Annotated in this window: 82 protein-coding genes, 1 tRNA gene and 1 pseudogene (2 of these 84 only partly in view); 45 read left to right on the top strand and 39 right to left on the bottom strand. The window is 59.0% G+C overall.

The window, feature by feature from the left end; genetic code table 11:
* From B5G09_RS02170 to B5G09_RS02140, 7 genes are all read left to right on the top strand, one after another.
* On the top strand, window positions 1-531 hold the end of the coding sequence (locus B5G09_RS02170; protein ID WP_241147531.1) for a type II CAAX endopeptidase family protein. Its footprint begins 624 nt before the window's first position; only the last 531 of its 1,155 coding nucleotides appear in the window; the start codon falls outside the window, past its left edge; its stop codon occupies window positions 529-531.
* Window positions 532-590: 59 nt separating this feature from the next.
* Window positions 591-1,529, top strand: a complete 939-nt coding sequence (locus B5G09_RS02165; protein ID WP_239403183.1) for a hypothetical protein — start codon at window positions 591-593, stop codon at window positions 1,527-1,529.
* Between the two features lie 17 nt (window positions 1,530-1,546).
* Complete coding sequence (locus B5G09_RS02160) at window positions 1,547-2,950, top strand: peptidylprolyl isomerase (RefSeq protein ID WP_087403826.1); 1,404 nt, start codon at window positions 1,547-1,549, stop codon at window positions 2,948-2,950.
* 3 nt (window positions 2,951-2,953) lie between these two features.
* The gene (locus B5G09_RS02155; protein WP_087403825.1) at window positions 2,954-5,419 is read left to right on the top strand and encodes an OstA-like protein; all 2,466 of its coding nucleotides are present in this window, start codon (window positions 2,954-2,956) and stop codon (window positions 5,417-5,419) included.
* Between the two features lie 184 nt (window positions 5,420-5,603).
* The gene (araJ, locus tag B5G09_RS02150; RefSeq protein WP_087403824.1) at window positions 5,604-6,761 is read left to right on the top strand and encodes an MFS transporter AraJ; all 1,158 of its coding nucleotides are present in this window, start codon (window positions 5,604-5,606) and stop codon (window positions 6,759-6,761) included.
* Window positions 6,748-7,248, top strand: coding sequence for an NUDIX domain-containing protein (locus B5G09_RS02145; RefSeq protein WP_087403823.1), 501 nt, complete (start codon window positions 6,748-6,750; stop codon window positions 7,246-7,248). Before araJ ends, B5G09_RS02145 begins: the two co-directional genes overlap by 14 nt.
* Before the next feature lie 37 nt (window positions 7,249-7,285).
* On the top strand, window positions 7,286-8,683 hold the full coding sequence (locus B5G09_RS02140) for a mechanosensitive ion channel domain-containing protein (RefSeq protein WP_087403822.1): 1,398 nt from the start codon (window positions 7,286-7,288) through the stop codon (window positions 8,681-8,683).
* Here B5G09_RS02140 and B5G09_RS02135 read toward each other — a convergent pair.
* From B5G09_RS02135 to B5G09_RS02115, 5 genes are all read right to left on the bottom strand, one after another.
* Window positions 8,652-10,313: a putative transporter gene (locus B5G09_RS02135; protein ID WP_087403821.1), complete on the bottom strand. Its 1,662-nt coding sequence runs from the start codon at window positions 10,311-10,313 to the stop codon at window positions 8,652-8,654. The two genes, B5G09_RS02140 and B5G09_RS02135, sit on opposite strands and share 32 nt — an antisense overlap.
* 195 nt (window positions 10,314-10,508) lie before the next feature.
* Window positions 10,509-11,801, bottom strand: coding sequence for an acetyl-CoA hydrolase/transferase C-terminal domain-containing protein (locus B5G09_RS02130; protein ID WP_087403820.1), 1,293 nt, complete (start codon window positions 11,799-11,801; stop codon window positions 10,509-10,511).
* A gap of 18 nt (window positions 11,802-11,819) precedes the next feature.
* A complete protein-coding gene (locus tag B5G09_RS02125) occupies window positions 11,820-13,133 on the bottom strand; it encodes a pyridoxal phosphate-dependent aminotransferase (RefSeq protein ID WP_087403819.1) in 1,314 nt (437 codons plus the stop codon).
* Complete coding sequence (locus tag B5G09_RS02120) at window positions 13,130-13,717, bottom strand: indolepyruvate oxidoreductase subunit beta (protein ID WP_087403818.1); 588 nt, start codon at window positions 13,715-13,717, stop codon at window positions 13,130-13,132. The genes B5G09_RS02125 and B5G09_RS02120 overlap by 4 nt, the downstream gene beginning before the upstream one ends.
* Before the next feature lie 16 nt (window positions 13,718-13,733).
* The gene (locus tag B5G09_RS02115) at window positions 13,734-15,335 is read right to left on the bottom strand and encodes a thiamine pyrophosphate-dependent enzyme (protein ID WP_087403817.1); all 1,602 of its coding nucleotides are present in this window, start codon (window positions 15,333-15,335) and stop codon (window positions 13,734-13,736) included.
* A 526-nt stretch (window positions 15,336-15,861) separates the two neighbouring features.
* Here B5G09_RS02115 and B5G09_RS02110 point away from each other — a divergent pair.
* The 11 genes from B5G09_RS02110 to B5G09_RS02060 all read left to right on the top strand — a co-directional run bounded on the left by B5G09_RS02110 (window position 15,862) and on the right by B5G09_RS02060 (window position 34,225).
* On the top strand, window positions 15,862-19,014 hold the full coding sequence (locus B5G09_RS02110) for a TonB-dependent receptor (RefSeq protein ID WP_087403816.1): 3,153 nt from the start codon (window positions 15,862-15,864) through the stop codon (window positions 19,012-19,014).
* Window positions 19,015-19,028: 14 nt separating this feature from the next.
* On the top strand, window positions 19,029-20,543 hold the full coding sequence (locus B5G09_RS02105; protein ID WP_087403815.1) for a RagB/SusD family nutrient uptake outer membrane protein: 1,515 nt from the start codon (window positions 19,029-19,031) through the stop codon (window positions 20,541-20,543).
* A gap of 19 nt (window positions 20,544-20,562) precedes the next feature.
* Entirely contained in the window at window positions 20,563-22,296 is a 1,734-nt protein-coding gene (locus B5G09_RS02100; protein ID WP_087403814.1) for an IPT/TIG domain-containing protein, read from the top strand.
* Between the two features lie 18 nt (window positions 22,297-22,314).
* Window positions 22,315-24,279, top strand: a complete 1,965-nt coding sequence (locus B5G09_RS02095) for an IPT/TIG domain-containing protein (RefSeq protein WP_087403813.1) — start codon at window positions 22,315-22,317, stop codon at window positions 24,277-24,279.
* A gap of 101 nt (window positions 24,280-24,380) precedes the next feature.
* Entirely contained in the window at window positions 24,381-25,772 is a 1,392-nt protein-coding gene (locus tag B5G09_RS02090) for a polysaccharide lyase 6 family protein (RefSeq protein WP_143256454.1), read from the top strand.
* 17 nt (window positions 25,773-25,789) lie between these two features.
* Window positions 25,790-28,048, top strand: coding sequence for a chondroitinase-B domain-containing protein (locus tag B5G09_RS02085; protein ID WP_241147530.1), 2,259 nt, complete (start codon window positions 25,790-25,792; stop codon window positions 28,046-28,048).
* Between the two features lie 4 nt (window positions 28,049-28,052).
* Window positions 28,053-30,260, top strand: a complete 2,208-nt coding sequence (locus B5G09_RS02080) for an alginate lyase family protein (protein WP_087403810.1) — start codon at window positions 28,053-28,055, stop codon at window positions 30,258-30,260.
* A 36-nt stretch (window positions 30,261-30,296) separates the two neighbouring features.
* A complete protein-coding gene (locus B5G09_RS02075) occupies window positions 30,297-30,641 on the top strand; it encodes a cupin domain-containing protein (protein WP_087309358.1) in 345 nt (114 codons plus the stop codon).
* A gap of 19 nt (window positions 30,642-30,660) precedes the next feature.
* Complete coding sequence (locus B5G09_RS02070) at window positions 30,661-32,112, top strand: MFS transporter (RefSeq protein WP_087403809.1); 1,452 nt, start codon at window positions 30,661-30,663, stop codon at window positions 32,110-32,112.
* A gap of 101 nt (window positions 32,113-32,213) precedes the next feature.
* Window positions 32,214-32,966, top strand: coding sequence for a glucose 1-dehydrogenase (locus B5G09_RS02065; protein ID WP_087403808.1), 753 nt, complete (start codon window positions 32,214-32,216; stop codon window positions 32,964-32,966).
* A gap of 80 nt (window positions 32,967-33,046) precedes the next feature.
* Window positions 33,047-34,225: an alginate lyase family protein gene (locus B5G09_RS02060; RefSeq protein ID WP_206384400.1), complete on the top strand. Its 1,179-nt coding sequence runs from the start codon at window positions 33,047-33,049 to the stop codon at window positions 34,223-34,225.
* A 76-nt stretch (window positions 34,226-34,301) separates the two neighbouring features.
* Here B5G09_RS02060 and B5G09_RS02055 read toward each other — a convergent pair whose 3' ends face one another.
* Window positions 34,302-35,723, bottom strand: coding sequence for a sialate O-acetylesterase (locus tag B5G09_RS02055; protein ID WP_087403806.1), 1,422 nt, complete (start codon window positions 35,721-35,723; stop codon window positions 34,302-34,304).
* Between the two features lie 5 nt (window positions 35,724-35,728).
* On the bottom strand, window positions 35,729-36,721 hold the full coding sequence (locus tag B5G09_RS02050; RefSeq protein ID WP_087403805.1) for an alpha/beta hydrolase: 993 nt from the start codon (window positions 36,719-36,721) through the stop codon (window positions 35,729-35,731).
* A gap of 110 nt (window positions 36,722-36,831) precedes the next feature.
* On the opposite strand from B5G09_RS02050, the gene B5G09_RS02045 reads away from it, so the two are divergent.
* A complete protein-coding gene (locus B5G09_RS02045; RefSeq protein WP_087403804.1) occupies window positions 36,832-37,764 on the top strand; it encodes a hypothetical protein in 933 nt (310 codons plus the stop codon).
* Between the two features lie 57 nt (window positions 37,765-37,821).
* Window positions 37,822-38,556 (top strand): FCD domain-containing protein, encoded by a 735-nt coding sequence (locus B5G09_RS02040; protein ID WP_087403803.1) that lies wholly within the window; start codon window positions 37,822-37,824, stop codon window positions 38,554-38,556.
* A gap of 222 nt (window positions 38,557-38,778) precedes the next feature.
* Here B5G09_RS02040 and B5G09_RS02035 read toward each other — a convergent pair whose 3' ends face one another.
* The 6 genes from B5G09_RS02035 to B5G09_RS02010 form a co-directional block, all read right to left on the bottom strand.
* Entirely contained in the window at window positions 38,779-39,135 is a 357-nt protein-coding gene (locus B5G09_RS02035; RefSeq protein ID WP_087403802.1) for a MarR family winged helix-turn-helix transcriptional regulator, read from the bottom strand.
* On the bottom strand, window positions 39,128-39,322 hold the full coding sequence (locus tag B5G09_RS02030) for a 4Fe-4S binding protein (RefSeq protein ID WP_087403801.1): 195 nt from the start codon (window positions 39,320-39,322) through the stop codon (window positions 39,128-39,130). The genes B5G09_RS02035 and B5G09_RS02030 overlap by 8 nt, the downstream gene beginning before the upstream one ends.
* 4 nt (window positions 39,323-39,326) lie before the next feature.
* Window positions 39,327-39,797 (bottom strand): thioredoxin, encoded by a 471-nt coding sequence (trxA, locus tag B5G09_RS02025; RefSeq protein WP_087403800.1) that lies wholly within the window; start codon window positions 39,795-39,797, stop codon window positions 39,327-39,329.
* A 210-nt stretch (window positions 39,798-40,007) separates the two neighbouring features.
* Window positions 40,008-41,372: a TolC family protein gene (locus tag B5G09_RS02020; protein ID WP_087309369.1), complete on the bottom strand. Its 1,365-nt coding sequence runs from the start codon at window positions 41,370-41,372 to the stop codon at window positions 40,008-40,010.
* A complete protein-coding gene (locus B5G09_RS02015) occupies window positions 41,369-44,410 on the bottom strand; it encodes an efflux RND transporter permease subunit (protein ID WP_087403799.1) in 3,042 nt (1,013 codons plus the stop codon). The genes B5G09_RS02020 and B5G09_RS02015 overlap by 4 nt, the downstream gene beginning before the upstream one ends.
* Window positions 44,411-44,422: 12 nt before the next feature.
* Window positions 44,423-45,502, bottom strand: a complete 1,080-nt coding sequence (locus tag B5G09_RS02010; protein ID WP_087403882.1) for an efflux RND transporter periplasmic adaptor subunit — start codon at window positions 45,500-45,502, stop codon at window positions 44,423-44,425.
* A gap of 251 nt (window positions 45,503-45,753) precedes the next feature.
* Here B5G09_RS02010 and B5G09_RS02005 point away from each other — a divergent pair, with 251 nt between their 5' ends.
* A complete protein-coding gene (locus B5G09_RS02005; protein WP_087403881.1) occupies window positions 45,754-48,852 on the top strand; it encodes a glycoside hydrolase family 2 TIM barrel-domain containing protein in 3,099 nt (1,032 codons plus the stop codon).
* 68 nt (window positions 48,853-48,920) lie between these two features.
* On the top strand, window positions 48,921-49,088 hold the full coding sequence (locus B5G09_RS14145) for a hypothetical protein (protein ID WP_164496856.1): 168 nt from the start codon (window positions 48,921-48,923) through the stop codon (window positions 49,086-49,088).
* Window positions 49,089-49,246: 158 nt separating this feature from the next.
* Here B5G09_RS14145 and B5G09_RS02000 read toward each other — a convergent pair whose 3' ends face one another.
* Entirely contained in the window at window positions 49,247-51,250 is a 2,004-nt protein-coding gene (locus B5G09_RS02000) for a cytochrome c biogenesis protein CcdA (protein WP_087403798.1), read from the bottom strand.
* Window positions 51,251-51,315: 65 nt separating this feature from the next.
* On the opposite strand from B5G09_RS02000, the gene B5G09_RS01995 reads away from it, so the two are divergent.
* A complete protein-coding gene (locus B5G09_RS01995) occupies window positions 51,316-52,212 on the top strand; it encodes a glycosyltransferase (RefSeq protein ID WP_087403797.1) in 897 nt (298 codons plus the stop codon).
* On the opposite strand, the gene B5G09_RS01990 is transcribed toward B5G09_RS01995, so the two are convergent.
* The 8 genes from B5G09_RS01990 to B5G09_RS01955 form a co-directional block, all read right to left on the bottom strand.
* Window positions 52,209-53,183, bottom strand: a complete 975-nt coding sequence (locus tag B5G09_RS01990) for a hypothetical protein (protein WP_143256453.1) — start codon at window positions 53,181-53,183, stop codon at window positions 52,209-52,211. The two genes, B5G09_RS01995 and B5G09_RS01990, sit on opposite strands and share 4 nt — an antisense overlap.
* A gap of 387 nt (window positions 53,184-53,570) precedes the next feature.
* Window positions 53,571-54,572 (bottom strand): adenosine kinase, encoded by a 1,002-nt coding sequence (locus tag B5G09_RS01985; protein WP_087309509.1) that lies wholly within the window; start codon window positions 54,570-54,572, stop codon window positions 53,571-53,573.
* 67 nt (window positions 54,573-54,639) lie between these two features.
* Complete coding sequence (pfkA, locus tag B5G09_RS01980; RefSeq protein ID WP_087309375.1) at window positions 54,640-55,620, bottom strand: 6-phosphofructokinase; 981 nt, start codon at window positions 55,618-55,620, stop codon at window positions 54,640-54,642.
* Between the two features lie 140 nt (window positions 55,621-55,760).
* On the bottom strand, window positions 55,761-57,080 hold the full coding sequence (locus B5G09_RS01975; protein ID WP_087403795.1) for a PspC domain-containing protein: 1,320 nt from the start codon (window positions 57,078-57,080) through the stop codon (window positions 55,761-55,763).
* 57 nt (window positions 57,081-57,137) lie between these two features.
* Complete coding sequence (locus B5G09_RS01970) at window positions 57,138-58,001, bottom strand: DUF2807 domain-containing protein (protein ID WP_087403794.1); 864 nt, start codon at window positions 57,999-58,001, stop codon at window positions 57,138-57,140.
* 24 nt (window positions 58,002-58,025) lie between these two features.
* Window positions 58,026-58,367 carry a PadR family transcriptional regulator gene (locus B5G09_RS01965; RefSeq protein WP_087403793.1) on the bottom strand — a complete coding sequence of 114 codons (342 nt, stop codon included), beginning with the start codon at window positions 58,365-58,367 and terminating at the stop codon, window positions 58,026-58,028.
* A gap of 3 nt (window positions 58,368-58,370) precedes the next feature.
* Window positions 58,371-58,583, bottom strand: coding sequence for a PspC domain-containing protein (locus B5G09_RS01960; RefSeq protein WP_087309510.1), 213 nt, complete (start codon window positions 58,581-58,583; stop codon window positions 58,371-58,373).
* A 23-nt stretch (window positions 58,584-58,606) separates the two neighbouring features.
* On the bottom strand, window positions 58,607-59,086 hold the full coding sequence (locus B5G09_RS01955; RefSeq protein WP_087309379.1) for a PspC domain-containing protein: 480 nt from the start codon (window positions 59,084-59,086) through the stop codon (window positions 58,607-58,609).
* A gap of 212 nt (window positions 59,087-59,298) precedes the next feature.
* Here B5G09_RS01955 and B5G09_RS01950 point away from each other — a divergent pair, with 212 nt between their 5' ends.
* The 4 genes from B5G09_RS01950 to B5G09_RS01935 are packed head-to-tail and all read left to right on the top strand — an operon-like array spanning window position 59,299 to window position 61,780.
* Window positions 59,299-59,817 (top strand): RNA polymerase sigma factor, encoded by a 519-nt coding sequence (locus B5G09_RS01950; RefSeq protein ID WP_087403792.1) that lies wholly within the window; start codon window positions 59,299-59,301, stop codon window positions 59,815-59,817.
* The gene (locus B5G09_RS01945; protein WP_087403791.1) at window positions 59,792-60,235 is read left to right on the top strand and encodes a hypothetical protein; all 444 of its coding nucleotides are present in this window, start codon (window positions 59,792-59,794) and stop codon (window positions 60,233-60,235) included. Before B5G09_RS01950 ends, B5G09_RS01945 begins: the two co-directional genes overlap by 26 nt.
* Window positions 60,236-60,262: 27 nt before the next feature.
* Entirely contained in the window at window positions 60,263-61,261 is a 999-nt protein-coding gene (locus B5G09_RS01940; protein WP_206384399.1) for a hypothetical protein, read from the top strand.
* 12 nt (window positions 61,262-61,273) lie between these two features.
* Window positions 61,274-61,780, top strand: a complete 507-nt coding sequence (locus B5G09_RS01935) for a DUF4252 domain-containing protein (protein WP_087403789.1) — start codon at window positions 61,274-61,276, stop codon at window positions 61,778-61,780.
* A gap of 168 nt (window positions 61,781-61,948) precedes the next feature.
* On the opposite strand, the gene B5G09_RS01930 is transcribed toward B5G09_RS01935, so the two are convergent.
* From B5G09_RS01930 to B5G09_RS01920, 3 genes are read right to left on the bottom strand one after another with little or no spacing between them, the layout of a single operon-like run.
* On the bottom strand, window positions 61,949-62,692 hold the full coding sequence (locus B5G09_RS01930) for a succinate dehydrogenase/fumarate reductase iron-sulfur subunit (RefSeq protein WP_087309384.1): 744 nt from the start codon (window positions 62,690-62,692) through the stop codon (window positions 61,949-61,951).
* 36 nt (window positions 62,693-62,728) lie between these two features.
* Window positions 62,729-64,675: a fumarate reductase/succinate dehydrogenase flavoprotein subunit gene (locus B5G09_RS01925; RefSeq protein ID WP_087309385.1), complete on the bottom strand. Its 1,947-nt coding sequence runs from the start codon at window positions 64,673-64,675 to the stop codon at window positions 62,729-62,731.
* A gap of 39 nt (window positions 64,676-64,714) precedes the next feature.
* Window positions 64,715-65,410, bottom strand: coding sequence for a succinate dehydrogenase cytochrome b subunit (locus B5G09_RS01920; protein ID WP_087403788.1), 696 nt, complete (start codon window positions 65,408-65,410; stop codon window positions 64,715-64,717).
* Between the two features lie 270 nt (window positions 65,411-65,680).
* On the opposite strand from B5G09_RS01920, the gene B5G09_RS01915 reads away from it, so the two are divergent.
* Window positions 65,681-66,217: a 5-formyltetrahydrofolate cyclo-ligase gene (locus B5G09_RS01915; protein WP_087403787.1), complete on the top strand. Its 537-nt coding sequence runs from the start codon at window positions 65,681-65,683 to the stop codon at window positions 66,215-66,217.
* 96 nt (window positions 66,218-66,313) lie between these two features.
* Complete coding sequence (locus B5G09_RS01910) at window positions 66,314-67,108, top strand: patatin-like phospholipase family protein (RefSeq protein ID WP_087309388.1); 795 nt, start codon at window positions 66,314-66,316, stop codon at window positions 67,106-67,108.
* Window positions 67,109-67,563: 455 nt separating this feature from the next.
* Here B5G09_RS01910 and B5G09_RS01905 read toward each other — a convergent pair whose 3' ends face one another.
* A complete protein-coding gene (locus B5G09_RS01905; protein WP_087403786.1) occupies window positions 67,564-68,937 on the bottom strand; it encodes a DUF5723 family protein in 1,374 nt (457 codons plus the stop codon).
* Window positions 68,938-68,950: 13 nt separating this feature from the next.
* Window positions 68,951-69,904, bottom strand: a complete 954-nt coding sequence (locus B5G09_RS01900) for a hypothetical protein (protein WP_143256452.1) — start codon at window positions 69,902-69,904, stop codon at window positions 68,951-68,953.
* A 127-nt stretch (window positions 69,905-70,031) separates the two neighbouring features.
* Between B5G09_RS01900 and uvrC the strand changes: the two genes are divergently transcribed.
* Both uvrC and B5G09_RS01890 read left to right on the top strand, forming a co-directional pair.
* Entirely contained in the window at window positions 70,032-71,861 is a 1,830-nt protein-coding gene (gene uvrC / locus B5G09_RS01895; RefSeq protein ID WP_087403784.1) for an excinuclease ABC subunit UvrC, read from the top strand.
* Between the two features lie 144 nt (window positions 71,862-72,005).
* A tRNA-Leu gene (locus B5G09_RS01890) sits at window positions 72,006-72,092 on the top strand.
* Window positions 72,093-72,360: 268 nt separating this feature from the next.
* Here the strand turns inward: B5G09_RS01890 and B5G09_RS01885 are convergent.
* Complete coding sequence (locus tag B5G09_RS01885) at window positions 72,361-72,927, bottom strand: RNA polymerase sigma-70 factor (protein ID WP_087403783.1); 567 nt, start codon at window positions 72,925-72,927, stop codon at window positions 72,361-72,363.
* A gap of 179 nt (window positions 72,928-73,106) precedes the next feature.
* Here B5G09_RS01885 and B5G09_RS01880 point away from each other — a divergent pair, with 179 nt between their 5' ends.
* From B5G09_RS01880 to B5G09_RS01850, 7 genes are all read left to right on the top strand, one after another.
* A complete protein-coding gene (locus B5G09_RS01880) occupies window positions 73,107-74,051 on the top strand; it encodes a FecR family protein (RefSeq protein WP_143256451.1) in 945 nt (314 codons plus the stop codon).
* 165 nt (window positions 74,052-74,216) lie between these two features.
* Window positions 74,217-77,594: a TonB-dependent receptor gene (locus B5G09_RS01875; RefSeq protein WP_087403781.1), complete on the top strand. Its 3,378-nt coding sequence runs from the start codon at window positions 74,217-74,219 to the stop codon at window positions 77,592-77,594.
* A 12-nt stretch (window positions 77,595-77,606) separates the two neighbouring features.
* The gene (locus tag B5G09_RS01870; RefSeq protein ID WP_087403780.1) at window positions 77,607-79,205 is read left to right on the top strand and encodes a RagB/SusD family nutrient uptake outer membrane protein; all 1,599 of its coding nucleotides are present in this window, start codon (window positions 77,607-77,609) and stop codon (window positions 79,203-79,205) included.
* A gap of 19 nt (window positions 79,206-79,224) precedes the next feature.
* Entirely contained in the window at window positions 79,225-80,352 is a 1,128-nt protein-coding gene (locus tag B5G09_RS01865) for a glycoside hydrolase family 18 (RefSeq protein ID WP_087403779.1), read from the top strand.
* A gap of 5 nt (window positions 80,353-80,357) precedes the next feature.
* Complete coding sequence (locus tag B5G09_RS01860) at window positions 80,358-81,542, top strand: DUF1735 and LamG domain-containing protein (RefSeq protein WP_087403778.1); 1,185 nt, start codon at window positions 80,358-80,360, stop codon at window positions 81,540-81,542.
* Window positions 81,543-81,598: 56 nt separating this feature from the next.
* Window positions 81,599-83,002 carry a DUF1735 domain-containing protein gene (locus B5G09_RS01855; RefSeq protein ID WP_241147540.1) on the top strand — a complete coding sequence of 468 codons (1,404 nt, stop codon included), beginning with the start codon at window positions 81,599-81,601 and terminating at the stop codon, window positions 83,000-83,002.
* Window positions 83,003-83,019: 17 nt separating this feature from the next.
* On the top strand, window positions 83,020-84,564 hold the full coding sequence (locus B5G09_RS01850) for a BACON domain-containing carbohydrate-binding protein (protein ID WP_087403776.1): 1,545 nt from the start codon (window positions 83,020-83,022) through the stop codon (window positions 84,562-84,564).
* 414 nt (window positions 84,565-84,978) lie between these two features.
* On the opposite strand, the gene B5G09_RS01845 is transcribed toward B5G09_RS01850, so the two are convergent.
* The 10 genes from B5G09_RS01845 to B5G09_RS01790 all read right to left on the bottom strand — a co-directional run bounded on the left by B5G09_RS01845 (window position 84,979) and on the right by B5G09_RS01790 (window position 103,050).
* Window positions 84,979-85,347 carry a TlpA disulfide reductase family protein gene (locus B5G09_RS01845; protein ID WP_241147539.1) on the bottom strand — a complete coding sequence of 123 codons (369 nt, stop codon included), beginning with the start codon at window positions 85,345-85,347 and terminating at the stop codon, window positions 84,979-84,981.
* Between the two features lie 1,857 nt (window positions 85,348-87,204).
* Window positions 87,205-89,376, bottom strand: coding sequence for a zinc-dependent metalloprotease (locus B5G09_RS01830; protein ID WP_162608226.1), 2,172 nt, complete (start codon window positions 89,374-89,376; stop codon window positions 87,205-87,207).
* A 94-nt stretch (window positions 89,377-89,470) separates the two neighbouring features.
* On the bottom strand, window positions 89,471-91,198 hold the full coding sequence (locus B5G09_RS01825) for a PKD-like family lipoprotein (RefSeq protein ID WP_087403771.1): 1,728 nt from the start codon (window positions 91,196-91,198) through the stop codon (window positions 89,471-89,473).
* Window positions 91,199-91,210: 12 nt separating this feature from the next.
* A complete protein-coding gene (locus tag B5G09_RS01820) occupies window positions 91,211-91,930 on the bottom strand; it encodes a hypothetical protein (protein ID WP_087403770.1) in 720 nt (239 codons plus the stop codon).
* A 4-nt stretch (window positions 91,931-91,934) separates the two neighbouring features.
* Window positions 91,935-93,413, bottom strand: coding sequence for a RagB/SusD family nutrient uptake outer membrane protein (locus tag B5G09_RS01815; RefSeq protein WP_087403769.1), 1,479 nt, complete (start codon window positions 93,411-93,413; stop codon window positions 91,935-91,937).
* A 15-nt stretch (window positions 93,414-93,428) separates the two neighbouring features.
* The gene (locus tag B5G09_RS01810; RefSeq protein ID WP_241147528.1) at window positions 93,429-96,554 is read right to left on the bottom strand and encodes a SusC/RagA family TonB-linked outer membrane protein; all 3,126 of its coding nucleotides are present in this window, start codon (window positions 96,552-96,554) and stop codon (window positions 93,429-93,431) included.
* 107 nt (window positions 96,555-96,661) lie between these two features.
* Window positions 96,662-99,121: a BACON domain-containing protein gene (locus tag B5G09_RS01805; protein WP_162608225.1), complete on the bottom strand. Its 2,460-nt coding sequence runs from the start codon at window positions 99,119-99,121 to the stop codon at window positions 96,662-96,664.
* Between the two features lie 71 nt (window positions 99,122-99,192).
* The gene (locus tag B5G09_RS01800; protein WP_143256450.1) at window positions 99,193-100,806 is read right to left on the bottom strand and encodes a DUF6029 family protein; all 1,614 of its coding nucleotides are present in this window, start codon (window positions 100,804-100,806) and stop codon (window positions 99,193-99,195) included.
* A gap of 15 nt (window positions 100,807-100,821) precedes the next feature.
* A complete protein-coding gene (locus tag B5G09_RS01795; protein WP_162608224.1) occupies window positions 100,822-101,997 on the bottom strand; it encodes an Omp28-related outer membrane protein in 1,176 nt (391 codons plus the stop codon).
* 759 nt (window positions 101,998-102,756) lie between these two features.
* A complete protein-coding gene (locus tag B5G09_RS01790) occupies window positions 102,757-103,050 on the bottom strand; it encodes a hypothetical protein (protein ID WP_206384401.1) in 294 nt (97 codons plus the stop codon).
* 404 nt (window positions 103,051-103,454) lie between these two features.
* Between B5G09_RS01790 and B5G09_RS01785 the strand changes: the two genes are divergently transcribed.
* Window positions 103,455-104,024 (top strand): immunoglobulin-like domain-containing protein, encoded by a 570-nt coding sequence (locus B5G09_RS01785; RefSeq protein ID WP_087403764.1) that lies wholly within the window; start codon window positions 103,455-103,457, stop codon window positions 104,022-104,024.
* A gap of 45 nt (window positions 104,025-104,069) precedes the next feature.
* Here the strand turns inward: B5G09_RS01785 and B5G09_RS14270 are convergent.
* Window positions 104,070-104,387: pseudogene (locus tag B5G09_RS14270) on the bottom strand (hypothetical protein); the annotation flags it as partial.
* A gap of 577 nt (window positions 104,388-104,964) precedes the next feature.
* On the opposite strand from B5G09_RS14270, the gene B5G09_RS01775 reads away from it, so the two are divergent.
* The 6 genes in view from B5G09_RS01775 to B5G09_RS01750 are tightly spaced (at most 34 nt apart) and all read left to right on the top strand, a layout consistent with a single transcriptional unit that may run on beyond the window.
* Entirely contained in the window at window positions 104,965-107,505 is a 2,541-nt protein-coding gene (locus B5G09_RS01775) for a zinc-dependent metalloprotease (protein ID WP_241147538.1), read from the top strand.
* Window positions 107,506-107,513: 8 nt separating this feature from the next.
* Window positions 107,514-109,943 carry a zinc-dependent metalloprotease gene (locus tag B5G09_RS01770; protein ID WP_162608223.1) on the top strand — a complete coding sequence of 810 codons (2,430 nt, stop codon included), beginning with the start codon at window positions 107,514-107,516 and terminating at the stop codon, window positions 109,941-109,943.
* Window positions 109,944-109,977: 34 nt separating this feature from the next.
* A complete protein-coding gene (locus tag B5G09_RS01765) occupies window positions 109,978-113,301 on the top strand; it encodes a SusC/RagA family TonB-linked outer membrane protein (RefSeq protein WP_087403762.1) in 3,324 nt (1,107 codons plus the stop codon).
* Between the two features lie 12 nt (window positions 113,302-113,313).
* Entirely contained in the window at window positions 113,314-114,732 is a 1,419-nt protein-coding gene (locus tag B5G09_RS01760) for a RagB/SusD family nutrient uptake outer membrane protein (protein WP_087403761.1), read from the top strand.
* A gap of 17 nt (window positions 114,733-114,749) precedes the next feature.
* A complete protein-coding gene (locus B5G09_RS01755; protein ID WP_087403760.1) occupies window positions 114,750-114,965 on the top strand; it encodes a hypothetical protein in 216 nt (71 codons plus the stop codon).
* 33 nt (window positions 114,966-114,998) lie between these two features.
* Window positions 114,999-115,343, top strand: partial view of a hypothetical protein gene (locus B5G09_RS01750; RefSeq protein ID WP_143256449.1) — the 5' portion only. The gene runs 942 nt beyond the window's last position; 345 of the gene's 1,287 nt are visible here — the first part of the coding sequence; its start codon is at window positions 114,999-115,001; its stop codon lies beyond the right edge, outside the window.

Genomic DNA, 115,343 nt, shown 5'->3' with positions numbered 1-115,343 from the left:
ATCTTTGCCGTCGGTGTCGTCCTTGAGCCGTTGCTGCGCCTGCTGCCCGAGGTCTCGCTCGAGGTCGGACGCGGCCTGTGGACCATGGTCTCGCTGATCGTGCTGGCCCCCGTTTTCGAGGAGCTGCTCTGCCGCGGCGTGGTGCTGGGCAGTCTGCGCGAACGCTACGGCGTGACGGTGGCCTGGCTCGTTTCGTCGCTCTTCTTCGGGGTGCTGCACCTGCAGCCCGTCCAGGTGGTCAGCGCCACGGTCGTCGGACTGGTGCTCGGCTACGTCTGTCTGGCCACCGATTCGCTCTGGCCCTCGATGCTCCTCCATGCGCTGAACAATGCCGCGGCCTATCTGCTCATGATCCTCTTCGTGACCCCCGGCGAGAACACCTCCACGCTGCTGATCGATCTGGTGCAGAACCACACCCTCTATGGGGTGATCTACGGGGCGGCGGTGATCCTTTCGGCCCTCTCGGGCTGGATGATGGTCCGCACGCTGCGGCGGATGAAGGAGGCGGAGAAAAATCCCGCCGAGGCGTAATATTCCGCCCGCAAAGTGCGTTACTTACGAGTAAAAAACCTATCTTTGCCCTTTGGAAAATGAATTGGCGTGCGAAAATAACGGTCGCGGCCGGTGTGTTGCTCCTGGCGGGTTGCCGGGAGCTGCCGCGCTATTTTGCCAGCGACACGACCATTGCCCGGGCCGGAGGCAAGGAGTTGCGCATGCTTGATGTCCGCTCGGTGGTCCCCAAGGGTTTGTCGGGCGACGACAGCGCCGCCTTCATGAAGCTCTACGTCGACCGCTGGATCGTCAAACAGCTCAAGCTCAAGGAGGCCGAGACGCTCTTCTCCTCGTCGGCGGGTGATATCGACAAGATGGTCGAGGAGTACCGGCAGGCGCTGCTGATCAAGCAGCTGGACCAGCACTACGTCGACCGTTCGATCGACACGCTCTTCACCGAAGAGGAGATCGCGGCCTACTACAACGCCCACAAGGGCGATTTCAAACTCGACCGGACGATCGTCAAGGGGCGTATCGTGCAGTTTGCGGCCGGCTACCGCCAGGCTGCCAAGCTCAAGATGCTGATGGCCTCGAAGAACAGGGTCCAGCAGCAGGATTTCAGCGACATCTGCGAGAAGAACAACTTTACGGTCAGCGATTTCCGCCAGCAGTGGATCGACTTTCCGGAGTTCCTGAGCTACCTGCCGACGCTGCGCTCGCAGAACTACGATTCGGTGCTCGCCTCGACGGCCGTGCAGGAGATGCGCGACAGCCACAGCCGCTACTATTTCCAGATCGACGCCGTGATGCGGGTCGGCGAGCCCATTCCGCTCGAACGCCTGCGGAGCAACATCCGCCGCATCCTCTTCAACCAGCGCAAGGGGGAGATCATCCGTCAGCACGAGGAGGAGCTGCTCCGGCGGGCCGAGGAGGAGGGTAAGGTGAAGATCTTCGGCGGCAAGCGGAATCCGTCCGAGGTGCTCACCGACGAGACGCCCGACGGCGGGACCGATAACGAAAACGAAGCTAAACGATAACAAGAAACCAGGACAAGATGTTGAAAAAAGGGATATTGGCCGTGGCTCTCGCGCTGCTGTTTGCCGGAGCGCTGGCCCAGAAACGTGAGGTGATGCTCGACAAGGTGGTCGCCGTGGTGGGCGGATCGTCGATCCTCTACTCGGAGGTGGACGACTATGCCCGGCAGCTGGTCGAGCAGCGCCGCCAGGAGGGTTACACGTCGGACCGCGACCCGATGAACGAGGCGCTCGAGGCGCTTCTGACCCAGAAACTGCTCTACAACCAGGCGCAGATCGACTCGGTGACGATCAACCAGGGTGACATCGTGTCGCGTGTCGAGGAGCAGGTGCAGCAGATGGTCGACATGGAGGGTTCGATTCCGGCGCTGGAGGCCAAACACCACATGCCGATCTTCAACATCCGCGAGATCATGCGCCAGCGCTACGAGGAGCAGGCCTACGCGCAGTCGATGCAGAGCGAGGTGATGAACAAGGTGACGGTGATCCCGGGCGAGGTCGAGCGCTTCTACAAGTCGATCTCGCGCGACAGTCTGCCGACCATCGCCGACCAGTATGTCTACGCGCAGATCACGAAGTTCCCCAAGTCGATGACGGCGGCCAAGCAGCGCACCCGCGAACGGCTGCTGGACATGCGTGAACGCGTCATCACGGGCAATGCGAAGTTCGAGAACCTGGCCCGGATGTATTCGCAGGACGGTACGGCCATGCGGGGCGGAGAGATGGATCCTTCGCCGCTGGCGAGTCTCGATGCGTCGTTTGCCGCGGCGCTCGAGAACATGAAGCCCGGACAGATCTCGGAGGTGGTGGAGTCGCAGTTCGGTTTCCACATCATCCAGATGCTCGACAAGCGCGGCCAGTTGTACCATTTCCGCCACATCCTGCTGCGTCCGGTCTATACGTCGGAGGAGCTGGGCGAGTCGCTCAATCTGCTGGACAGCATCGCCGATCTGATCCACAAGGACTCGATCACCTTCGAGCAGGCCGCGCTGAAGTATTCGGACGACGCTTCGTCGAAGATGAACGGCGGCATCGTTTCGAACCACGACATCCTGGAGCGTTTCAACGCCTTCGATGCCAAACTGACGGTGACGAAGTTCCTCAAGGAGGATTTCGGCCGCTTCAAGAGTCTCGATGACTACAACGCCCTGCAGCGGCTGAAGCCCGGCGAGGTGTCGGATGCCTATCTGACCGAAGACATGCTCGGCAACCAGATGGCCAAGATCGTCAAACTGGTGGAGGTGATCCCGACCCATACGGCTTCGCTCAACGAGGACTACCTGCGGCTGGAGGAGATGGCCCTGCAGGACAAGCAGAACCGCGTCTTCCGGGAGTGGCTCTCGAAGAAGATCGACGCCATGTATGTCTACATCAACCCCGAGTTCCGCAACGGGGAGTTCGAAAACAAACATTGGGTGAAATAGGCCGTGCGCAGGCTTGTATCCATAGCCGCCGTGGTGTTGGCCGTCGCCGTGGTGACGGCCCGCAGCGGCATGCAGGCGCCCGGTGCGGCTGAAGAACAGGAGGGCGAGAAGAAGCTCATCGACCTGAAGTCGGATCTGATGGGACCGGTGGCTCCGGGGGATTCGGTGGTCTTTCTGGTGGGCAACTTCGCGGCGCAGCACAACGGCGCCGTCATCACGTGCGACTCGGCGGTGCGCTACTCGGACATGCGCATCGAGTTCTTCGGCAACGTGCTCATCAACAAGAATACGACCTACATCTACGGGGACCGGGCCGAATACGACGGCAACGTGAACGAGGCGCGGGTCTATTCCGACATCGTGAAGGTGGTCGACGGCGACGCCACGCTCTACACCTATAAATTCCTCTTCAATACGAAGACCAATGTCGGGGAGTTTGCCGACGGCGGGGTGCTGACCAACCGCGAGAATCTGCTCGAGGCGGTGCGCGGCTACTACTATGCCGACACGAAGGATCTGGTGGCGGTCGATCAGGTTGAGATGCGCAACGACGAGTACGAACTCAAGGGCGACTCGGTGGTCTACAACATGGCCACGGACAACGCCTACTTCTTCGAGCAGACGAACATCTGGAACCGCGACGGCGACTACCTCTATGCCGACCGGGGCTCCTATGAGAAGTTGGACACGCTCTACATCATCACGCGCAACGGCTACATCCTGACCGAGAAGCAGGAGATCTGGAGCGACAGCATCGACTACTACCGCACGAAGAACCATGTCATCATGCGCCGCGACCTGCAGCTGGACGATACGGAGCACAAGGTGATCGGCTTCGGCGACTACGGTGAATACTGGAAGGAGCCCGGGAATGCCTTCCTGACGCGGCGCCCGGCTGTGGTGAGCTACGACCTTTCGCAGGGCGACTCGCTCTTCATGCGGGCCGACTCGATGTATCTGTTTACGATCAACGAGGCGCAGCAGCGCCGCGAGGCGGCTGCCGCCGCAGCCCGGGCTTTGGCCGATTCGCTGGCGCGCGTGCAGTCCGATTCGCTGGCACATGCCGGGCAGGGGGCGCTTTCGGAGGGCGATTCGTTGCGGCAGAGTCGGCGGCCGCAACTGGATTCGCTCGGGCGTCCCGTTCCTCCGGCCTTGCAGGAGGGTGCCGAGCGGCGCGACTCGACCCAATTTCCCGAGGCGGTCGATTCGCTGCGGACGGGGACCGACTCGCTGACGGCCGCGCCGGTCAATCCGCTTGATACGCTGGTCGGGGATGCCCGCAAGGCCTACCTCAAGGAGCAGGCACGCAAGGCCCGGGCCGAGGAGAAGGCCAAAAAGGCGGCGGCCAAGAAGGAGCTGCTGGCCAAGATCGCAGCCGAACGGCAGGAGAAGGCTACGGCCAAACTGCTGGCCCAGAAGGAGCGCGAAGAGGCGCGGCTGAAGGCACAGCGGCTGAAGGCCGAATCGAAACTCAAGGCCCGGCAGGCGCGGGCGGCCCGCAAGGGCAAACTCAAACCGATAGATCCGGGGGATCTGGCTGCGCTGCAGGAGTTGCAGGAACAGATCGACCGCAATATCCGCGAACAGGATTCGCTGATGATGCGTCTGGTGGATTCGTTGGCCGCAGCGGACTCGGCGGCGATGGTGATTCCTGCCGATTCGATCGACTCGCTGGCCGCACCGGCTGACTCGATCTACCGTCTGATGAAGGGCTTCCGCAACGTGCGGGTCTTCCGGTCGGATTTCCAGGCCGTGTGCGACTCGATGACGGCCATCAGCACCGACTCGACGATTCACCTCTATATCAATCCCGTGCTTTGGAACCAGTCCAACCAGATCACTTCCGACGTGATGGACATCTACACGGCCAACCAGCAGATTACCCATGCGGAGTTCGTCGGCAGCCCGATGATGGTCTCGCAGCTCGATACGACCCATTATAACCAGGTGGCCGGCAAGGAGATGACGGCCTGGTTCCGCGACAACGAGATCTACCGCGACGACGTGAACGGCAATGCCCAGACGATCTACTACATGCAGGACGGCGAACCGCCCCAGATCACGGGCATGGGGGTCATCGAAAGCGGCGACTGCTCGTTCTTCATCGAGGACAAGCAGATCGTGACGATCGTCTACCGCAAGGATCCCGTGTGGAACATCTACCCGATGGAGAAGATCCCGGCCGATCAGGATCTCTATCTGAAGGGCTTCAAGTGGGAGGGTTCGCGGCGCCCGTCGCAGACGGATGTCTTCGACCGTGGGATCCGGCCCTCGCAGCGCAGCGTGAAGTCGCGGTTGCCGCATCCCTCCTTCCCGTTGCGGCAGGTGCTCGAACAGCGCAAGAAACTCTATATCGAACAGGGCCGTTGGTCGGACCGCAACGATCTGGTCGATCCGGCCACCGTGGAGTGGATGCACGCGCTGGGCTACGAGGTGGGGCAGCCGCGTGAATCGGGACCCGAACTCTGACCGGGAGCCGATGCCGGGGACCGTGAACTGCAAGCCGGGAGTCGGGGCGCAGTACGATTCCGACCGGGTCGGATTCGAACAGGCTCGCCGAGTTTGTAAAAAATTTGAAAAAAGGAAGAGGGCGAAGAACGCTTTCTCCCTTTTTTCGTTACTTTTGCGGCCGGTTAGTGAGAGAATCCGTTCGATGAAAAAGAGTCTTATCGCGCTGGCCTTTGGTACGCTGGCGCTCGGAATGTCGGAATTCGTGATGATGGGCATCCTGCCCGATATCGCCCGCAGCCTCGGTGTTTCGATCCCTATGGCCGGACATCTGATCTCGGCCTATGCGCTTGGGGTCTGCTTCGGTGCGCCGCTCATGGTGCTCGTGGCCCGCAAACGCCCTCTGAAACAGATCCTGTTGGCGCTGACAACGCTGATCATCCTCGGCAATACCTGCGCGGCGCTGGCCCCGAACTACTGGACGCTGCTGCTGATGCGCTTCGTCTCGGGACTTCCCCACGGAGCCTTCTTCGGCGTGGGGTCGATCGTGGCCGAACGGGTGGCCGATGAGGGCCGCCGGGCTGAGGCCGTCTCGATCATGGTCGTCGGCATGACCATCGCCAACTTGTTTGGCGTGCCGCTCGGAACCTTCATCAGCGGGGCGGTCACCTGGCGGGCCACCTTTGCCATCGTGGCCGTCTGGGGCGCCGTGGCCACACTGCTCGTCCGGCTCTGGGTGCCGGCGCTTCCGCCGCTTCCCGATACGGGCCTCAAGGGACAGTTCCGCTTTCTGAAGCATGCCGGACCGTGGCTGGTGCTCGCCTCGGTGATGCTGGGCAACGGCGGTATCTTCTGCTGGTACAGCTACGTCAGCCCGCTGCTGGTCCATACGGCGGGATTCTTGCCCGATCGGTTGACGCTGCTGATCATGCTTGCGGGCTTCGGCATGTTTGCCGGCAATCTGATCGGCGGTCACTATGCCGACCGCTTCTCGCCCGAACGGGTCGTGCGCTGCACGCTGGCCGTGGCGACGTTGGCCCTGGTGGGGATCTTCTTCGGGGCCCGCATGCCGATTCTGGCCGTAGCGCTGATGTGCGTCACGACGGGATGCCTCTTCTGCGTCTCGTCGCCGCAGCAGCTGCTGATCCTCGAGAATTCGCGCGGCGGAGAAATGCTCGGTGCCGCCCTTGTGCAGGTGGCCTTCAACCTCGGAAACGCCCTCGGAGCCTACATCGGCGGACTGCCGATCGAACGCGGTCTGGGGTACGAATATACGACGCTGCCCGGCGCCCTCTTCACGCTGCTGGGCATGGTCGTCATTGCGGTTTATATCCATAAATTCCCTCGTCATGCCACACGATAATCAGAAGGAGCTCTTCCCGGTGGTCGAAGCCTCGGGACGGGTTGTCGGACGCGCCACCCGCGGCGAGTGCCACGGCGGTTCGATGTTGCTGCACCCGGTGGTGCACCTCCATGTGTTCAATTCGCGCGGGGAGCTCTACCTGCAGCGGCGCCCGCTGTGGAAGGATATCCAGCCCGGACGCTGGGATACGGCCGTCGGCGGCCACGTCGACTACGGCGAGACGATCGACGAGGCGCTGCGGCGCGAGGTGCGCGAGGAGCTGGGAATCACCGATTACCAACCCGAGCAGGTTGCGGTCTACGAATTCCGTTCGGAGCGCGAACGCGAACTGGTCCACGTCTTCCGCACGGTCTACGACGGCGAGGTGCACCCGAGTGCGGAGCTCGATGGCGGACGTTTCTGGTCGCCCCGGGAGATCCTCGACAATCTGGGCCGCGGGGTCTTCACGCCCAATTTCGAGGGCGAGGTTCATCGAATCCTGAAATAGCTCCCGTTTCGGCGCGGTAATTGCGTCGTACCGGGGCATGCAAGCTCTTTTGAAACGTTGGACGCACGCCCTGCTCGAGTGGTTGGGCGTGACGTCGTCCTCCAGCGATGCGATGGATCGCTGGGTGGCCTTCGCTTTGGTCGTACTGACGGCTCTGCTCATCGACCTCTTTCTGCAACTGATTGTCGTGCGGGGAATCCGGCGGCTGGTCGAGCGCACGCATGTGAAGTGGGACGACCGTCTGTTCAGCGTCCCGGTGCTCAACCGTTCGTGTCATGTGGTGATCGCCGTGCTGTTGACGGCCGTGCTGCCGGTGATCTTCGACGAGCAGTCCGTCGGGCGGCTCGTCGTGCTGCGCATGATGCAGGTCTTCATCGTCTTCACCTTCCTGCGGCTGATCAATGCGCTGTTGTGTGCGGCCTTCCACATCGTCTCGCTGCGCCCCGACTGGCAGAACAAACCCATCAAGGGGTTGCGGCAGACGGCCCAGGGTTTCTTTACGATCGTGGCCGTCATCCTGATCGTCGCCATCCTGATCGACAAGTCGCCCGTAAAGCTGTTGACGGGGCTCGGCGCTTCGGCGGCGGTGCTGATGCTGGTCTTCCGCGATAGCATCATGGGCTTCGTCTCGGGGATCCAGCTCTCGGCCAACAACATGCTGCAGGTCGGCGACTGGATCTCGGTGCCGAAGTACGGCGCCGACGGCACGGTCGAGGAGGTCTCGCTCACGACGGTCAAGATCCGCAACTGGGACAACACGCTGGCCATGCTGCCTCCCTACCTGCTGACGACCGACTCCTTCACGAACTGGCATGCCATGCAGCTTTCGGGCGGGCGGCGCGTCATGCGTTCGGTGTCGATCGACATGACCAGCGTCCATTTCTGCACGCCGGAGATGCTGGCCCGTTTCCGGCGGATCGACCTGCTGCGCGACTACATCGACCTTACCGAACAGCGCGTCGAGGCCTACAACGCCGCCCACGGCATCGCCCCCGGCGAGCGGAAGATCAACGGCCTGCACCAGACCAACCTGGGTGTTTTCCGCGCCTATCTGGTGCGTTATCTCGAGACGGAGGTTCCGGTCAACAAGTCGATGACGCTGATGGTCCGTCAGCTGCAGCCGACCGAGACGGGTATTCCGATTCAGCTCTACTTCTTTACCGATACGGTGGTATGGACCGAATACGAGGGGATTCAGTCGGATGTCTTCGACCATGTGCTGGCGGTGATTCCCGAATTCGGGCTGCGGGTCTTCCAGAGTCCGGCAGGGTCGGACGTTGCGGCGTTGGGCGATTATCTGCAGGGGGATGATGCTGCCGGGGATCCGGGCGCGGATGCCCCCGTGGCGAATGATTCCGATCGTCCGGATGATTCCGATCGTCCGGATGCGGAGGATTCGCCCTCTAAAGGGTCATCATCAGCAGGACCTGAATGATGATTACGCGCAGGAACATGCAGACGGGGTAGACCGTGGCGTAGGAGACCGACGGGTTGTCGCCTTCGATGGTGTCATTGGCATAGTTCAGCGCCATGGGGTTGGCCATGCTGCCGCAGAGCAGCCCTGCGACCGATCCGAAGTCGACCTTCATCACCCGCAGGGCGAAGAGCCCGACCAGCACCACCGGCACGAAGGTCAGCAGAAATCCCACGCCGAGCCACAGCGCCCCTTCGGGACGCATGACCGTCTCGAAGAAGTGCGCCCCGGCGTCGAGCCCTAGACAGGCCAGATACATCGAGAGCCCCAGGGCGCGCAGCATGAGGTTGGCACTCTGCGTCGTGTAGGTGATCATGTGCAGGCGGGGTCCGAACGTGCCGATCAGAATGCCGACGATGATCGGGCCGCCGGCCAGTCCCAGCTTGACGGGGATCGAGATGCCGGGGATCGAGACCGGAATGCTGCCCAGCGTCAGTCCGAGGATCAGACCGACGAATACCGAGATGAGGTTGGGTTCGTTGAGACTCTTGACGGCGTTGCCGAGAATCTTCTCGACGTTGCGGATCGCCTGGGCCTCGCCCACGACCGTCAGCCGGTCGCCCATCTGCAGCCGCAGGTCGGGTGTGGCGAGCAGCTGTACGCCCGAACGGTAGACGCGGCTGATGTTGATGCCGTAGTTGTTGCGCAGACGCAGCTGCGAGAGCTTCTTGCCGTTGATTTCGGGGCGGGTGACCAGGATGCGCTGCGAGATGAGCTGGCTGTCGACGGCGTTCCAGTCGATGTTCTCCTTGTTCCAGTCCTTCTTCTCCTGCTCGCCGAAGATCATCCGCAGCGCCTCGGCATCGGCCGGGGTGGTGATGACGAGGATGACGTCATCCTGCTGCAGGGTCTTGTCCGACGTGGGGATCGAAACCTGCCCGTTGCGCCATACGCGCGAGATGACGAAGTGGTGGTGGCTCTGCAGGGCGATGTCATGGACGCTCTTGCCGAAGAGTGCCGGATTGGTGATGTGGTAGCTGGCGATGAAGACGTTCTTGCGGTGTTCGGCGTCGGGGCCGGGCAGGTCCGACGGCCGGACGAACAGTTTGCGCAGGAAGGCGATGGCCAGAATCACACCGACGACGCCCAGCGGATAGGTCACGGCACAGCTCAGCGCGGCGCCGCTGTCGTCCATGCCCAGCTGCTTGAGCACCTGCTGGGCGGCACCCAGTGCCGGGGTGTTGGTCGTCGCGCCGCACAGGATGCCTGACATGTCGGACATGCGGATGCCGAAGGCGTAGCTCAGACCGGCAGCCAGGAGCGTCCCGACGAGGATCAGGGCGATGGCCGGCGAGAGGAGCCGCGTCCCCTCCGAACGCATCGAGCTGAAAAAGCCCGGGCCCACCTGCAGCCCTAAGGCATAGACGAAGATGATCAGGCCGAAGCTCTCGGCATAGGTCAGCATCGCCGGATCGAGCTTCAGCCCGAGGTGGCCGGCCAGAATGCCCACAAAGAAGATGAAGGCCGTGCCGAGCGAGATTCCCATGATGCGGATCTTGCCCAGTCCGATTCCGAGTGCGGAGATCAGCGAGATGACCACCACGGCCTGCAGGGCCGAGGGTTCGAAGAGCAGATCCTTGAGCCATTCCATCTTGTGCGGGTTTTGAGCGGGTTATGCGGTTTGAAAACGGTGCAAAAGTAGGTCAAATTTTTCTTTTTGCCGCCTTTTCGGCCGGAAAAGTGCAGCCCGGGAGGCGCGTTTTGACCGAAGGGTCTGTATGCTGACCTGCAAAAAGCCCGGCTTTCGCGAGAAGGCCGGGCTCTGTGGCTGGGTGGGACGGGGTGCCTACCGGATGCGCAGGAACGAGTATCCGTAGCGCTTGACGGCGGCACGCTCCAGCTCCTCGCGCATCGACGGATGGGCGATTGCGATCAGTGCCCGGGCCCGTTCGGCGAGGTTCTTGCCACGCAGATGGGCCACGCCGTACTCCGTGACGACGTGCTGGATCATGTGGCGCGTGGTGACCACGCCGGCGCCGGGCGTCAGCAGCGCCTTGATCTTCGATTCGCCCTTGGGCGTCATCGAGGGCATGGCGATAAAGGTCTTGCCCCCTTCCGAGAGGGCACCGCCGTACATGAAGTCGTGCTGTCCGCCGACCCCTGAGATGATGCGCTCGCCGACCGAGTCGGCGCAGACCTGCCCCGTCAGATCGACCTCCACGGCCGAATTGATGGCCATGACCTTCGGGTTCTGACGGATGCGGAACGGATCGTTGGTCCACGCCACGTCCTTCATCACCAGATCCTTGCGGTAATCCATGTAGTCGTACAGCCGGCGTGAGCCCAGGGCTAGCGAGGCCACCGTTATGCCGGGCAGGACGACCTTCTGCGAGTTGTCGATCACGCCGCTCTCCAACAGCGGCAGCACGCCGTCTGTCATCGCCTCGGTGTGCAGACCGAGGTGCTTGTGGTCCTTCAGCGCGCCGAGCACGGCATTCGGGATGCCGCCGACGCCGATCTGCAGCGTGGCGCCGTCGGGGATCAGCTCGGCGATGGCGCGTCCGATGCGCAGTTCGATCTCTGTCGGTACGGCCGTCGGGACCTCCACCAGCGGGGAGTCGACCTCCACGGCCGCGGTGAAGCGCGACGAGTGGATCACGGCGTCGCCGTAGGAGAAGGGCATGGCCCGGTTGACCTGGGCGATCACCGTGCGGGCGCACTCCACGGCCGAGACGGCCAGGTCGGCCGAGATACCAAACGAGCAGTAACCCTCGGCATCCGGGGGCGAGACGTTGATCAGCGCCACGTCGAGCGGCAGGGTGCCGTCGCGGAACATCCCCGGGATTTCGCCCAGAAAGGCCGGGATCGACTGCCCGTAGCCGTCGGCCAGCCAGCGGCGGATGTTGTTGGCCACGAAGAGGCTGTTTACGAGAAACGATTCGCGGTATTCGGGACGGCAGTAGGGGGCCTCGTGGGCCCCGACGGCAAAGGCCGAGTAGAGTTTCACGCCGCGCAGCTCCGCTCCGCGGTCGGCCATGGCGGCCACCAGCACCTCGGGGATCGACGTGCTCCCCTGGATGTAGACGCTCTGGCCCGATTGGATGAGTTTTACCGCCTCCGCGGCTGTCGTGTATTGCATGGCAGGTTGAATTTTCGCTTACAGCGGGTGGTTTTCGGCAAAGGCCTTGAGACGCTTGTCGAGCAGTTCGAACTGTTCGGGGCGGTTCATCTGCGAGACACAGACGCGGATGCCGTGCTGACGGCTGCCGGTCGACGAGAGCGAGATGGCGCAGACGCCGCACAGCAGCAGTTCGCTCAGCAGCTCGGCACTCGTCATCGTGCCGTAGCCGATCGTGTAGAAGAATCCGTCGCCGACCCGCTCCTCGCGGTCCTTGTCATAGACGATGCGGAAGCCGTGGCGCAGGAAGATCTCCTTGGTCAGCCGGGCCCGGCGGGCATATTCGGCCGTTTCGCCGACGAAATCCAGCCGGCCGTCGGCCGCCGCGCGGAACATCGCCGCCAGGGCATACTGCGCCGAGTGGCTCGTGCCCGAGGAGGCGGCGTAGAGGAACGTCAGCACGTAGGCGTCGCCCAGCCGGGCAATGCCGTAGCGCTGGCGCAGCGCCTCGTATTCGCGCTGGAACAACGTGTCGGAGATCGCCGCCACGGCGATGCGCTGTCCGGCGTAGCTGAAGATCTTCGATCCGGAGATCAGGACGATCCAGTTCTTCGTATAGCGGGCCACCGTCGCCTGATAGGATGCCTCGAAGGGGCGCCCGAGCGGTTTGCGGAAGTCCATGCAGAGGTAGGCCAGGTCCTCGATGACGATCGTATCGTAGCGTGTGGCCAGTTCGCCGATCGTGCGCAGCTCCTCCTCCGTGAGGCAGACCCACGAGGGGTTGTTCGGATTCGAGTAGACGATGGCCGCTACGTCGCCCTGCGCGAGGTAGCTCTCCAGTTTCGGACCGAGCTTTTCGCCGCGGTAGTCGTAGATGTCGAACGATTCGCTGGGGATGCCGAGGATGTGCACCTGACTCCGCTGGACGGGGAAGCCCGGGTCGATGAAGAGGATTCTGCGCCGTGCGGGGTCCAGCTGCGAGCACATCAGGAAGGTGGTGAAGCTCCCCTGCATCGAGCCGACCGTCGGGATGCAGCCCCGCGGCGAGATCTCCACGTCGAGGTAGGCCTTGATGAAGCGTGCGGCCTGCTCCTTCAGCTCCGGCAGTCCGTACATGTTCGGGTATTGCGAGGCGACCCCTTCGGCCAGCGCCCGGCGTTCGGCCTCGATGCCCACCTGCTCGGGCGGAAGCCCCGGAACACCCATCTCCAGATGGATGAACTCCTCGCCCGTCGCGCGTTCCATGATGCGGGCGATGTCGCCCGACTGGCGGATCGTCGCCCGGGCGATGTCGGCGATGTCCATCTGCTTCAGCGCCGATTCGAGATACAAGCGGTCGTAGGGTGCGTTCATCGTGCGGCCTGTTTTTTGGCGGTTTCGTACCCCGCACGGAAGGCCGCGAGGTTGGCCTCGACCACCGCCTCGCCCTTGCGGGCGAAGATGGTGCGGATGCTCTCTTCGAGTTTCGCGGGCTCGATGTCCAGCAGCGGGGCGGCGGCGCCCAGCAGCGCCATGTTGGCCGAACGCGGCGACGAGGCTTCGCGGGCCAGGGCGTCGGCGTCGAGCCGTACGACGTGCGGCAGCGAGGCAAGCTCCGCCTCGAGGGCTGTCTGGTCGGGGTAGTTCGGAATGTTCACGACCGGAACGGTGTTCGTTACCACCCATCCGTCGGCCGAGAGCCACTCCAGGTAGCGCAGCGACTCCATCGGTTCGAGCGAGACGATCAGGTCGGCCCCGCCGCGCGGGATGAGGTCCGAACGGATCTCCGACGAGGAGATCCGCAGGTGCGACTGCACGTCGCCGCCGCGCTGGCTCATGCCGTGAACTTCGGCCTGCTTGAGCTGCAGCCCCTCGGAGAGGACGGCCCGGCCGATCACCGTGGCGATCGAGAGGATTCCCTGTCCTCCGACGCCCGAAAGTATGATATCTTTTTTCATCTCTGTGCGGTTTGGTTTATTTCCTGTACTTGGCGGCGGCATGGCGTTTGGCCGTCTGGATGCACTCGCGGCGCGGGATGATCACCGAGACGCCCCGGTAGGCGATCTCCTCGCGGATGACGCGTTTCATCTCCTCGCGGTTTTTGGGCAGGGGCACCACCACGCGGATGTGGGCCGGGTCGACGCCGATGCCGGCGCAGATCTGTTCGAGGCGTCCCGTGCCGGCCGAATCCTGTCCGCCGGTCATGCCGGTGGTCAGGTTGTCGGAGATCACAACGGTGATGTTCGCCCCTTCGTTGACGGCGTCCAGCAGTCCCGTCATGCCCGAGTGGGTGAAGGTCGAGTCGCCGATGACAGCCACCGAGGGGTGTTGTCCTGCGTAGGCGGCGCCCATGGCCATCGTGATCGAGGCGCCCATGTCGACGCACGTGTCGATGGCGTGGAACGGGGCAAGCCAGCCCAGCGTGTAGCAGCCGATATCGCTGAATACCTTTCCGTTGGGGAATTCGCGCACCACTTCGGTCAGGGCGGTGTACATGTCGCGGTGTCCGCATCCCTGGCACAGGGCGGGCGGACGCGGCACGACGATCTCACTGGCGGCGTGTGCCCGATGCGGAGCCAGCCCCAGGGCGGCCCGCACGCTGTCGGGGGTCAGCTCGCCCGTACGCGGAAGTTCGCCCGTCAGCCGGCCGCAGATCTTCAGCGGTGCGGGCAGTACGCCCCGCACGGCCTGCTCGATGAAGGGCTGTCCCTCCTCGATGACGAGCAGTTCGCCGCACTCCTCGGCCAGCCGCCGCACGAGCGCCTTCGGCAGCGGATACTGCGAAATCTTCAGCACGGGATAGGGACATCCGTCGGGGTAGTTCTCCATCAGGTAGTTGTAGGCGATGCCGCTGGCGATGATGCCCATCCGCTTGTCCGTGCCCTCCGTGTAGCGGTTGAAGCGGCTCGCGGCGGCCTCCTGCTCCAGACGTTCGTTGTCGGCGATGAGCTCCTTGCAGCGCACGCGCGAGTTGCCGGGCATGAGCACCCACTGGCGCGCCTTTTCGGGATAGCTCAATGCATTTTCGGGCTGCGGCTCTCCCACCTCGACGACGGCCCGCGAGTGGGCCATGCGGGTGGTCATGCGCATCAGTACCGGAATCTGGTACTTTTCCGAGAGGTCGAAGGCCGTGCGGATCATGTCGTAGGCCTCCTGCTGGGTCGAGGGTTCGAACGTGGGGATGAGGGCGAACTGCCCGTAGAAGCGCGAGTCCTGTTCGTTCTGCGAGGAGTGCATCGAGGGGTCGTCGGCCACCACGACAACCAGACCGCCGTGGGCGCCGGTCATGCCCGAGTTGACGAAGGCGTCGGCGGCGACGTTCAGTCCGACGTGTTTCATGCAGACCATGGCCCGTTTGCCGACGAACGACATGCCGAGGGCCTCCTCCATGGCCGTCTTTTCGTTGGATGACCACGTGCGGTGGACGTTGCGTTCGGCGGCCAGCGGGTGGCCCTGGATATACTCCGTGATTTCGGTCGACGGCGTGCCCGGATAGGCGAAGACGCCCGACAGTCCCGCATGGAGGGCCCCCAGTGCGAGGGCTTCGTCTCCCAGTAAGAGTTCTCGTTTTGGCATAGTTCGCGGTTGGTTGGTTTTCGGTTTTTACAAAGTTACAAATTTTCAGCAGAATGACAATATTCCGCGTCGATTTATTAAATAGGTGTGCCGTTTTATGAAAAATAACCTGAAGTGTCAACTTTTTTATTTAAATGTGTAAAACGGCTGTCGGCATTTGTCCGGAGCCCGGTCTTTTGTCCGTGTCTCAGGGGCTTGCGCTTCGCAGGAATTTCCCGCGTCAACGGGGCGATGGAGCGACCTGTTCCCTCATCGGACAATATTGGAAGATTTCTTCCAACCTTTCCGATAATCGGATTTCAGGTGTGTTGATTCCCTGCTTTTTTATGCTTCAGAAAAAAATGGTTCCGGAGGGCAAAAAAATTCGTTTTAATCTTGGTCAGTTAACCTTTTTTTCTATATCTTTGTGCGTGGTTCGAAATTGGTGTACCAGTTTGGTGATCCAGTTTGGTCAACCAAACGGGTGATTTCGGGACTTTGTAAGTGCCATATAATCAATAAACTAACCTATACTTAAAACTGCATTATGGCTAAAAATTACTTGCTGAAGTCGCTGATGCTGCTGGCTCTACTGGTCAGCTCGGCAACTGTCCATGCGCAGAAAATCACGGTCCGCGGTGTGGTCAGTGATGAGAACGGCCCTCTGATCGGTGTCTCGGTGGTGGTCAAGGACCCCCCCCCGGCAACCGGAACCGCAACCGGTATTGACGGTTCCTATTCGCTCTCCGTTCCCGGAGAGGAGACGCTGCTCGAATTCTCGTATGTCGGTTATAAGACGGTGGAGATCAAGGTCGGCAAACAGACCACGATCAATGTGAAGATGGAGCCCGAGACTGAGGCCCTCGATGCGATCGTTGTCGTGGGCTACGGTGTGCAGAAGAAGTCCCACCTGACGGGTTCGATCGCCAAGATCGAAGGCAGCGTGCTGGCCGACCGCCCCGTTTCGGACGTTACGACGGCGCTTCAGGGTCAGATCCCCGGTCTGACGATCAACAATACCACCTCCGAGGTGGGTGTCATGCCTTCGATCCGCGTGCGCGGTACGGGTTCGATCTCGGCCGACAGTTCGCCGCTGGTGATCATCGACGGCTATCCCGTTCCCGACGGTCTGCAGACGCTCAACCCCTCGGATATCCAGTCCATTGAAATATTGAAGGATGCCGCCTCGGCCGCCATCTACGGTTCGCGTGCCGCCAACGGTGTGATCATGATCACCACCAAGAGCGGCTCGTCCGAGAAGCCCCGCTATTCGGTCAAACTCTATCAGGGCGTCAAGTGGGCCTACCGGCTCCACGACCTGCTGACCGCCACGGAGTATCTCCAGTGGCAGGAGAGGGAGGCCGCGTGGGGAGGTCCGGCCGTCAAGACGCAGGACAAGGTGGCTGCCTGGATCGAGCAGAATATCGGTTCGACCGACTGGCAGCGCGAGGGTCTGCGCGATGTGGCCAGCGTTACCAATGCCCAGTTCTCCGTCCAGGGCGGCAAACGCGACATCCGCTACTATTCGTCGGCGGCCTGGACCCGCGATCAGGGTATCATGTTGCAGAACGAGGTGCAGAAGGTGACCTTCCGTACGAAGGTGGATGCCAACCTGTCGAAGGCCGTTACCTTCGGCGTGAACGTCTCGGCCAACTACCAGAAGGCCTCGCGCCCGCGCAACAACTTCATCGACTTCTACCGTACACCGTCGTTCCTGCCCGTCTACCACAACGCCTGGACCACGGCCCTGACCGGTTATACGGGATTTGCCCGCGGCAGCCACTTCAACAATCTCTATGCGCCGATCGGCGATCCGGACGAGTATGGCAACCCGACCTACAATACGACGGCCGTGTCGCCCTTCAACTCGGCCAACAACAACCCCCGCAGCGTGATGGCCAACACCACGCGCTGGAACGAGAACTTCCAGGGCATGGCCAACGTCTATCTGACGGTGGATATCTGCAAGGGCCTTCAGTTCAAGACCTCGAACGGCGTGAACGTGCGCTACCGCCCCTCGTACAGCTACGCCAACAAGAATGCCACGAAGGACGGTACGGCCAGTGAAGCCACCTTCACCAGCTCGCTCTATGTCGACATGCTGACGGAGAACACGCTCAATTACAACCGCACCTTCGGCCGTCACGACCTGGATATTCTGGCCGGTTATACGGCCGAGTCGACCCGCGTGCAGAACGTGGCCCTGAGCGGTACGGGCTTCCCGACGGACAACATCCAGACGCTCAACGCCGCCACGATCTTCGAACTGGCCTCCGAGAACAACGGCAATGGCAGCGGTACGGGAACCTTCCGTTACCCGAACGAGGTGCTCGAATCCTATCTGGGACGTATTTCGTACAGCTACGACGGCCGTTATCTGCTGTCGGCCTCGCTGCGACTCGACCGCTCGTCGCTCTTCTCGTCGGGCAACCGCAATGCCTGGTTCCCCTCGGTGTCGGTGGGCTGGCGCATCTCCGAGGAGCAGTTCATGAAGGAGCAGCGCGTCTTCTCGAACCTCAAGCTCCGGGCCTCGTACGGCGTGACGGGTAACAACAACATCGACTATGTAGCCGCCCTCGAGGTGCTCAATTCGGCCAATTATCCCACGGGCTCGGGCAACGGATCCCTGACCCCCGGAGCCGCCAACACCTCGGAGACGCTGGCCAACTCGAACATTACGTGGGAGCAGACCGACGAGTGGAACTTCGGTCTGGATGCGGGCTTCGTCGACAACAAGATCGCCCTGACCTTCGACGGTTACTATTCGGTGACCCGTGCACTGCTCTTCGAACAGCCCACGCAGTCGTTCACCGGTTTCCAATACTACTGGAACAACATCGGCAAGGTGCGCAACGCCGGCGTCGAGATCCAGCTCGACACGCGTCAGATCAACCACAAGAACTTCGAGTGGTCGACGACCGTCAACTTCTCGCTCACGCGCAACAAGCTGCTCGAGATCGGCGGCGAGGCGCAGGTCATCACCCAGGGCGAACGCTCCGAAAGCTACATCGCCCGTGTCGGCGACCCGCTGATCCAGTACTACGGCTTCAAGAGCATCGGCGTATGGAACTCGCAGGAGGAGATCGAGGCCAATCCGCACTTTGCGGGTGACGTGCCGGGCGGTCTGCGGCTGTGGGATGCCGACGGAAACGGCGAACTGAACGACAATGACCGCGTGGTGCTGGGTGATCCCTATCCCGATTTCACGTGGGGCATGACCAACAACTTCCGCATCGGCAATTTCGACGTGTCGTTCCTGCTGCAGGGCGTGCAGGGCGTGACGGTCTTCAACGGCGACATCTTCTACAACGAGTCGCACAAGTACAACCGCGCCTACATGGAGAACCGCTGGGTGAGCGATACGCACCGCGGCGACGGCAAGACCCCCTACGCCAAGAACGGTTACGACATCATGCTCACGGACCTCGGTCTGCAGGATGCCTCGTACCTCTGTCTGCGCGACCTGACGGTCGGCTATACGCTGCCGAAGAAGTCGGCCCGCAAGCTGGGTTTGAACGGCCTGCGCTTCTACGTGACGGGTTCGAACCTTTTCTATCTGTGGAGCGACGACTACAAGGGCATCAACCCCGAGTCGCGCATGACCTCGGGCAACTACGCCAGCCCGCTGATCGACGGCTACCAGCGAGGGGGCTTCCCGCTGACGTCGACTTTCACGTTCGGCATCGACCTTAACTTCTAACACCCGGAACGAAGATGAAAACTACGCTCAAATATATCGGTTCGATGATCCTGACGCTCGCTCTGGGCGCCTGCAACCTGGATCAGTACCCCTATTCCGAAATTGCGGCCGACGAGTACGTGAAGGATGCCTCGGCGGTCAACGACCTGGTGATCGGCACCTACAACGGCCTGCACAACGTCATGTATTACGAGTGGGCGCTCACGGAGCTGCGTTCGGACAACACGCGTATGCGTGTGAGCGGCTCCTCGTCGCAGGATACCAAGCTCATCGAGCAGCTCGACCAGGGGACTATCACCACGGCCCACACCTGGGTCGAGAACTACTGGAATGCCGCCTATGCGGCCATCGACCGCGCCAACAAGGTCATTTCGTACCTCGACGTGGTGGAGGATCCCACGCAGCGCGCCCAGTACGAGGGCGAGGCCAAGTTCCTGCGTGCACACCTCTATTTCAATCTGGTGCGGCTGTGGGGCCCGGTGTTCCTCGTGACGAAGAAGACCGGTGCCGACGAGGCCCGCTACATGCAGCGTTCGCCCGTGGAGGACATCTACGCGCTGATCGAGGGTGACCTGAATGCCATTATCGATGGCAACATGCTCCCCGAAACGTCGGCTTCGGGCGATGAGGGTCGTGCCACGATGCCCGCCGCCAAGGGGCTGCTGGCCAAGGTCTACATGACGCGCTACGAGGTGGGCTCGGAGCAGTACATGAAGGCGGGCGATCTGCTGCGCTCGGTGCTGGCTTCGGCCGGAAATCCGCAGAGCGGCGCCGATCTGGTCCCCTACGACCGGATCTTCGCTACGGACAACGAGATGAACAAGGAGATCATCTTCGCCGTGCGTTACCTCTCGGGCAACGTCGGCCTGGGAAGTCCCTTCGGCACGCTCTTCGGCCCGATGAACAACGGCAACAACGTGATCATGGGTTCGCCCAAGCACTACAACTATCCGTCGGACGATCTGTTGTCGGCCTTCAACAACAACGGTACGGCCGAGAATCCCGACAAGCGCAAGGCGGTAACTCTGAAGGAGAGCTACTACAACGCCACGACCGGTCTGACGGTCGAGGCCCGCTGGTGTGACAAGTTCCTCTCGCCGATCACCACGGAGTATGACGGTGAGAAGGACTGGCCGATTCTGCGCGTGGGCGACGTGGCGCTGCTGCTGGCCGAGTGGATCAACGAGACGTCGGGTCCGACGGACGAGGCAATGCGTTATCTGAACATGATCCGCGAGCGCGCCGGCGTGGCCACCTATACGACGACAGACCTCTCGTCGAAGTACCTCTTCCGTGAGGCCGTGCGCAAGGAGCGCCGCCTGGAGCTGGCCTGTGAGAACCAGCGCTGGTTCGACCTGATGCGCTGGGGCACGGCCGTCACGACGGTCAACAACTTTTTCGCCTCGGAGCTCTTCTACTCGGAGTACGACTATACGGTCAGCCCGATTTCGGAGTGGCAGGTGCTGCTTCCGATCCCCATCTCGGTGATCAACATCAACCCCGAAGTGGCTCAGAATCCCGGATACTAACCGATAACAGCAAAAACCTATGAAACGAATCTTGAATCGAATATGTGCTTTTGCAACGGCCGTCGGGATGCTGCTGGCGACGGGTTGCGACAAGACCTACGTGGACGATGTGACGCTCTATGCGCCGCTGATCGAGAGCTTCTCGCCGGCATCGGCTCCCGTGGGTGCGGAGATCATCATCACGGGTCAGCACCTGAGCGGTGTGACAAAGGCCTACATCGGTGACCAGGAGATGGTCATCAAGGAGAAGGTGTCGGATACGCGTCTGTCGATCGTGGCCGGAGCCAACGGCCGCGACGGGCGGATCATCCTCGAGAATACTCAGGGCAAGGGTGAATCGGAGAGCGAATTCACCTATTCGTATGCCGTTCCGTCGTTGAAGCCGGCCCTGCTGCAGAAGTCGGTGGTCATGGGCGAGCAGCTGCTCCTGACGGGTACGGATCTCTCGGCCGTCGAGGCGGTGATCTTCACGGCCGAGGGGCAGGAGAACGGCCACGAGGGCGATATCCAGGAGCAGAGCACCACGGAGATCGTGGCCCGCGTTCCCTATGTCGAGAACGGCAACGTACGCATCACGCTGCGTTACTTCGACGGCACCTCGTCGGTGACCACGCCGCTCGACGAGGCCCCCTCGATCGAGGTGGTGCGCGTGGTTCCGGTCTTCGACCAGCCGGTGACGCTCGAGCGTACGGCCGTCGGCAAGTCCGTGACGCTGACGGGCGAGAACCTCGACAAGGTCGACCGCATTCTGGTCGGCGAGTTCGAGGCCTTGATATCGAAACAGCCCACGTCGCTGACCTTCACGGTTCCGGCCGGTGATTTCCAGGACGGCGATACCGAGACGACCGTTGTGGCCGAATACTTCGACGGCAACGAAACGATTACGCTCAGCGAAGCCTTCGTGGTTTATGTTCCCTATGTGAAGTTCTGGGAGAACATCACTACGGTATGCCAGGGCCGCAGCGCAGAGAGCACCTTTACGTCGTTCTTCTCACCCGAAAACGGCCGTATCTATGCCAACGAAAAGTGGAAGAGCGAATTGGATCCCATTGCCATGAAATATAACGGCAGTCAGTGGAGCGGTACGGGTAATCAGCCTACGCCGGGTTCGGTGAGCGATGAGGATTACTATTCGGTGGTTCCCTATTTCTTCTTCTCGGCCGTCAGCGGCAATGTCCTGCAGCTCAACTCCCCGGCCAATTCGAACAGCCAGTTGAAGAATTTCTTCATCAACGCCACCAATCCCGAGGGGACCTCAAGCAACGACAACCGTGTGCCGGGCTCGAATGCCTCGATTCCCGGAACTCCGATCATCGGCTTCCGTTACCTGAATGCCGCTGATCCCAACGAAAAGGCCTTGATCGACAAGGTCCTTGCCGGCCAGATTGAGAACATCGACGAGAAGACCTTCCCGCTTAATACGACGGATAATACGTGTGCCGGCATTGGCCTCACGTCGGTAACGGGCGGTATCAAGTCGAGTTCTTGGTGCGACTACCAGACCGCCGATCTCCAGGATACGGAGAACTACAAGGTCGATGCCGTCTTCCTGGTCTTCTACTACGCCAACAGCGGTTATTCGAAGGATACGCCTGCTTCCAACGTGAAACGAATCGGACTGCTGCATGTTCGGACGATCAATTTCCGGATTTATCAGGCCTCGACGCCCAACTACGGCAACAGTACGGTGACCTTCGACTGCTACTGGCAGAAGTACGATTACGACTACTCGAAACTGGCAAACCAACAATAACCTAAAACCCATTCGACGATGAAACGAATCACGAAATATCTGACCCTTCTTCTGGCGGGATCGCTGGCGGCGCTGACCGCCTGCGGCCCCGAGCAGAGTGAGGTCGATGCGCAGCATACGCCTTCGATCAATTCGACGACCCTGTCGCCGATGACCGACGAAAGCGGCAGCGTCCGTGCCTATATCGGTACGGAGGTTTCGGCCGGGGGATTCAACCTCGACCTGGTGTCGCACGTCACGGTGGACGGGGTAGAGGCCGAGATTACCGAGCAGACGATCAAGACGTTGAAATTCAAGGTTCCGGCGCTGGATCTTGCCCAGCAGGACGCCCCCTACCAGGTGTGGATCGACGTCTACGGAGCCGACGGTGAGAGCGTCATTTTCCACTATCCGTATTATGTGACCGTACCGGTGACCGACGCCCTGATCACGGCATACGCGCCGGCCGAGGGTACGGTCGGCACGGAGGTGACCCTCACGGGCCGCAACCTCGAGCAGATCACCCGCGTACACTTCGGTGAAGTGACGGTCGAGGCGGCCGACTTTGCGTCGGTATCGGCCGAGGAGATCAAGGTGGCCGTTCCGGCCGGGGAGTATGCCGCCGGCGACAGCCAGATGGCCATCACGGCCGAGTGGGGCACGGCGACGATCGACGTGACGGGCGAGACGCTCTTCACATTGCACACGCCGAAGTTCGATGCCGCTTCGCAGGGGGAGGGCGAGCAGAACGTCCTTGGTGACGAGGTGACCTTCACGGGTCAGAACCTCGATCTGGTGAGCAGCATGAAGTGGGGCGAGTACGATCTGATCGTGATGACGGCCGAGGCCGGCACCATCACGGTGAAATTCCCCACGTCGATCGCTGCGGCCGATCCGGTTGTGGCCGAGGCGACGCTGACGGCCCAGTGGGGTACTCCGGCTCAGACGACCACGGTCGCTTCGGCCTGGCGTCTGGATACGACGCCCGTAGGTCCGGCCAAACCCGAACTGATTTCGATGACGGCCCAGGACGGTGGTGAGGAGAATAAGTTCTATCTGGGCAAGACGGTGACGGTCAAGGGTGAGAACCTGGCCTCGATCGAGGGCTTCACGGTTGACGGTGTCAAGGCCGAACTGGTCGGCACGCCGACGGATGTCGAGGCGCAGTTCATCGTTCCGGACGGCGTGACGTTCACCGAAGCTAAGGAGGTTTCCGTGAAGGCGCTTTACAACGGCAGCAACGAAGTGGACTTCGGCACGGCCATGGTATACCCGTTCTACTATTACAAAGGCATCCGGTTGGGAATCGGCTCCAATTCATCAAGCACCTATACCGAATATGCTGCAGATAATGCCTTCTTCTATCCGGATCTGGGACGAGTAGTTTCGACCTATGACTGGTATGATGAGGCGCTCGACCCGTATGCAAAGAGCGGAAACAATACGGCAATCTCGGGTGCTAATAAGTTGGATCAAGGCGCAATCTCAGCCGATGAGTATTATGCGGTGAAGCCTTATATTTTCTTCAAAAGCGATTCTTCGGATAAATTGGCTCTGTCGGGATGTGCCAACTCTTCCTCGCAGATTAAGACGCACTGCCGTTTTATTTTCGACGAAGATAAGGGAAAGGTTGTAGCTACACCCTTGCCTGCTGCCTATGGAACTCCGATTGTGATGTATCGTGTCGTTACCTCGAATCCTGATCCGATTCTCAATGGTACGCTGACCTCGATGGATTATGACGGTACAATGCCCAGTTCGGGTGCTCCCTCCTTGAGTACGGCAGAAGCTGGTAGTAACTGGGTAAAGGGCAGCGTTTTGGTTATGAGTTATGTGACGTATGCCAAAGGTGCTGCGCCGGAAGCTATTACGGACTTTGCTAAGATTGGCTACATCATTATCCGTGATGTTACTTGCGCTGATCTTGCAACAGGCAAGGCCAATGCCGATCGTGCCGGTTATATCGAGTTCGATATGTACTGGTCGAAAACGTTGAACGAATAACCGAAAAGGTTTTAGTGGGTTAATTGGGGGAACGAACCCGGAAACCGTCCACCGATTACACGGGCGGTTTCCGGGGCCGTTCGAAACTCCGAAACACAACCATGATGCGCAAATTCATCTTCATGATCCTGCTGGCCGCGCAGACGCTCGGCTGTTCGGGCGGCGAGGTCCCCGAAGCGCTTCCGTCCGGCTCCGGAGATGCCGGACAGGGCTCCGGCTCCGAAGGGGGGCAAGGCTCCGGAACGATCCTCTATGTCTCCTCGGCCGAGGAGCTTAAGGCGCTGGGAACTGTGGCGGCCGGGACGGTTGTCGTGTGGAGAAACGGCCTTTACGGCGATCAGGTTGCCGAGCTCAAAAGTGCCGGAACGACGGAGAACCCCGTCGTGCTGCGGGCCGAAAAGCCCGGTGCGGTCTGCTTTACGGGGGCTTCGCGCATCTCGGTGTCGGGAACCTGGGCCGAGGTGAACGGTTTCTGGTGGCGGAATCCCGAACCGGTGAAAGGCAAGGCCGTCATCACGCTGGCCAAGGGCTCCTCGCACTGCACCGTGCGGGACTGCGCCGTGACGGGCGACAGCACGAAGGAGGATGCCGAAACCGATACCAAGTGGGTCTCGCTCTACGGTACGGACCACCGCGTCGAGGGGTGCACGTTCCGCGACAAGCGCAACATCGGGACGCTGCTGGTCGTGTGGCTCGAAACGGGCGTCACGCCCCGCCATACGATTGCCGGGAACCGTTTCGAGCGCCCCGTGACGCTCTGCGACGACAACGGCAAGGCGATCAACGGCCAGGAGACGATCCGCATCGGCACGAGCGACTATTCGATGCAGGAGGCCGCCTGCACGGTCGAGGACAACTACTTCTACCATTGCCACGGCGAACAGGCCGAGATCGTGTCGAACAAGTCGTGCGGCAACGTGTACCGCCGCAACCTCTTCGTCGAGTGTCAGGGTACGCTGACCATGCGCCACGGCAACAACTGCACGGTGACGGGCAACTACTTCGTCGGAAACGGCATGTCGGGTACGGGCGGTATCCGTCTGATCGGCGAGGGGCACACTGTCGAGCACAACTACCTCGAGGGGTTGGCCGGTACGGGCTACCGGTCGGCCATCTGTCTGGTGCGCGGGCAGGAGAATCCGGCTTTGAGCGGCTACTGGCAGGTCAAGAATGCCAAGGTGCGCTACAACATGGTCTACGACTGCAAGTACGGACTGAATGTCAACTATGCGAGCAGTTCGAGCAATCAGGTGGTGCCCGTTGTCTCGACGGTGATCGAGGGCAACACCGTTTCGGCGACCTCGTCGGGCTACGCCGTGGATTGCGCCACGGAGCCCGCGGCCCCCGAGATCGAATGGAACGATAACAAACTCTACGGTCGGCAGCGCGGTGTTTCGCTGCCCTCGCTGACCTCGGCTCCGGCCAAACCCAACGTACAGCCCGCCATGAATGCCATCCGTGAGGCGGCCGGGTGCTCGTGGAAAACCGAATAACGGTAAGAAAGAAGATGATGAAATCGCTGAAATATCTGTTGCTGACGGTGGCCGTGCTGACTGCCGCGACGCTCCCGGCGCGTGAATACCGCGTGGCTGCAGGCGATGTGGCCGCGACGCTGCGCGAGGCGAAGCCCGGCGACCGCATTGTGATCGAAGATGGCATATACAACGATCTGACGCTGAAATGGCTCGGCCGCGGCACCGAGAAAAAGCCCCTGCACATCGAGGCGGCAACGCCCGGCGGGGTGGTCTTCACGGGCACCTCGACGTTGCGTCTGGCGGGAGAATGGGTCGAGGTGAGCGGCCTCTGCTTCCGGGACGGACACGCGCCGTCGGGTTCGGTCATCGAGTTCCGCAACGGCCGCGAGGTGGCCAACCACTGCCGCCTGACGGAGTGTGTCGTCGACGGCTACAACCCCGTGCGCCGCGACATGGCCTACAGTTATATCCTGCTCTACGGACGTCACAACCGCGTCGACCACTGCACGTTGACCGGCAAGCTCAACCTGGGTGTCACGCTGATCGTCATGCTCAACGAGGAGCGCAGCCAGCAGAACTTCCACCGCATCGACCACAACTGGTTCGGTCCGCGTCCGGTCTACGGTTCGAACGGCGCCGAGACGATCCGTGTCGGCACCTCGCAGCAAGCCTACTCGTCGTCCAATACGCTCATTGAGGAGAACCTCTTCGACCGCTGCAACGGCGAGGTCGAGGTGGTCTCGATCAAGTCGAGCGACAATACGATCCGCCGCAACGTCTTTTTCGAGTCGGAAGGGGTGCTGGCCCTGCGCCACGGCGACCGCAATACGGTCGAGGAGAACCTCTTCGTGGGCCACGGCAAACGCAATACGGGCGGTATCCGCGTGATCAACGCCGGCCACAAGGTGCGCCGCAATACGCTGGTGGGCATCGCCGGCGAGCGCTTCTTCTCGGCGCTGGCCCTGATGGACGCCGTGCCCAACTCGCTGCCCAACCGCTACTGTCAGGTCGAGGATGTCGAACTGACGGATAACACCTTCATCGACTGCTCGAACATTGAGTTCGGCACGGGCAAGGACCTTGAGCGGACGCTGGCCCCCGAGCGGGTGTTGTTCGCCCGCAACACGATCGTCAACCCGAAGGCCGACGCTCCGTTCATCGCCGTCGACCGCACCGACGGCTTCACCTTCCGCGACAACCGCGTCGCGCTGGCCCGTCCGTGCGAGATCAAGGGTTTCGAGAACGTTCAGCCGCAGCTTCCCGTACTGCCTGCGGAGACGGAGATGCGTGCCGGCAAGGGGGCCTCGTGGTACCGTCCCGAGGTGCAGGCACAGTCGCGCTCGGAGCGCGTCTATACGGTGCATGCCGGTGAGGACCTTCCGGCCGTGGTCGAGCAGGCCGAGGCGGGGTCGGTGGTCGAACTGGCCGATGCCGGCGGTGACTACGCCATCCAGCGTGCCATGGTGGTGCGCGTGCCGCTGACGATCCGCGGCGTGAAGGGAGGCGAGCGTCCCGTCGTGCGCTTCAACGGAACGCGCGGTGACAACATGGTGACCATCGCCGATGGCGGTGAACTGCATATTGAGGGGATCGCCTTCTCGGGCCGCCTCGAGGAGGGCAAGGCGCTGGCCAAGGCCGGTATCTCGACGGCCCGCGACATGATCCGCCCCTACAACCTCCGGGTGGACAACTGCGCCTTCTACGACTTCGGCGAGAGCGGCTTCTTTGCCGTCAAGGGGACGCAGGCCACCTTTGCCGGACGGGTCGAGATCCGCAACTCGATCTTCCGCGACCTCTCGGGCGACGCCATCAACTACGCCGCCGAACGCGACGACAAGGGACGCTACAACGCCGACGACATGGTGATCGAGAACTGCTCGTTCTACCGCATCCTCGGGCTGCCGATCAACATCTACCGCGGCGGCAGCGACGAGTCGACGGCCGGTCCCTATGTGACGATCCGCCGCTGCAACTTCGAGGACTGCTGCAACAAGGAGCGCGGTTCGGTGATGCGGCTCGTCGGTCCGCAGGTGCTCGACATCGAGGGGTGCAACTTCTCGAACAGCGGCCGGGGCGGACGTTCGATCCGTCTGGACGAGGCCACCTGGGAGAAGGTCTCCATCTCGGCGTGCAATTTCTGGAATGCCGGCGCCATCCTCTCGATGACGGGCAAGGCCGTCAAGGGAGAGCTCTATGAACTGGAACCCGTCTATGTCGATGCCGCGCATTACGACTTTGCGCAGCGCGAGGATTCGCCGCTGGCACGGCTGGGCATAGGTGTTAAAAACGAATAACCGAATGAAGAGACTGCTTTTTATGACCTTCGGAGCGCTGCTGACGCTCGGTGCATGGGCCGGAGAACACCCCTCGCTGATGCTGACGGCACAAGGTGTGGCCGAGATGCGCGACGATTGCGGCAAGGTGCCTGCCTTCGACGCCTCGATGGCGCGTACGCTGGCCGGGGCGGATGCTGCCGTGGCCTCGCCGATCGAGGTGCCCCAACCGCGCGACGGCGGTGGCGGCTACACCCACGAACGCCACAAACTGAACTATTACGAGATGGTCGACTGCGGCATCGCCTGGCAGGTGACCGGCGAGGAGAAGTATGCCCGCCGCGTGGCCGACATGCTGAAGGCCTACGCCGACCTCTATCCGACGCTCGGATTCCACCCCGTCAAGCTCTCGAAGACGCCGGGCCGCCTCTTCTGGCAGACGCTCAACGAGAGCGTCTGGCTGGTCCACACCTCGATGGCCTACGACTGTGTCTACGATTACATGTCGGCCGACGCGCGGGCCTATGTTGAGCAGAACCTCTTCCGCCCGATGGCCGACTTCCTGATGAACGGCATGGAGGGCAACCGCGCCAACAACAAGGTATTCAACAAGATGCACAACCACGCCACGTGGGCCACGTCGGCCGTCGGCATGATCGGCATGGCGATGGGTGACGAGGATCTGGTGCGCAAGGCCCTCTACGGTACGGATGAGACAGGCAAGCACGGCGGCTTTATCCAGCAGCTGGACTACCTCTTCTCGCCCGACGGCTACTTCACCGAGGGCGCCTACTACCAGCGTTACGCCATCTGGCCCTTCATGGTCTTCGCGCAGTGCATCGAGCACAACCGCCCCGATCTGAAGATCTTCCAGTATCGCGACGGCATTCTGCTCAAGGCCGTTTCGACGCTGTTGCAGCTGGCCTACGACGGCCGCTTCATGCGCTTCAACGACGCGCTGCTGAAGGGCTACGACGCCCAGGAGCTGGTCTATGCCGTCAACATCGCCTACAACGCCGACCCTTCGAACAAGACGCTGCTCGACGTGGCGGCGCGCTATCAGGACTGGGTGCTGCCGACCGATGCCGGATTCGCCGTAGCGCGTGACATCGCCCGGGGCGAGGCCCGGCCGCTGACCTTCCACAGCGCCCTCTTCCGCGACGGACGCAACGGCGACGAGGGGGGCATTGCGGTGATCCGCTCGACCGACCCCGCGCTCAACAGCGCCCTGACGCTCAAGGCTACCTCGCACGGTCTGAGCCACGGCCACTACGACAAACTGACGATCGCCTACTACGACAACGACAACGAGGTGCTGTGCGACTACGGCGCCGCCCGCTGGCTCAACATCGAGGCCAAGTACAAGGGTCACTACACGCACGAAAACAAGTCGTTTGCCATGCAGACCGTGGCCCACAACACGCTGGTCGTCGACGAGCGTTCGCACTTCGACGGCAACTACGACGAGTCGATGAAGCACCACTCGGAGATCCTCTTCACGGACTTCTCGCGCAAGGATGTGCAGATCGTCTCGGCTCGGGAGACCAATGCCTGCCCGGGCGTGGCCATGCAGCGCACGCTGGCCTACATCACCACGCCGTTCCTGCAGTATCCGCTCGTTCTCGACCTGCTGCAGGCCCGCAGCGACAAGGAGCACCGCTACGACTACCCGATGTGGTACGGCGGCCACATGGTGAGCGTGAACTTCCCCTACGAGAAGGCCCTCACGACGATGTCGGCCCTGGGCGAGGCAAACGGTTACCAGCACCTCTGGTGCCAGGCCCGCGGCCGCAACGAAAAGTCGGCCACGACGACCTTCACGTGGATCACCGGCGACCGTTTCTACTCGCTGTCGACGGCCACGACGCCCGCCAGCGAGATGGTCTTCGTCGAATCGGGAGCTTCGGATCCCGACTTCAACCTGCGCACCGAGAAGGGCTACATGATCCGCGAGAAGGGCAGGAAGAACCATACCTTCTTCTCGTCGCTGGAGACCCACGGCACGTACGATCTGCAGGTCGAGCAGTCGGCCAATCTGACCTCGTCGTGCGTCGGCGTGCGGCTGGTGGTCGATACGCCGGAGTACACGGTGGCCGTGGCCGAGTACAAGGACGGGCACAGCGTCACGCTCTGCGTGGCCAACCGCTCGTTTGATGCCGGGAAGCACCACACGGTCAAGAGCGCCGAGGGACGTTTCGAATGGACGGGTCCCTACGAGGTGAAGATGAAATGATTGAAACTGAAAAACCTCTAAAAAACAATTAAGGATATGAAAACACGCAGTGAAACATTCCAGCTCGAGAGCGAGCTTCCGTGGGAGACCCCGGGACCGGGTATCCGTCGTCAGATCATGGGTTATGACGGTCAGTTGATGATCGTGAAGGTCCATTTCGACAAGGGCGCCGTGGGCACGATGCACGCCCACTACCACAGCCAGGCTACCTACGTGGCCAGCGGCAAGTTCGAACTGACGATCGGTGATGAAAAGAAGGTGCTCGGAGCGGGCGACGGCTATTACGTGGCTCCGGACGAGATCCACGGATGCGTCTGCCTTGAGCCGGGTATTCTGATCGACACCTTCTCGCCCCACCGCGAGGATTTCCTCAAGAAGTAACCGCTTAACGACTGCCTGAATGAAAATCAATGGATTGCGGTGGATCGTCCTGGCGTTGATCGCCATCGTGACGATTATCAACTACCTCGACCGTGGCACGCTCAACTACATGTGGGTGGCCAATACGAAGGTGGTCTGCGCCGCGGGTGACTACACCTACGACGCTGCGGCCGATACCTATACGGTGCTTTCGGACGGCAAGTCGGTGACGCTGGCAGGTGACGAGGTGACCAAACTCACCGACGGAGCCATCGAATATGTCAAGCATGGCGGTATTGCCAAGGAGCTGGGGCTGATCGACGTCAACGCCTCGGCCGAAGAGCAGCAGCGGCAGGCCAAGAACATGCTGGCCGTCATCACGATGTTCTTCATGATCGCCTACGGCGTGAGCCAGCTCGTCTCGGGCAAGATCTACGACCGGATCGGTACGCGGCGGGGCTTTACCCTCTCGGCGCTGGTCTGGGGCGGTGCCGATGCGCTGGCCTCGATCTCGACGGGTCTCAAGTCGCTGACCTTCTTCCGCGTGATGCTCGGACTGGGCGAAGCCGGACCGTGGCCCGGAACCACCAAGTCCAATGCCGAGTGGTTCCCGCAGAAGGAGCGTGCCCTGGCTCAGGGTATCTTTGGAGCGGCCGCTTCGGTGGGATCGATCATCTCGCCGGTGTTGATCCCGATGCTGTTCCTGGCCTTCGGCTGGCGGGTGACCTTCGCCGTGGTGGGTTCGCTGGGCATCATCTGGGTGATCCCCTGGCTGATCATCAACAAGAAGGGACCCAAGGAGCACCCCTGGATCACCGACAGGGAGCGCGAATACATCATCACGGGTCAGCCCGAGTGCCGCGTCTCGTGCGATACGGCCAAGTCGTGGGGACGGCTGCTCAGCGAGCGCAAGAACTACGCCGTCATTCTGGGCCGCTTCTTCCTGGATCCCATCTGGTGGATGTTCGTCACGTGGCTGCCGATCTACCTGATCGAGGTCTTCGGACTGGACATCAAGCAGATCGCCATGTCGGCCTGGGTGCCCTACGTGGGTGCCGCCATCGGCTCGGTAGCCGGCGGATGGTTCTCGGGGCTGTTGATCAATCGTGGAAAAACCGTTAACTTTGCACGCAAAGCCGCGATGATCGTCGGATCGTGCTTCATCATTCCGGGCATGATTCTGGCCGCTGTCGCCTCGTCGGCAACGATGGCCGTCATCATGATGGCCTTCATCCTGGGCGGTTATCAGTTCGTGATGACCAACATCCAGACCCTTGCCAGCGACCTGCAGACCGGCAAGGCCGTCGGTTCGCTGGCCGGACTGGGCGGCGCTTCGGCCGTGCTCGGAACCATCATCTCGATCCTGTGCATCCCCTACCTGACGCAGAGCGGCGACTGGACGGCCTTCTTCATCCTCGGAGCGGCTCTCGTCCCGGCCTGCCTGCTGTGTGTCTTCCTCTTCGGCGGACGCATCGAGCAGCTGAACAAGTAACACCTCTCCCGGCCGGGCCGTCCTGCCGAAAGACGCCCGATCGGGTTGACCGAATAGAAAAGACGTAAAACAAGTAAAACCTTTTTAAAACTTAAAAAGAGATGAAACTGAGTGGAAAAGTAGCCGTCGTAACGGGCGGTGCGCGCGACCTGGGTCGTGCAATTTCTGTGAAACTGGCTGCCGAAGGTGCCAAGGTTTGCCTGAACTATTTCGACAATCCGGACGATGCCCAGAAGACCCTTGAGATGATCAAGGCCGAGGGTGGCGAGGCCATTGCCGTACAGGGCGACATGACGAAGGCTGCCGACGTGAAGAACCTCTTCGCCAAGGCTGCCGAGGCTTACGGCGGCAAGGTGGATATCCTGGTCAACGTCGTAGGTGGTCTGGTGGGCCGCAAGCTCATCACCGAGCAGGATGAGAAGTGGTATGATTTCATCATGGATGTCAACATGCGTTCGGTATTCCTCTGCACCCGCGAGGTGGTTCCGATGATGCCTGCCGGCGGTTCGATCGTCAACTTCTCGTCGCAGGCTGCCCGTGACGGAGGCGGTCCGGGTGCTTCGGTTTACGCTACGGCCAAGGCTGCCGTTATGTGCCACACGCGTGCCATGGCCAAGGAGCTCGGCCCGCAGGGAATCCGTGTCAACGCCCTGGCTCCGGGTATGATCAACACCTCGTTCCACGACCGCTTCACGAAGCCCGAGGCTCGTGAGAACCTCCACCACACCGCTCCGCTGCGTCGTGAGGGTAATGCTTCGGAGGTTGCCGACCTGGTATGCTTCCTGGCTTGCGACGAGTCGAGCTACATCACCGGTACGAACATCGATATCAACGGTGGTGTCCTCTTCTCGTAGTCGACGCTGAAGTTTTTTCGAGTGGCGGACGGTTTCCCGAAAGGGTGCGTCCGCCCTTTTTTTACCCATGATCCATGATGATGAAACGCATCTTGTTGCTGATGGCGTCGTTGGCGGCGCTTGTGCCGGCCAGCGCGCAGTACTCGTTCAACGGTGAGTTGCTCGACCGCCTTGCGGAGGCTTACCGGAAGGGGGATCCCCGGGCCGTAAAGGCGGTCGAAGAGGTGGCAGCCGAGGCTGACAGCACGCTGCTCGGCATGGAGCCGCTGACGGTGACGGCCAAGAAGCAGCTGCCGCCCAGCGGTGACCGCCGCGACTACCTGTCGCTGTCGCCCTACTGGTGGCCCGACCCCTCGAAACCCGACGGCCTGCCCTATATCCGCCGCGACGGTGAACGCAACCCCGAGGTCTACGATTGTCCCGAGCGGGAGAACGGTGACCGGTTGGGGACTGTGACCCGCACGCTGGCGGTGCTCTACCGTGTGACGGGCGACGAGCGCTATGCGGAGAAGTGTGCCCAATTGCTGCGGACGTGGTTCCTCGACCCCAGGCTGGGCATGAACCCCAACATGACCTATGCCCAGCTGATCCGGGGCCGTCAGACGATTCGCGGAACGGGAATCATCGATTCGCGCCGCATGGCCTTTGCGCTGAATGCCGCCCAACTGATCGACTCGTCGCCGGCGTGGAGCGACTACGACCGCCGTGAACTGCGCGAGTGGGCGCGGACCTTCCTCTACTGGATGGAGCACAGCGTCAACGGACAGAAGGAGCTCCACGCGGCGAACAACCACGGCCTGTGGTACGATGCCATCCGGCTGATGACGGCCCGGGCTGCGGGACTTGACGACCGTGTTCGGGAGATTGCCTGTGAATCGGTCAAACCCCGGTTTGCCAAGCAGGTGGCCGGGGACGGTACGCTCCCCGAGGAGCTGGTGCGCACGCTTTCGCTGCACTATTCGACCTTCGTGTTGGAGGCCCTCTCGACGGCCCGCAACGTGGCGCGTGCCGAAGGCGTCGAGTTGTGGGAGATGCCCGAGGCGCAGCGCGCGCTGGAGTATCTGATTCCCTACTACGAATCGCCCGAAAAGTGGCCCTGGCCGCAGATCAAACCCTTCGCACAGCGGCGCGGTGCGGCGCTGCTCTATGAGGCGGGGCTGGCGCTTGATCGCCCGGAGTGGGTCGAGACGGCCCGCCGCATCGGCTTTCATACGTCGAAAGCCGATTTCGAGGCGATGCTCCATTTCGAACTGCAGTAGGCTGTTGCCAGGCAGCCTGAAAAAAACGACAGCTCCTTTCGGGATCTGTCGTTTTTCGTATCGACGTGTCGGAAACCTATTCGCGATCCGTGCGGAAGGGAATGACGGGAATTCCGTAGGTGTTGCAGAGGGTCGTGGGCGTGTAGTTGTGGAAGGCGTAGCGCACGGCGACCGGCTCCTTGACCTCCTTGGAGGTCACCTCGACGATGGGTTTCGAGATGACGACACGCCCCTCGGCGGGATGGAATACGCCGTCCTTGCCGGCCAGTTCGAATCCCGGAACCACTTCGTGCTGCGGGGTCATGCCATAGCGGGCATTGTCGAAGGTGACCACGGCCTTGCCCTTTTCGAATTTCACCTCCTTGACCTGGACGGCCGACCAGCAGTTGGCCCGTACGCCGTAGCAGCGTACCAGCGCTTCGGCCGCCAGCCGCTGGCCCACTTCGCGTTTGCGGCGGGGGTGGATCGAGAGCACCTCGCCCAGATCCGTCGTGGCGATCATCGCCGAGTTGGGAATCAGCTTCCGGGCATCACACTGAGCCTCCATCACCTGTACGCCGTCCGTCGCAGCGGCGTCGTTGTAGGAGTAGGGGGCAATCTGCACGTAGAGGAAGGGCATCCGGTTTTTCGTATCGCCCCATTCGGCGCGCCAGAAGCGGACCATCTCCTGCATGAGCCGTGCATAGCGGGCCGACTCCTTGCGGTTGGCCTCGCCCTGATACCAGGCAAAGCCGCGGGCCGTGTAGCCGGCCACCGGTGCGATCAGTCCGTTGTAGAGCAGCCCGCACTTGGCGCGCTGCTGGATCTTCGGGTCGGCGTTGATCTTCTCCACGTCGTAGCCCATGGCGGTGAGCGAGGCAGGGTCCATCCAGGCCTCGATTTTCGAACCGCCCCAGCTCGTCGAGACGATGCCCACCGGCACGTCGAGCGCCTCGGTGAGCGACTGTGCGAAGAAGTAGGCGGCGGCGCTCATCAGCACGGCCGTCGTGGGTGAGGGGATCTCCCAGCGGGCCCCCTCGAAGGTGCGCTGCGGCGTTGCGGCCTCCTTTTTCGGAAGGGTGATCATGCGGATGCGGTCGCGGTACTGCGTCGACTGGATGATCGTCTGCAGCGATCCCTCGACGGGCTGTCCCGTGTAGCCGCGCAGGGGCATGTACATGTTCGACTGTCCGGAGCAGATCCACACCTCGCCGATCAGGACGTTCGACAGCGTCACTTTCGAGTCGGCATCGCTCACCGTGAGCGTCTGCGGGGCGTAGGATCCCTCGGGGGTGGCGATCTCAGCCTTCCAGCGCCCCTTTTCGACGGCCGCACGTACCGGAGTGTCGCTCCACGAGGCGGCGAGTGTCACCTCCTCGTGGTCGGATTCGCCCCAGAGGAGGACCTTCTGCTGCTGTTGCAGCACCATGTTGTCCCCGAAGATGGCCGGCAGGGTTACCTTGCCCTGGGCGCTCCAGGTCGTCGTTGCGGCAAGGAGCAGGAGCAGCGTGCGCTTCATTGCGGTCAGAGGTTTCCAGCCAGGAAATCCACCGTCTTGAAGAAGACCTCCTCCATCTTGTCCGAGGCCTTGGCGCTCAGGTTGTGGTCGTAGTTCTCGAGCACCTCGAGGTCGACCTTTCCGCCGCGCTTCTCGAGGGCTGCGGCGAAGGCCTTGCTCTGTGCGCACTCGACCGTGATGTCGGCCGTACCGCAGAAGAGCAGCGCTGCCGGAACGTTCTTCTTCGGTACGAGGTTCACGGGCGAGGCGGCGTGCAGCACCTTCGGGTCGCGGTCGCAGAAGTAGCCGATGCGCTGCGGATCCTTCGAACGCTGGCAGATGGCGGCCGTCTCCAGGTCGTAAATGCCCGAGTAGCCGACGAAGGCCTTCGCCCCCTGCGTGCGCATGGCGCCGACGGCAGCCAGATGGGCGCCGGCCGAATTGCCGACAAATCCGATCCGCGAAGGGTCGATGTTCAGCTCCTTGGCGTGGTCGCGCAGGTACTTGACGGCGGCCAGCACGTCGTCGATCGAGACCTCGACCGTGGCGCCGGGCTGCGGGGCCAGCGTATAGGCGATACGGACACCCGTTACGCCCTTCTGTTTGGCCATGTACTGCGACAGGGTGCGCAGGGCGCCGTTGTTGCCGCGGGCCCAGCCGCCGCCATGGCAGTAGATCACCACCGGAGTGGGCTGCTCGCTCACGGCCATGTCGACGGCCATCTTCAGCTCATAACCGTCGTGCGTGCGGTAGACGTACTCGCGCACCTCGACTCCTTTGTAGTCCTTCGATTGCAGCCGGTCGCGCTGGTAGGTATAGGGCTCAAGCAGCCCCTCGACCTTCGAGAGGTCGACCAGCTTGGCGTAACGGGCCTCGTTGATGAGCGAATAGCTGCCGTCCGTATTCTGTTTCAGTTTCATCGAATAGCGGTTCGTAACCTGGGCCGGCTGTTGTGCGGCCTGTTGCGCCGAGGCCGTGAATGTCACGGCCAGAAGCGCTGCAAAAAGGATTTTTTTCATGATTTTCAGGTCGGGTTAGGAAATTTTTACTACTTTTGTTTGACTTTGGAAATTGGTTAACCAAAATTTCAGTGCGAACAAAGATAGCGATAAAAACAAGAAAAGCAAACATGAAACGACTGATTTTATTGATTTCGCTGCTTGCCGGACCGGTTTTCTCGGCCTGTTCGGGGAATGCGTCCGCGCCGGTGACGCCACCCGAGGAGATGCCTTCGGATACGGACACGGATGATGAACCTCCATTTTATGGCGGCGAGCTTCGGGCCGACGGCAATTCGGCCGGGACCTATGACCTGATTCTGCGCAACGGCTTCAACTACGAAGCTCCCGATCAGTCGGGGGCCCATGCCGAGGCTCCGTTCCAGCACGTGCAGCAATCCTACTCCGAGGAGCTCGGCGAGTATGTCTTCGATTTCTATATCCATGTGGAGAACGACGACGACCGCGGCAAACCCAACGTGACGGACCGTCAGCGCAACGAGATCAAGACCGACGCCAAATCGCCCGAGTCGATGGTGGCGCAGAAGGGTGAAGAGATGATTTTCCGCTGGAAGTTTCGTCTTCCGGAGGGAATGCAGACGACGAAGAACTTCTGCCACGTACACCAGATCAAGGGGATTGACAACGCTCAGGAGACGGCCGACATCGATTATCCGCTGATTACCTTTACGCCCCGTACGCTCTCCAACGGCAGTCGGCAGCTGCAGGTGATCTACGTGGGTCCTTCGGCCGATAAGACCGGCAATATCTATCTGGCCAAGGTTCCGCTGTCGGATTTCCTGGGCCAGTGGGTCGAGGTCGAGGAGCGTGTGGTTTGCGACGTGGAGGGAAGCTACCAGCTGCTGGTCAAGCGCGTCTCCGACGGCAGGACGCTGATCTCGGTCTCGGAGCATACGCGCAACATGTGGCGCGAAGGTTCGACGGGCATTCGTCCCAAGTGGGGCATCTACCGCAGTATCGGTGCCAACGGGTCGCTGAAACCGGAGTTGCGGGACGAGATTGTTCAGTTTGCTGATTTTTCCGTAGAAAAGGTCGTTCGATAATTTTGGTTGAATTGGTTTTTTTACGACCTTTGTACCGTCAACAGAAATTAACCCTGAATGAACTACTCGCCCAATATCAAACAAGTCGAAACCGTCCTGAAGTATATCAAGGATCAACTCTATTCGGGACGTCTGCAACCCGGTGAGCGTCTTCCGGCCGAGCGCCGTCTGGCCGAAAAACTTGGCGTAGGACGTGCTCACGTCCGGGCGGCCTTCCAGAAACTCGAATTTTACGGCATCGTCCAGACCTTCCCGCAGAGCGGTACGGTTGTTGCGCAGGAGAAGATGCAAATTCTCGAGCGTATGATTACCGATGCTCTTCAGATCGAACAGTACGACTTTGCGTCGCTGGTCTACGTGCGTATTCTGCTTGAGATCGAGGCCATCCGTCTGAGTGCCCGCAACCGCACGGTCGAGGATCTGGCCGCCATGGAAGAGGCTCTCAAGGAGTGCGAGGAGAAGTTCTACACCGACGAACGCGTCTCGAAGGACTTCGCCTATCATCAGGCGCTGGTCCGCGGCGGACACAATCCGGTGATTGCTTCGCTGCTGTTGGTCATCACGCCCGATGTGCTGCGCTACTATCAGCGTTACCGGGTCTGCTCGGTCCCTTCCGAGGAGGTCTGCTTCGAGCATCGCGAGCTTTTGCGTTTCGTGCGCGAACAGAACGAGGAGGCGGCTGCCGAGATGCTGCGGCACCATTTCAAGTCGCTGCGCGAGTTTGCCTCGACGAACAACGATCCGAATCACTTCCTGGAAGAGCAATCCGTCACGTCGGTCGTCAACGAGTAGGGCTTATGCATAAAAAGAGGGACGTGCCTTTGTGGCTCGTCCCTCTTCTTTGTGTATGAGGCAACAGGGTCTGGCGGCCTCGACCGTCCTTGTCTCGGACCGGTCCTTTTCATTAGCCTCATCTTTGACCGACCCTTTCCGTCTGTCCCGTCTCCGTCGGCTCTCTCTGTCAGCCTTGCTTTCATTGGCCCTCTTCGTCGGTGCCATTCGCCTTGCGGATCCTTATTCGCGGTTGAGCCACTCCTGCAGTGGAGCGGGGAGTTCGAGCGACTGGCAGTCGAGCGTTTCGAGCAGCCGGCGTCCCTGCGGCGTGACGGAGTAGAAGAACTGGCGTCGGTCCTTGCAGCACATTTCCCGGACTGCCAGCCCCTTCGATTCGACCGAGCGGAGCACCTTCGACATGTTCGACGGCGTCAACCCGAGCGCCTCGCCCAGTTCGCCGGGGCACATCTTTTCGCACTGCGAGAGGGAGCAGAGCGTCATTCCTTCGTTGAGCGAAATACCGTAATGCGCCTCGAAATCGGCTTCGAAGCGCATGACGGCCCGCTGCAGGTCGCGGATGCGGCAGAGCTTATCCATTTTGTGCGGCTTTGTGGATGGCCTGCATGCCGCAATGGCGCATGCACTTGCCGCATTCGATGCAACGTGTCGGGTCGATCACCGGAAGCGAGAATCCCTCCTGCGAGATGGCCTCGACCGGGCAGAGCCGGATCAGCGGACAGCGGTGGTTTTGCGGGCAGAGCTCCGCGTCGATCATCATGGCCATGGCTTTACTGCTTGTTGTTGAGCATGATTTCGTTGATGGCCTTCTTGAGCGTGGCTTTGGGCAGGGCACCCTGGGCCATCTGCGGTTTGCCCTCCATGGGGATGAAGAGCAGCGTGGGGATCGAGCGGATGCCGAAGGCGGCAGCCAGTTCCTGCTCGGCATCGGTGTCGACCTTGTAGATGTAGATCTGGTCCTTGTACTCGGCGGCCAGCTCTTCGAGAACCGGCGCCAGAGCCTTGCAGGGTCCGCACCACGTGGCGTAGAAGTCCACCAGGGCCGGTTTGTCGCCCAGATATTTCCACTCCGTGGGGTTCTTTTCGTAGTCGGCGACCTTCTTCAGAAAGTCGGCTTTCGTCAGTGCAATCGTATTCATCTCTTTCGTGTTTTGTGTGTTTTCCTTTTTCTTCGTGTTGTTCTGTGCGCAGCCCGTCGCGAAGAGCGAGAGGGCGGCAATTCCGAGCAGCAGTCGTTTCATGGCCTCTTTTTGGTTGGTTTCCTATCAATAACGATGCAAAGTTGTGAATTATTTTCCGATAAGACAAATTTCCGATGGAAAATATTTTGCTGGATTGGGAAAAGGGCCTTTTGCGGGGATTGGAAAGCGGGATAAAAGGCGTGTGGAATGAGTCGGAAGCGAATGCCTTGCTGATGTCTGCCTGCCGGCTTACCCCCGCCCGCCCCCTGCCTATTCGAGATAGATCAGCACGTTGCCGCTGATCTGCTGGAGCGAGATCTCGCAGAGTTTCGTGTTATACTGCGCCGTGAGGATACGCTCCTCGGCATCCAGCAGGCTCTTCTGCGCCTCGCGCATCTCGATGCCCGGCAGGTCCCCCAGCCGGTAGCGCTCCATGGCAATCTCGTAATTCTCGCGGGCCGCCACAAGGTTGTCCTCCTCCAGATGGATCACCTCGAGATTGTTGCGGTAGGCCTGCCAGAAGTTCGAGAGGTTGGCCCGCAGCGAGAGCTCGAGCTGCTGGCGCGTCAGCTCGGCATTCTCGACGCTGATGCGGGCGTTGCGCTGTTCGCGGCGGCGGTTGCCGTCGAAGAGGGTGAATCCGACCGAAACCCCGGCATTCAGCCCGAGTGTGCCGCGCGAACGGTTCGTGCCCGTGCCGTAGAGGTTGTAGGAGTATCCGTAGCCGGTCGAGAGGTTGACATAGGGGTAGTTCCGCGCCTGGAGGATCTTCAGGTCGAACTCCGCGATGGCGGTGTCGTGGCCGGCCATCAGCAGCGAAGCGTTGGCCGAGAGCGTGCGGTCGAGCAGTTCGTCCCAGTCGAGCGAGGCGTTGACCCGGATCACCGAGTCCTGCACGGCGATCCGGCGGTCGAGGTTCTCGTGGGCCAGCAACTCGTTGATGCGGATGCGCGAGGCGGTGACCACCTCCTGCTGCGACATGTACTGCGAACTGTCGGCGTTGAAGTCCACGCGGGCCTGCAGCAGGTCGAGCCGCGAGAAGTTGCCCACGCGGAAACGCTCCTCGGAGATGCGCAGCCGTTCGCGCGAGAGCTGCACCGCATTGCGGAAATTCCTGAGCCGCAGCGTCTGCTGGAGGTAGTTGTAGTATTCGGCCGTGAGGTTGGCCATGAAGTCCTCGATGGTGATGCGGGTCTGCAGGGCTCCCATCTGCTGCAGCTCCCGAAGGCGGTCGTAGGTGGTCCGGATGCGGAAACCGTCGAACAGCGTCCAGTTCACGGCCACACCCACGCTGGCCGTCTGGTCGTAGACGCTCGTTTCGGTGCTTTGCGAGCCGTCGCGCAGCGTCGTGCCGCGACGGTTGTCCCACGTGCCGGTGTAGCCCGCCTGGAGGTCCACCGTGGGCAGCATGCCGGCATTGGCGGCCGTGGCGTTGTTGTCGCTGATGCGTTCTTCGTTGCGGACGATGCGCACGTCGTAGTTGCGTTCGAGTCCGATCTCCAGGCAGCGGCGCAGCGTCAGCGGTTCGTTCTCGGGGAAGTCCCGCATCGGTTCGGGACTTGGGTTTGTCGGGGTCTGGGCCAGTGCTGCGGCCCCGAATCCCGCCAGGAGTATGGTCAGAAGAAGGTGTTTCATGCCTGTTGTTTTTTCGATTTGCGGGACCGGTCGGTCGAGACGTAGCTGTAGATGGCCGGGACGATGTAGAGCGTCAGCAGCGTCGAGACCACCATGCCGCCCACGACGGCCACACCCATGGCCACGCGTCCGGCGGCACCCTCGCCCGAAGCCACGGCCAGCGGCAGCATGCCCAGCACGGTCGAGGCGCTGGTCATCAGAATCGGGCGCAGACGCTGCTGGGCCGCCTCGGCGATGGCGTGCCGCTTGTCGATGCCGGCCTCCTGCTTCTGGTTGGCGAACTCGACGATCAGGATGCCGTTCTTGGCCACCAGACCGATCAGCATGATGATGCCGATCTGGCTGAAGATGTTCATCGTCTGGTCGGTGCTCCACATGAAGACCAGCGCGCCGGCGATGGCCAGCGGCACGGTGAGCATGATGACCAGCGGGTCCTTGAAACTCTCGAACTGCGCCGCCAGAATCAGATAGATCAGCGCGATGGCCAGGATGAAGGCGAACATCAGACTCGACGAACTCTCGCGGAACTCCTTCGAATCGCCGGCCAGCGCCGTGCGGAAGTCGTCGCCGAGCGTCTCTTCGGCGATGCGGTCCATCTCGTCGAGTCCCTGCCCGATGGTGCGGCCCTTGGCCAGACCGGCCGAGACGGTGGCCGAGAGGAAGCGGTTGTAGTGGTAGAGCTTCGGCGGGGCGACGTTCTCGACCAGCGAGATGAGGTTGTCCATCTGGATCATCTCGCCCTTGTCGCTGCGCACGTAGATCGACCGCAGGTCGGCGGGTTTGTTGCGCTGCTGGCGGTTGATCTCGGCCAGAATCTCATACTGCTTGCCGTTCATGTAGAAGTAGCCGAGGCGCTGGCCGCTCAGTCCGTACTGGAGTGTCTGGGCGATGTTGCGCGTCGAGACCCCCAGCAGGTTGGCCTTGTCGCGGTTGACCTCGATGCGCACCTCGGGTTTGCTGAACTTCAGGTCGACGTCGGCCATCTGGAAGACGGGGCTCTCGTAGACCCGGCGCATGAACTCGGGCAGCACCTCCTCGAGGCGTTCGAGGCTCGTGGCCTGCAGCACGTACTGCACGGGCATGTTGCTGCGGCGTCCGCCGAAGGTGCTCTGCTGCTGGACGAACGAACGCGCCTTGGTCTTCGAGCGCACGGCGGCCGAGAGCTCCTCGGCAATCTCCATCTGCGAGCGTTTGCGGTCGGCAATATCGGTGAGCGAGACGCGGATGTTGCCCGATCCGCTCGAGACGCGGGCCATGACCGAGGCGGCCTCCGGAACCAGCGAATCGACCAGCTGGTTGATCTCCTCCGTATAGTCACGCAGGTACTCGTAGGTGGCGCCTTCGGAGCCGCGCGTGTTGATCGTGATCTGCGAACGGTCCTCCAGCGGGGCCATTTCGGCGGGGATGGCACTCCACAGCCAGCCGATCAGCCCGAGTGTCAGCGCGACGACGGGCAGCGCCAGCCAGCGGCGTCGCAGCAGCGAGGCCAGAGTCGAGGCGTAGAAGCGGTTTAACCACTCGAAGAAGGGCTCCGTGGCGTTGTAGAACCAGTTCTTGCGCTCCTGGCGCACCAACAGCTTGGTGGCCAGCATCGGGGTGATGGTCAGCGCCGCGAAGGTCGAGATCAAGACGGCGCCGGAGATCACCAGACTGAATTCGCGGAACAGACGTCCGGTGGTCCCCTCCATGAAGACGATCGGGAAGAAGACGGCAATCAGCGTGATGGAGGTCGAGAGAACGGCGAAGAAGATCTCCTTGGCCCCTTCGATGCCGGCGTCGCGGGGTGACATGCCGCGTTCGATGCGGATGTAGATGTTTTCGGTCATCACGATGGCGTCGTCGACGACCAGACCGACCGACAGCACGACGGCCAGCATCGAGAGGACGTTGATCGAGAAGCCGGCCACGTACATGATGAAGAACGTACCGATCAGCGAGACGGGGATCACGATGCAGGGGATGAGCGTCACGCGCCAGTTCCGCAGGAAGAGGAAGATGATGATGATCACCAGCACGAAGGCCTCGTAGACGGTCTGCTTCACCTCGTCGATCGAGGCGCGGATGAAGCGCGTGTTGTCGAAACCGTAGGAGGTGACCACGTCGTCGGGCAGATCCTTCTTCATCGTCTCCATGCGTTCGTAGACGGCGTCGGCGATCTCGATGTGGTTGGCGCCCGGCTGCGGGACGACCACCACGCCCACCATCGGGATGCCGTTCATCTTCATGTAGCTGCGCGTATCCTGCGGGCCGAGTTCGGCGCGTCCGACGTCGCTCAGGCGGATGATGCGGTCGCCGTCCTCGCGGATCACCAGGTCGTTGAACTCCTGCGAGGTGTGCATCAGCCCCAGCGTGCGGATGGTCAGTTCGGTGGTGTTGCCCTCGATGCTGCCCGAGGGAAGCTCGACATTCTCGCGGTCGAGGGCATCCTTGATGTCCGAGGGGGTTACGCCGTAGCCGGCCATCTTCGCCGGGTCGAGCCACAGCCGCATCGAGTAGCGCTTTTCACCCCAGATCTGCACGCCGCTCACGTCGCTGATCGTCTGCAGCTGCTCCTTGACCGTCAGGTCGGCGATTTCGCTCAGTTCGAGCAGCGAGCGCTTGTCGCTTTGGATCGTCACCAGCAGAATCGGCGTGGCGTCGGCATCGGCCTTCGTGACCGTCGGCGGGTCGCAGTCGCGCGGCAGGTAGCGCTGCGCCCGCGAGACCTTGTCGCGCACGTCGTTGGCGGCGGTTTCGAGATCAACCGAGAGTTCGAATTCGACGGTGATGCGGCTCTGACCCTGCTGGCTGGTGCTCGACAGCGAGCGGATGCCCGGGATGCCGTTGATGTTCTGCTCGAGGGGTTCGGTGATCTGGTTCTCGATCACGTCGGCGTTGGCTCCCGGGTAGGAGCACTGCACCGAGATGATCGGGTTGTCGACGCTCGGGTATTCGCGCACGCCGAGGGCCTTGTATCCGATGAAGCCGAACAGGAGAATGATGATCGTCATCACGGATGCCAGCACGGGACGCCGGATGCTGAGTTCGGAGATGTTCATGCGGCGCGGGTTTTAGTCGATGCGATCGAGTTGGACGGGGAGGCCTTCGCGCAGCTGGAGCGTTCCGGAGGTGAGGAGCGTGTCGCCGACCTGAAGGCCGTTGATGATCTGAATCTGGGATTCGGTGCGCAGTCCGGTGGTCACCTCGACGGCGTGGGCCTTCCCGCCGCGGTAGAGGAAGACCTTGTCGATGCCCATTTCGGGGACGATGGCTTCGGTCGGTACGGCGATGGCGTCCGAAATCTCGTGCATGCGGATCTCCACCGTGGCGAAGCGTCCGGGAAGCAGCCGTCCCCGGGCATTCGGGTAGCGAGCCCGCACGGCCAGCGTGCGGGTCGTGACGTCGACCTGCGTTTCGGTGGCGTAGACCGTGGCCTCGAAGCGCTCCTGGCGGCCCTCGACGGTGAACGAGAGGCGCGTGCCGGGATGGATCTGGCTGGCATAACGCTCCGGGACGTAGAAGTCGATCTTCAGCGGGGAGATCTTCGTCAGCTTGGCCACAACGACCGACGGCGAGGCGTAGGCCCCTTCGCTGACGTTGCGCAGACCGATGATGCCGTCGAACGGGGCGCACAACTCCGTGAGGGCGATATTGGACTTTACGATGTCGATATCGGCGTTGAGCGTGGCCAGTTCGGTGCGGGCCTGCTCGTAGGCCTCCTGGCTCACGGCGTCGCGTTCGAGCAGGGCGCTCTGGCGGTAGACGCGGTCTTCGGCCAGTTTGAGCTGGGCCTCGTAGCGTGAGAGCTGGGCCTGCAGAGGGCGGTCGTTGACCTTGGCCAGCAGCTGGCCCTTGCGGACGGCGGCGCCCTCCTGGAAGTTGATGGCCACGATCTTGCCCGAGGTCTCGAACGAGAGGTCGACCTCCTCGTCGGGCAACAGGTTGCCCACGGTGGTGATCCCGTCGGTGAGGGACTGTGGGCGGATGATCAGACCGTTGACATTGAGCGTATTCCGTGAGCGGGGTACGATCGGCTCACCGGCGCTCTCTTCGGCCGGGGAGCGTTTGCCGTAGTAGTTGTAGATGCCGAGAGCCGCACAGAATACCGCCAGGATAATGGCCGTAATGATCCATTTCTTCTTTTTATTCATGGTCGAGAGTGAGCTTTGGGTTGGGTGATTGTTGACAAAGATACGTTTTTTGAACCGGAAAACCGAATAAAGTTTTCTGTTTTTGCTGTTCCGGGGCAAGTTTCGCGGGGTCGGAGGAGGGAATTCCGATCTTTTTTTTTATCTTTGTAGGGACGATCCGCACCGAAGCGGTGTTGCGGTCGCCGATTCCGATTCCTTACCCGAAAAACTGCTTGCTGATGAAACTGCGAACCCTTCTTGTCGGTACACTGATGCTCGCCTGGGGGCTGTTGCCTGCCCGGGCCGGAGCCCGTATCGAAGCCTGGCGCGATGCCGAAACCAATGCCGTCAACCGCATGCCGATGCATGCCTCGTTCTTTGCCTACGAAAGCCGCGAGGCGGCCCTGGCGGGCGACCGCAAGGTCTCGGAACGCTACCTGTCGCTCAACGGCGTGTGGCGCTTCGCGTGGGTCGAGGACGCCGACCAGCGCCCGACGGACTTCTACCGCACGGACTACGACGACGGGCATTGGTCGACGATGCCCGTACCGGGGCTCTGGGAGGTGAACGGCTACGGTGATCCTCTCTACGTGAATATCGGCTACGCCTGGCGCGAACAGTTCAGGAACAATCCGCCGGAGGTTCCCGTCGAGAACAACCACGTGGGTTCATACCGCCGCGAAATCGTGATCCCCGAATCGTGGCGCGGCGAACAGATCATCGCCCACTTCGGTTCGGTGACGTCGAACCTCTCGCTGTGGGTCAACGGTTCGTTCGTCGGTTACAGCGAGGACAGCAAACTCGAGGCCGAGTTCGACATCACGCGCTACGTGAAGCCCGGCCGTAATCTGATAGCCTTTCAGGTCTTCCGCTGGTGCGACGGGAGCTATCTCGAGGATCAGGACTTCTGGCGGCTGAGCGGCGTGGGGCGCGACTGCTATCTCTACGCCCGCGACTGGAAGCACATCGAGGATGTCCGGCTCGGAGCCTCGCTCACGGATGATTTCACGCGCGGACGGCTCGACGTCGAGCTGCTCTTCCCGCGCGAGGCCCGGGGGTGTACGGCCGAGGTGCGGCTCGAGGTGCCGGGAGCGCCGGAGGAGGCTCTGATCGGACGGGTCAAGGTCTCCGGCGAGAAGGAGCATTTGACGCTCGACGCGGGGCAGGTGGAGGCCTGGACGGCCGAGACTCCGCGGCTCTACGACGTGACGGTCACCCTGACCGATCCGACGGGCCGGCTGCTGGAGGCAATTCCCCTGCGGACGGGTTTCCGCAACGTCGAGATCCGCGACGGACGGCTGCTCGTCAACGGACAGCCGATCCTCATCAAGGGGGTCAACCGCCACGAGATGGATCCCGACAACGGCTACTACGTGACCGAGGAGCGGATGCTGCAGGATATCCGGCTGATGAAGCAGGCCAACGTCAATGCCGTGCGGACGTGCCACTATCCCGACGACAGCCGCTGGTATGAACTCTGCGACGAGTACGGGCTCTACGTGGTGGCCGAGGCCAACATCGAGTCGCACGGCATGGGCTACGGCAACCGGACGCTGGCTCGCAATCCGCTCTACGCCGGGGCGCACCTCGAGCGCAATCAGCGCAACGTCATGCGCAACATCAACCACCCTTCGGTGATCGTCTGGTCGCTGGGCAACGAGGCGGGTGACGGGGAGAATTTCACGGCCTGCTACAAATGGATCAAGTCGTTCGATCCGTCGCGTCCGGTTCAGTACGAGCGGGCCGAAGGGGGAGACAACACCGATATCATGTGCCCGATGTACTGGGAATACGAACGGTGCGAGAAATACGCTTCGGAGAATCCGCGCAAGCCCCTCATCCAGTGCGAATACGCACACGCTATGGGGAATTCCGAGGGCGGTTTTGCCGACTATTGGGATCTGATCCGCCGCATCCCCTCCTACCAGGGCGGTTTCATCTGGGACTTTGTCGACCAGTCGCTGCGCGTGAAGCGCAACGGCCGTTGGATCTATGCCTACGGCGGCGACTTCAACCCCTACGACGCCAGCGACAACAACTTCTGCGACAACGGACTGATCTCGCCCGACCGGCGTCCGAATCCCCATTATGCGGAGGTTGCCTTCCAGCACCAGTCGATCTGGACACGGGCGGTGGATCTGCGTGCGGGACGGATTGCCGTCTATAACGAGTACTTCTTCCGCGACCTGTCGAACTATCGGCTGACGTGGACGCTGCTCGAGGAGGGTCGCCCTGTGCAGTCGGGGACGATCGAATCGCTCGATGTGGCTCCGCAGCAGACGCGCGAATACACGCTGCCGCTCGAACTCGACGGACTGGAGGGTGAGCTGCTGCTCAATGTGGCGTATGACCTCAAACGGTCGGAACCGGCCCTCGAGGCCGGAACGTGCCTGGCCCGTGCCCAGCTGCCGGTCGTTGAGCACCGCTTCGAGCCGCTGACGATTGCCAACCGTCCGACGGATCGCCATTCGCAACCCTCGCTGACGCTCTCGGACGCCGACCGCAACTATGTGCGGATCTCGTCGGAGTGCTTCACGCTCGACATCCGCCGCAGCGACGGTCTGATCACCCGCTACGAGGTCGGCGGAACGCCGGTTCTGGCGCCGGGATGCGTGCTGCGTCCGAACTTCTGGCGCGCTCCGACCGACAACGACTTCGGGGCCGGCCTGCAGCAGAAGTATGCCGCCATCCGCCATCCGGAGCTGCGGCTCGAACGGCTCGACAGCCGGCTCCGTGACGGAATCGCTTGCGTGCGGGCCGAGTATGACTTTCCGGCCTATGCGGCGAAACTGACGGTCGAGTATGCCGTCAACAACGTCGGAGAGATTGTCGTCGAAGAGCAGGTGAAGGTGACGGGCAAGAGCGGGGACAAGTCGCTGCCGCGCCTCTTCCGCTTCGGCATGCTGATGACCCTTCCGGCTGATTTCGACCGCATCGACTATTACGGCCGCGGGCCGGGCGAGAACTACGCCGACCGCAAGACAGCCTCGTTCCTCGGTCTCTACCGCCAGACGGTCGACGAACAGCCCTATCCCTACATCCGGCCGCAGGAGACCGGTACGAAGAGCGACGTGCGCTGGTGGCAGCAGAGCCTGCCCGGCGGTTGGGGGCTGCGCATTACGTCGGATGCTGCCTTCTCGGCCTCGGCGCTTCGCTATTCGCCCGAGTCGCTGAGCGGCGGATGGGTGAAGGAGCAGCTCCACTTCCCGGAGATCGACGCCGACGGACGTGTCTGGCTCTGCATCGACGGCCGGCAGATGGGCCTTGGCTGTGTGGATTCGTGGGGCGCCCTGCCGCGCGAAAAGTACCGCATTCCCTACGCCGATCTCACGTTCCGCTTCAAGCTGTCGCCCGAGCGGCTGCTGCGTTGATCCGTACGGGCCGCAACAATGCGGCCCGTAATTTGCTGCCATCCGATCGACACAAAAACAACTGCCTTATGAAAGAGAAGGAAAAATGTTCGCCCTGCGAGGCGAATTTCGAACGCAACATCCATCATCTGGTCAAGGAGGGTGAGGCTCCGACCTCGAAGGAGCGCCACGAAAAACAGGAGGAGGTAAAGGCCGCCTTTGCTCAGGAAGAGCGTCTCCACAAGCACGAAGAGTAACCGCTTCGGCCTGAACGTCTGACAGAAGAGCCCCGGATGCATCCGTGCATCCGGGGCTCTTTGTATGGTGTGATTCGTGTACGATCCCTGTGTACTTTTTTTTTTTTCCCCCCCCCTCCCCATCCTTGTGCGATTCGGGGCGGGATCACGCTTTTCGGTTACTGCCGATCGGCGTTGTGGTAGGCTTCGACGCCCGAGCGGAGGAACTGGACGAAGGCCGCCACATCGAGGTCATAACCGCGTGGCTCGACCAGCGGCTGTCCGTCGGCACCCTGCAGCACGTAGTAGGGTTGGGCGTTGACGCCGTAGGTCTTCAGCGCATAGTAGGAGTTGATCTTGCCGAGGCTCTTCAGTACCTTTCCGGCATCGGTGGTGATCCATTCGTCCTCGGGCAGCTCCTTTTTGTCGTCGGCATAGAGGGCGCAGATGACGTAGTCGTTGCGCAGGATGTCAAGCACCTGCGGGTCGGACCAGACGCGTGCCTCCATCTCGCGGCAGTTGACGCAGCCGTGCCCCGTAAAGTCGATGAAGATGGGTTTGCGGACCTTGGCGGCATAGGCTTCGGCCTCCTTCAGATCGAAGAAGCCTTCCAGCCCGTGGGGCAGGTGGAGGAAGTCGCTGTACTTGGGTTTGCCGATGCCGCTCTGCGAGACGGCGGGAACTGCGGCGGTGTTGGCGCCGAGGACGAAGTCCTGCGAGGTCAGCGGCGGCAGATAGCCCGAGAGACCCTTCAGCGGAGCGCCCCACATGCCGGGGATCAGGTAGACGACGAACGAGAAGACGATGATGGCCAGCGCCAGACGTCCGACTCCGAGGTAGGGCACGTCGCTGTCGTGGGCGAACTTGATCTTGCCCAGCAGGTAGAGTCCCATCAGGGTGAAGACGACGATCCAGATGGCCAGATAGATCTCCCGGTCAAGGATTCCCCAGTGATAGGTCTGGTCGGCCACGGAGAGGAATTTCAGACCGAGGGCCACCTCGACGAATCCCAGAACGACCTTTACGGAGTTCAGCCAGCCGCCGCTTTTGGGCATCTTCTTCAGCACCGAGGGGAAGAGGGCGAAGAGGGTGAACGGAAGGGCGAAGGCCACCGAGAAGGCCAGCATGGTGAGGATCGGGGTCCAGAATTCACCTGAGGTCGACTTGATGAGCACCGAACCGACGATGGGGCCCGTGCAGGAGAACGAGACCAGCACGAGCGTCAGGGCGAGGAAGAAGATGCCGCTCAGCCCCTTGGTGTCGGCCTTCGAGTCGGTCTTGTTGACCATCCACGAGGGCATGGTGATCTCGAATGCCCCGAAGAACGAGGCGGCGAAGATCATGAAGACGAGGAAGAAGATGATGTTCGGCAGCCAGTGCGTGGCAAGCCAGTTGAAGATGTCGGCCGTCACGGCATCGCCGCCGACGATGCGCGTGATGATGATAATGACGGCGATGGGGACGGTGTAGAGTAGCACGATGAATAGCCCGTACAACGTGGCGCGCAGACGGCCCATGGCGGCTCCGCCCTCGCCCTTGAGAAAGTATGAAACGGTCATCGGCACCATCGGGAAGACGCACGGCGTCAAGAGGGCGGCAAATCCCCAGAGGATGGCCTCGATGATCAGGGCCCAGATCGAGCCCTTTCCGGCGGCATCCTTCGTGGCGGGCGTTTCGGCGGCGGGAGCAACCTCGGCCTGATCCCCGGCGGCAGGAGCCACCTTGGCACCCTCCGGAACGGCGATCTGCAGTTCGAGGTCCTCGGGCGGCATGCAGCTCGTATCGTCACAGATCATCCACTCGAGTTGGGCGGTGACCAGGGCCTGGGGGGCCGTCAGCGTCACCTTCTGGGCAAAGCGGACGGTTCCTTCGTAGGTTCCGATCTCCATGCCGTAGACGTTGTCGTGGTAGCGGTGCGGCGGATCGAGCGGCTCGACCTCACCGTCGAGCACGGCTCCCTCACCGGGCGTGAAGGTGATGACCGTGGGATTGGGTCCGCCACCTTCGTAGGGGCCCAGATCGTACATGTGGTAGCCCGAAGGTACGGTGGCTTCGAGTACGATGCGGTAGGCGTTGCCTTCGAGGGGCTCGACCTTGCTTTGCCAGGAGACTCCCTGTGCGGACGCCATTGCGGCAATCAGTACCGCAAAAAGCGGCATGAGGTTGCGGATCAGTTTTTGCATGGACGTGTAGCTTGATATTTTCGCAAATATACACTTTTTTATGAATAATTTGCTACTTTCGCGACATGATTCGTATTTCGCTGGCCATACCTACGCACAACCGGGCCGAAGAACTCATTCGGGCCCTGGAGTCCGTCGTGCGGCAGGATCTTCCTGCGGAAGAGTGGGAGTGCGTGGTGGTGAGCAACAACTCCACGGATGATACCGAGGCGCGTTTCGCCCGTTTTGCGGCTGCCCGTCCGGACTGCAACCTGCGCCTTATCCGCGAAATGGGACCGGGCGTGTCGTATGCCCGCAACCGGGGTCTTCGCGAGGCACGCGCACCGTGGGTGGCCTTCATCGACGACGACGAGCGGATCAATCCGGGTTTTCTGCGGGCCTACGTCGAACTGTTCGAATCGCACCCTGAGGCGGTGGTGGCCGGCGGGCGGATCCTGGCCGAATACCCTTCGGGGCGCCCCGAATGGATGTCGCACTACGTCGAGATGCCCATCGCCAATCCGATGGATTTCGGCGACGAGGTGCGGGCGTTTCCCGTCGGGCGGGTTCCCGGGGGTGGCAACATGGCTTTCCGGCGGGAGGCACTGGCTCGTTACGGGGGATTCGACCCCTCGCTCGGGCGCGTCAACGGCGAGTTGATCGGCGGTGAGGAGAACGATCTCTTCGAACGGTTGCTGCAGGGGGGAGAGACGATCTGGTATGTTCCCGGCGCCGTGATGTGGCACATCATCCCGCCGCGCAAGTTGACGCCCGACTATTTCCGCCGTCTGAGCTACAACGTCGGGGTCAGCCAGCGGTTGCGGGCGCAGATTCACCACCGTGTGGCGAAGACGTTGCTGAGGGAGCTCTTCAAGTGGGGGGCGACGCTGCTGTTGTGCTGTACGATGGCGCCCCGCAAGTCGCTCTGGCTGCTGCGTCTGCGCTGGGGTATCTCGCGCGGGCTCTTTGCTCGGATCGGTTAGGCCGTCTCTTTTCGCGAAAAATAGCGGCACAATGTCGTGAAACACATGAATAGCGCCAGTGATGGGCGTTCTTCCTCGTTCTCGGATGAGTTGTGTATAATATTCGAAAAGCGATCAAAGTCCTTACCGTCCAGAAGATAGGTCGATCCCAATATCTGGTAGGTCTCAAAGTCATCTCTCTGTTCTTCGCTGCTTGGCCGTATTGTGTTTATTTCGAACAGATTGACATTCAACTGTGTGATGCAGCAGAATTCCGGCTTTCCACCTCTGCCAAGATCGCGATAAAAACCGATGGGTTTGGTATATTCGATAAGGTCTTTTGTAAGATTCGTCTCTTCTTTCAACTCTCTTTCGGCGGCCGTGATCAGTGTTTGTCTGAAGTCTGTATTTGGATGGAAGTCTTTGAAATCGACAGATCCGGAGGCAGAGGGCATCAGCCGATCCGTTGATGTAAGGGCTTTGTCGTTTTGATGCAGAATGATGACATAACCGTCCGCCGTGATGGCCAGGGTGGATATTCCGATGTGATCGCTCATGACGGATTTTTCGAACGGCCGTATGGCGTATGTACTTATGTTGGCAGGAGGAGTTATGCCCCATCCGCTTTGATGGGAGAGTTTCTTGGTATAAATCATGTTGGTGAGATAGGAGTTGTAGTAGCAGCCTTTGCAAACCCTGACAAACCATTGATTGTTGCTTTCCTTGAACTCAGAGGCCATGCATAATTTTTTCTCGTTGTAGAAACTGCCTCTCCTGTTTTTCATTTCATGCCACTTCTCATTGAGAAAGGGCTGTAGAATATCCCGATAATTCTTGATGTAGCTCCATACCCGTTTTTCCTTGTCCGAGCATGGGATCGTTCGAATGGGTGTGTTGCTCTGTAGTAGGCAATCTATGGTTTCGCTGTATTTTATTACGGTGTTTGGAAATGCCGGACCTTCCGAATAGATGGCGTTTAATTCTTCAGCCATCTGCGGACGATTTTGTTTGAGCCGATTATGGGCATTGTAATATGTTGTCCGTTTTGTGTAGAAGTGGAAGTCCCTGATGAAGCTGAGTATTTGCCAAATCAGAGTAGAGAAAATGAGAAAGAGTAATAGGGCAATACTGTCGACGTGAATCAGGTTCCTGTAATCAAAAATTGAATACAGTAGAATGAAAAAATCGATGAGTATGGTGAAAATATTGATGTATCCGATTCGTTGGCCGTAGAGGATGAAATCGAATCGGTTCCTGAACTGGATTTTGAGAGAACTCCATATTTTCTCCATCGCGCGAAAGATTGAAAATGACAATAAACCCCGTCATATCGAGATTTATTGTCATTTTGGTAGCGGGTTATGAATGATGCGTACGGGTCAGAAGAGGTATTTTTCGTGCTTGACCTTGTTGACCAGCTGGTAGATCTCCTCCCAGGCCTCTTCGCCGAAGGTCGTGCCCACGACTTCGATCACCTTGCCGGCCGTGATGGCACCGATCGTGCCGCACTGTCGGAGCGAAAGCCCGTCGCAGAGTCCCGCGAGGAATCCGGCGGCATAGAAGTCGCCGGCACCCGTCGTGTCGACCCGCTTGGCCGCGGCCATGATGCCCACGTGGACCACCTCGTCGCCCTGTTTGATCATCGCCCCTTTGGTGCCGATCTTCACGACGGCCAGTTCGCACATCTCCGAGATCTGCTGCAGGGCGTTGAGCGGTTCGGCCTCGCAGGTGAAGGTCTTGGCCTCCTCCTCGTTGGCGAAGACGATATCGACGTGTTCGTGGACCAGCGTGCGGAGGAACTCGAGGTTCTCGGCCACGATGTTGAAGCTGGCCAGGTCGATGGCCACCTTCAGCCCGCACTCCTTGGCCGTGCGGGCGGCCTTGAGGATCAGGTCGTGGTTCTGGACCAGGTAGCCCTCGACATAGAGGCAGTCGTAGCCGTCGAAGATCGTCGGTTCGATCTCTTCGGCCGAGAGCTCCAGTGCCGCACCCAAATGGGTGATCATCGTCCGCTCACCGTCGGCCGAGATCAGCGACACGCATTTGCCCGAACGCTCCTGTCCACGGAAGATGATCGGTTCGATGCCCAGATTCTCCAGCGCCTGCACGAAGAAGTCGCCCGTGGTGTCGGGGCCCACCTTGCCGATGAACCCCACGCTGCAACCCAGTTGGGCCATGGCGCGGATGGTGTTTCCGGCCGAGCCTCCGAGCGAAAGCGAGTAGGGAAGTCCGGCGACCGATTTCGAGATTTCGGTCTGCAGACGGGTGTCCACCAGACTCATCGAGCCTTTGGCCAGTTTGAACCGTCCCAGTACGGAGTCGGTTTTCAGGTTGACCAGCATGTCCGTGAGGGCATTGCCGATTCCGATGACGCGCTTGATGCGCCGGTGTTCGGGTCTCTCGTTGAAGTTCATGGGTTTGAGTTGCGGGGCCGCACGCCGGCCCGGATTAGATCGAAAGAATTTTTACCAGATCCAGATCGCTGCGATCGATCCCCTTGTTGTGCTTGATGGCCTTGGCGAAGGGGACGTAGACGATCTTGCCGTTCATCGTACCGATCATCACGTTGCGCTGACCGTCGAGGATGGCCTCGATGGCGGCTTCGCCCATACGCGAGGCGAGGATGCGGTCGACGGCCGTCGGCGAACCTCCGCGTTGGATGTGGCCCAGGATCGTGACGCGGGCGTCGTACTGCGGGAACTCCTTCTTGACACGTTCGGCCAGGGCCGTGGCGCCACCCGTCTTGGGGTTTTCGGCGACGATGACGATGGCCGAGTTTTTGCTTTTGCGGAATCCGTGGTTGATGAGTTCGGCCAGCTGGTCGACCTCGGTCTCCATTTCGGGGATGATGGCCGCTTCTGAACCGGTGGCGATGGCGCTGTTCAGGGCCAGATAGCCGGCCGTGTGGCCCATGACCTCGACGAAGAAGAGGCGTTCGTGGCTCGAGGCCGTATCGCGCAGTTTGTCGACGGCCTGCATGATGGTGTTCAGGGCCGTGTCATAGCCGATGGTCGAGTCGGTGCCGCCCAGATCGTTGTCGATCGTGCCGGGGAGACCGACGATCGGGACGTTGTACTCTTCGGCGAAGATGGTGGCACCGGTCAGCGAGCCGTCGCCGCCGATCACCACCAGCGTGTCGATTCCTGCGGCCACCATGTTGTCGTAGGCCATCTTGCGGCCTTCGGCGGTCATGAACTCCTTGCAGCGGGCCGTCTTGAGGATCGTTCCGCCCATCTGGATGATGTTGCTGACACTCTGCGATTTGAACTCAACGATTTCGTTGAAGACCAAACCCTTGTATCCGCGCATGATACCCTTCACGGCAAAGCCGTTGTAGATGGCGCTGCGCGTCACGGCCCGAATTGCGGCATTCATGCCGGGGGCATCGCCTCCGGAGGTCAGAATGCCGATACATTTGTTACCTCCCATACTCTCACTTGTTTGTAAAACAAAACCGGTCAAAGGTAGTTATTTTTTCACTATTTTTCAAAGATGCAGTCAAAATTGAAGGGAGAAAAGCGACCCGTCGGGGCGGCTCTTCTCCCTTGTGTGGCGGATTGTGTGGCAGATTATCTCGTCTCGGATGCCGGGAGTTTCTTTCGTGTCGAGTCGGCCGCCGGGCCCTCCTCCGTTTCGCCGGTCTGTTGGCCGGCACGGATCAGAACCTCCCGGCCGTCGGCGTTGACCTTCAGTTCGCCCTCGTTCTTGTTGACCGTAATGTCGATCGACTGCGAGGGCACGGCGATGTGCAGCAGCTGGCGTCCCTCCTCGATGACGCTCTCCTCGTCGTAATCCTCGAGCAGTTGTTCGAGCGTCGTGGTGTCGCCGTTGATGATCAGCGGGCTGCGGAAGATCTGTTCGACGGCGGCTTTTTTCTGGCGGATCTTGCCGCTGGCGTTTTCGCGGATGGCGATCACCGAGCAGGCGATGATCGAGACGATCCACGCCAGGAAGATGATCAGCACGCTCTTTGCGCTGGGTTTGCGCGAGGCGATCAGGCACATCAGCACGTAGATCATCAGGGTGACCGGAATCAGGACGATGAAGATTCCCAGAATCGGAACCCAGAGCGAGAAGTCGGCCAGTTTGCCCTGCAGCAGCTCCGGGCCTCCGATCAGCAGGGCGAAGAGCCCGATGACCAGGGCGCAGGCTCCCATGATGAGTCCGAAGACGAGGATTCCGGCGAAGATCTTCAGCAGGATCAGCACGATCTTGCCGAACATCGAGACGGCTTCGGCGACGATCGGTTTGGCTTTGGCATCGGGATCGTTGTTGGCCGAAGCGGCGGTGACCTCGCTGATGGACTGGGCGGTGATCCGTTCGCCGTTCATTTCGAGTTTCTGGCGGGCGGTGCGGGCGGCCGGGACGGCAAACCACATGATGAAGTAGCAGATCAGGAAGATGCCGAAGAGGTTGCCGAACAGCGGACCGAACCAGTAGAGGAACGGAATGCCGCCCAGACAGCTCAGCAGCATCGGCAGGAAGAGGACCAGTCGTACCCAGACCGGATCGATGTCGAAATATTTGCCGATGCCGGCGCAGACACCTCCGAGTTTGGCATTGGCCGTATCGCGGTAGAGGCGGCGCGGGATGCGCGGGGTTTCGTACTGCAGGTCGCGGTCCGAACTCTCGTCGGAGATGTCCTCGGCCGAGCCCATCTGGGCGATGATGTCCAGGATGAGCGATTTTTCGACCACACGGGTGTTGTCCTGCGCCGAGAGGATCAGTTCGGCGATGCGGGCTTCGATGTCGGCGACGATCTCCGCGCCGTCGGGTGTATCCTGATAGCTCTTCTTGAGGCTTTCGAGGTAGGCGTCCAGGGCCTCATAGGCATCGACGTCCATGGTGAAGGCCACGCCCGAGATGCTGCATTTCTTGACTTCTTTCATGACTTTGGCTTGTGTGCGGATGGGTTGTTAGCGGATATTTTTACGGATGCCGGCCCCTTATTTTCTGCGGATGCTGCCGCCGCTCGATTCCGAGGTTTCGACCTGGCAGTCGCCCGTGTAGCGGATTCCGGCGCCGCTCGAGGCCGAGGCTTTGAGGCTTTCGGTGCAGTTCACCAAGGTTTTCGAACCGCTCGAGGCCGTGACGTCGGCCCGCTGTGCGGTCAGCTCCGAGGCATTGACCTTGCCGGCCGAACTGCTTCCGCTCTCGAAGTACTCCGTGAGGCCCTTGAGCGTGATTCCGGCGGCACTCGAGGCGTCGGCCGTGCACGACTTCGATTGGATATCGGCGCGGACACTGGCGGCACTCGATGCCTCGATGTTGCACGTGGCGGCCTTGACCGTCAGATCGATGTCAGCGGCGCTCGAAGCGTCGATGCTGCACGAGCCGGCCTTGACCGAGGTCTCGATTTTGGCGGCGCTCGAGGCTTTGACCAGCAGATCCGCCCCCTTCAGTTCGACCTCCTTGCCCCGGATTTTGGCGGCGCTCGAGGCTCTCAGGGAGCGGAACGTGCGTCCCTGAACGGGGATCGTCACCGTGACGTGGGAGTTGTTGATCGATTTGATCTGTCGGTCGATCGTCACCTGTAGTTCGCCATCTTCGGGCTCCACGACGACCCAGGCCATCAGGTTCTCGTCGGCATCGATGCGGATCTTGTCGCCCTGCTCCGTGAGGACGACCTTCACGGCGCGCGAAGTGTTGATGGCGTTGAATTCGGGGATCGGGATCTCCTTCGTGACGATGTTTCCGCTGGCCTTGATGATGCGATTGTCCGACAGGGACTTGGCGAAGCAGATCAGGCTGGCGAGACAGGCGGCAGCCACTACGGCAAGGATCGGGATTATCCAAAGAAATTTCTTCATGATTTTCGTTTTTTGGGGAGAGGGTTATTCGTTGTTGTCGATGCCGTGTCGGATTCGGCGGATCTGCCCGACGAGCTCCTCCCAGGCCTGGTCGAGCGAGCACAGATAGGCTTCACCCTTGGGCGTGAGGGAGTAGTATTTGCGGGGAGGGCCCTGCGGCGACTCTTCCCAGCGATAGGTGAGCAGTCCGGCATTTTTCTGCCGGGTGAGGATCGGGTAGAGCGTACCCTCGACGACGATCATCTCGGCCTGTTTGAGTTCGGCGATGATCTTCGGAGCATACGAATCCCCGCGGGAGAGGATGGCGAGGATGCAGTACTCCAGGATTCCCTTGCGCATTTGCGCCTTGACGTTGTCTTCAGCCATGGTTCAGAGCGTTTGACGGTTGGGCTCCAGGGGCACGATCAGCCAGAGGATGATGTAGACCCAGAGCGAGAGTCCCGCGAAGAGGATCAGCAGCAACAGGGCCAGACGGACGTTGAAGACCTTCAGGCCGAAGTAGTCGGCCAGGCCTCCGCAGATGCCGGCGATGATGCGTTCGTTGCGGGATCGGTACAGGTGGCGTTTTTGATTTGCGGTCATCATGTTTTCGGTTTTTCGGGTAATTAGCGGAGCGGCTCTTCGGGAATGACGATCCAGAGGATGATGTAGGCCCAGATCGAGAGTCCGCCGAAGAGAACCAGCAGCAGTGTCAACAGCCGGATCATCGTCGCATCGGCATCGAAAAAGTCGGCCAGGCCGCCGCAGATGCCGGCAATCGAACGGTTGCTGCGCGAGCGGTAGAGGTGTCTCACGGCAGCTTTGCCGGTGTCGCCGGTCGGGGTGCGTGGCTCGCCGAAGTCGGCCGGTGAACCCATCTGGGCCATCGTGGCGCGAACCACCTCGAGCGAGATGACGCGCATGGGCGATGAGACCCGTTCGCGGAAGATTTCCGCCACACGGCTCTCGATGTCGGCCATCGTTTCGGTGTCCTCTTCGGGCAGCCGGCTGCGGATGTCGGCGAAGTAACGGTCCAAAACCCGGTAGGCATCCTCGTCGAGGGTGAAGGCCATGGAGCCGATGTTTACGTGGATGGTCTCTTTCATGATCGATACGGCTTTTGCCGGATGATTTTGCAGGTTTTACTATTTTGGTACTGCAAATATAAAACATGTTTTAGTATTATGCAATACAAAGTACCTGTTTTTTTGAATTTTTTCTGCTTAAGGGGTTGTTCGGGTCCTGTTTTGATGGAAAAATAGCGATATTTGGACTTCCAATGTTGCGTTTTGCCCGTCGAGTTCGTCTAACAGGTATCATGAAGGAATCCGAATTCATCCGTTTGGTCATGCCGCTCCGCGACCGTATGTTCCGCTATGCGCAGAGTCTGGTGCTCTCGTCGGCCGAGGCGGAGGATGTGGTCCACGATCTGCTGGAGCGGATGTGGCGCGACCGCGGGCGGATGGAGCTGCCGCAGCACGTCGGGGCTTTCGTGATGACGGCCGTTCGCAACCGCTGCTGTGATCTGTTGCGCCGGCGTCAGGCCGACGTGCGGCGGTTGGCGCAGGTGAAGGCCTCTTCGGAGCGGGTGACGGAGTCCGTCGTGCAGCGTTGGGAGGCTCGCGAGGTGGTGCGGCGGGCCATGGCCTCGCTGCCCGAGCGGCAGCGCGAGGTGATCCACCTGAAGGAGATCGAGGGTTTCCGGACGTGTGAGATTGCCGAGGTGATCGGCTGCGACGAGGCGCAGGTGCGGGTGATTCTTTCGCGGGGGCGGGTGGCCCTTCGTGGAATTCTGCAAAAACTGATGAACGATGAACGAACGACAAAAACGCATTGAGCAACTGGCCGGTCGCTGGACCGAGGCCCGGACCTCGGAGGCCGAGGAGCGCGAACTGCGCGAATGGCTCCGTGAGGAGGGGAGTGCCGCATCGCAGCGCGATCTTTCGCTGCTGTTCGAGGGCTTCGATGCATTGGCCGCGGAGCGAATGCCCGAGTCGGCGGCGTCGCGCCTTCCGGCACCGGGAGGGTCGCGCCGGCGTCGGATGGCGGTCCGCTGGACGATCGCGGCTGCCGCTGTGGTGGCGCTGGGTGTCATCCTCGGGGCGGGCGTGCTGCGCAAACCCTACTGCTACATCGACGGCCGGCCGGTCTACGACCGGGAGGAGGCCCTGCAGACGACGGCCTATTTCGACGCCTTCGCGGCACTCGATGCCCCGGACCGGCTGCTCGACGTGTGGATGGACGATCAGAAGTGAAACCCGTAATCAAACCTGGATATGAATATGCGATACAAGCTCCTTCCGGCTGCGGTTCTCGTATGGACCGTGGCTTCGATCGGCCCGGTTGCGGGCCGGACATTCGACGATTCGACCCGGCGGCCGGTTGCCCGACAGATGATGGCGTCGGACAGGACGAAACGTCCGGCGACCGATTCCGCAATTGCCGCCTGGCGATCGGATGACTGCCAAACGGTCGTACGGATGACGGCGACGGCTGATTCGCTGTCGGTCGACCGTCGCGACAGCCTTGCACGCTTCGAACCGGTCGAAACGCAGCTTGCCGTGTTGCGGTCTTCGTCCGACGATGGGGAGGTGGTGCTCGAGGTGGCCGGCTTCGGCATCACGCTTTCGGGCTCCCCGGACGAGTGGCTGCGTCCTGCCGATCCCGATAAACCGCGGTCACGGGTCTCGCCGACGCTGCTCTCCGGCTCGGAGTACGGCTTCATCATCCCGACGGGCCTCGGCTACGGCGCCTACCCTGCGGGCGAGGCGGGCTTCTTCGATCTGCGCAGCGGCAAATCGTTCCACCTCTCCTCGACCCTCATCGGATTGAACGTCGAGATGGGGCGCCGGCGGCTCTTCCGCTTCTCGACCGGTCTGCGCTATACGATCGACAACTACCGCCTGTCGGACACCTCGGTCACGCTCGGAAACGAGGCCGGAACGGTCGTCCCCGTTGCGCTCGACGAGCCGGCCGACAAATCGAAACTCCGCGTCACGTCGCTGGGAATTCCGCTGACCTTTTCGTGCCGCGCCGCGCGGAATCTGTCGGTGGCCCTGACCGGTTACTTCGACTTTACGATGGGAGCCAATGCCATCTACAAGCGCCCCAAGGTGAAAAATTCGCTGGCGGGGGTGAATGCCTTCCGTTTCGGCGTAGGGGCGGCCATTGCCTATCACACCGTCGGTGTTTACGTGCGCTACAGCGTGACTCCGCTCTTTGAGTCGCATGTCGGTCCGGAGCTCTGTCCGCTGTCGATCGGTTTTTGCATAGACATGTAAGGAGCGGGTGTCATGAAACGGATTCTGTTGTTGCTGTTGATCGTTCTGCCCCTGCTGTGCGGGGCACAGAACGTATCGTGGCGCTTCTTCGATCGTTACGCGAAGAGCCCGGGATTTTCCAGCGTACAGCTGGAGCGCAAAATGATGCGCATGATGAGCCGTCAGGCCGCCGAACGGGGTGACGAGAAGCTGGCTCAGCTGCTCAATGGCATCGAATCCATCCGCATCGTGGCGCTGGACGGGGGCGACGGTGGTCAGTTTGTTGCGGATGCCGAGGCCCTGGTCAACCATGCAAGCTACCGTTTTCAGCCGGTCATGTCGGAGAGCCGCGACGGGCAGGTGACCCGTTTTTACCTGCGGAGTGCCGTGCCGCCCGGCTATTCGGAGTTGGTGATGCTGACCTCAGGGCCGCGCGAGACGGTGGCGGTGAATATCTACGGCCGCTTCGATCTGAAGCAGGTTTCGCGTCTGTCGACCATCCGCCCGAAACGCCCGTCCGACTCTCCGGAGGGCCGATAGCCGCGCGCGGGGCGGTCAGCGGTGCCGACACCTCCTTTTTAAAGGATAGTTGGGAGAAAAATTGTCTATACGAGTTGCGTTTACGCAGATCGCCCGCCGCTTGTGGTATATAAAAAATCCCCGGAACGTAGAGTCCGGGGATTTTTCGTGAGACGCAGATCGCGCTGCTTAGTCCTTGAACTTGGCCGAGAGGAACTCGCGGTTCAGGCGGGCGATATGCGTAATGGAGATCTGCTTCGGGCACTCGGCCTGGCAGGCACCGGTGTTGGTGCAGTTGCCGAATCCCAGCTCGTCCATCTTGGCGACCATCGCCTTGGCACGGCGGGCAGCCTCGACACGACCCTGCGGCAGCTTGGCCAGCGACGAGACGCGGGCTGCGACGAACAGCATGGCCGAACCGTTCTTGCAGGTGGCGGCGCAGGCTCCGCAACCGATGCAGGCGGCGGCATCCATTGCCTCGTCGGCATCCTCCTTCGGGATCAGGATGGCGTTGGCATCGGGCACCGAGTTCGTGCGCACGGAGATGAAACCTCCGGCCTGCAGAATCTGGTCATAGGCCGAGCGATTGACCACCAGGTCCTTGATCACGGGGAAGGCGGCTGAACGCCACGGCTCGACGGTGATCGTGGCTCCGTCCTTGAACTTGCGCATGTAGATCTGGCAGGTCGTGGCGCCCTGGCTGGGGCCGTGAGCCTGGCCGTCGATGTGCAGCGAGCACATGCCGCAGATACCCTCGCGGCAGTCGTGGTCGAAAGCCACGGGCTCCTTGCCCTGGTGTACGAGGTCGTTGTTCAGGATGTCGAGCATCTCGAGGAACGAGGTGTCTTCCGAGATGTTGGACACCTTGTAGGTTTCGAACGCTCCTTTGGATTTAGCGTCCTTTTGACGCCATATCTTTAAAGTAAAATTCATTGTTTTTCGATCTTAAAGTTCAACGTCAAAATGAGCTTAGTCCTTGTAGTTGCGCTGTGCGGGGTGTACGAACTCGAAGTTCAGCGGCTCCTTGGTCATCTCCGGAACCTGGTCCATGCCCTTGTACTCCCAGACGGCGGCAAACGTGAAGTGTTCGTCATCACGCTTGGCTTCGCCCTCTTCGGTCTGGTGCTCGACGCGGAAGTGACCGCCGCAGGACTCCTCACGCTGCAGGGCGTCGCGGGCCATCAGTTCGCCCAGCTCGAGGAAGTCGGCCAGACGCAGCGCCTTCTCCAACTCGACGTTGAAGTCGTTCTCGCGGCCTACGACGCGGACATCCTTCCAGAACTCCTTGCGCAGGGCCTGAATCTCGGTGATGGCCTTCTCGAGCGACTCCTTCGTACGGGCCATGCCGACGTTCTCCCACATGATGTGGCCGAGACGCTTGTGGATGTCGTCCACCGACTGTTTTCCGTTGATCGAGAGCAGTTTGGCGATCTTTTCACGCACGCCCTTCTCGGCCTCGTCAAAGGCCTTGGTGTTGGTGTTGACCTTCGGGGCCTGGATCTTGTGCGAGAGGTAGTCGCCGATGGTGTAGGGCAGCACGAAGTAACCGTCGGCCAGACCCTGCATCAGGGCCGATGCTCCCAGACGGTTGGCGCCGTGATCCGAGAAGTTGGCCTCGCCGATGGCGTACAGACCCGGGATCGTGGTCATCAGGTTGTAATCGACCCAGATACCGCCCATCGTATAGTGTACGGCGGGGAAGATCTGCATCGGCTGCTCGTAGGGATTCACGTCGGTGATCTCCTCGTACATGTCGAAGAGGTTGCCGTAACGCTGCTTGATGCGGTCCTTGCCCAGACGCTCGATGGCGGTCTTGAAGTCAAGGAAGACGGCCAGACCGGTCTCGTTCACACCGTAACCGGCATCGCAGCGCTCCTTGGCGGCACGCGAGGCCACGTCACGCGGCACGAGGTTACCGAAGGCCGGGTAGCGGCGCTCCAGATAGTAGTCGCGATCCTCTTCGGCGATATCCGACGGCTTCTTCTTGCCGGCGCGCAGGGCCTTGACATCCTCGAGTTTCTTCGGAACCCAGATACGGCCGTCGTTGCGCAGCGACTCGGACATCAGCGTCAGTTTCGACTGCTGGTCGCCGTGAACGGGGATACACGTCGGGTGGATCTGCGTGAAGCAGGGGTTTGCGAAGCCGGCGCCCTTGCGGTAGCACTGGAAGGCGGCCGAACCGTTCGAGGCCATGGCGTTGGTCGAGAGGAAGAAGACGTTTCCGTAGCCGCCCGTTGCGAGTACGACGGCGTGTGCTCCGTGGCGCTCGATCTCACCCGTTATGAGGTTGCGGGCGATGATACCGCGGGCCTCACCGTCCTCGATGACGATGTCGAGCATCTCGTGACGCGGGTAGCTCTTCACCGAGCCGGCGGCGATCTCCTTGTTCAGGGCGGCGTAGGCACCCAGCAGGAGCTGCTGACCGGTCTGGCCGCGGGCGTAGAAGGTACGCGAAACCTGGGCGCCGCCGAACGAACGGTTGGCCAGCAGACCGCCGTATTCGCGGGCGAAGGGGACACCCTGGGCGACACACTGGTCGATGATCAGGTTCGAGACCTCGGCCAGACGGTAGACGTTGGCCTCACGGGCGCGGTAGTCGCCGCCCTTGATCGTATCGTAGAAGAGACGGTATACCGAGTCGTTGTCGTTCTGGTAGTTCTTGGCCGCGTTGATACCGCCCTGAGCGGCAATCGAGTGGGCGCGGCGGGGCGAATCCTGAATGCAGAACACCTTGACGTTGTAGCCGAGTTCGCCGAGCGAAGCGGCTGCGGAGGCACCGCCCAGACCGGTTCCGACGACGATGATGTCGAGTTTGCGCTTGTTGGCGGGGCTTACGACCTTGATAGCTGCCTTGTGGTTGCTCCATTTTTCGGCGAGCGGTCCGGCAGGGATTTTAGCATCTAATTTTAAAGCCATATCGTTTGTATGTTTATTGTTCTACAATAGCAGGATTGATCAGCAGGCGCCCGACATGCAGGGGCAGAGGAAGTAGACGAGTACCACGATGGCGAAGCCCAGGAAGACGATCGTCGCAACGATGTTGGCGATGCACTTCAGACGGGGATACCACGTGTCGTTGGCCCAGCCCACGCTCTGGAACATCGACCAAACGCCGTGGGTGAGGTGGAACCACAGGGCGACGAACCATACGAGGTAGATCACCACGTAGTACCACTGCGAGAAGGTGTAGCGGATCAGCGCGGCGCCGTCCGTAGGGCTGTAACCCAGCGAGTTGGTGTGCTGCCCCATGATCTCGACGAGCTGCATCTTCGACCAGAAGTTGAACAGGTGGAGTAGCAGGCCGACCAGGACGATGACACCCAGTACGAGCATGTTCTTCGAAGCCCAGTCCACGCCCGGCTCCTTCACGGTGACGGCGTAGCGCTGCTTGCCGCGGGCCTTGTAGTTGCGCAGGGTGAGGATGATGGCGTAGATGAAGTGGATCAGCACGCCGAGGGCCAGGACGACGGTTCCGGCCAGGGCGTACCAGTTGGCACCGAGGAACTCGCAGACCGCATTGTAAGCCTCCGGCGAGATGATTGCCGTGACGTTCATCGACATGTGGAAGAGGATGAAGAGCACGAGGAAGCACCCCGTCACGCTCATTACTAACTTCTTGCCAAGCGAGGAATTAGATAGAAAACAGCTCATAATGTTTTGAAATTTGTTATTTTTGTTAAAGATTTGTGTCCCGTCGTGTTGTGTGGCCGCTTTTCTGACAGTGGTGTCGTTTATGGGTTCGGGTCGGGTTTCGGCCCGGGTTTCCCGGCAAAGATGACGCCAGAACGTTCGGAATCCGGAGTTCGGAGCGAAGTTCCGGGCGAGGAGTCTCGGCGCGGGATTGTTCGCCGCAAAGATAGCCATTGTTCGCGGAATAACAATAGAAACGGGCAGGAATTTTATCGACACAAGGTGGGTTTTATGACTAAAAATGAACTGCGCAGGGCGATGCGCACACTCAACAGGGGATTGGACGCTGCCGAGCGGGCCGCGGCATCGGCACGGATTGTCGAACGCATGGAGTCGCTGCCCGAATTTGCGCGGGCACAGACCGTGGGGCTCTTCTGTTCGATGCGTGACGAGCCCGACATGCGGGAGGCCCTCAGCCGGTGGTGCAGCGTCAAGCGGCTGGTGGTGCCGCGGGTCGAGGGGACGACGATGCGTTTTTTCGAGTACGATCCGCAGACACTCTTTCCCGGCGCCTTCGGCATTCTCGAACCGGGGCCGTCGGCCATCGTGTGCCCTCCCGAGGAGATCGATCTGCTGCTCGTCCCCGGTGTGGCCTTTACGGCCGGGGGACTCCGTTGTGGACGCGGACGAGGCTATTACGACCAGTATCTGTCGCTGGCGGGGTTCCGGGCCGTGAAGATCGGCATCTGCTTTGCCCACCAGCTGGTCGACGCCCTGCCTGCCGAACCGCACGACATCCGCATGGACCGGGTTGTGACGGATCGTTGAGGCGAGAGGCGGAAGGGAGTAAGAACACTTTGCCGGAGTGTGTGCAATTAATTTCGCCGGGAACGGGTTTTCCCGGCCGCGAATGATACGAAAACCATGAAAAAGAGACGTGTGGCCCTGGCGCTTGCCGGAGGTGGTGCGAGGGGTGTGGCGCATATCGGCGCCATCGAAGAGCTGGAGAGTCAGGGATATGAGATTGCGGCGGTGGCCGGGACCTCGATGGGGGCCTTGGTCGGCGGCATGTATGCTGCGGGACACCTCGACGCCTTCAAGAAGTGGATGTGTTCGTTGGACAAGTACCGGGTCTTCGGACTGGTCGATTTTACGCTCAGTGCCGAGGGACTGGTCAAGGGCGAGCGGGTGATTCATGCCATGCAGGAGCTGGTCCCCGACGTGCAGATCGAGCAGATGCCGGTTCCGTTTGCGGCCGTGGCGGCCGATCTGCTCACGGGCCGCGAGGTGGTGCTCGACCGCGGCGGTCTTTACGACGCCATCCGGGCTTCGATCTCCATTCCGTCGGTCTTTCGTCCGGTCCACCGCGACGGCATGGTGCTGGTCGACGGCGGAACGGTCAACCCGCTTCCGCTGAACCGGGTCCGGCGCGAGGAGGGCGATCTGCTCGTGGCCGTGGACGTAAGCGCCCCGTTCGGGGCCGATCCGATTCACCGGGCCAATGCTTCGTTCAATTATTATAAGGTGCTGATTGCCTCGTCGCAGATCATGCAGCAGCACATCACGCAGCTGATGTGCCGGCTTTACCGGCCCGACGTGCTGGCCCAGATGCCGGCCGACAGTTACGGTATGTTTGAATTCTACCGGGCGAAGGAGCTGGTCGCCGCCGGACGGAAGATGATTCGCGAGGTGTTGGCCCGGATCGGTGAAGGGGAATAGGCGCAGGGCCGGATCTGTCGGTCATCTGCTGTTTTGCAGATCGGGCGGCCTTTGTCGCGGTTGGTGCCTTTTTTTTTTCCCCCCCCCTCCCCCGGGTATAAAAAAAGCGACGGCCTGTTTTGAAGAATTCAATAAACTTAGTGACGCAACTTCACATGGATTTTTGAGGGGCCGTCGCCATGGGACCGAGCGGCTGCCGGCTTCGGAGATCCGCTTCGGGGTTCACACGTCACAAAGATAAAAAAAGTTTCCTTACCTGCAACGGCTTTGTCTGAAAGTGGTACGGGAATGTCCAAAAAACCGAATTGCACGGCTTTTTCGGAAAGAGAAACCCGGTTGGACTTCCCCGTGGGAGCCCTTTTCGCGTATGGCTGCCGCCCGACAAGACAGAAAACGACAGTCCTCCGAGGGAGTCATTCCTTCGGAGGTCTGTCGGATAAGGGGAGGCTCGCAACCTATTTGCGGTCGCCTTCGCAGACGTAGGCGGCGATGCGGTGGCTGCGCTTGCCGAGCGGAATGCCGATGCCGAGGGTCAGGTTCATGGAGCTCTGCATGACGGGAATCCCCTGCGGGGTGTGCCTGGTGAGCAGCATGTCGGTCGCGATAAAGAAGTTGATCCATCCCGGGCAGAGGTTCAGTCCGAGACCGACGGCGTTGCCGCGGTTGTCCAGCACGGAGTAGCTGCCCGTGAGGGTAAACCAGCGCACCGGATGGAAGTTGACCGATCCGGTGAGGTTGTGCATCGTTTTGTACTCCCAGAAGCGCATCGAGTAGAAGAGTCCGAAGCCGACCCAGTGGTTCCAGAGTTCGTATTCGACGCCGGCGTTGATCGATGCCCGGAGCATCTTCGAGTTTGCAGAGCTCTCCACCTGGTTGAATTTCAGCATTTCGAGATCGAAATCCGGGGTCTGATCCGTTCCGTCGTCGGGAACCGTGACGCCGACGAACTCGGCCTGCTGGGTCGAGACGCCCGAGACCGTGCTGTTCTTGTTCCATTTGATGAATCCCAGGTCGATGACCGCCAGTGAGGCCTGCAGTCCGGGCAGGATGTCGTACGTGGCGCCCAGATCGACGGCAAAGCCGTAGCCGGCCGGTTTGCGGGGTTTGAAGTTGAGGTCGCTCATTTCGAAGGTGCCGGTTTCGGGATTCGGCGTGACGGTGGTGCCGTCGGCCGTGACGTTGACCGTGCCGCGCGTGGTGACGGCCCAGCGGTCCTGCTGGAGCGAGATGTCGAACTGGTCGTAGTTGACCTGGGCCCGGGCGGCTCCGGCCAGTAACTTGCCGCGGACGCCGATGTAGAGCTTGTCGTTCAGCAACGGAAACGAATAGTTGACGGCAGCTTCGAGATAGGCTTCGGTGGCCAGCCCGAAGTTGGAGATGGTGCCTTCACGTCCCTCTTTGAGGAATTCGAAGAGCGATTTGGGCAGGTTCATGTCCTCGTTGATGCGCAGCGACATGTCGAACGACCAGAAGTTCTTGTGGTTGCGGGTGAACTTGCCGATTCCGAAGAGGTTGATCCGCGTGTCGAGGCCCATGAGGTTGTTCTTGCGGAGGGTTCCGAGAGCCTCGGCCGACGATACGGAGCTGTCGAGCAGCGTGACGAGTTTTCCGTTGCGGGGGTAGAGGATGTTGTCCAGGGCGATGTTGCCGGACATGTTGACATTCATGCCGCCGATGACGGGCAGGTTGATGTAGCCGCGTAAGGGGGCGAAGGCCGGGTTGAACTGCGAACGGAAGGTCGAACCCTCCATGAAATAGGCCGTGGGGTTCTGGGCGGCAAGTGCCGTGGTGAGAAGCAGCGATGCCAGAAGAAGGTATGTTTTTTTCATGACGGGATGCTGTTTAGAGGTCGAACTTCAGGGCGCCGCGTTTGATCAGATACAGGTTGATCTGCATCTGGGTCTGCTGCTCCGAGGCGTTGTCGAAGCCTTTGCCGGGATAGTATTTTCGGATGACGATGGGAATATCGACCCGGGCATCCTGGACGATCGTCCGCAGGTCGTTGGCCAGAAGCCGCGTCTCGGGCAGTACGTTCTCGGGTGAATTGGCCAGCACCGTCGTCGAGAACGAGACCTGCGTGTTGAGGAAGTTGGGGGCGATCTCCAGCGTCAGGGGCAGCCGGTTGTCGATCTCGCCGGCCAGGTGGAGCGTATTCTTCGGATCGGGGGTTTCGGCCGGGTCAAGGTTGTCGCAGAGCATGTTCACCACCTCGTCGCTCAGGTCGATGTGCCCGATTTCGTAGGAGAGGTCGTCCATGTTGACATCGAGGTTTGTCAGATAGTTGCCGGCCAGGCTTTTGACCTCCTGGCTCAGTGCGTCGCGCAGGACGGCATTCGAGGTGAAGGCCTCGACGAAGGCCTCCTTGAACTCCGTCTGGGAGACGCCCGGAAGGACTCCGGCAAAATCGTCATAGTAGTTCTGCTGCAGCAGCGTGGCTACGGCGTCGAGTTTCTTGGGGTTGGTGCTCATTTCGTCGAGCAGATCCGGGAGCAGGCGGTCGTTGACGTAGGTCAGGTCGTTGAGCAGACGCTGGACGTCCGCATAGGCTCCGTTTTCATCCGTATCGGGCAGTTGGGTCGGAAGCCACGTGTCGGCTTCGTTGAAGATCTGGTCGATACGCACCTGGTCGTTGCTGTTGATGTCAGCCAGGGTGACGTACACTTTGGCCAGCGGAGCTTCGAAACGCGAGGTTTCGTCACCGATGGCGATGTTGTCGGTGTTGATGTTTGCGAGGTCGTAGTCGTTGTCGACGCAAGCTGTAGCAAAGACCCCGCACAAGAGTAAGAGTTTCCTCATATTTATATTTATCGAGTTGATGGATGATCGAGTCGCAAAGATAAATAAATCGGCTAAAATGAACAATATGTCGGCCGTTTTTGTTTGGTTTCATTTTCGTGGGATATTTGTTACATTTGCAGTCGGTATGAGCGAAACGGTCAAAAACTCGCTGAAGGAGCAGGTAGCCCTGCTCCCGCTGTCGCCGGGGGTCTATCAGTTTGTGGACCGCACGGGGACGATCATCTATGTGGGCAAGGCCAAGAGCCTGCGCAAGCGGGTCTCGTCGTATTTCGTCAATTCGAAGGAGCACAGCGCCAAGGTGCGGGTGCTGGTGCGTCAGATCGTCGAGATCCGCCACATCGTCGTCGGCAGCGAAACCGACGCCCTGCTGCTGGAGAATTCGCTCATCAAGACCCTCCAGCCGCGCTACAACATTCTGTTGAAGGACGACAAGACCTATCCGTGGATTGTCGTGCGGCGCGAGCCCTTCCCGCGGGTGCAGTCCACGCGGCAGCTCGTGCGCGACGGTTCGCAGTATTTCGGCCCCTACGGCTCGGTGATGATGCAGCACAGCGTGCTGGAGTTCATTCGCGAGGTGGTCCCGCTGCGGACCTGCAAGCTGAACCTCTCGCCCGAACAGATTGCCCGCGGCCGCTATTCGGTCTGCCTGCAGTACCACATCGGCAACTGCAAGGGACCCTGCATCGGGGCTCAGAGCGAGGAGGAGTACGACCGTCTGGTGGAGATGGTGATCTCGGTGCTGAAGGGCGACCTGCGCCCCGTACGCAAGTACCTCGAGGGGGAGATGACGCGGGCGGCCGGCGAGCTGAAGTTCGAACAGGCGCAGCGCTACAAGCAGCGTCTCGACGCGCTGGACCACTACGCCGGCAAGTCGGTAATCGTCAGTGCGCGGATTGTCGACGTGGATGTCTTCTCGCTGCTGCCGGACGACGATGTGGCGTGGTGCAACTTCGTGCGGATCCGCCACGGTTCGGTGGTGGGCGTGCAGACCGTCAAGCTCTCGACGGGCGTCGAGGGCGACGAACGCGACATGCTGACGCTCGGCATTCAGTACATGGTTGAGAATGTGGCCGGCGGGGAGTTGGCCCGGGAGGTGATCGTGCCGTTTCTGCCCTCGACGACGCTGCTGTTCGACGGGGTGACCTTCACCGTGCCGAAACGCGGCGAAAAGCTCGACCTGCTGGAATTTTCGCGCAAGAGCGCCCGCATCTACCGCGCCGAGCAGCTCAAGAACCTCGAGATCCGCAATCCGGAACGGCATACCGAACGGCTGATGAATGCCCTGCAGAAGGAGTTGCGGCTCGATCGTCCGCCGCGTCACATCGAGTGCTTCGACAACTCGAATCTTCAGGGTTCGCATCCCGTGGCGTCGTGTGTGGTCTTCCGCGACGGAAAGCCCTCGCGCAAGGAGTACCGCCACTTCAACATCAAGACGGTGGAGGGTCCGGACGACTACGCCTCGATGCGCGAGGTGGTCTACCGGCGGTACAGCCGGCTGCAGGTCGAAGGGGGCGAGATGCCCGACCTGATCATCGCCGATGGCGGCAAGGGGCAGATGGGGGTGATTCACGAGGTGCTGGAGGCCCTGCAGCTCGACATCCCGATCGCCGGCCTGGCCAAGGATGACCGGCACCGTACGGCGGAACTCTATTGCGGTTATCCGCCGCTGCTGGTCGGGCTGCGTCCCACCTCGCCGCTGTTTCACTTTCTGACGAGTATCCAGGACGAGGTGCACCGCTTCGCCATCACGTTCCACCGCCAGAAGCGGAGCAAGGCCTTTATCCACAGCGAACTGGAGCAGATCGAAGGGGTGGGGGCGAAGACCATCGAGACGCTGCTGCGCCACTTCCGTACGGTGGAGAAGGTCCGTGCGGCCAATCCCGAGGAGTTGTCGGCACTGATCGGTCCGGCGCGGGCCCGGCGTGTGCGGGACTATTTCGAGAACGGGAAGTGATCCCCGATGTCGGCCTTTCGGCGGCGTTCCATCGGCAGCGGCTGTGAAAACGGGCCTGCGGGAAAATAATTGGCGGAAAATTCTTGGAAGCGAGGAATTTTTTCTATCTTTGTCCACCCGATTCGCCGCAAGAAGCGGTAATCAGCCCGGATGGCGGAATCGGTAGACGCGTTGGTCTCAAACACCAATGACAGCAATGTCGTGCCGGTTCGACCCCGGCTCCGGGTACCAGGAAAATCGCTTGATTTGTTGATACAGACGAATTAAGCGATTTTTATTTTTCGGTTTTCCCCACATTTCCCCCCCCCACACATGTGTGTTGTGAAAGGTTATATTATCGAGCTAACAAGTAATATTCTGCAGCAGTTTGAATCCGGGCCGGTCGATTCTGGCACTATTCGACATGCAAGCCTGCGAAGAGCGGCAACAGGAACAACGGTACAGTAGGAAAAGACAGAAAAAGCGAGGCGGTAAATGATGTAGCTTGTTGGACGAATGGCTATTGTCCGAAGAAAAACAACAGACACAGGGGCAGATAGTCTTTTAGGGCGTGTCGCAGAATTTGCAGGGCCGACTGTATCTCCGATGTGACCCTCCGCACTGAAATATCGTACCGCTCAGCAATCTCTGCATAGGTCAGATGTTCGATGCGGCTCGCGAGAAATATTTCGCGTGTACGCGCCGGCATTTTGTCCAGTTCCGTCCTGAAAATATCCAGAATCTCATTGCTGAGCAGTTTGTCGAACAGATCGTTCGAAGACAACGACTTGATCGAAGACTGTACGAGTTGTATGTCGGTGGGCGAAAGTTGCCGGTGGCTGTTTAACTGCCGCAAGTATAAGAAGCAACGGTTGCGTACGCACATGTAGGCATACCCGCGCATATTGGTTTCGTCCGCCAACTCCCCTCTTCGCTGCCAAATGCGGACAAAACAGTCCATAACGATATCCTGCGCCGCATCCATATCCCGCACGTAGGAGAACGCGATGTCGATGAGACGTGTGTTGTTTTCGGAAAAGAATTTTCCGAAATCCTCGGGATTGAATATAGAGCCGTTGCGCTGCAAATCGAAATTTTATGCAAAGATAGTTTTTTTTGGACACATGCATTGCATTTGAATTTTTAAATAAATTTTGTAAATTATTAAATAAATTTATTTGATGCGAAAAGCGTTTTTTCGCTGTAAGACTTCCCTGTTTATGTGTTTTGTAATAAAAATGTAATAAACATATTAAATAAAACGGAGTGGAAACGGAAATTTTGCATAAATACCTGAGCGGGATGACGACATCGGAAGAGGAGACTCAAATTGCGGAGTGGCTCTCTGCCGACCCGAATAACCAGAAAGAGATGGATACGGCCCGGTTCTTGTTCGACTCGGTCAAACTTTACGGAGACAAGATGCAGCCCACTCAGCGGCGACTGCTCGTAAGGTGGCGGACAATCGGTCGCTGGGCCACGCAAATCGCTGCGGCAGTCATGATTGCCTTAGGGGCCGGATTCTTCGCAAACAGATATTCGATCGGCGAATTATCCGATAAGCACCACTCCATTTACGTACCTGCGGGACAACGTATGGAACTTACGCTGGCCGACGGAACCCATATATGGATGAACTCCGAGTCCCGACTCGAATATCCGATTCTGTTTGCACAGGATGTCCGGCGCGTGAAATTGATCGGAGAAGCCATGTTCGAAGTCGCGCACGATGAGTCTCATCCGTTTATTGTGGAGACTTTCGCTTCGGATGTCCGGGTGCTCGGTACGAAATTCAACGTCGATGCGAACGAAGCGCACCATCGGTTCTCGATAACCTTGATGGAGGGTTCGGTGCGGATTTCGAACCGGCTGGACCCAAGCCAGGCGAATATCGTCATGAGACCGAATGAAAAGGTCGATCTCATCGGAAACTATTTATACACGTCCAAGCTCGACGATTACGATTCTCCGTGCTGGTTGAACGGACAGCTCGACATTACGGGGCTGTCGTTCGCCGAACTGATGGAGAAGATGGAACAGGCATTTGCCGTCCGGGTAGTCATCAAACGCAGCTCTTTGCCTTCGACCGCCGGCATCGGCGGCAAGATCCGCATAAATGCTGGGGTCGGCAATGCATTCAGGTGGCTGCACTCCTTGTTGAACTTCGATTACGAGATAGATGAAGCGGAGAATACGATAACGATCAAATAATCCGAATGTAAACCTAATCCATACTGCCTATGATGAATCCAGAAACGTAAAATTCCGGACATCCGACAAAAAAGCCTGCGAAGTGGAAGTTCGCAGGCCCGGTAAAAAGATCGGATGTCTTTAGCTAATCACACGAATCTAATTACCAAATTTTTTCACAAAAGTATGAATAAAACAGCGTTCTCCCAAAAAATAGGAAAACTGTTTGAACTAGTATTCATCCTGCTTTTAAGTCTGAGCGTTACCGTTGTAAGAGCGCAGGATAGTGGTATCACGCTTAAAATGCAGGACGCCACCGTGGCTCAAGTGATGAAAGCGATTGAAAATCAGTCGCATTATGTGTTCCTTTATAAGAACTTGGACACCTCCCGGAAGGTGAGTGTCGATATCCGGAATAAGCGCATTGACGAGGTGCTGGATATCGTATTCAAAGATCTCAATATTTCCTACAAGATCGACGATCTTCAAATTCTGCTGTCACAGAAAAAGTTCGATAGCAAGGCTCCCGCAACGATTACGGGATTCGTAACCGATGTTTCGCAGCAGCCTGTCATCGGCGCGAGCATCATCGTAAAAGGTACGACGATCGGTACGACCACCGATGTCGACGGCAGCTACAAATTGCAGCTGCCCCGATCGGCCGAACCGCTGATTCTGATCGTCAATTATCTCGGTTACACCCCTGTCGAGGTGGCCGTGAACAACCGCACCTCCATCGATATCACGCTGAAAGAGGATACGGTCAATGTCGACGCCATTGTTGTGACGGCTCTCGGCATCAAGCGCTCGGAAAAGGCGCTGTCTTACAACGTGCAGTCGGTCGACTCCGAGTCGATCCTCGCAAACAAGGATGTCAACTTCATCAACTCGCTGAACGGCAAGGTGGCCGGTCTGACGATCAACGCTTCGGCCGGCGGTGTGGGCAGTGCCTCGAAAGTGGTCATGCGCGGCCAGAAGTCGATTACCCAGTCGTCGAATGCGCTCTACGTCATCGACGGCGTACCCATGTATACGACCGCGCGCGACGGCAGCACGGAGTTCGGCTCGCAGGGTACGACCGATCCCATCGCCGACATCAACCCCGAGGACATCGAGTCGATGTCGGTGCTGAACGGTGCGGCCGCTGCGGCTCTCTACGGTTCGGATGCCGCCAACGGTGCGATCGTCGTGACGACCAAGCGCGGCAAGGCGGGACATACGTCCATCACCGTATCGAGCAATACCGAAGTGTCGTCGCCATTCATCCTGCCCGAGTTCCAGAACCGCTACGGAACGGGCAACATCTATTTGAGCGAAGGTTCGATCGTACAGAGTTGGGGGCATCTGCTCAATGCGGCCAACAAATATGGCTACGACCCGCGCAAGGATTATTTCCAGACCGGCGTAACCGGCACGGAAAGCGTTTCGGTCTCGACTGGCACGGAGAAAAATCAGACCTACTTTTCCGCAGCAACGGTCAATTCGCGCGGCGTGATTCCCAACAACACCTACGACCGATACAACTTCACGTTCCGCAATACGACATCGTTTCTCAATGACAAACTCAAATTGGACGTCGGTGCCAGTTACATCATTCAGAAAGACCGCAACATGACCAATCAGGGTTTGTACAATAACCCGCTGGTCGGTGCCTACCTCTTCCCGCGCGGCAACGACTGGGCCGATATCAAAATGTACGAACGCTACGATGCTGCCCGTCGTCTATATGTCCGATACTGGCCCGTAGGCGATGCCGGATTGGCGATGCAGAATCCCTACTGGATCAACTATCGCAACCTGCGAGAGAATCGCAAGGACCGTTACATGCTCAATGCATCGCTCTCCTACGACATTCTCGACTGGCTCAACGTATCCGGCCGCATCCGCATCGACAACAGCAGCACGGCCTATACCGAGAAGTTCTATGCTTCGACCATCACGCAGCTGACCGAAGGTTCGGAGAACGGCCTTTACGGCATTACAAAGACCGAAGACCGTCAGGTCTACGGCGACGTGTTGGTGAACATCAACAAGACGTTCGGCGACGACTGGTCGCTGCAGGCCAACGTCGGTGCTTCGATTTCGGATATGCGCTACGATGCCATGAAGAACCGCGGCCCGATTCCCGACGGCGTAGTCACCGACGAAAAGCCCATGCTGGCCAACGTCTTCAATATACAGAACCTGAGCAACACCTCCAAGACCGAACGGCTGCAGGACGGATGGCGCGAGCAGACGCAGTCGATCTTCGCATCGGCCGAAATCGGGTATAAAAACACCTACTTTCTGACCTTGACCGGCCGCAACGACTGGCCTTCGCAGCTGGCGGGCCCCCACTCGACCAAGACCTCGTTCTTCTATCCGTCGGTGGGCCTGTCGGTGGTGTTGTCGCAGATCATCCCGAACATGCCCGAGAATCTCTCGTACGTCAAGATCCGCGGCTCGTACGCTTCGGTCGGTGTCGCTTTCGAGCGCTACCTGGCCAATCCGCAGTTCACCTGGAGCAAAAGCGGTCTGAACTGGAGCTCGCAGACTCGCTTCCCGGTCTACAACCTCAAACCCGAGCGAACGAAGTCGTTCGAGATTGGTCTTACGATGCGCTTCCTGCGTCACTTCAACCTCGACGTTTCCTACTACGATACGAAAACGTCGGACCAGACATTCGAACCTACGATTTCGACCGGTTCGGGATCCTCGTCGCTGACCATTCAGTCAGGCGACGTGCGCAACCGCGGTGTCGAGCTGGCTTTGGGCTATAACAATACGTGGGGCAAGTTCTCGTGGGATACCAACTACACGCTCTCGGTCAACCGCAACAAGATCCTCTCGCTGGCCAACGATGTGGTCAACCCCGAAACCGGCGAACACTTTTCGGTCGACCAACTTGACATGGGTGGTCTGGGCGATGCCCGCTTCATCCTGCGCAAGGGCGGTACACTGGGCGATTTCTATTCGCGCGTCGATCTGAAACGCGACAGCAACGGCGATATTTACACCAGCGAAAAGGGCGAGATCGCTACCGAACCGATCGCCGACGTGAACAGCTACATCAAACTCGGCAGCGTGCTGCCCGACGCGAATATGGCATGGCGTAACGACTTCCGCTGGGGCAACTTCAACTTCGGATTCATGGTGTCGGCCCGTCTGGGCGGCGTGGTATTTTCGCGTACGCAGGCCATGCTGGACTACTACGGCGTATCCGAGGCTACGGCTGCAGCCCGTGACCGGGGCGGCGTGATGATCAACGGCGACGATCTGGTCAATGCCAACAAGTGGTATACGGCAGTTGGTGGCGGCAACTCCGTGCCGCAGTACTACACCTATTCGGCCACGAACGTCCGTCTGCAGGAGGCCTCGATCGGCTACACCATCCCGAAAAAGAAGCTGGGCGACGTCTGCGAAATCACCCTCTCGCTCGTGGGGCGCAACCTGTGGATGATCTACAACAAGGCACCGTTCGATCCTGAATCAATCGCGACCACCGGAAACTACTATCAGGGTATCGACTACTTCATGATGCCTTCGATGCGTAGCTTCGGCTTCAACCTCCGACTCAAATTCTAATCAGCGACGACCATGAAAACCAACATATTGAAAATTGCCGTAGCGATAATCGTGCTCGCAGGAACTGCTTGCACGGAAAACTACCTCAACATCAACACCCATCCTTACGAGCCTTCGGAGGAGGACATGCAGACCGACGGCTATATTCTCGGTTCGACTCTCACGTCGCTGGCCGGCACGGTCGTTTCGACCGACGTCAACACGGCGCAATTCACCGACGTGCTGCTGGGCGGTACGGTCGGAGGCTACTACGCTCCTACCAAGCAAAGCTGGGCGAACACCATCGCCAACTACAACCCGACGGACGACTGGACCAACGTCTTCTTGCGCAGCAAGGAGATCATTCCGACGCTCTATTCGAACCTGCGCCAGCTGAAGAAGGTGACCGACGACCCGATCGTGCTGGCCATCGCCGACGTGATAAAGGTCATGGCCATGCACCGCGTGACGGATACCTATGGTCCGATTCCCTACTCGAAGATCGGTGAAAACGGTCAGATTCAGGTGCCCTACGATTCGCAGGAGGAGGTCTACGATGCCTTTTTCGAAGAGCTCGACCATGCGATCGAGGTGCTGACCGCGCACCGCAACGAGGCCATCTCGCCCAAGGCCGATTACATCTACGGCGGCAATCCCGAGCGGTGGTGCCGACTGGCCAACTCGCTCAAGCTGCGTCTGGCCATGCGCATTGTCTACGCTGATCCCGACAAAGCGCGTCGTATGGCCGAAGAGGCTGTGAAGAGCGAAGTGGGTGTTATCCTTTCGAATGCCGACAATGCGCAGCTGACCTCGTTCGGTGCGGACGGCAACCCGATCTGGGTGGCTGTCAACTACAACAATGATGGCAGCACTACGGGTGGCGATACGCATGTGGCGGCCGATATCACCGCCTACATGGCCGGTTATGCAGATCCGCGATGCGCGAAATACTTCATTGCGTCGGAGTGGGAGGGACAGCCCTATGTCGGGATTCGCCGCGGTATTGTCATCCCGCCGACGAGCGTCGGATTCAAATATTCCGGAGTCAACGTCGGTATCGCATCTCCCATCGTATGGATGAATGCCGCCGAAGTGGCTTTCCTCAAAGCAGAAGCAAAAGCAGTCTTCGGATTCGATATGGGTTCTTCAACTGCCGAGGAACTATATAACGAAGGTGTTCGATTGTCATTTGAGCAGTGGGGCGTATCGGGTGTCGATGACTATTTGGCCGATTCCGAGCACGTACCTCAAGTCTATGTCGATCCGGCAGGCACGAACTCCTATGCAGAGACACTTTCGACCGTCACCGTAGCTTGGAATGACGAGGCTTCCGTCGACGAAAAACAGGAGCGTATCATCATTCAGAAATGGATCGCCAACTGGGGACTCGGCAACGAGGCGTGGGCAGATTACCGCCGCACGGGGTATCCGCACCTGATTCCCGCTACGGCCGACGGCAACAAGAGTCTCGGTGTCGTTGATTCGCAATTGGGGGCGCGTCGTATGCCCTATCCGAGCGACGAATATACCACCAACAACGAAAACGTCCTTTATGCCGTTTCGGAGCTGCTCGATGGCGCTGACAATATGGCAACCCGTCTGTGGTGGGACTGCAACCCGTCAATCCGATAATCGTAAACCTTAAAACATCATGAAATCGAATATCATCAAATTTTTCTTTCCGGTCGTAATGCTTTTTGCATTCGTGGCGTGCGACGAATGGACTGAGATCGAGAGTCTTGATATTCACCGTCCAACGCTGGAGGAGCAGAATCCCGAACTTTATGCGCAGTACATGCAGGCGCTGCGCGATTACAAGGCTCGCGACCACAAGATTGTTTTCGTATCCGTCGACAATCCGTCGACGGCTCCCAGCCAGCGGAGCGAACACATCAAGACATTGCCTGACAGTGTGGACTATATCGTATTGAAAAATCCGGCCGACGTACATCCTACGCTCGTGGCGGAAATGTCGCTGGTGCGTGAAAAGGGTACGCGCGTCCTCTATACGATCGATTACGATGCGCTGGAGGCTCGTTGGGCACAAATCCTCGAAGAGGAGGAGAATAACCAACCCGAGGAGTCCGAGACTCCCGAAACACCCGATGAAAGCGATGGTGATGAAGGCGAAGAACTCCAGCCTGACCCGGCAGTAGTTCTGGAGCAGCGTTTTCTCGATTTCTGCCGTGAGCAGACTGCCCTGCAACTCTCCTATTGCGACCGCTACGGATTCGACGGCGTGATTGTCGCATGTACCGGCAAGAACTATTCCGGCATGGCGGACGACGTGCAGGCGCGCTACATAGCCCGTCAGGAGGCATTCTTCGGAACGGTCGGCGCCTGGTATGGAACGCACGCCGGCAAGTCGCTCTCATTCTGCGGCAAGCCGCAGTATCTGGCCGACAAGAGCATCCTTGCGCAGTGCGACTACGTTATCCTTCCGGCTATCGACGTCCAGTCTGTGAGCGAGCTGTCGCTGGTACTCGTCCAAGCCTCGGTAGCCGAAGTGCCTGCCGACCGTTTCGTCATCCAAGTTTCGACGGTTTCGGCGACCGATCCTACGGATGAGACCGGATATTTCCTCGGTTTGGACGAGGACGGAAAGTCGCGTCTGCGTGCCGTCAAGGCCGCGGCACAGTGGACGCTTGCTGCATCCGACGGCACGAAAGCCGGGTTATTCATTGCCGATGCCCAGAACGATTATTTCAATATCTCGATGGTATACCGGAATATCCGGGAGGCGATCTCGATCATGAACCCTGCACCTAAAAACCGATAAGAATCATGAAACGCATATTACTCCTCATTGCAGTTTTCGTCGCAGCGACTTTTACCGGCTGCAAGAACGAAGATCCGAGCGAACACCATTTCGATAACAAACTCTATATTTCTTCGACCGACTTCTCGGATGAGATGCGGATCAAGAGCGGGATCAAACAGTATACGCGCCAAATCTTCACGAGTATCGCGACTCCGGAGATGCATGACATTCGCGTAACATTCGCTGTTGACTTCTCCCTGGTGGACTATTATCGCAAGGCTTACTACGAACCGGAGGCTATTGCGCTCAGCGAAGCGCATTACCGGATCGAGCCACTCGCTACCGAAATCACGGCGGGCAGCGTGGCTGGCACGCCCGTGACTGTCGAATTTTTCGATACGGACCAGCTTGATCGCGAAAAGGTCTATGTGCTGCCTGTGACGATTGCTTCGGCCGAAGGCATCGAGGTGCTGGAGAGCGCCCGTACGATGTTTTATGTATTCAAGGGCGGAGCTTTGATCGATGTGGTAGCCAATATCTCCCGGAACAGTTTCGAGGTGAAATGGGTCACCGATGTGAGTCAAATCCCCGTCATCACTGTCGAGGCTCTGATTCGCGTATCCGATTTCGGAGCCGTAGGCAACAAGAGCGAGAAAATCAGTACGCTGTTCGGTGTCGAAGAGCAGTTCCTGATACGTATTGGCGACTCGGGATTCCCCGAAAACCAGGTGCAGCTGGTCTACAATAAGTACAAGTTCCCCTCGTCGGGCGATCCCGCGCTCGGCCTGCCCACCAAACAGTGGGTGCACGTAGCCGTTGTATGGGATGGCACGACCGGCGAGCGCATCATCTATCATGACGGCAAACAGATCTCCTATTCAAAGGTCTCTGCGCGCGGTACAATCGACCTCTCGACTGCGATTACCCGCCCCTGCTACATAGGCAAGTCCTTCAACGACCAACGCTGGCTGGAGGGTGAGATCGCCGAGTTGCGCGTCTGGAACGTGCAGCGTACGGCTCAGGAGCTTATCGACAACCGATATACGATCGATCCCGAAAGCGAGGAGGTCAAAGGCAAACTCTATGCCTACTGGAAATTCGACGAGGGAGAGGGCAACACCATCCACGACCGTTCGGGCAACGGAAACGATGCCGTGGCGGCTTCGGAAGTGACGTGGGTGTCGGTATCGCTGCCCGAAAGCAAATAGTCAATCAATCACCGAACAAGATTATGAAAACGATAAAAGAATTGAAAGTGTCCCTGGTGTGCTTGGCAGGTCTGTTTGGTGCGGCATGCACCGAGGATATCGAGGCCGGCAAGGCGATCGACGAATCGCCTTACAGCGCCGTCACCCGTATCGATGGCATGCTGCTCGATGCCGCAACCAATCGTAGTGAGAAAGTCGTTGAGTTGCGCGATGCGATCAGCGAGACCGGAATCTACTTTTCAATGACCAAATTGCCGGCTTCGGGCGTAGACGTGAAGATCGAACTCGACGCCGATTACGTCGACAGCTACAATAAGAAGCACGGTACGGATTTCATCCTTTTCCCGGTCGAGAACGTTACGATTGCCCGCAACGGTGAACTGCTGCTCGCGCCCGACGAGATTCGCTCGGAAGAGGTTGCGATCTCCCTTGCGGCAAGCGACGAACTGGAGGGCGGTGCCACCTATCTGCTGCCGCTGAAAGCCGTGAGCATGACCGACGGCATCAACTGCGAGGCTGCAGGCCGCATGGTCTATTTGGTGCGCAACCTCCGCAATCTAACCTCGGACTTCATAGCCGACGACCCCTATGAGGGGTTGTACACCAATCCCGACAAGTCTCAGAAGACGATACTCTACATCGAGACCAACGACTGCAATCCGCTCAATGCGCTGGAATTCCGGAGCGGCAAAACGCTCAATATCGACTATCTGGTGCTTTTCGCCTTCAACATCAACTATGACAAAATCAATAACCGGATCTATATTTACAGCAACGCCAGCAACGAGTGGCTGCTTCGCAACAACGATGCCGTTCTGCAGCGTCTGCGCAAACACGGCATCAAGGTGATCGCCGGTATTCTGGGCAACCACGATGAAGCCGGCATCGCACAGCTTTCCGATCTGGGTGCCCGTCAGTTCGCCGCTGAGCTGGCTGCGTTCTGCAAAGCCTACAACCTCGATGGCGTGGCTTTCGACGACGAGTATTCGGAAAAACTGGGCGACGATTTCGACTATGCGAGTCATCCCCTCCTCGCTCCGAACGACTGGAGCCGTCTTTCCCGCCTGCTCTACGAGACTAAACTGGCCATGCCCGACAAGACCATCATCGGCTATCAGGTCGGCAAACTGGACAAGCGTCTCGTATCGATCGATGGCGTTGAGATGGGCGAGTGTCTGGATATCGTCGTCCCGGATTACGGCCGCACGCCTTATGTCTATCCGGGCATGACCAAGATGGATTGCGCCGGAGGTTCTTATGAACTGATGTTGGGCAAGGGCAGCACAAGCGGCAGTGGATACGGTTACACCATGTATTTCGGCCTTGCTCCTCGCTATTATTCGTCCAACAATCAGCTTTCGCGCTTCGGCAAGGGTTCTCCCACCCACTTCTACAAGAACAACGACTTGACGCGATATCCCATATCGCAGTTGTCCGATTATGTCAAGGAATTCAATTAACGACCAAGCATCGCTTTATGAAAAAGATATTTATGGCATTCGCCGCTTGGGCATGCGTGCTGAGCGGCTGTTCAGACGATGACAATGCGCAAACCGCGCCTGAAGTTGTCGACTCGATAAACATTTCGACGGAGACGATTTCCGCCGGCCCGGAGGGCGCCGATGACTGCGCTGTTGTCGTGACCAGCTCTGCCGACTGGCGGCTGACCGGACATTGCGACTGGGCTGAGCCGTCGGCCGTCGCCGGCAAAAGCGGCGATGAAGTAGTCTTTACCATCGAACCTAACGAAACCGGCGTCCGGCGCGAGGCGACGTTCAAGTTCTTCACAGGGTCGGTCATAGTGCCTCTCAAGGTGATCTCCGAACCTACCTATGTACTCGAACTGCTCTCCAAGAGTGCCGAGACCTTCAAGACCAATTCGTCGACCTATCAGGTGATTCTGAATACCAACGTGCCGGAACTGTCGCATGACATTGTGTTCGAGGACGCCGAGGAAGGTGCTGAACCTTGGATCACCTATATCGAACGCCGCGAGGGATACGGCAAGACCACGCTCAACTTCGCTATCGCTGAAAACAAGGGATACATGGCCCGTAAGGCCCGGCTAACGATCGACAGCGAAGAGACGGAGACCCCGATTGAGATCACTTTCGAACAGTCGATGGTTGAGTATTGCAACGTGGTGGCTGAAGATGCCTATTCGTTCGATTTGACCGAGCGGACGTTTAAGATCCGCATCGAGACCAGTGTCGAGTACGAATTTGAACAGGGAAAGCGCAGTGACTGGATTACGGCCGGCGAACCGGAACTTATATCGGATGAAAAAGGGCTGCGCACCGAAGAGTTGACCATTCACCTCGATGCCGCCGAGTCTTCGCGTAAAGGTACTTTCCAGATTCGTCAGAAAGACCAGATCTGGGGCGATCCGCTGGCCGAGATCACGGTGCAACAGCGCGACCCCAATGCTGTATATGCGGATATCGAAGACGATAACTTCCGGACTTGGCTCCTTGACTATGAGTGGATTGAGGAAGAGGAAGACGGGCTGTATGTCGTGACCAAAACGGGTAAGACAGAGACCACGATAGAAAACAACAAGCCGAACCGATATTACAAGTGGGAGTCGCTTAAAGGTATCGAGGCGTTCCCGCAGATTGAGGAGATTCATGTGAACAAGCATAATTTCAAGACGCTCGATATCTCAATGCTGTACAAGGTGCGCGTACTTGAATGCGAGCAGAACTCCCAACTTTCCACGATCATTTTGGGCCAAAATCCGATCTCGGAGTTCAGTGTTTATACCGGTGATACGATCGACGACTATGATTTCACCGTGCTGACTATCTCTGGCGAGAAGGTCGAAACAATCGACGTCGGCCTTGAGGATCCGGACTACGACGGACCTTATGATGATCTGGAAACGCTCGACGTTTCGGGGTGCCCTGCTTTGAAAACTCTGAACTGTATTCGTGGTGATAAACTGACGAAGTTAATCCTTAAACAGGGACAGACGATCCCGAATCTCAAGAAAAAAGATACTACGATCATCGAATATAAATAAGAGATTTTTATGTCCATGCAATCGCACAAACATACTCTGTGCGATTGCATGGACTTTTATACGTTTAGCTTGTCAATTGGGATGGCTCTCCCTTGCGCCGGGTTTCCTCGCTCTACTTCGCGATGGGTAGACCTGCCATTTGCCGGCTCGTTTCTTCACCACACGGTTGAATTGCGTGCAGAGGTCTGTCGTCTCGTAACTCCGTGCTCCCTTCTTGCGACAGGACGCTCCATTCGGGCCGTTGGGCTTCGTAGCCCTTTTTCACTTGAAGCGGCATGTCGTCTGCCGGGAGACCCTCCGTCGCGCACTCATCGGGGAGCCTGCAGGTTCCGAGACCGCCCTGTGCCGCTCATGACGGCACAGGGGCCGTAAAGGATCGTTCTCAAGGTTTGGTGCGAGGCGTCGTCAGACGTGCTATTTTTCCAGAAGATTCAGTGCCTCCTGGACCACCAGACGCTCGTTGCCCGGCGTGTAGCCCGTGTGGGTGTAGATTGTTTCGCCGTTCTTGATAATCATCACGAACGGAATCGAGGTCAGGTTGAGTGCCTTGAACAGCACCTTATTCTGGTCGAGCAGCACCTCGTAGGGCCAACGTTTGCCCTTCACCAGCGAGCGAACCTTGGCCGTGGCTCGCGAATCGTCGGTTGAGATGGTTACGATGCGGACCTTGTCCTTCCACATCTCCTCGATGTCGTACAGGGCATCCAGCTCGGACTGGCACGGCTTGCACCACGTGGCCCAGAACGAAACAATCACCACGTCGTCCTTTAGCACATCCTTCATCAAAACCTCCGTACCATCCAATTGCTTCAATGTCAGGTTCCCCGGAATGTTCTGGCCCATGGCCAGACTTGCGGCCAGAATCAGCGCGCATGTGAACAGAATCTTTTTCATGGTTGTTTTGTTTGTCTTTGAGATTATTGATTTCGATTCGAATCTTTTCGAGACGCAGCCGTTCGAGTTCGGCGAAGAGTGCCGTGGCCGAACCTCTGCCGTCGGATAGTTGTGTGTAGAGCCTTTCGAGGGCCTCGACTGTGGAGGAGAACTCTGGATGTGTGTCAACCTGTCGTTCGAGTTCGACAAGAAAGCTGTCCTGCATGGTAAAGGCGTCCTCGCCGTGCTCCTTCAGTGTCTGACGGAACAACTCCGGAACTCCGGCAAGGATCTCGGGCGTCGTGACTGCCAATACCTCTTTCCAGATCCTGCTCTGGCGCCGAGCCATTTCGCTCGGTGAGGCCGTCAGTCCGTTGTCCCGTAGCAGGGGAATCGAGAAGCGTCCTTTCGCATCGGTGATCATTCCGCGGATGATCCACTCTAATATTTCGTTTTGAAGCGGCATTCCACGTGATTGCCGGGCCATTTGTGCGTAGAGTTGTTGCGTTTCGGCCAGCATGGCGTCATAGAGCGCCACGGCCGGAATCTCCGTATCGCTTCCGGTGAGATGTGAAGCCTCCTCGCTCATGAAGCGATTCCACATCCTCATGCGCTTCCGAAGGTCGCGAAACTCCCGGGCCAGACGCTTCTCCGTCATGGGCTCCGGGGTCGGCCTGAGCTGTTTCGGAGCACTCCCGAAGGCCTCCTCCAACGTCTCTTTGATGTTATCCATCAGGCAGTTGTGGCGCCGTGCCTGTGCGTCGGACAGCAACTGCCGCAAGGTGCGGTAGGAATCCGATTGTCGGAGGCTGTGGCGCAGGGCATCCTGCTCCCAACTCCCGGCTCCGAGGTTGATACGGACGAATGTCGGCATATTCCGTGCCAGGATACGTTGCGTATGGACGGTAAGCAGATCCTCCGAGGCGTCGTAGGAGATCCCATACGGCGTTGTAAGCGGGATCACCTCTTCACCGGTTACCGTCTGCAACAGCATTCGCCGGTGGTGTCGGTTGTATTCGGCTACGGCCTGTTGCAGCACATCGGCATACTCCTCTGGGAGGGTCGAGCCCACGACTACTTCGATCGGGGACTCTTTCCCGACTTTCGGTCTGTCGGATCCGATCTCCTCTCCGGTATTGCCGGCTGTCAGATAGAAACTGATTTCGAGCGGCAGTGCCCCCGAAGACATCAGGATTTCCGTGCTACGCTCCGGGGATTCCACGTGGTACCAGACTCTGATCCGCACGAGTGTTCCCCCGGCAGTTGGCTCGACTCCCAACAGCGATTCATGCCCGTAGCGTTGGTTGCGCAGGATTCCTTCGCTGCATTCGTACCACAGCCCCGAATTATAGAGGCATTCGTGGATGTCGACCAACAGCCGTTCCGATCCGGCAATCCGTGCCAGAGGCAGGGGAGTCGTCCCGAACTTCCGATTCCGGAGCGTGTCTGCAATCTGCACCCGGGCCATGCCCGTTGCCGGATCTGCTTCCAATAGGAATGGCGGCAGGTTCGGCAGCACACGATTTCGCATGCCGGCACCCCGGTCGAGTTGGACCGTAAGCCGGAGTTCGCACGTCGGGATTTCAATCCAGATCCCGTCTCCCGAGGCGTAGACCGGCAATCGACCTCCGCAGAGCTGTTGCAGGGTGTCCGTTGTGATTTCCCGTAGTGTCGGGGCTTTCGCTTGTTGTTCTCCGACGGCAAGAGTCCGGTGCGGAACTATCCCCAGCAGGGACAGCAGTGCGGCATATCGTATAATGGTACGTTTCATGCTGCCTCCGTATTTTCATCCCGGGAGGCGATCCGTTCGCACACTCCGTTCCAATAGGGATTGTTCGACATCGCGAGGTGGTGCCGGAGTTGTTCCATCCGTTGCCGGCACTTTACTCGCAAGGTGATACTACGCGCAGGGTCGCCGGAAAATCCGTCAAGAGCCGTCAGGTAGGATTCGGCCATGGCTCGACGCTCCTTCGTCGGTACGGCATCGAATGCTTCACCCAGAAAGAGCCTTTCGAGATCCGCCAGATAGGCCTCCACCGTATAGTCTCCGCCTGTCAGAGCCATCTCCTCCACCAACGCAAGCCTGTCGAGCAGCGACTCCGCCAGACCTTCCCGCAACTCGGCCTCGAGAGCCGGTTTTATCCAGGCCGGAGGCATCACCACATAACGGGCGAAGAATGTGAGTGCTTTGCGTTGCTCGTCGGCATCCACCGGACGGTAGATTTCCGCCGGACGGTCGAATACGCGCCGACGTCCGCCGATATGCTGTGACACCTGTCCTGCATAGTTTTTGAACTGTGCTCTGACCGCCTGAAGGATCAGCGTCGTGTCGCACATGCCGGGGCGCGGAGTCGCCATTGATTCCAGAGCCCGCTGCAGATGGCGCATTCCCAGTTCGATCGTCTCCAACGGGCGCCGGCCGATATCCTCGGCCATCACTTGTGGGTCACGGATGTTGTGCTGCGGCATGTAGCGATAGCGGCGATCGGCATACATTGCCGTGCCCCGTCGTGACAACGAGTCGGCTACCGTACGTTCGTCGCAATCCGGCCAGCAGCGGTAGCCCCATTCAATGGCCGCCCGGTCGTAGGACCCCAGTCGCGGGATCAGGTCCTCGGCGGCAATGCCGTCCTCGGGTTGTGCCGCGTGGTTCAGACGCAGATAATCCATGATCGACGTCCCGGAGGCCTCGCGATGCATCAGTTCGGCATCGCGGAGCTGTTCCGTTCCGAAAAGCGTGCTGCCGTAGAAGTTGTGTTCCAGCCCCAGTACATGACCAATCTCATGAGTGAGTACCCATTCGAACATCTTCTCTTCCATCTCCGGGCTCATCGGATACACGTCACCCATCTGTGCGATGTGCCATCTCTGCATGAGGTTGAATGAGGATCCGAAGATCCGGATCAAGACACACAGCACCTCGCCGTTGCGAAGATCCGTTTGGGTATGACCGTAGGCGTTCTCGTTCGGAGAAGGCGTAAACTTGATCCACGACAGACGTCCGTTGTCGGGCGTACACGTCGGATCGTCGGCATCGGCCTCCCGCACTTCGATTGCATCGCGGAACCCCGCCGCTTCGAGGATTTGTGCCCAATTGGCCGCAGCCCGGCGAGTCGTCTCCTTCCAGCGCTCGGGGAAATCCTGGTCGAAATAGAGTATGATCTTTTGTCGGGGAACCACTTTTTCGCCTCGGATGTAGCGATCCTTGTCTTCCGGTGCCGGTTCTAGATGCCATCGTTTGACGATTCCCGAAACGATGAGTTCGCAGCCGTTGGCCGCCACGCTGCGGCCCGGGATCTTGAAGTAACCGACCCGCCGGTCGAAGTAACGCGCCGTCATTTTCTCAAGGGGCAACAGCGACAGACTGGCGCCGATCTGCCAGCGCGTCGTGTCGATCGTACGTCCCGGGAACGGTAGCGAGGTGTACGTGCGGGTCGAACGGACGATCATTCCGCCGGGAATCTGACGGATCTCGCTGAATCCTGGATCGCGGTCGATGCACATGCCCAGTTTAAGCATGAACGAGGCGGACTGTAACCCGAAAAGCTGGTCGTCGGTCAACAACGGGTCGACATTGATCGTTACGCTGCCGGCGTCGTTCCGGAGTATCGGCAGCCAGTTGCGCGTATTCCAAGTGCGGGCTTCGTTGTAGAGGCGGGCCACAGACGTCCCGTCGTCGGGAAGCTCCATCCCGACGGCCTGTTCCAGACGGACCATTCCGTTGTCTTCGACAAAGCGGAGGATCATCGGTCCGAAGCGGTCGCCCTCATAGCCGTATTTCGTATCCTTGTCCATCTTGCCCGCCGTGTTGAGCAGCGTTACGAAAAGACTCATGGCACGGCCCAGGACCGAATCGGGAAGTTCCCAGCGATACCCCGTCTCCGAGTGGTAGAGCCTTCCCAGCCCCTCCGTCCCTGTTATTGCGATACCACCGGTCACAGACTCTCCGGAAGATGGCGCGGACGTTGTTGCCGCCATCATTTGAAGCGGCAACAACGTTCCGAGCAACAGTTGTAATATCCGGTTTGTCATGTCAGATTTCATCCCGGAACGAGAAGAGCATGTCCACGACATTCTTGAATCCACCGTTGAATTTGTAGATGACGGGCTCCTTGGTCTCAGCGTTGATCTCGACCTCACCGGCTGCCGTCAGGTGGATCTCCACGAGCGTCGCATTGCCGTCGCCATCCTCCTGGAGTACCCCCAGGTGACGGATGATCTCCTTCGTCGGAACCGCTTCGGACGAACTGTTTACGTCATAGGCTATATCCTCGTTGTCCGATTTGAGTTTCATCATCTTGATGGCTCCCTCTTCGGGGTCGGTCTCGTAAACCACCTCCACGGCCGGAGTGGCCTGCGTGAGGTCCACCCGATAGATCGTGTTGCCGGCAGCGTAGAAGAACATCCGCTCGAAGTAGCTCGATGTGGTCACCTGCCATTTGCCATCCGTGCCGACCGTGGGCGTACCCTTGCTCGCAACCTCCCATTTGGCGTTGCAGACGGCCATGTTCTCGATGTAGATGTTGGTCAGGGCGTCCGGACAGAACTCGAAGACCGAAATCTGCTGGCCGACGTGACCAATGGCCATGATCGTCAGGTTATGGTCGCCCGAGGCACAACCCATGTAGTCAAGGACGAAGCCGCCCGGAACGTCGGTCTCCGGATTGAAGGCATTGGGCACCGATCCCGCTTCGATCGACTCGATCTTTGCGCTGCGGTTCACGTCGTTCTCATCCAGGTAGCGGTCATCCTGCGATCCGGCTCCGTTGGCGATCGACTTGCGCGTGTTATAACCTTCGCCGAGGGCCGTATTCGCGTAGCTCAGAAACCGATTGCCTCGGCCGTCGTAGATCAGGCAGTGCGAGGTCGAAGCAAAGCCGATACCCTTGACTTCGTAATTGTCCCCGCCGCCCAGCTTGTCAGAAAGCTTGATCGGGTACATCAGAGCCAGTTCATCCGGAAGGGCATACCATAGTTTTCCGTTGTCCACGATGGTGAAGTTCTTGCGGTTGCCCTTCATGATCTGCGGATTGCCTGTCAGATCGCCCTTGACCTTCTTCTCATAGAGCAGACGCCAGTAGTTGTAGTTGTGGTTTTCGAGTGTTGCACCTTTCAGAATGTAGGGTTCCTGATTGCTCGTGAAGACCCCCAGAAGGATCTCATAATTCGGGTTCAACTCCGTGACGGCCGTCGTGCGCAGGAAGTTATGCATGCCCAGCCCTACGGGCGATCCGATCAACGAGCTCCCCGTTTCCCGCTTGTAGACGTCCGTCGTCATCTCGCGGGCATATCCTTCGCCGTCCACACACCCCAGGACGGCCTGCCCGTCGACATCCTGCAACAGGAACCAGCTCTGGTTGAACTTGAAGATCGGCTTTACGGTGATCTCTTCGTAGGTGATGATGTCTAATGTCGTGTCGGTGACCGCCAGGCGCAGTACGATGGGCTGTGTGTCCGACGACGTGACCGTTAACGTGTAGGTGGGGTCGTGTCCTACGACCTCCCACGACAGCGTACCCGTTTGACGCTTCCATTCATAGGCGAGGTTCTCCGTACCCGTAGTGATCGTCTGCGTGATCGTCGGGGAGATCACCACGCTGTTCGTCATCCCTTCCTTCGGGGTCGTGTAGCTGTATTCGCTCGTCGTGATGACGATATCGTTGATCTCATGGTAGTCGTAGTTGCCTTTGTCTTCGTAGCACGAACCCAGCAACAGCGACATGCCGATTGGAATCATTAAGGATTGAAATCTCATTTTCATGGTTGATTCGGTTTATTGCAGCGGGAAGCTGATTTCGATTTCGCTCTCGTCATCGTCGCCGTACAGCGGGTCGTGGTCCTCCCTGTACTTGTTGTATTCCCGGCGGAGTGTGAGTTGGCTGTCCTGACTCTTGGCGATACCGTCGAGCGTCGTCTTGAAGGTCTCCATCATGAAGAAGTATTTCGATGTGCTGTAGGATCCCCACCAGGCACTGTCCCAGTTCGCAGGATAGATGTTGAGCGTCACGTTCAGCGAGCAGATCAGATTCTCCTCGCGTCCCAATCCAAACTGATGGGCTGGATTCGACGTTTCGGAGCTCACCTCCATGATTCCGCTTTTGGTGACATTCCGGGTTGACACCTGCTCTTTCGTCGGGCAGGTCACCCAGACCGTAGCTTCGCTCTGGGCGGCCGACACCGGGAAGGTGTAGGGGTTCTCGAAGCGCACTTTCACCTCGAAGGGAGTCGTCTTCGAGGGGGTGCCCTGCATGCAGAAGGTCAGCGGTTCGGTCAGCAGGCGGCCGATGAGCTGGGCCGTTATCTTGCACTCCTTTTCGGGGGTCTTCTCGTCGGCGATGTAGGCATTCAGATAGTCTTGGTCGTCGAACGTGCAGGTGGCTACCGTCACATACTCCAGACGCGGAGCCTCGTCGTAGAACGCAATGTCGTTCTCCTTGCAGCCGACTGCCGCAAGGAGCAGAACTGCGGCCGTTGTTATCGTTTTGATATTCATTTCCTTAGTTGTTGTTTCCGAATGTGTACTCGTTGTCGGGGAGCGGCATCTGATAGTGTGTCGTCATGTCGTCCTGAGGTGCCGGGCAATTCGAGAAGGTTTTGAAATTCAGCCGCTTGTAGAAGAAGAACAGCTGGCCTTCGCCGTAGAACTCCTTCACGTACTCCTTCATCAGTTCGTTGATGCGCACGGTTTGGCCCGTCACCTGACCGTAGATCTGGCGCGTGTCGATCTGGTCGAAATTCCGGGTTTGAGTCGAGTTGTTCTGACCCGTGCGCGTGACGATCACGGCATTCAGGTACGAAGCGGCGGTTGTGGCATCCGGTTCGCACTCGGCAGCGATGTAGTACATCTCGGCCAAGCGGATCAACGGCTGCGAGTTCAGGCCTGAGTAGTTGTCGCGCGATGACGACCCGTTCTGACTGTACTTCTGGCTGACCTTCTTTATGCGGCCGTTGTCCGAGACGTTGCGGAAGGTCTGGAACCGACGGTCGCTTGCGCCGCCGCTCGTGGTTTCATACCACGTCTCGACGGTGGCCTGGTAGGCGCTCAGGATGTTCGAACTGCTGGCATCCACGAAGATCGGATCGACAATCTGGTAGTAGTCGTAGATGTAGAGTGCGAAGATCTGTTCGGTCGGCATGATCGGCGAGACCGTAATCGAACTGTAGGTTGCCAGAGAAAACTTGCCGCTTTCGATCACGGATCTGGCATATTGCAGCGCCAGGGCCTTGCTTTCGGCATCGCCCTTGTAGCAGTAGGCGCGGGCCAGCATGGCGCGGACGGCCCAGACGTTCATGCGCATCTGGCGCATCTCCGTGAAGGCGTCGACCGTATCGTCGTAATTGAAGATTTCGCTGTCGTGGCCGTCGAGCAGCTTCTCGGCCTCGAGCAGGTCGGCAATGCAGAGATCCAGCACCTCGCGGGCCGGGAGAATCGGCGTGGCCTCGTTGTTGAAGGCCGTGCGGTAGGGAATGGCCTTGTCGTCGGGGTTCTGCGAATAGATCGGGCCGAACAGGCGCAACAGGTCGAAGTGCAGGAAGGCCCGCAGACCCAACGCTTCACCCTTCATCGTCTCGTAGTAGTTCGGCGTGGTGATGACGTCCCGCTTGGCATCGACGAAGTAGAGGAAGTTGTTGATGTTGGCGATGATGTTGTACATCTTCGAGTAGATCGTGTTGACGGTGGTCTGATAGGTACCGTCGTAGGCGTAGAGTGTCGTCCAGTCATAGATCTCCGGGGCACTCTCGTAGCGTCCTGCGAGCATGTCGAGGTACGAATAGGTCAGATTCTGGGCATATAGGTTCTCGGTCCCCATGAGCAGATAGAACCCCGTCAGGGCATCCTTGAATCCCGTTTCGCGGGCAAAGAGGTCGTCCTGCTCCACCGAGGTCTTCGGTTGTACGTCGAGCCACTCCGCGCAGGAGGTCGATCCCGCCAGAAGCGTTGTCAGAATCAGTATGCGGAAATAAAGCCTTTTCATGTGTGTCGTCATGCGTTAGAATACAATGTTAAGCGATAGGGCAAACTGACGCGAGAACGGATAGACCGTACCGCGTTCGCGTTTGATCGTCGAGACGTAGAAGACGTCCTCCATCGTGAAGCCCCACTTCATCGAGCTGATCTTCAGCTTCGAGAGGAACGGCGTGTTGTTGCGGTCCATGCGGTAGGTCAGCGAGAGCGAGCCCATCTGCAGCGTATTCTCGTCCATGACGAAACGCGAGGTCTGCATCGTGTTCGAGCCGCTCGACGAGTTGGTCAGACGCTTGTACTGGGCCAGGTCGCCGGGGTTCTGCCAGCGTTCGGTTAGCACGCGACGGTCGGCGTTGTAGCGCAGGTCGGCATTCTCGACCTTCGAGACGAGCGTCTCGTTGTACATCTGGCCTCCGAACTTGTACGAGAAGGCGAGGTTTGCGCCGAAGCCCTTGTACTGGAACGAGGTGTTGATCGTACCCTGCCATTTGGGCTCCGTGTCGCCGCACAGCACGGCATCCACCGCATCGTAGACGCTCGTGATCAAGCCGTTGCGCTTGAGCAGGATTTCGTCACCGGTTGCAGGGTCGATGCCCAGCGACGGCACGGCCCAGATTCCCGTCGTCGACTGTCCCTCGACATAGCGCGGCAGCGGCGAGATGGTTTCGGCCGAGGCGTTGATTTCGTTCTGGTGTTGCAGTGCCTGCGAGATCTCTTTCAACTTGTTCCTGTTGTGCGAACCGTTGACCGAGATCACCCAGTAGGACTGTGTGGCGTCGTTGCGGTAGGGGATGACGGCCAGGTTCAGCTCGACACCCTTGTTTTCGAGCGTACCCATGTTCTCGGGGTAGGAGGCAAAGCCCAGCGACGGTGCCAGCGTGATCTGCGCCAGCGAGTTCTTCGTATTCTTGATGTAGTACTCGGCACGGGCGGTTAGGCGGCCCTTGAAGGCCGACAGCTCGATGCGCGTATTCCACGTAGCGGTCTGTTGCCATTTCAGACGGTCGTTACCCAGAGCCACGAGTTCGATACCCGTGGCATCCGACGAGAGGTAGTAGCGCATCAGATTCGAATAGGAGTAGACCTGACGCGACTGATAGGGAGCGAAACCCTGGTTGCCGGTGATACCGTACGACATGGCGAATACCAGATCGTCGAGCCACTTCTTGTTAGCTTTCTTCATGAACTCCTCGTTGGTGATGTTCCATTTGAAGCCGGCCGACCAGAACGGTGCGAAGCGGTTGTCCTTACCGAACTGCGACGAGCCGTCCATACGGATGTTGGCATCGAACGAGTAGCGGTACTTGTAGGAGTAACCCAGAGCCAGAACGCCGCCGATGCTGCGCGACGTATTCTCCGAGCCGGTCATGTTCTCGTCGTATTTCTTACCGAAGAGAATGTGGTCCATCTGGTCGTTGGGGAAACCGGTCACCTTGGCACCGTAGGCCTCGTTGCTGGTCTGTTCGACCGCATAACGGAGGTTGGCCGTGATGTAGTGCGTGTTCTTGATGTTTTTGTTGTACATCACCGTGAAGTCGACGGCGTAGTTGAACGACTCGGACTGCGTACGGGTGAAGTCACCCTTCAGCGCGGGGTCCGTCACATCCTTGAAGGCGGTGTGGTAGCCCGGGCGGAAGACTTCGGCCTTGCCGTTGTTCTTGCTCACCGAGACGTTACCCTGCAGGATCCACTCTTCGCTGGGGCGGTACTCGAGTTTGAAAAGTTCGCGGACGGTGAAGTCCGTGTTGCGGTTCAGGCTGTGGAACGTCGTATTGTAGAGCGGGTTGGCCACCTCATAGTTGTTGCCGTCGCCGCTGTAGAGCATGTTCCACGTCTGCATGATCTTGTTGATGTTGCCGTTTTCGTCGTAGGGACGCAGATAGGGGTTCAGCTGCGCATACTCGCTGAACGATCCGTAGGGGCTTTCGGTACCCACGGCGTTGTCGGCCGTGATGCTGTTTTTGAGCAGGAATTTCTTGAAGCGGTAGCTCAGGTCGAGCGATGCGGTCTGCGTGCTTCGCTTCGAGCCCTTCATCACACCGGGGGTCTCATTCAATCCGGCGTAGAGTTTGTAACGCAGTTCGTTCGATCCGCCTTCGAGCGTCACGGCATGACGCTGCTGGACCGACGTGCGCAGGGGCTGCGAGAGCCAGTAGGTATCCACTCCGCGTTTCACCTCGCGCAGACGCGACTGATAGTCCCGCTGCGAGGCCAGGTCGTTTTCGGCATACAGACCGGCGATCTTCTCCACATAGATCTTCTCCGAGGAGTTCATCAGGTTGTACGACGACAGGTCGGGCATTTCGACACGCACGTTGCCGCTGTAGGTGACGTTGATGGCGCCGGGTTTGGGGGCGAGTGTCTCGATGACGATCACACCGTTCGAGGCCTTCGAGCCGTAGATGGCCGTAGCCGATGCATCCTTGAGAATGGTGATCGAAGCCACGCGGTCGGGGTCCAGGTCGGCCATCGTCTGCACGTCGATTTCGAAACCGTCGAGCAGCAGCAGCGGCTGGTTGGGATACGTGTCGTATTCGCCCTGCAGCGAAACCAGACCGTCACCCGTTGCCGTACCGCCGGGCAGCGTCGACGTACCGCGCATGCGCATGTCGGGCAGCGCATTGGGGTCCGAACCCATCTCGAAGTTGTCCATCACGCGGAAACTCGGCTCCATGGCGCTGATGGCTTTGGCGATATTCGTGGTAGAGTATTTCTTGATGTCTTCACCCTTGATGGTGCTCACCGAACCGGTGTAGCCCTCCTTTTTACGGTTGAAGATACCTGTTACGACCACCTCTTCGATTTCGGTGTCGTTCTCCAGTACGACTTTGAGATTGGCCTTGCCGTTGCGGGGTTTGACGGGGATCTCCTGCTTTTTCATACCGATGAACGACACGTCGATGATGATGTTGGGGCGGTTGTCGAATTCGAGTTTGAATTTACCGTCCGTGTCGGTGGAGATTCCGATGGTCGTACCGTGCAGGACGACCGAGGCGCCCGGAACGGGTAATCCGCCCGTATCGGTTACCACGCCAGTGATCTGTACCCGGGTTTTCGTATCCGCGGCCCGGAGCTCGGACAACGACAGCAGCATCGTTGCCATCAGACTGCAGAGAAGCATCACCGAGCGCAGTCCACCCATTGGTCTCATACTGTTGCGAGAATGGATTTTTTCCATTGAAAGGGTTAGAGATAATGTTTTGTTATACATTTTTCCGGAAAAGAACGGGGCCCCCTGACAGGGGCTCCGTTCTGATTTTACCGCTGTTGGTCGGGACCGAACTGACAGATCGGGTGAATCGATCCGCCGTATTCATCCCACCAGGAAGAGGTGGCATTTACATAACTTTCTTCTACACGTGATGTGGTGAAGGTTACGGTTTTGACAACGGCTAAAGAACCATAATACATGCTTTCTACGGTCGAAGATAACCATCTGTCGGACAAGGCATCACCCGAAGCATCCCAAACATCAGACCTACCGTCAATTAATCCATCTTCATCCGAATGTAGGAATACGATGTACTGATCGCCATCCGTATAGTGCTTGTAAAGATCGCGGATAATGTTCCAGTTTGTTTTAGCTGCGTTGATGTTCTCCTCTTCTACGAATGTTTCTGAGGCTATGGTAGTATCGCCGAATCCGGAATCCTTTATTTCAAGTGTGGTGCTGAATGGAATTCCAGTGACTGTGGTTGTTGCAGGATAGCCTCCTTCGGGATTCTCCAAAGTGTATGTTTTGGTCTGGAATTTTACACCTGTCATGTATTCGGTAAGTTCGATCAACTCTTCGATGGCCGGAACATACCAGTCCACACCGTCACGTTCAGCCAGCTGTTGTGTCCAACCGGCAACTTCACAGGTAGTCGTCCAATCTGCTCCAGCGATTGTCTTCATTTTTTCGAGGTTTTCTTTTCCACTCTTGCGGGAGCCGGGAAGATTGCTCATGTCGTAGAATCCGGTCGTATAGGTTTGTTTGTCGTTGGTATTGTAAACGGTCAGACTGAAGGCCTTGCCGTTCATTCCGCTTTCGTCTACTTGATAGATGATACCTACGGTTTTGCCGTTGACGATATACGGATCACCCACCTTGTAGGCAACCTGCTGTTTGACGGTGAACTGTTTTTCCAGATCGCCCGCCTTGACCGTGTAGGTGTGTTCGCGCAGACCGGCATCGAGCGGCGTACCCGAAACGGTGATGGTCTTCTTCTCCTTGTCGACCGTGATGGTGAAGTCCTCCGTTGCCGTCGGGTCGACTACCTCCCAGTCGGTCTGGTTCGTCAGCACCGCGATGGTTTGTGCCGTACCTTTCGAGTCGATCTGGATCGACTCGGGATCGAGCAGCAGCGTAGCCTCCGTACCCAACTGGGTCACCGTCAGGGTAGCCGAGGCCTCGTTGCCGTTGCCTCCGCAGGAGAGTTTCACCTCGGCGGTGCGGGTCTTCTGCGTCGTGCCGTTCACCTTGACGGAGACAGCCTTCGCCGAAGCATCATAGTCTGCGGTCAACCACGCTGCTTTAGTCTCGGTTTCCAGATCCTTGGTCGTGATAGTCATGTCCGAGAACGAGCACTCGACCGTTACATATTTTGTCTCGGTCTCTTCTCCATTGTTGAACACAACGCTGTTCGTATTGAGTGAGATTGAAGCCTGCGGAGCTGCCGTTTGGATGATTTTTACGTCAGCCATAGCCTCAGAAGGTTTATCGACTGCATGGAACGTCAGCGTAGCTTCGCGGTCTGAAAGTCCCGTCCAGTTGTCGAACTCCAGTGAGAAATTGCGGACATTGCTCTTGTTGCCCTCTTCGGTCGTTTCTTTGAGCGTTACCCACGATGCAGCGGTTATCCAGTTCCATGTGAATTCTACGTTGCCGGCAACCGAGAAGGTCAGCGGTTTGCTCTGGTCGTAGGTTGCCACCAGACCTTCTTCGGGGGCGTTGATGATGATCGTCGGCTTGTCGGCCATTTGCGTGATGCCGATGCGCTTCCTGATGACGGTGTTGTTCGTTCCTTCGCCGCTCACGATCTCCAGGAAGGCCGTACGCGATTCGGACGTATCCTCGTTGAAGGTGCACGAGAGGGTCAGCACCGTAACCGTACCCTCGCCGGTCGTCTCTTCGCCCACCTCATAGGTGATCCAGTCGCAGCCGTCGATGGTCACACGTGTCTGCTTGTCGGGCGTCAGTGCGGTTGTCGAGGGTGCGGTCTGGTCCTGCGAGTAGGCCAGCGTGAGTTTGTTGTTCGTGGCCAGACGGATCTCATACTCCGTGTTGCCGCCGTCGGGGTCGTTGCTGATCGTGACGATCGGGTTGTCACCCATCAGGTCACTGTTCAGGATGTTCAGGTAGGTCTCGGCATTGGCCTCCTGCGTGACGGTGATCGTCTGCGAGGCGGTGTTCGAGCCGGTGCCGGCCGTGATCACGATCTGAGCCGTGTAGGCGGCCTTGTCGTAATTGATCTTCGGGGTTACGGTCAGCGTGTTGCTGCCCTCTTCGCGCGTTACGTCGCAGATCTGCGAGTCTCCCGTGACTTCGAAGGTCCAGTCGGCGCTGGATTCGATCGTAACGGTTTTTGCCTCCGTGTCGAACGCCTTGAATGCAAGGGTGTTCTGCGGGACATTCACGGTCGGCGGGGCGACGGTGTCGTCATTCGAGCACGAGCTCACCCCGGTGAGCAGGCCCAGTGTGAGGACCATACTCCAAACGTGTAGGAATCGTTTCATAAATGTGCTTTGGTTTTGGTGAATAAAAATAAAGGGAGAGCATATTTCCCTTCTCAGGATGGAGACAGAGATCATAGGATGATCGAGAGGCTGACGTTGACGCCCGTATGTTCGGGCACATAGCGGCAAATACCTCCCGAGCAGACTTCGCCGGCACGATAGCGGCCGAACGATACGGCGGCACGCAGGAATTTGTGGGCATAGCTGACGCCGGCATCGAAGTAGTGGATGTTGTCTCCGTAGCTCTGGTAGTTGCACATGTCGCTTACGTAAACCATCCAGCGCGGGGCCAGACCCAGTTCGAGGAGGCCCATCATCCAGCGCTGGTCGTCGAGCGAATTGCTCCAGGCATGCTGTACCTCGGCACGCAGCGACGTTTTCGGGGTGATCTGCCACAGCACGTCGCCGACGATGATTTCGGTGTTCATGCGCATGTCGCCGAAGCCGAAACGGCTGAATTCATTCTGTCGCTGGTAGGCGAAGACGAGGATCGTTTTCCAGTCGGGGCCCCACTTCTTTTCGAGTTCAAGACTGGTTTCGGCAAAGGCCAGGTCGCCGCCCATGCCCATGAACTTGTAGTGGCTTCCGGACCGCTCCATGTCCTTGTACATCGAGGCATTGATGGCGAAGCGCAGCGGTCGGCGCGGATGGCCGCCCACGGGAATTTCGCCGAAGAGGTCGATCTGGCCGCCGGTTTCGCCGCCGTAGCCCAGCACCTTGTGGGGGAACAGCGAGCAGAGGGCATACTTGTGCTGCTTGGTCAGTGCCGGGATGTAGTTCAGGTCGACGCTCTGGGTCGAGACGTCTTCCTGATGCCAAGGCATGTTTTCGATCGAGCGCCAGACGGCCGACATCCCGAAGCCCGGCAGGTCGAACCCGGCGTTGAGCAGCAGGGCCTGGCCCGTCCCCCGATCGGTCGTATAGCGGGGATCGATGCGGAGGCTTTCGCCCTTGTGGACATATTCGCCGCCGACGGAGAAGGCACCCTTCGAGAAGTCGAGCCGTCCGCTGAAGCCATTGACAATGGCGGGGTAGTCGGGCCGGTTCTTCGAGACATCGTCGCGCAGCACCCATGAGCCGCCCAGTAGCAGCAGGGCCTCGCTCCGCGGGTCGATCAGTTCGAGAAGCGACAGCTCGGCATCGGCACCGTAGACCCATGAATCGGCGAAACTCATGAACCGTCGCGGCTTGCCGACAACGAATTTGGTCGAGAGCCAGCTGGTCGGACGCCAGTGCAGATTACCGCCCAGCAGCGAGGTGTTGATCCCCATTTCGCGCTCTTCGTAGGCCCGCAGCAACAGTCCGCTGCCGAATTGCTCGACATAGGTACCGAGCGTCACCTCCCATTGCGAGTTGGACCAGGCGGCAAATCCGCCCCGCAGGCCGTTGCCTTCGAGCAGCGGATCGTAACCGATCATCGGTTTCTCGAAAATATCGTATTGGAGGCCGAAGCGAAATCCCTTGATGGTATACCCCAGATTGACGTACGTGTTGGTTCCGCAGGTCTGATCCAGCTCATTGATACCCAGTGCGGCATCCTTCATGTAGATACCCCACGAGGATTCGATGCTGCCGCTCAGCTTTCCCCAGTCTCGTTTGGGCTTCTCCGCTGTTATCTGTTGTGCGGCAACCGGGAGGGTCGCACACAACAGCAACAGAGAGAGCGTGATGTTTCTTGCTTGCATGTTTTCCCGGGCCGGCTAATAACCTTTGATCTCTCCGACCTTGGCAAACTGTACGTTCACGCACAGTCCGTCGGTGTCATCCGTGACGAAGGCGATCACTTCGCAGTTGGCCGTGTTGGCCAGTGCCAGATTCTGGACGTCGAACGTCGTCGTGTAGCAGACCGGATTGTTTGTCCTGAAACTCTTCGACTCGCCCTCAATCGACGGGGCATAGGCGCGCATCATGCGATACATTTCGGTCCTACCCATCGTCTGCTGTTCGGCCAAGATGCCATTCTCGGCCAGAGCCACGACGAGTTTGCCCGAGAAGTCCTTTTTCGAACCCACGGTGACCTTGACCGTAATGGTCGAACCTTCGAGCGTGCTTTCCAGCGCGATGGCTACATCCTTCGGTCCGTTGATGGCCATGGCTCGCAGTTCATCGGCCGTGAGCGTGTCGTGGTTGGCCGCTTTTTTGTTGCGGTTGATGAAGACTTTCGGGGCGACCGACTTGTTCAGCCCGAAGTATTCGCAGAAGTTGTCGGCAAACTGACGCGTCGTCAGGCTGTAATAGGTCGAGTAGATGCTGCTGTTGGAGTTGTGGATGCTCAGGGGAACGACCAGCGGCTGTGCATCCTTGCGCAGTTCGTCGATCAGCTTGATGACGGTGGGACAGTACTGGCAATTGGTCTTGGTGACGTCCTCGAGCAGTACGCGGTTGGTGAACGTGTAGCTCGACGAGGCCGTTACGGCGATGCTGTTGTCGACGTCGAGCCCGTTGAACTTTGCGGTGATCTGGACCGGAGTCAGCGAACCCTTTGTCGAGCTGTAACGGTTGCTCTGGAGCTGTTCGCCGTTGGCGAAGAAGGTGCCCTGGGCCGTGACATCGTAGCCTTCACGGGTCTTGAGCGTGAGCACGGTGAAATCACCGCCATCGGCGTAGATAGCGGTTTTCGAAGCCTGGAGCGTGATGCCATTGACATCTTCGCCCGATACGGCCGTGATGGTTATCGTGTTGGAGGTGACCCCGTCATAAACGGCTTTGAGCGTATAGCTTCCCGGGGTGGTAGTGGTGAATTCGGAGGTGGCAAGCGATTGATCGTTAGCGAAGAGTTCCGCTTTTGCCGTGACGTCCTCCGTGCCGTTATAATGAACTGTAAGAACGATTTTGTCCTTGCCGTCAGCCAGAAGGGACTGTTTGCTGACGGTCAATGCCAGAGTAGAGGTTAGAGGATCCTGTTCCTTTCCGTTACCGGACGAACATCCCCCCCCCCACAAGGTCATTCCAGCCATGATGCTGAACAATAGAGAGTTAAAGAGCCTTTTCATGTTAATTTGGGCGATTTTGATTGATTTGTTTTGTGGATTTTCTGTTATTGGATTGGTAGATAAAGAAACGTTTGCGAATAATCCGAGCCGAGGAATCGAATAATCCGGGTTTATGGGAGGGCCCTCTATAGTTTCCGATATTGTCACGGAAATCCCTGAAGGCTTGTCTGAATTCCACATTCGTTCTGTAGAAGCCGGTATTGATGACCTCCTTGCGCGGGAATCTCCAATGTCTTTCAATCAAATTGAAATTCGGGAGTGGGGTAGCAGGAATGTCTGCCTGATCTTCGTCCCGTCCACCCATTCCTTGAGTTTTTGTTGTGATAATAATGGGCATAGTCGGAACTGCCGGCTGAATTTCGTTGGAGTTTACGCAAAACTTCCATTTTTGATGTTAACCATTGAATCCCCATGCTGAAGTGATCCAAACTTATTTCATTTTTCATTCTCTTAAAAATCGTATCAAAATGTTATAGCACAGCGTACAAATAGAACTATTCCTTATATTATGGGCGACCAAACTCATATAGAGATATATTGTGTGTGGTAAAGATACGAAAAAAATGGGACATTACCTCATCTTTCCAAGGAAAAATGTGGTTGCGCCGGTTTTGGGCTGACAAAAACACAAACTTGCCTCGGTTAAACCTTCATTCCTCCCTTGGATCGTAATTGCGGTTTTCGGGATTCGGTCTTTGCCTCTTCCGAATCATTCCGAAGCCGTCTGCGGGCGATCCAAAAGTCGTTGAGATCCTTGTAATCGCGATAGAGTTGCGCGTGATCGACCATCCGGCTGCGGGGACACCGGCGGGTCAGTTCGGCGAGGGTGTGACGTCCCGTCTCGTTCAAGGGCTCCCGAACGGTGATGGGCCGATCCTCCTTGGTCTTTCGGGGAATGTACTCGATGGCTTCGTCGATCCTGTTTCGGCGGGTCATTTTGTGGAGGTCGCTTTCCGGTACAACTCGAAACGATGCAGGCAGCGTACCAACACCCAAACCATTGTTCCCCTTTTGTTCCCACACGGACTTATTCGCCAGCTCTTGAAATGGGATTGAATACGCTTGAACATTATCCTCCTTGCAATATATCGAATAGATGGAAAGCGATAAGTGTTTGTCGGGGAATTATTTTTAATATTGAAAATCAACATTTTTCTGCGATTTGAAAACCAATCATAGTACAAAACTAACTTTTGCGACAGATTTTAGGTCAAACAATGCAGATAATCGTAAAATAGTCCTATTTTTATGCAGGATTAGGGTTGTTATGGACGGGTTTCCTGCCACGAATAGGTAAGCGATAAATGGAAATATATAAACAAGAAAGGAGAACGTATACAATGAAAACGATAATCTTATTCGCAATGCTGGCAAGTCTTGTTTGCATGAGTTGCACCCACAAGCGGCAGCAAGCTCAACAGGAAGCAATACCAGATAAAGAGTTGTTTATCATGGAGAGTAGCGATACGGTAGCAGGCATCCAAGATGCATCGGTACATAAATATTCTATCACTTACGACACTCCGGAATGTTATCTTTGGTATGTTATGGATTTGCCGGATGAATATCAGGACCGACCGATTTCCATGTGGATGGAGCGTCCTATTTATGGGGAAAATGTACATCTTATCAATGTGTTCGTATCAAATCCGACATCGACCTCGCTGATGTATGGAAGAGGTTGGGCTGTAGAACGATGGAATGGAGAGGAATGGGTTATGGCTAAGACAAAAGGTGACATCGCTTGGTTTGATGATGGTTTTAACAAACAGAAAGCACCTTTATTGTATTGCTTTAGTTTGCCCATTGACAGGTATTATCATCTTTCCAAAGGAAAATATCGCATAAGCAAATCGTTTTATGCGAAAAGGGAAGAGATAAAATTGAATGCAGAATTTGAAATCAAGTGATTTATGAAACAAGGTTATCAAGTATTTACGTAATTAGAACAGTTGCTAACTTGATGTATTATCTTTGCAATCCTTGCTGCATATTCTCGATTTCCAATCATACTTGCCCTCTGCCGCATCGCCAACCTCTTTGAGTGTAAGGCGATGTTTTATTTCATCAAACGGCTACCGGCTCTCTGCATAGTCACAGGCCCATGCGCCGACCATATCCTGCTGTTCGGTCGTTTCCCCGTACTCCTGCATCACGCTCTTGATGTCGGCGGCTTCGGACGGGACGAAGAAAGACTTGTGCCGATCCGTAGCAAAATGGACAATCGCGTCAATGGCTCGCCTGAACACTTCGTTTGCCTTGCAGAGAATATCGACGGGCGGTATTGGTTCATTATGATCCGGCCTGAATCACGTATTGGAATTCAAATTTTGAACATGGGAAATTTAAACAAAATTTACAAGTTTATATGGTATAATGAAAGGGGGGGGGCAATTGGATGAGGACCGGAAACTCCAAAAAAGTCATCATTATAAACGCACGTTAAAACGGCTTAAATTGCGGTCTAATACTTTCAAATCAAGTGGTTAAAATTGCGTTGAAAGTCTTTGAAACGTAATTTTTTCTTGAAATTCTTGCACTAAAATTGCGATAAATTGCGGTTGCTGTTTTCTCTGACATCCATTTAAACCGCTGAATACCTTTTGCTTATCCAGATTCTTGCCTTTTGGAGTTTTCGCCCTGCCCCCTTGTCCCGGTTTGTTTTCCGATAAATTTTTGCTATCTTTGTAAAGGTTTGTTAGGTTCCTCGTGGAGGGTGGATCCTTTCGATCGTGGGGAAAGGCTCTCTCTTGGGAATTCTGTTGATATTTCTTTGGTTAATCTGCTCGTTCTAACCCTGTTTGAATGATGAAGTTTTATGCTCGGATAATTTCGCCCCTTTTTTTGCTTGTGGCTTTGTCGTTATGCGGTTCGCAGCAGGCGTTCGGACTTTGTGGAAAACGCAGCCGCAAGGCGTCCGCCGAACAGTGTGACACCACGAAAAGTTCGGCATACGACAAATTCTTCAAGGAGGAACACCGCATAGCCCGGGGCCTTTTCACGCTGCATGAGATGAAAGGGCGGGTCTATTTCGAGATCCCGCTCCGGCTGATGGATCGGAGCATGCTGCTCGGAACGACCATCTCGGCTACCAGCGACAACGGTCACGGAATCGTGGGCTCCAAGCCGAAAGAACCGCTTCATTTCGCATTCACGCGCGCGGGAGACCGGATCGCCATGCGGCTGATTTCGGAGCGGGCCGTTACCCCCCCCCTCCCGAATCATGCTGAAATAGAGCGAGCGCTCGCAACGAGCAATATCGGCGCTATTTACCGGTTGTTCGAGATCGAGACCTTTACGCCCGACAGTTCTGCGGTAGTCGTGGACGCCACGGATCTGTTTGTCAGCGATGACGAGCGGCTGTCGCCTTTCGACAAATACAGCCAGCACACGCTTTCGGGACGCCTCAAACGCAAGGAGTCGTTCGAAAAGGAGAAGTCCTACGTGACCGGAATCAAGTCCTTTTCGGATAACGTTTCGGTCAGCAGCAGCCTGAATTACCGGGTGACGATCTCGGAGCGCGGGCTGCGGGATGTGCCGGTTACGATCACTGCCACACGTTCCATCCTGCTGCTCGACAGCCTTCCCGTCAGCCCTCGGATCACCGACAGCCGCATCGCCGTTTTCCCGACGGGCAAGATGCTCTATTCTCCCACGACCCAGGGGGCCCGTCCGATATGGTATGCCAACCGCTGGCGGCTGGAGCCCTCGGACATCGAAGCCTACCGGCGCGGGGAGTTGGTGGACCCGGTCAAGCCGATCGTCTTTTACATCGACCGTAATTTTCCCCGCACGTGGCTTCCATACGTCATCGAAGGGGTGAATCAGTGGAGCGAACTTTTCGAGCAGATCGGTTTTCGCAATGCCGTCCAGGCGCGGCTTTTCCCCGAGGACGACCCCGAATTCGACCCCGACAACCTCAAATATTCGTGTGTGCGGTATGCCCCGGTGACGATTCAGAACGCCATGGGCCCCTCGTGGACCGATCCGCGCAGCGGCGAGATCGTCAGCGCCTCGGTCTATCTTTATCACGATGTGATCGAGCTGATCAACAACTGGCTTTTCATCCAGACCTCGCCGGCCGATCCGCGCGTGCGGCAGAAGCAGATTCCTCAGGAGATCATCGGCGACGCCCTGCGGTATGTGCTTTCGCATGAGATCGGGCATTGCCTGGGCTTCATGCACAACATGGGCGCGTCGTCCGTGATCCCCGTGGATTCGCTGCGGAGCCCCTCTTTCACCCGCGAGACGGGAACGACCACGTCGATCATGGATTACGCCCGTTTCAACTATGTCGCCCAGCCGGGCGATTTCGAGCGCGGCGTGCGGATGACGCCTCCGCGGTTCGGGGCTTACGACCGGTTTCTGGTGAAATGGAACTATACGCCGCTTTTCGCCGGGAGCCCCGAGGCGGAGTATGCGATCACCTCGCAATGGCTGCGCGAGGCGTCGGCCGATCCGGTCCTGCGCTACGGCAAGCAGCAATTCTCCGAGCCGCTCGACCCCCGATCCCTCTCCGAGGATCTGGGCGACGATCACGTCAGGGCTTCCGAATACGGCATCTCCAATCTGAAATACGTGCTTTCGCACCTCAATGCCTGGACCGAATCCGACGACCGGGATTACAGCTACCGCAAGGCCATCTACAACGGAATCGTCAACCAGTATTTCACCTATTTGAACCATGTCTATGCGGACGTGGGCGGAGTGTATCTGTACGAGAAACACGTCGGGGACTCGGTCGAACATTACCGGAGCGTTCCCCGCGAGCGCCAGGTCCGGGCGTTGGAATTCCTGTTGGAACAGCTCGACGACATGGAGTGGCTGGACGACCGGAGTGTTACGGGCAATCTGGGGCTGGTGGCTTCGGCCGCGGACGCCGTGTGCGAGGCTGTGATGAAAGCCGTCGTGGCGTCGCCTTCGAAAGTGGGGCTTTCGGCGGCGCTGGCCGAAAACGACGCCTTCACGCCCGAAGCGTGCATGTCGTTGATCTACGACCGAATCTGGGCCCCGACCCTTCGCCGGCAGGCGTTGAATCTCTCGCAGATCAAGCGGCAGCGTCTTTTCCTGGAGACGCTCGGCGAGGTGGCCGCATTGCGTGAAGAGGGAGATTCCAAGAGCCTTGCGGCCATGCGGCGGATGGAGGTTCCGGAGGCGTTCCGCACGGACCGGTCCCTGCTGTCGGACGCTTCGGCAGGCTGTCCGGGACCTGTGGCGGGGTATGACGATCCCATGCCGCTGTTTTACGAAGAGCGGCCGATGGAGGGGCTCGCCTATGACTGTGTGCTGAAGATCCGGCGCTTGCTGGAGGGGCAGCGGAACCATCCCGATCTGCAGACCCGGCTGCACTACCGTTCGCTGTTGCATACGATCGAATCCTATCTGAAATGACGGCGGTTATGAGAGAAAGATACGATATGCGATGGATCGTGACGCTGTTGATGCTGTTGCCGGTGCTGTGCGACGCGACGCCCGCGGCGGCCCGCAAGCGGCGCGCGACGGCTCCCGAACCGCGTAAGACGGCTTACGAACAGCTTTTCGCCGGTAAGAATCCCCGAACGGTGCAGGGATTGTTCACCCTGCATCTGCTCGACGGGGATGTCTATTTCGAGGTGCCCGATTCGATGCTCGGGCGTGACCTGCTGCTGGGGGTTACGGTGCTGTCGGTCAGCGACGGCGAGGAGTCGTCGGTCGGGATGCAGCCTTCGCGTCCGCGTCTTGTCGTTTTCCAGCGGACTGATTCGCTTTTGCAGATTGCCGCACTCGACAGCCGTTCGCGCAGCGACGATCCGGCGATCGGGCGGGCGTTGGCCGCGAGCCGGCAGCCCTCCGTGATCGCGTCGTTTCCCATCGAGGCGGTTACGCCCGACAGCAGCGGCGTCGTGGTGCGTGCGACATCGTTCTTCCGGAACGGCGAGAGTTACCTTTCGCCCAAGGACCCGGAGAGTTACAGCAGCCGCGACGGATTCGTCCTGCGGAGTTACGAATACCGTTCCGAAGCCTCCTGGATACGCGATATAGCGGCTTTTAACGACAATGTCTCGGTGGTGAGCGAGCTCTCCTACGAAGTCTCGGCCTACGCTTTCGGCGTGATTCCGCGGGGCGATCCTGAACTCTTCACGGCTGCCGTGCGGACATCGTTCCTGCTGCTGCCCGAACCGATGACGACGGTCCGTGAAGCGGATCTGCGCGTGGGCACCTCCACGTCGCGTTATGTCGAATACAGCGCTGACCGGCAGGGCGCCGAAGTCCGTTATTACGCCTCCCGGTGGCGGGTGGATGCCGGGCGTCCCATCGTCTTCTATCTCGACGAGCGTTTTCCGGCGGCGTGGAAACCCTATATCGAACGGGGCATACTGCTCTGGAACGATGCTTTCGAGCGGATCGGTCTTCCGCGGGCCATCGAGGTGCGGCGTGTCTCGGCGGAGGGGCTGCCCGACGTGAACGACATTCGCTATTCGGCCGTACGCTACGTTCCTTCGCCGGCCCGCGATCTGCGGTTCAACGCCTGGACCGATCCGCGAACGGGCGAGATCCTGAGCGCCAACATCTACATCAGCCACAATATCGGACCGCAGATTCAAACCGAACGGCTCCTTCAGACGGGAGCCGCCGATCCCGGGGCGCGGCGACTGGAACTCGACGAGGCGCTTTTCGGCGAGAGCCTGTCGGCAAAGGTGGCCCGTTATACGGGTTTTTGCCTGGGGCTGCTGCCCAACATGGGGGCTTCGCAGACGGTGCCGCTCGATTCGCTGCGCAGCGCGCATTATACGGCCGCGAACGGACTTTCGGCCTCGATTCTCGACGAGCTGCCGTTAAACTATGTGGCGCGTCCCGAAGATTTCCGGAACGGCGTGAAACTCTGTCAGACCTCGCTCGGGCCGTACGATTACCGCGCCGTCGAGTGGCTTTACGGCAACGGGGCGGTGAGCGACGATCCGTCGTGCCGTTTTCTGCGAGAACAGCCCGAAAAATTCGCGCTTGATCCCCGGGCACGGGCCTCGGATCTGGGCGACGATCCGCTGCGGGCGGCCGATGCCGGGCTGGCGAATCTTGCCGTTGTTCTGCACCATGTCTCGGAGTGGATCGACGACGAGGATGTCGATTATGCCTACCGTTCGGCCTTCCCCGAATCGGTTTCGTTCTATTGCAATGCGTTGTTCGGCTCCGTGATCGCCCGCTTGGGCGGAGTGCGGATCAACGAACGCTATGCCGGAGATGCAGGCCGGAGTTTCGAGCCGCTTCCCGCCGGGACGCAGCGTGAGGCGATGCGGTGGCTGTTGTCGCGGCTCGACGATCTGGAATGGCTCGACAGCCGTTCGCTGATCGTGGGGGAAGGGCTCAATCCCGGAATCGCGGATTTCATCCGTACGGAGACCTTCGACCGGATTCTGGGAAGCCTGGACCGCATTGCGCTCTGCGCTTCGTTGACCGACGGGGAGGCTTACACGCGCGCGGAGGCGCTGGACGACCTCTCGGCCTATCTTTGGGATAATGCGGACCCGGCAGACGAACTGGTCAAACAGCCGCTGCAACTGCGATTCCTGGATCGGTTGCTGGCTCTTGCCGAACAGGCCGCGGGCCGGAAATCGAAGCTGCGTTCGGACTATTTCGCCGAGGCTGTGACGGCGGAGAATTCCGCAGACTTCGCTCCGCTTGTCGGGGTTTCCTACCTCACGCGGCCCGAGGACGGCCATCTGCTCTACGGCGTGCTGCTCGACTGCCGGGATCGGATTGCGGCCGCCCGGAATCGGAGCGCCTCGCCGCAGATGCGGGGACACTACGCATTGCTGCTGCGCCGGGTGACGCACTTTCTTGAAAACAAGTGATGATAAGTTTGTACACCTATAACGATTGAGGCCTATGAAGATGATTTTACGCGAAGCCTTGATTCTGCTGTCGGTTCTGTTGCAGTGCGGTGCTGCGTTCGCACAGCCGCGGTCCGTCACGGGGCGGGTTGCGGATGTGAACGGGATGCCCGTGGTCGGGGCGACGGTGGTCGTGAAGGAGGCGCGCAACAGCGGGGCGATCACGGATTCCGACGGACGCTACCAAATCCGGATTCCCGAAGGCGGCAAGACCCTTCTGTTTTCATTTGTCGGTTATCAGACGCAGGAGCAGGTCGTGGCTCCCGGGCGTACACGTTTGGACGTGGTTCTGCAACCCTCCTCCATGGAGATCGAACAGGTCGTCGTGACGGGCTATTCGCAGACCACGGTCAAGAAGGTGACCGGTTCGGTGGGTATCCTGACGGCCGATGAACTGCAACTCAAGCCGCAGACCTCGGTCGACGCCATGATGCAGGGCGAGTTGGCCGGTGTCACGGTTACGCCGACTACAGGGCGCCCCGGAGCCAGTCAGCGGATCCGGATCCGCGGTATTGCCAATCTTTCGGGAAATACGACTCCGCTGTGGGTGGTCGACGGCGTTCCGTTGCAGAATGAGGGCCCGAGTACGAATCTGAGTTCGAATGAGCTCAAGGCCGGCGGTTTCGACGACATTTTCATCTACGGGATCGGCGGGGTGAATCCGAGCGATATCGAGTCGATCGTCGTGCTGAAAGACGCCGCGGCGGCGGCAATCTACGGATCGCGGGCTGCGAACGGCGTCATCGTGGTGACCACCAAACGGGGCAAGGCCGGGAAGATGAAGGTCAATTTCTCGTCGAATGTCACCGTTTCGTTCCGCCCCCAGCGGCAGCCGTCGTTGATGAATACGGCCGAGAAACTGGCCTGGGAGCAGGAACTCTGGGACGAATTCGCCGCGGAGAAGTATGCACAGTCGCTTCTGGATCCGTCGGTGATCTATCCCACGGTGGGTATCGTGGGACAGGTGCGTTCGGGACAGCTGGCCTTCTCGCATCTGAAGGGCGACACGGCTGCTCAGGATGCCTATCTGAGTTCGCTGGCTGCGACCGATACCGACTGGTATGACGTGATTCTGCGCAATGCCGTCTCGGTGAATGGCCATGTCTCGGTGAGCGGCGGTTCGGAGGCCTACAACTACTACCTTTCGCTGGGTTATACCAACGACCAGGGCATGCTCATCGAAGACAGTGCCGACCGCTATACCTTCAAGGCCAATCTGGGCTTCAAACCCACCCGCCGTTTCTCCTTCGATGTGGGCGCCGATATCTCCTGCCGGAAGGCCAATACGCCGAATCCGAGCGTCGATCCCTTCACCTATGCCTATTTCGCCAACCCCTACGAGAAGCCCTACAACGAGGATGGCAGCTATGCCAACGACCAGACGTGGCTCTCACTGCCGAACTACAACCGCGATACCTATGAGGATCTGCCCGAGAAGGGGTTCAACATCCTGCGGGAGATCGAGGGCAACAAGACGAAGACCGATTACGTTTCGACGGAGGTCCGTCTGGGGATGGAGTACAAACTGCTGGAGAATCTGAAGTTTGAAGGACTGGCCTCCTATAACTTCAACAACAATGATACGCAGACTACCCGGGAGGAGGATACGTACGGGGCCTATCAGGATCGCTTGAGCATCCATCGTACGCACAACGGCAATCTCTACGGCTCCATTCTGGAAAACAAGAGCCGTCGCACGGGGTATCTGCTGCGCGGGCATCTCACCTATGTCGGGGAGTACGGCGACGGCCATACGTTGAATGTGGTCGGAGGCGCCGAATTGCGGGGCAATGATTCGCACACGCTCTTCAACAAACGGTTCAATTACGACCCGCGGACCGGCAATACGGCTTTGCCACCGATCGAAAAACCCTCGGAGAGCACGCTGCGGGAGATCGAGCGTCTGACGGGCGAGTATTTCACCAAGTCCCGCTATGCGTCGTTCTACCTTTCGGCCGACTATTCGTTCCGGGACCGTTATATTCTGAGCGTCACGGGGCGTGCCGACGGCAGCTCCTATTTCGGCACGCATGCGCAGTTCAATCCCAACTGGAGTGTGGGCGGAGCCTGGATTCTGACCGAGGAGCCCTTCATGGCATCGGCCCGCAAGGTGCTCCAATACGCCAAACTGAAAGCCTCTTACGGCTTTACGGGAAATATCGTGACGAGCGCCTCGCCGCAACTGATGATGAACTATTCGCTGCAGACCTATCGGGAGTATCAGTCGCAGAACCACCTGGTTGGAACGATCTCTTCGGCGCCCAATCCGAATCTGGGGTGGGAGAAGGTCAACGACGTGAAGGTGGGTCTGGACCTGGCATTCCTGAACGGCCGGCTTTCGCTCGAAACGGAGTATTACAGACGTCTGACCAAAGGCGCCGTGGACGACAAGCCGCTTTACGTAACCACGGGATTCACCCATCAGGCGGCCAATTTCGCCCGTCTGCGCAACCGGGGTATCGAGTTCACGCTCCGGGGCGGGATCGTTCAGACCCAGGACTGGACGCTGGATGCTTCGGTCAATTTCGCTTTCAACTCGAACAAGGTGCTCGAATATGCGAGTTCGGTATCGTTCCAGCACATGAAGCTCAACTACTACGAGGGCTATCCGGCCCGGGCGCTCATTGGCGGCAAGGTGGTCGGGATCGACCCCCTGACGGGTCTTTACGAATTCAAACTTCGCCCCGATGCGGTCATTTCGAGCGATGCAGACTACACCGACGAAGCCAACTACCTCTACTATCTGGGGAATCGGGAGGCGCCGTTCAACGGCGGTTTCAACATTTCGGCCGGATACCGGAATCTGCGTCTGTCGGTCAACGGCGTCTTTTCGTTCGGGTCTTATGCCTATGACCGCAACGAGTCGCCGGCGACTTACAGCCAGATCGCTGCGGGAAGCGTCTCCACGATGGACCGGGCGCAGACTGAGTACAGCGACCTGTATTCGAACCACCTGAATGTCTGGAAAGACCGCACCGACCGTTGGACGGAAACGAACACTACGGGGACGAAATACCCGCGGATCTACGACTCGTTCGACGCGAAGTACCATTTCGACCAGTCGAATCCGACCTCCAATGCCGTGGTCGATGGAATCTATATCTACAAGATTTCGTACGTGCGGATCAAGAACATCACGCTCTCCTACTCGTTGCCGCGCAAGGTGGTCAACCGGGGCGGATTCGATGCCGTGAGCTTCAACGTAAGTCTGGCCAACTTCTTTACATTCACCGATTACAAGGGCATGGACCCGGAGGTTCCGGGCGCGATCTATCCCACGACGCGCTCCGTGACGTTCGGCGTGACGCTCGGATTCTAAAAACAGCGGATTATGAAACGGAAAATATGGATGATAGTCCTGGCAACGCTGCTTTTCGGCGGATGCAAACGTTATCTCGACGTGACGCCGCAGGGAAAGATCATTCCTGAAACGGAGGAGGATTTCGAAGCCTTGCTGAACAACATGCTGTATGCCATCGAGGAGGGTACGGACGAAGATATTCTGGGCTGCTACGACCGGGTGATTCTCTACGAGTCGATTTCCGACAATCTCGATGCGAACATCTCGGCCGGGCGTCTGACGCTCTATGCGGGCGATGTGGCGAACAACTTTCAGAAGGGGTATTACGAGGGTCTTTATTCGGCGATCAAGGATTGTAACCTGATTCTGGAGTACATGCTCGAAAAGGACTCTGCGAAGGCCCGGGCGTTGTGTGCCGCAGCCTATGCCATCAAGGGCGTATGCTATTACAATTTGATCCGGATCTACTGCGAGCCGTACGATGCGGCGACGGCCTCCTCTCTGCCGGGCATTCCCATTGTCGAGCACTTCGACGTGGAGAGCGATGCGGTGCCCGATCGCAATACCCTTGCACGGAGCTACGAGTATGCGGTATCGCTCCTCCGCAAGGCGGTCGACTACCACATGACCGACGAATCGTATCTCTTCACCGAGGCGGTGGCCAAGACCTACCTGGCCAAGCTCTATTTCTGGGCGGAAGAGTGGTCCGAGGTGATTCCGCTGTGCGAGGAGCTGCTGGCCGTACCGTCCTACGCCCTTGCAGACAGAAGCGTCTATACGGAGTCGATCCAGTCTTACGGCGAGCAGTTGCAGGAGGTCATCATCCGCGACCGTACGACGGGTGATGACGATGTGAAGACGCTCTACGACGAGACTTTTCGGCAATACCTGAGCACGCGGCCGGTGAATGCCACGCTGTTGAAGCTCTTCGGTGCGGAGCCGCAGAAGGATATTCGCTGGGGCATCATGTGTGATGCCAAACGGGTCAATCAGAAGACCGTGACGGCCCGGATCCGGGGATCGGAGCTGCATCTGATGCTTGCCGAGAGTTATGCCCACCCGGGGGCGCAGCAGGACGAGGCGAAGGCCTTGTCGCTGCTCAACGAACTGCGCCGCAAGCGTATCGAAGATGTTGAGGATTACACGCTTCGGACGCTTCCCGAGCCGGACCGCGAGGCGCTGATCACGGTGGATGCCACGGGCAAGCCCCTCACGCCGTTGATTTCCGCCATTCTGGACGAGCGGCGCAAGGAGCTCTACATGGAGGGCGACCGCTGGTTCGAACTCAAACGCAACGGTCGTCCCGAGTGGTGGGTAATCCAGCAGTCGGGCAGTACGCTGCCGGTCAAATATGTCACGCGGAAGTATCTCTATACGATGCCCGTGAGTGTCCGGGACATCCGGAACAGTCAGGGCCAGATTGCGCAGAACCCGGGTTATGAATTTTGATTTTGAAACGGAAGACCATGAAACGGAAAAACTGGTTGTTGCTCGGAGCGCTGGCCGTAGCGGCGTTACTGGGATTTTTTGCCGCAGGATGCGACAAGTATGACGATGTGCCGCCGCGGAGCTCGGGCGGATCGTACGATCTGCTGCCGATCGTCGGCGAATCGGCATCGGCCGAGGAGCTTGAAAGGTGGCGGGAGATTCGTTCGGAGTACGAAACGGCGGTTGGAAATTGATACTCTGATTGTTTCACTAAATAAAGACGGATTATGAAAAAGTATTTGTATTTGTCCGTGGCGCTTCTGACGACATTGTCGCTGGGCGCGTGCGGCGATGACGACGGACCCGGATCGGGCTCGGATGCCAATGTGCAATTTTCAACATCGTCCTATACGCTGGACGACGAACCGATCGACGTCAAGGTGGTAGCGTCGCAGGCTGCGGCGTCGGATCTGAATATCGGATTCACGGTCGGCGGTACTGCCACGGCGGCCGATTACGAGCTTTCCGCGCAGAGCTTCCTGCTCGAAGCCGGCAAGACCGAGGCAACCGTCACCGTAACGCCCAGGCAGGCATTCGAGGCGGCCAAGACCCTGACCCTGACGTTGACCTCC

It is taken from the genome of Alistipes sp. An54, assembly GCF_002159375.1.
In the GTDB taxonomy this organism is placed as follows: Bacteria; Bacteroidota; Bacteroidia; order Bacteroidales; family Rikenellaceae; genus Alistipes; species Alistipes megaguti.
This window is presented reverse-complemented; position numbering and strand designations above follow the sequence as displayed.

What these genes read in the sequence shown, in the direction of transcription:
- B5G09_RS01900 (WP_143256452.1), bottom strand. Translation starts at nt 69,904, where the DNA reads ATGAGGAAACTCTTACTCTTGTGCGGGGTCTTTGCTACAGCTTGCGTC.
- B5G09_RS02045 (WP_087403804.1), top strand. Translation starts at nt 36,832, where the DNA reads ATGAAACGACTGATTTTATTGATTTCGCTGCTTGCCGGACCGGTTTTC.
- B5G09_RS01935 (WP_087403789.1), top strand. Translation starts at nt 61,274, where the DNA reads ATGAAACGGATTCTGTTGTTGCTGTTGATCGTTCTGCCCCTGCTGTGC.
- B5G09_RS01970 (WP_087403794.1), bottom strand. Translation starts at nt 58,001, where the DNA reads ATGAAGAAATTTCTTTGGATAATCCCGATCCTTGCCGTAGTGGCTGCC.
- B5G09_RS02015 (WP_087403799.1), bottom strand. Translation starts at nt 44,410, where the DNA reads ATGAACATCTCCGAACTCAGCATCCGGCGTCCCGTGCTGGCATCCGTG.
- B5G09_RS02065 (WP_087403808.1), top strand. Translation starts at nt 32,214, where the DNA reads ATGAAACTGAGTGGAAAAGTAGCCGTCGTAACGGGCGGTGCGCGCGAC.
- B5G09_RS02140 (WP_087403822.1), top strand. Translation starts at nt 7,286, where the DNA reads ATGCAAGCTCTTTTGAAACGTTGGACGCACGCCCTGCTCGAGTGGTTG.
- B5G09_RS02055 (WP_087403806.1), bottom strand. Translation starts at nt 35,723, where the DNA reads ATGAAGCGCACGCTGCTCCTGCTCCTTGCCGCAACGACGACCTGGAGC.
- B5G09_RS02000 (WP_087403798.1), bottom strand. Translation starts at nt 51,250, where the DNA reads ATGCAAAAACTGATCCGCAACCTCATGCCGCTTTTTGCGGTACTGATT.
- B5G09_RS02020 (WP_087309369.1), bottom strand. Translation starts at nt 41,372, where the DNA reads ATGAAACACCTTCTTCTGACCATACTCCTGGCGGGATTCGGGGCCGCA.
- B5G09_RS01955 (WP_087309379.1), bottom strand. Translation starts at nt 59,086, where the DNA reads ATGAAAGAGACCATCCACGTAAACATCGGCTCCATGGCCTTCACCCTC.
- B5G09_RS02090 (WP_143256454.1), top strand. Translation starts at nt 24,381, where the DNA reads ATGATGCGCAAATTCATCTTCATGATCCTGCTGGCCGCGCAGACGCTC.
- B5G09_RS02010 (WP_087403882.1), bottom strand. Translation starts at nt 45,502, where the DNA reads ATGAATAAAAAGAAGAAATGGATCATTACGGCCATTATCCTGGCGGTA.
- B5G09_RS02120 (WP_087403818.1), bottom strand. Translation starts at nt 13,717, where the DNA reads ATGAAAAAAGATATCATACTTTCGGGCGTCGGAGGACAGGGAATCCTC.
- araJ (WP_087403824.1), top strand. Translation starts at nt 5,604, where the DNA reads ATGAAAAAGAGTCTTATCGCGCTGGCCTTTGGTACGCTGGCGCTCGGA.
- B5G09_RS01770 (WP_162608223.1), top strand. Translation starts at nt 107,514, where the DNA reads ATGAGAGAAAGATACGATATGCGATGGATCGTGACGCTGTTGATGCTG.
- B5G09_RS02085 (WP_241147530.1), top strand. Translation starts at nt 25,790, where the DNA reads ATGAAATCGCTGAAATATCTGTTGCTGACGGTGGCCGTGCTGACTGCC.
- B5G09_RS02060 (WP_206384400.1), top strand. Translation starts at nt 33,047, where the DNA reads ATGAAACGCATCTTGTTGCTGATGGCGTCGTTGGCGGCGCTTGTGCCG.
- B5G09_RS01875 (WP_087403781.1), top strand. Translation starts at nt 74,217, where the DNA reads ATGAATAAAACAGCGTTCTCCCAAAAAATAGGAAAACTGTTTGAACTA.
- B5G09_RS01760 (WP_087403761.1), top strand. Translation starts at nt 113,314, where the DNA reads ATGAAACGGAAAATATGGATGATAGTCCTGGCAACGCTGCTTTTCGGC.
- B5G09_RS14145 (WP_164496856.1), top strand. Translation starts at nt 48,921, where the DNA reads ATGAAAGAGAAGGAAAAATGTTCGCCCTGCGAGGCGAATTTCGAACGC.
- B5G09_RS01950 (WP_087403792.1), top strand. Translation starts at nt 59,299, where the DNA reads ATGAAGGAATCCGAATTCATCCGTTTGGTCATGCCGCTCCGCGACCGT.
- B5G09_RS02100 (WP_087403814.1), top strand. Translation starts at nt 20,563, where the DNA reads ATGAAACGAATCTTGAATCGAATATGTGCTTTTGCAACGGCCGTCGGG.
- B5G09_RS01810 (WP_241147528.1), bottom strand. Translation starts at nt 96,554, where the DNA reads ATGAGACCAATGGGTGGACTGCGCTCGGTGATGCTTCTCTGCAGTCTG.
- B5G09_RS02040 (WP_087403803.1), top strand. Translation starts at nt 37,822, where the DNA reads ATGAACTACTCGCCCAATATCAAACAAGTCGAAACCGTCCTGAAGTAT.
- B5G09_RS02160 (WP_087403826.1), top strand. Translation starts at nt 1,547, where the DNA reads ATGTTGAAAAAAGGGATATTGGCCGTGGCTCTCGCGCTGCTGTTTGCC.
- B5G09_RS01815 (WP_087403769.1), bottom strand. Translation starts at nt 93,413, where the DNA reads ATGAAAAGGCTTTATTTCCGCATACTGATTCTGACAACGCTTCTGGCG.
- B5G09_RS02035 (WP_087403802.1), bottom strand. Translation starts at nt 39,135, where the DNA reads ATGGATAAGCTCTGCCGCATCCGCGACCTGCAGCGGGCCGTCATGCGC.
- B5G09_RS02135 (WP_087403821.1), bottom strand. Translation starts at nt 10,313, where the DNA reads ATGGAATGGCTCAAGGATCTGCTCTTCGAACCCTCGGCCCTGCAGGCC.
- B5G09_RS02080 (WP_087403810.1), top strand. Translation starts at nt 28,053, where the DNA reads ATGAAGAGACTGCTTTTTATGACCTTCGGAGCGCTGCTGACGCTCGGT.
- B5G09_RS01860 (WP_087403778.1), top strand. Translation starts at nt 80,358, where the DNA reads ATGAAACGCATATTACTCCTCATTGCAGTTTTCGTCGCAGCGACTTTT.
- B5G09_RS01755 (WP_087403760.1), top strand. Translation starts at nt 114,750, where the DNA reads ATGAAACGGAAAAACTGGTTGTTGCTCGGAGCGCTGGCCGTAGCGGCG.
- B5G09_RS02130 (WP_087403820.1), bottom strand. Translation starts at nt 11,801, where the DNA reads ATGCAATACACGACAGCCGCGGAGGCGGTAAAACTCATCCAATCGGGC.
- B5G09_RS02145 (WP_087403823.1), top strand. Translation starts at nt 6,748, where the DNA reads ATGCCACACGATAATCAGAAGGAGCTCTTCCCGGTGGTCGAAGCCTCG.
- trxA (WP_087403800.1), bottom strand. Translation starts at nt 39,797, where the DNA reads ATGAAACGACTGCTGCTCGGAATTGCCGCCCTCTCGCTCTTCGCGACG.
- B5G09_RS01765 (WP_087403762.1), top strand. Translation starts at nt 109,978, where the DNA reads ATGAAGATGATTTTACGCGAAGCCTTGATTCTGCTGTCGGTTCTGTTG.
- B5G09_RS01925 (WP_087309385.1), bottom strand. Translation starts at nt 64,675, where the DNA reads ATGGCTTTAAAATTAGATGCTAAAATCCCTGCCGGACCGCTCGCCGAA.
- B5G09_RS01960 (WP_087309510.1), bottom strand. Translation starts at nt 58,583, where the DNA reads ATGACCGCAAATCAAAAACGCCACCTGTACCGATCCCGCAACGAACGC.
- B5G09_RS01920 (WP_087403788.1), bottom strand. Translation starts at nt 65,410, where the DNA reads ATGAGCTGTTTTCTATCTAATTCCTCGCTTGGCAAGAAGTTAGTAATG.
- B5G09_RS01865 (WP_087403779.1), top strand. Translation starts at nt 79,225, where the DNA reads ATGAAATCGAATATCATCAAATTTTTCTTTCCGGTCGTAATGCTTTTT.
- B5G09_RS01910 (WP_087309388.1), top strand. Translation starts at nt 66,314, where the DNA reads ATGAAAAAGAGACGTGTGGCCCTGGCGCTTGCCGGAGGTGGTGCGAGG.
- B5G09_RS02165 (WP_239403183.1), top strand. Translation starts at nt 591, where the DNA reads ATGAATTGGCGTGCGAAAATAACGGTCGCGGCCGGTGTGTTGCTCCTG.
- B5G09_RS01800 (WP_143256450.1), bottom strand. Translation starts at nt 100,806, where the DNA reads ATGCAAGCAAGAAACATCACGCTCTCTCTGTTGCTGTTGTGTGCGACC.
- B5G09_RS02110 (WP_087403816.1), top strand. Translation starts at nt 15,862, where the DNA reads ATGGCTAAAAATTACTTGCTGAAGTCGCTGATGCTGCTGGCTCTACTG.
- B5G09_RS01975 (WP_087403795.1), bottom strand. Translation starts at nt 57,080, where the DNA reads ATGAAAGAAGTCAAGAAATGCAGCATCTCGGGCGTGGCCTTCACCATG.
- B5G09_RS01965 (WP_087403793.1), bottom strand. Translation starts at nt 58,367, where the DNA reads ATGGCTGAAGACAACGTCAAGGCGCAAATGCGCAAGGGAATCCTGGAG.
- B5G09_RS02125 (WP_087403819.1), bottom strand. Translation starts at nt 13,133, where the DNA reads ATGAACGCACCCTACGACCGCTTGTATCTCGAATCGGCGCTGAAGCAG.
- B5G09_RS02050 (WP_087403805.1), bottom strand. Translation starts at nt 36,721, where the DNA reads ATGAAAAAAATCCTTTTTGCAGCGCTTCTGGCCGTGACATTCACGGCC.
- B5G09_RS02105 (WP_087403815.1), top strand. Translation starts at nt 19,029, where the DNA reads ATGAAAACTACGCTCAAATATATCGGTTCGATGATCCTGACGCTCGCT.
- pfkA (WP_087309375.1), bottom strand. Translation starts at nt 55,620, where the DNA reads ATGGGAGGTAACAAATGTATCGGCATTCTGACCTCCGGAGGCGATGCC.
- B5G09_RS02115 (WP_087403817.1), bottom strand. Translation starts at nt 15,335, where the DNA reads ATGCCAAAACGAGAACTCTTACTGGGAGACGAAGCCCTCGCACTGGGG.
- B5G09_RS02070 (WP_087403809.1), top strand. Translation starts at nt 30,661, where the DNA reads ATGAAAATCAATGGATTGCGGTGGATCGTCCTGGCGTTGATCGCCATC.
- B5G09_RS01915 (WP_087403787.1), top strand. Translation starts at nt 65,681, where the DNA reads ATGACTAAAAATGAACTGCGCAGGGCGATGCGCACACTCAACAGGGGA.
- B5G09_RS01930 (WP_087309384.1), bottom strand. Translation starts at nt 62,692, where the DNA reads ATGAATTTTACTTTAAAGATATGGCGTCAAAAGGACGCTAAATCCAAA.
- B5G09_RS01805 (WP_162608225.1), bottom strand. Translation starts at nt 99,121, where the DNA reads ATGAAACGATTCCTACACGTTTGGAGTATGGTCCTCACACTGGGCCTG.
- B5G09_RS01940 (WP_206384399.1), top strand. Translation starts at nt 60,263, where the DNA reads ATGCGATACAAGCTCCTTCCGGCTGCGGTTCTCGTATGGACCGTGGCT.
- B5G09_RS02005 (WP_087403881.1), top strand. Translation starts at nt 45,754, where the DNA reads ATGCTCGCCTGGGGGCTGTTGCCTGCCCGGGCCGGAGCCCGTATCGAA.
- B5G09_RS01905 (WP_087403786.1), bottom strand. Translation starts at nt 68,937, where the DNA reads ATGAAAAAAACATACCTTCTTCTGGCATCGCTGCTTCTCACCACGGCA.
- B5G09_RS01850 (WP_087403776.1), top strand. Translation starts at nt 83,020, where the DNA reads ATGAAAAAGATATTTATGGCATTCGCCGCTTGGGCATGCGTGCTGAGC.
- uvrC (WP_087403784.1), top strand. Translation starts at nt 70,032, where the DNA reads ATGAGCGAAACGGTCAAAAACTCGCTGAAGGAGCAGGTAGCCCTGCTC.
- B5G09_RS01845 (WP_241147539.1), bottom strand. Translation starts at nt 85,347, where the DNA reads ATGAAGGATGTGCTAAAGGACGACGTGGTGATTGTTTCGTTCTGGGCC.
- B5G09_RS01995 (WP_087403797.1), top strand. Translation starts at nt 51,316, where the DNA reads ATGATTCGTATTTCGCTGGCCATACCTACGCACAACCGGGCCGAAGAA.
- B5G09_RS01825 (WP_087403771.1), bottom strand. Translation starts at nt 91,198, where the DNA reads ATGAAAATGAGATTTCAATCCTTAATGATTCCAATCGGCATGTCGCTG.
- B5G09_RS01990 (WP_143256453.1), bottom strand. Translation starts at nt 53,183, where the DNA reads ATGGCTGAAGAATTAAACGCCATCTATTCGGAAGGTCCGGCATTTCCA.
- B5G09_RS01785 (WP_087403764.1), top strand. Translation starts at nt 103,455, where the DNA reads ATGAAAACGATAATCTTATTCGCAATGCTGGCAAGTCTTGTTTGCATG.
- B5G09_RS02095 (WP_087403813.1), top strand. Translation starts at nt 22,315, where the DNA reads ATGAAACGAATCACGAAATATCTGACCCTTCTTCTGGCGGGATCGCTG.
- B5G09_RS01870 (WP_087403780.1), top strand. Translation starts at nt 77,607, where the DNA reads ATGAAAACCAACATATTGAAAATTGCCGTAGCGATAATCGTGCTCGCA.
- B5G09_RS02030 (WP_087403801.1), bottom strand. Translation starts at nt 39,322, where the DNA reads ATGGCCATGATGATCGACGCGGAGCTCTGCCCGCAAAACCACCGCTGT.
- B5G09_RS01945 (WP_087403791.1), top strand. Translation starts at nt 59,792, where the DNA reads ATGAACGAACGACAAAAACGCATTGAGCAACTGGCCGGTCGCTGGACC.
- B5G09_RS01820 (WP_087403770.1), bottom strand. Translation starts at nt 91,930, where the DNA reads ATGAATATCAAAACGATAACAACGGCCGCAGTTCTGCTCCTTGCGGCA.
- B5G09_RS02075 (WP_087309358.1), top strand. Translation starts at nt 30,297, where the DNA reads ATGAAAACACGCAGTGAAACATTCCAGCTCGAGAGCGAGCTTCCGTGG.
- B5G09_RS01790 (WP_206384401.1), bottom strand. Translation starts at nt 103,050, where the DNA reads ATGACCCGCCGAAACAGGATCGACGAAGCCATCGAGTACATTCCCCGA.